We start from the raw sequence: 89,203 nt of genomic DNA on the forward strand, positions 1-89,203 counted from the left end.
CGGCCGCGACGGTGAGGCGCCGGTGGTCGTGCGCCTGCCCTCGTTCCGCGCCGAGGCCGCCCAGGTGGCCGACCGCCTGGCTGCGGCCCACCAGGAAGGCCACGCCTGGGGCGACATGGCGGTGCTGTGCCGCCATTACGCGCAGATGGAAGAGTGCGCCACCGCGCTGCGCCACAAGGGCCTGCCGCACCAGGTGCGCAAGGGCACGGGCAGCTTCCATCCGGCGGACGACACCGTGAAGGTGATGACCATGCATGCCAGCAAGGGCCTGGAGTTCCCGGTGGTGGCGCTGGTGGGCGCGGGGCACATGCCGTCCGACGGCGAGGACGAGCGCGAGGAGGCCCGGCTGTTCTACGTGGCGGCGACGCGCGCCACGCACCGGCTGGTGATCACCGCGAGTGGGGAGGGGGCGTTCGCGCAGCGGCTGGATGGGGCAATGGTGACGGCGTGACGTGGTGCCGGCATCGGTATGGCCGCCGCGCAGGGGTTCAGTTCCAGCACTGCCGTCAAACCATATAAGAAGACGAGGGAGTTCGCATGGATGGCATTGCTGCGATCAAGATTTCGGACATCGCCACACTGGTACCACTGGTCATCGCCCTGGGACTCGGGGGAATGTTTTTCTGGGTGATCTTGCGCACGGAGTCCTGGCACATGCTCCGCCGCCGTATCTGGCTGCTGGTGCATGGCAAGGAGGAGATATCGGATCCTGCCATCCGTCACTATGTGGATGAACAGAACAATCTGGCTGCTTTCCACGTCTTCGCCGGTGTTCAGGTGACGACGCTGGCCGAGGCACGCACGCTCATGGAGTGGTGTCGGATAAGGAGCGTGGATCTGGGCGTGTTGCGCCTCTGCGGTTCATATTTCGACCCTCAGGCGCGCCGTATCAAGGACCGCTGGCTTCCGCCAATATGGATAGGGCAGGCAGCGGGCGCCGTCGCAATAGGACTCATGGTGGTCGGATTGCTGGCCGCGGTGGCCATGACCTTGCCGGCAATGCTCACAGTGGCAAAGACTGGCCAGAGCTTTCTCGCAAGCGAAACGGAGCTTCGTCCGGTCTGGCCTTTGCCTCCCTTTTCTGCGCAGCGGATGAGGATTGATGACTGCGGAAAACCGCTCGACGAGGAGTCTGCCCGCCTGGGATTCTCGGAAGGTGACATAGCCATCATGTGTTCAGTTCTCAAAGACCCTGGGTTCGGAGCCTATGTGGACAAGGCGCTCAAAAAACAATGGATCTACCTGGCGATGTGGGCGGGTTTTTTTCTGTCGCTTGCCTATCACGTAGCGGTGATGGCGTTGCGGATGGTTTGCGCTCGCAAGCTGCTGCTCCGCCGGATTGATCCTTCGTTGCCCGGCGCACAGATGGAACTCGACTTCGGTCATCCATGACCTTCGAGCAGGTACGACAACCAAGTGTTACGTCCTCAACAGCCCCACCCCTGCCCGCGCCGCTGAAAATCCACGCATGCCGATTTCCTCTTTCCAGACCGGGCCCGTGCAGCCCGCCCGGCGTGCCTTCTGCCGCGCAGTCGCACTGCTATCCGGTGCCGTGGGCCTGGGCGCGGCGCTGATCACGCCGCCCGCGCAGGCCCAGCCCTCCTACACCATCACCACGCCGCAGATCCAGGACGCCCTGGCCGAAAAGCTGCCGCGCCGCTACCGGCTCGGCGGACTGCTGAACCTGGAGGTGCAGGTGCCCGCGCTGCGCCTGCTGCCGGCGCAGAACCGCATCAACGCGGTGCTGCCCGTGGTCGCTTCAGGGCTGGCGGTGTCGGACGGCGCACGCGATGCCTCCGGCTCGCTCGACGTGGATTTCGGTCTGCGCTACGAGCCCTCCGACCGCACGCTGCGCGCGCAGCAGATCCACGTCAATTCGCTGCGCATCGATGGGCTCCGGTCGTCTGCGTCCGAGATGCTCAACGCCTATGCACAGCAACTGGCCACGCAGTCGCTCGGCGAGGTGGTGCTGCACACCCTGCGTCCGCAGGACCTGGCGCTGGCCGACGGGTTGGGCATGCAGCCCGGGCCCATCACGGTGACGGAGCGTGGCCTGCGCGTGGATTTCGTGCAGAAGCCTATGCCTTGATGAACTGGCAGGGCATGGCAGCATGCGGTGAAGTACGCTTGGAATCCTGTCGTTTTGGATGGGAGGAAAAAGATCCATGTGGAAATTCACACAAATAGCAGACTGGTTCGACGGGCAGCGCCAAGAGTCCGAACAGATCCTGGATCACTGGGTGGAGTCCAACAAATACAGCCAGGGAGCGATGATTACCGCGGCGTCGACGAAAGCGCTTATGACTTTCGGTGCGGGATTCGTGGACATCCTGCGGCTCGGGGACGGCATGAAGGAGGGGACGCTCCGAGGGGCGGGACAGGACGCCCTGCGGTTTGTCGCGGTGTTTCCTGTGGGCAAGGCCGCGAGCCTCTACCAGTCCGCCAAAGGGCTGTCCATGGCGAGAGTTGTGGCTGATACGGGCGGTCCCAATTGCTTCTGGATTGCATCGGCAAAGGCGTTCGCTCAGGTCGGGCAGAAGTTCAACGGCAAGTTGCTGGCGAGCGTTGAGGACGTAGCCAGAGCGCTTGGCATGGATATGAACGCTCTGTGGCGTATTCCCAATTTGGCTACGGGCATGTCCTACTTGAGGCATCTGGGCGCTCAGGTCGGGGCGGTGAGGAGCATCTCTTCCTTCCGGGAGGCAGAGCGCATGGTGCCGTTCGATGGCAGTGTGGTTATGCTTTCCGTCCATGTGATGAACGGCAGCAAGCTCATCGGTGGCCATGCCATCTATGCATTCCGCACGATCTACAGACAAATCCGATACATGGATCGGACTGTAGGCAATGGGTTGAAGGGCGTGGTTTCGCATCCCGACGAGTTGTGCCGGCTATACGCAGCCACCTCGATCGTGCCCGTCCAGGCAGCACTCATTCGAAACATGTTCGTCAAGTCGGTAGGCCACGAGGCACCACGGCTTGTCATTCCTGTGCTTGGCGTGATCGCCTCGGAGCCTGGACGATGAACCCTGCAGTCTGTCCGGTGTGCGGTACCTCGGGGGCCGAAGCGGCGGACCGCGGAGGTCCGCGAGGGGCCTGGGTGCAGTTCATCGACTACGCAGGCGCCGAGGCATCCGGCCTGGGTCATCCCGAAGGACTGGCCTATTTCTGCGCGGCACACCACCCGGCCGCGCAGGCGCTCGCGCAGCTTTCCTGTGCCGAGGCGGTGGCGCAGTTGCGTGCCCGGTACCCCGTGCCTCATCAGGAATCCGCTGCTGCACCTCCACCTGCCCGCCGCTGGTGGCAGTTCTGGCGCGCCTGAGCCCGACCGCACCCGGTCCGCTCCCCTACAGCCCCCGCTCCACCATGTCGAGCAGCCGCTGCGCCAGCACCTCGCGCAGCGCTTCGGGGGCGCTGCGCAGGGGGCCGTCGATGGCGAGGAAGGCCATGCCATGCACGGTGGACCACGCTAGGTATTCCGCACCGGGCCGGCGTTCCGCGGGCAGGGCGCCGGCGGCCACGAGGTCGTCGAGGGCCGCGCCCAGGTGCTCGAAGGGGTTGAGCCCGCTGGCGCCGCCTTTGTCGGGATCGGGTTCGTTCTCCACCGTGAAGGGCTGCCCGAACGCCATGCGGAACAGCCCGGTTTCCGACTGTGCGAAGCGCAGGTAGCCCCGGCCGACGGCGCGCACCTTGCCGTAGGCCCGCTCGGTGGCCGGGGCGTGCGCGGGCACCCTGGCGAGTTCCTCCTCCATGAACACGGCCATGGCGGCCACGGCGGCGGAGCGCACCGCATCCAGCAGGTGCTGCCGGCTCGCGAAGTGGCGATAGGCCGCGTTGGGCGCCACGCCCGCGCGCCGGGTGGCCTCGCGCAGCACGACGGCGTCCGGCCCGCCCTGGCGCGCCAGTTCCAGCCCGGCATCGAGCAGGGCACGGCGCAGGTCGCCGTGGCGGTAGGTGGCGCGCGGGCTGGTGGCGGATGGCGGTGCAGAAGCGGACATGGCGTTTGCGATGTGGACAGTGTCCATTGTCTCTGCTACCTTTTGTGGACGGTGTTCACATATGGATGAACCCCCAACCGAGGAGCCCCCATGAAAGCCCAACCGTACCTGTTCTTCAACGGCCGTTGCGAGGAGGCGCTGGCCTTCTACCAGAAGGCGCTGGGCGCCGAGGTCACGGCGCTGATGCGTTTCCAGGACAACCCCGATCCACCCCGGGAAGGCACCTGCGGCGGCGCGCCGGGCGCGCCCGCTCCGTCGCCCGACAAGGTGATGCATGCCGAGTTCCGCATTGGCGAAACCCACTTGATGGCTTCGGACGGCATGTGCGGCGGGCAGGCCCGCTTCGAGGGCGTCTCGCTGGCGTTCACGCCGGCCGATGCGGCCGATGCCCGGCGCGTCTTTGCCGCCCTGGGCGAGGGAGGGCAGGTGCAGGTGCCGCTGGGGCCGGCATTCTTCTCGCCGGCCTTCGGCGTGGTGGCCGACCGCTTCGGCGTGCCCTGGATGGTGGTGGCTCCGCAGCCCTGATCCGCCAGCGGCCTGCGTCGTGTGACACCGCCACACGGTTTGGCGCGGCAGGGCGGAACCGTCCTGCAGCGCATGGGACGGGGCGGGCTGCACAGTGGGAAAGGCGCCTGCCAGCCGTCGTGCCGGGCGGCGTGCCCGCCCATGAAACGCAGCATCGATCCCTCGACCCTTTCCTCCACCCCGGACCCGGCGGCTTCTGCCCATGCCTGCACCGCGTCCATGCCGACGCGCGTGGTGCAGGCCGAAAGCCTGGCGGACATCCTCGACCAGATGGCGGCGCTGGCCGGGCGGGCCGGCGCGGTGCGCGTGGAGGACATGGTGGCGGCGTTCGGCCGCCGCAGCCATGGTCCGCTGCTCGTGGTGCCGGCACTGCTGGAGCTGTCGCCGGTCGGGGCGGTGCCCGGGGTGCCGACGGCGCTCGCGTGCGTGGTGGTGCTGTTCGCGGCGCAGATGCTCATGGGCCGCCGGCATGTGTGGGTGCCCGGTTTCCTGGCCCGGCGCAGCCTGGGCGCGGCGCGGCTGTCGCGTGCCGTGCGTGTGCTGCGCCCCTGGGCGGAGCGCGCCGACCGCTGGTTCCATGGGCGGCTGTGCGCGCTGACGGGTGGCGTGTTCACCCGCGTGGCGGCCGCGGGCTGCATCGCGCTGGCCTGCACGGTGCCGCCGCTGGAGCTGGTGCCGTTCGCCAGTTCCGCGCCCATGTCGGCGGTGGCGATGTTCGGCCTGTCCGTGATGGTGCGCGACGGGTTGCTCATGCTCGGGGCGATGGCGCTGGCCGGGCTGGCCGTGGGGCTGCTGGTCTGGATGGCCTGACGGCGCCGTGCCGCATCCGGCCGTTCGTGCTGCAGTGCATGGCTTCGGAGCGTGCCGCTCCTGGAGGATGCGGTGGGCGCATGCTGGAAGGCATGTCACCGCGATCCACCGCGGAGTGCTGGCGCATCGCCAGCCACGCCGTGCCTCGCATCCGGAGCGCAACGATGAAATCAGTCACACGCCTGTTCAACCAGGGTGCCCAGAAAGTCCAGGGCGGATTCAGCCAGCTGTCCGCCATGGCCCGCGGCTATACCAAGCTTCCCTCTTCGGGCAAGCAGCATGCACAGCCCGAAGGCCTCAGTGCCCGCCACAACAACCCGCAATCCGCGCCGATGGCGCCGCGCAACGCCTCGCGGCCCGGGAACGCGGGATACGCCTCGCCGCAGGGTGCGACGCCTCCCCCGATGCGGCCGGCTCCGCACGCCTTCGGCACGTCGCTCCGTCCCATGGCTGCGCAGCATTTCCAGACACCGCCGCAGAAACCATCGGCTGCCGGCACTTCCCCGGCCCGCATGCAGCGCATGCCAGGGCCGGCGCCGCACGAAACGGGTGCCCGGCCGCCGATCGGCCTGCAGCACGTCGCTGCCATGGCGGCTGAGCCGGCCGCGACCCCCCTGCCGGCCCGTGCGAGGCCTTCCGCATCCGGAGCGCGGCCCGAACGACACGGCGAGGCGGCCTTGCACCGCCATGCGGTGCCCGCAGCCCGTCCGGGCCGGACGGAGCAGTCGCATGCGGCCCAGGTGGCCGACGCGACGAAAGCGCTGCAGCAGCAGCTCAGTATCTCGGCCAGAAAAATCAATGACCTGACCATGGCGCGCTATGACGCCGAAGATGACGGCGACTACGACGCCGCCGACGCCGCCGCCGACGCCATCAAGGCGCTCAGGCGGGAGCGCGAACCCATCATCCTGATGAACAACATCCTCAGCGGAGCCGACCGCGACGGTGCCCGGCAGATGCAGGCGCTGCGCGGGTTCTCCGGTGCACCTGCTCCGGTGGACCCGCGCTCCCTGCGCCATGCGGGCGAATTGCGCGTCCAGGCCCAGGCTCTGCGCAGCAATGCCGCTGCCCTGCGCAGCGCGCAGGCGCAGTTCGGCCCCGCCAGGGACCTGGCCGCAAAGGCCGAGACCCTCAGGACGGCCTTGAAGCAGCACCAGCTGCCGCCCGCGGCGCGCCAGGAACTGGAAGCCGTGCTGCGCGGTTTCGAGAACTACGCCGCGCTCGATACCATGGTGCGCGATGCCGATCGCTCCATCCGCCGCATGGGCGGCATGGGCCTGATGGACGGCATCCCGACCACCGCCGCCGAGCGCAGGGCCGCCGACGATGCCGCGCGCAGGGCGGCCCAGGAGGCGCTGGACAACGGCTACTGATCCGGCGGGACCAGGGGCTCGTCCGGCATCGTCCTACGCGGCCGTGCCGCCGCATGGCCTACAACCGGGGCAAGAGCCCGGCCACAAGGGCCGGGCATCGCTTTTGCAGGATATCTCCATGCCCCTTTCCGACGATCCCGATCGCGCCCTGCGCGAAGATCCCTCTTCCTCCGATCCCGAGACGGCCGACGCGGACGCGCAGGCCCGGGATGCGGGCGCCGCCGCCCATGTGCCTGAGCATCCGGTGGTGGTCATCACGGGAGCCTCCAGCGGCATCGGCCATGCCACCGCACTGGCCTTCGCGCGCCGCGGGGCCTGCCTGGTGCTGGCATCGCGCAACCCCGATACGCTGGCCCCCGTGGCGCTGGCCTGCCGCAAGGCCGGCGGCCATGCCATCGGCGTGCCCACCGACGTCACCGATGCCTCCGCGGTGCGCGTGCTCGCGCAGAAGGCGCTGCGGCATTTCGGGCGCATCGATGTCTGGGTGAACGGCGTGGGCGTGGGCGCGATCGGCCGCTTCGACGAGGTGCCCGTGGAGGCCCACCGCCGGGTGCTGGAGGCCAATCTGCTGGGGCACCTGCACGGCGCGCACGCGGTGCTGCCGCATTTCCGGGAGCGCGGCGCGGGCCGGCTCATCAACCTCATCTCCCTGGGCGGCTGGGTGCCGGCGCCCTACGCGGCGGCCTACACCGCCAGCAAGTTCGGCCTGCGGGGCCTGTCCGAGAGCCTGCGCGCCGAGGTGTCCGACCTGCCGCACGTGCATGTCTGCGATGTGGCGCCGACCTTCGTCGATTCGCCCGGCCTCTCGCATGGCGCCAACTACACGGGCCGGCGCATCCGGCCGCCGCTGCCGATGGTCGATCCACACCGGGTCGCCGACACCGTGGTGGGGCTGTCGAGGGCCCTGCGCCCGCGCTCCGTGACCTGGATGGGCCTCGGGGCGCTGCCTGGCCGGGTGGCGCATGCGGTGGCGCCCGACACCGTGGCGCGCTGGATGCGCTGCCTGTCCGACTGGGGCCTCTCCCGGGCACACCCGGAGCCCGAAAGCGACGGCAACCTCTTCGCGCCCTCGCAGGGCACGGCGGTGGCCGGCGGACACCGCAAGCGCCGCGCCGGCGCGCTGGGGCTGGTGGCGGCCCTGGGCGTGGCGGGCATCGCCTACGGCTGGTGGGCCGGGCGCCAGCGGCGCTGACCCGCTGACCACGCCGTCTGCTACCGGGCGGCGGCAGCTCATCAATACCTCGACCGTGGCGAGGGGGCTTTGCGGGCGCGGCACAATGCCGCGTTTTGCGGATCCGGGCGGTGCCTGGGCCCGCCACAAACCGCCCTTTCATGGTGTTTTCGCTCTCCTGGTTCGTACCCCGTGGGCGTGCGCTGCTGCGCAGCCCGTGGCTTCCCCTGGTACTGGTTTGCCTGCTGGCCCTGGGCCTGATCATGCTGGGCCACGACGGCAAGCGCGTGGCGCAGCTTGTCGCGCTGGCCGCGCCCCCCTTCGTGTGGCTGTTCTGGCCCGTGCGCCGCGCCTGGGTACATCGCCTGCGGGCCGCGCTGCTGTGGGCCTGGGCGATGGCGTTCGCGCTCGACGGCGTGGCGCGCGCCCACCTGCTGGACGCTTACCAGGCTGCGCCGGACAGCGCGATGGTGCTGGGTGCCGTGGCCAACACCAATGCGCGGGAGGGCTCCGAGTACCTGCGCATGCACTGGCGTGCCGCGCTGCTCGCGGCATGCGGCGTGATGGCAGTGGCGGCGGTCCTGGCCGCCGGCCTGTCGCGGGGGCTGCGCAGTCCGGAGCCGTCGGCCCGGGAGTTGCCCCGGCCACCGTCGCGCGCGCGCCGCGCGGCCCTGTGGGGGGTGGGCGGCGTGGTGATGCTGTCGGGTGCCGCGGCCTATGCCAGCAAGCCCTGGCGGCGGCTGCACCCGGTGATTTTCTGGACGCAGTGGGGCGACAAGGTGGAGCACGTGCGCGCCGACTGGGCCGGTCAGCAGGGCGCGCGGCAGGCGCTGCTCGAACGCGCGCGCGCCGATGCCCCCTCCATGGCGGAAGACGGGCCCGCACTCGTGGTGCTCGTGATTTCCGACAGCGTGAACCGCGACAACATGTCGCTCTACGGCTATGGCCGGCCCACCACGCCGGGGCTGCAGGCGCAGCAGGCGGTGCTGGGCGAGGCGTTCACGGCCTTCCGCCAGGCCTGGTCGGTCGATGCGACCACGCTGCCCGCGCTGCGCAATTTCTTCCGCTTCGGCGAGCCCGATGCGGCACACCCCCACCATGCGCTGGCCATCGCGCGCGCGGCCGGCTACAAGGTCTGGTGGATGAGCAACCACGACGACGTGGGCATCGAGCAGATGCATGCGCGCATGGCGGACGTCACCGGAATGAACAACCGCACGCCCGGCCGCTCCGGCGCCTCGCTCGACGGCGAGGTGCTCGATGACCTGGAGAAAGCGCTGGCCGATCCCGCGCCGCGCAAGCTGCTCGTGCTGCATCTCATGGGCGCGCACCCGCACTACGACCTGCGCTTCCCGGAGGGCGCCAATCCCTTCGACGACCGGCCGGATGCGGTGGATGACAGCCTGGCGCGCGCCGGCAGGCCGGCCTGGCTGCGGGACCGGCGCGAGGAATACGACGCCGCGGTGCTCTACCACGACGGCATCGTCTCCACCATCCTGCGGCGTACCCGCGAAGGCGGCACGCCGGGCGGCTACCGGTCCTTCATGTACCTCTCCGACCATGGGCAGGAGGTGGGCCATGGCGCCAACTGGGCCGGGCACAGCCCCTCCACCCCCGCGGGCTACCGCATCCCTGCCATCGTGTGGCACAACGGCCGTGCGCCGCTGGCCCCGCAGGAGCTGGAGCGGCGCCCGCTGCGCGCGGACTGGGCGGGCCATACGCTGGTGCAGCTGCTGCGCATCGACTGGAAGGGCTATCGGGCCGACCGCGACGTGCTTGGCGCGGGCTACCGGTGGTTTCCACCGGAAGTGGCAGCCCTGGCCGAAGCGCCCCGCGCCCAGGCACAGCCCGGGCCGGCCGCGCACTGACCATCGCGCGGCAGGGGGCGTGGCCGTGTGGGGCCTCCTCCTACAGCCATCGGCGCGATGCGTGCCTAGGATGGCTCCAGCCGCTGCCGCGCGGCCCGCCCCGCCGCATGCCGGTTCCGGCTGCTTCCCCGAACGCTCCACGGCGCCGCGGCACCACCAGCACAGGACACACGCCATGAAGTCTTCCGCCCCCACTGCCGGCGTCCGCGCTGCCGCTGCCGCGCCCACCGCCGTGCCCTTCACGTTCTATGCAGCCAACGGCCGCGTCTATGCGAGCAACGTCAAGGACAAGCTCGTCGACCTGGGCCGCCTGGACCGCGACGGCACCGGCTACGCCTACCAGCTCGATGCCGACGAGAAGATCGCCGCGGGCGGTTTCGAATCGCCCGAACATGCGCTGGCCTCCATCGTGGGTGCGATCACCTTCCTCTTCCTCGACGGCCAGTTCACCGCGCTGGCCGACGTGGGCGGCGAGCGGCCCGATCTCATCGACGCTCCGCAGATCCACGTTACCCTGGATGCCCTGGGCAAGGGTGAGCCGGCCATCGCGGCCGATGTCTGAGCCCGCCGCGGCGGCGCCGGCATGGCCGGACCTCCGGGTGCCGGCGCCCTCCTGAGCGGGGTGGCCGGGCGGCACAGGCCGCGTGCTGCTGCCGCATTCCTTTTCTTTCCTTTCGTTTTTTCTTCCACCGACGCCGCTCCGGCACCTCCCCATCGCGGGAGGCGGGGCGGGCCATCGAGCAAGGAGTTGCATGCTGAACGACGCCCCCTCCACCGCCTCCCTCCTGTCCTGGTTCCGCGACGAGACCGTCTGGGGACTTTCTCTGTCGAGCATCGCGCTGGCCGTCGCCTCGGCGCTCGGCGTGTACCTGGGCATCACGCTGCTGCTGGGCCTGGCGCAGCGGCGCACCCGCCGGCTCGCCGAGACACGTGCGGCACAGGGGCGGGAGGGGGCGGGCAGCGTGGCGGCCGTGGCCGCCGAAGTGCTGGGCGGCACCAGCCACCTGCTGATCCTGCTCGTGGCGCTGCTGGTCGGCGTGGGCATGCTGGACCTGGCGCCGCGCTGGCAGGCCCGCGTGGGGCAGCTCTGGTTCATCGCACTGGCACTGCAGATGGCGCTGTGGGGAACGCGCGCGATCGGCATCGCCATCCGGCGCTACGAGGCACGGCACCTGGGGACACCGTCGGTGCAGGTGAGCGCCTCGGGAACGCTGATGTCCTGGGGGCTGCGCACCTTGCTGTGGGCCACCATCGTGCTGGCGATGCTCGCCAACCTCGGGGTCAACATCACGGCCTTCGTGGCGAGCCTGGGCGTGGGTGGCATCGCCATCGCCCTGGCCGTGCAGAACGTGCTGGGCGACCTTTTCGCATCGCTCGCCATCGCCGTGGACAAGCCGTTCGAGGTGGGCGATTTCATCGTGGTGGGCAGCGTGGCGGGCACGGTGCAGCAGATCGGCGTGAAGACCACGCGCATCCGCAGCCTGGGCGGCGAGCAGGTCGTGATGTCCAACACCGACCTGCTCAAGCAGACCATCAACAACTACCGCTACCTGCAGGAGCGGCGCATCGTCTTCACCTTCTCCGTGAGCTACGCCACCACCGCGGCGCAGGCCGAGGCCGTCGCCCAGGCGGTGCAGCGCATCATCGAGGCGCAGGACAAGGTGCGCTTCGACCGCGCGCACCTCAAGGGCTTCGGCGCCAATGCGCTCGAATACGAGGTGGTCTATATCGTGCTGGACGCGGGCTACAACGCCTACATGGACGTGCAGCAGGCCATCAATCTCGCGATCCTGCGCGAGCTGGGTACGCTGGGCGTGCAGTTCGGCCTGCCCGTGCGCCAGGTGCTGATGGTTCCCCCCGCGCGTGCCGACGTCCCGGAGGCCGGCGGTTCTTCCCAGGAGGTGTCCCCATGATCGAAACGCCCCGCATCGTCCATATGGAGGCGCAGCCGGCCGCGCTGTGGCCCGTGTCGTGCACGCGCGAGGAAATCCAGCAGGTCATGGGCCGGAGCGTGCGCGCCCTGATGGACGCGCTCGCCGCGCAGGGCGTCTCTCCTGCCGGGCCGCTCTTCACCCACCACCTGCGCCGCCCGACGGATACCTTCGAGTTCCATCTCGGCGTGCCCGTGGACCAGCCCGTCGGCCCCGGGCCGGACGGCGGCCTGCAGCCCGGAGAGTGGCCCGCCATGCGCGTGGCGCGCACAGAGTACCGCGGGCGCTATGAAGACCTGCCGCAGGCGTGGGAGACGTTCCATCGGTGGATCGGTGCCCAGGGCGTACGGCCGGCGGAGGATGTGTGGGAGCGCTACCTCACCGGGCCGGAAACCGGCAGCGACCCGGGCGGCTGGCGCACGGAGCTGATCCAGCCGCTGGCGGACTGAAGCGGCCCGGAGCGGCCCGGCAATGCCTCCTTATGCGAGGCCTGAGCGGACGGCTGCCCGCATATCCGTTTTTCGAGTTGCCAGCCATATCCCGGAGCGCATGGCACGTGCGTGGCTTCGGGCTGCATGTCCTGGCTTCGGCCGGTGATCGGGATTCCATGGACGGGAACCGCACAGTTTCCTCCATCTTCACGTCTCTTCCCCCGATCATGGTTTCCTCTCCTTCCATCACGCCTCCTTCATCCCCCCGCGCCACCAACGCACCGGCCGGGGCCGGGAGGGCGTCATCGTCCGGCACATCCGCAACGTCCGGCCGCTCCGGCGTGCTGCCCGAGTCCGGCGTACCACGGCGGTCTCCCCCCTTGAGCGCATCGCAGGCATCGGGCACGCCGCGGCCGCGTGCCGCCGTGTTGCCGTCGGTGATCGGTGCTGCCGGCCAGGTGGCCGCCGGGACTCGCCCGGCCCTGTCCGATGCGGCCTGGGAGCGCATCGCCATGCTGCCGCCCGCGCAGCGCCAGCGGCTGAATGCCCGGGAGCGGGAGGCGCTGGCGGCTGCGGTGCATGCGCTGCGCAGCCACGTCGAGGCCGAAGGGCTGGATTTCATTCCCGTGTTCGGGCACTGGTCGCTGCGCACCGACAACTACCGGGAGCTGGGCAAGGCCAGCCAGGACGAGGTGCAGGAAGGCCGTGACACGGTCCCCGCGCGTATCGGCGACTACGGCATGGACTTCGTGGCGAGCACGGAGTACCGGGGCCGGCCGCAACATCCCGGCGCCGTGGCGTCCATCGCGCCGTCCCCTGGCGGGCAGGTGCCCGGCACGCTTTTGAAGCTGCCCTTCGACCGCGCGGAGGAATTGCTCACCGTGCTGCTGACGCGCGAGATCGGCGCGGAGGCGGACCTGCGCGCGCCACCCGATGCGCAGGGCCGGCCCCGCTCCAGCCTCATGTACCAGCCGGCGGTGCGGCCCGTCACGCTGCAGGACGGCAGCACGGTGCATGCACTGCTGTTCGAGACCAACCCCGACGGCGCCAAGTCGTTGCGGCGCGCGTTCGGCGACGAGGCGGGATTGACCGCCGGGCGGCTGGCCTTCTTCATCGCGGGCGAGGGCGGGTTCGTGCGCGATGGCAAGCACTACGGCGGGCCGAGTGCCGACTACTGGAAGGCCGGCATGCAGCGGCTCGAAGCGTCGGGCGATGCGCCCGATCCGCTGCTGGCCGAGGCCTACCGCATCGCCACGTCCAGCCGCTCCGCGGACGGCGGCCTGTCGCTGGATGCCATGGTGGGTGCCGCCGTGCCGCGCGGCACGTGGCATGGACACCAGGGCTGGCTCGGCCGGGCCGAAGCGCGGCTGCCGGCGGTGTATGCGCAACCGGGCAGCCCGGCCGCCCATGCCGCGCACCAGCAGCACCAGCGGACGCTGGATACGGCCCTGGCGGCCTGGCTGTCGGGCGAGGGCGCCGACGTGGTCCGCTCGGAAGGCGGCGACCTGCGCGCGGCCCTGGCCCGCGAACTGCCCGCGCTGCTGAAGGCGCAGGGATTCGATCCCGCCGTGTACACGGCCTCCGCGGCCGGCGAGCACGGATACGGCCGCCACCTGCTGTACAGCGAATCGGATGCCCGCAGCGGCATGCAGGGCCTGTTCAGCCTGCAGGCGGTGGCCTTCGACGTGCAGCGGTACCCGCAGGCCCTGGCGCATCCGGAGGTGTGTGCGGTGTTCGATGCGCCGGAGGGCACCGCGGTGGCGGTTTTCCTGCACCGCGATATCGATGGCGTGTCGGGCGGGCTGGAGCTTCCGCTGCAGGACCCCTTCGCCACGAAGCGCCGGCGCCTGCATTGACGGCCTGCGGCGCACCCGGTGGGCGGGGGCGATCGTTCCATCCATGCGCCGGAGCGTTGCAGGCACCGGGCCTTGGGACTGCCGCGGGCATCCCCACGTGTTCTGGAGTTTTCTGGAGAATCCACCCATGTCCACACCATCCCCTCTGCTCGGCAGCCAGCCCCTGGGCCCGCTCTGGCCCACGCTGGACCCGTTCCTTTTCTGTGCCCACCACGACGATGCCTATCCGCGCGGCAATGGCCGCCTGGGGCCCGACGCACCGCTCGCGGGCCGGCAGATCGGGCAGGATTTCTCGCGCAAGGACGGCTGGAGCATGTACCACGGCGACGAGGTGCCCGGCTTCCCGCCCCATCCGCACCGCGGCTTCGAGACCGTGACCATCGTGCGCACCGGCCTCATCGACCATGCCGACTCGCTGGGCGCTGCCGCCCGCTTCGGGCAGGGCGACGTGCAGTGGCTGACCGCGGGCCAGGGCATCGTGCATTCCGAAATGTTCCCGCTCCTGGACGCGCAGCAGCCCAACCCGCTCGAGCTGTTCCAGATCTGGCTCAACCTGCCTGCGGCGGACAAGATGGTGCCGCCGCACTTCACCATGTTCTGGGCCGGCGACATCCCGCGCCTGGTGTCCACCGACGATGCCGGGCACCGCACCGAACTCACCGTGATCGCCGGGCGGGTGCCCGGCGCGGGCGCCGAGCCGCTCGCACCGCCCCCGCACTCCTGGGCGGCGCGCGATGCCTCGGACGTGGCCATCTGGACGCTGCGGCTCGCGCCAGGCGCGCGCTACACCCTGCCTGCCGCGGTGGGGGAGGGCACGCGGCGCATGCTCTACCACTTCGCGGGCGAGGGCGTGCGCGTGGCTGGCGAGGCCGTGGGCCATGCCGCGCTGGAGCTGCGCGCAGGCGCCGCGGTGGAACTGGTCAACGGCAGCACTGAACAGGCGGCCGAGTTCCTGCTGCTGCAGGGCCGTCCGCTGGGCGAGCCCGTGGTGCAGTACGGCCCCTTCGTGATGAACTCCGAGGCGCAGATCCACCAGGCGCTGGCGGACTACCGACGCACGCAGTTCGGCGGCTGGCCCTGGGGCGACGGCGCGCCCGTGCACGGGCCGCAGCCGCGCCGCTTCGCGCGGCGGCCCGGCGAGCCTGCCGACGAAGTGCCCGAGGCGATCGCGTCCTGATCCCGCACCGGACGCGGGGCCGGCGGCATGCGCTGCCGGCCGGCGATGCGGGACAATCGGCGCACGTTCTTTTTCTTCCGACTCCACCGTACCGCCAGCCCCTGCCGCCATGAATATCTCCAAGGACACCGCCGTCACCCTGAGCTACAAGATCACCAGCCCCGAGGGCAAGCCGCTGGATTCGGGCCACGTGGCCTACCTGCACGGCGGCTACGAGAACCTGTTCCCGAAGGTCGAGGCGGTGCTGGACGGCCAGGCCCCCGGCTTCGCCACCACGGTCGAGCTGGCGGTGGCGGATGCCTTCGGCGAGCGCGACGAGAGCCTGGTGCGCACCATTCCCAAGGCCGAATTCCCGCCCGGCGTCAAAGTGGGCGGCCAGCTGCGCGGCGTCGGCGACGACGGCCAGCCGCAGCTCTTCAATGTGGTGAAGATCAAGGGCCCGGTCGTGCATCTGGACGGCAACCACCCCCTGGCGGGCCAGGCCCTGCGCTTTTCCTGCAAGGTGACCGAGGTGCGGCCCGCCACGGCCGACGAGGTCGCCCACCGCCATGTGCATGGCGGACACGGCCACCACCACTGAGACGGTTCAGTACTCCACGTCCACCACCACGTTGTCCTGGTACACCCCGGGCGGCGGCGGTGCCTGGTCGCCGTAGATGCGTGCCGTGTAGGGCAGCACGATGGGCGTGGTGCCGTCCGTGACCGCCATCCCGGCCGTGCGCGTGCCCGCGGCCGTGCCCCAGGGGCTGCCGTCCGCCCGGAACAGGTCATAGGCCAGCCGGTTCGCGCCGCTGGCCATCTGCCTGCGGCCGGCCGATGGATAGGTGCCCGGGCCGAGCCCCACCGTCACGGAGAGTCCGCGCGTGCAGACCACCGAGACATTGCCCGATACCGTCGCGAAGGCCGCGGGCAGCGGGGCGGAGCCGAACTGCACGTTCGGCGCGGACAGCGTGCAGTCGTTCGTGACCACCAGCTGCACGGTCAACAGGCGGTTCACGTTGCCATTGCGCGGCGTGCCCACGCAGAGGCCGCCCACGCCGAGCAGGCCTTCGCAGATGTTGGCGTAGGTCCAGTTCACGGTGACGGTGTCCGTGTAGGTGCCGGCCGGCACGTTCGCGCCCACTGCGGTGGCGATGCGCAGCGGCAGCGATGCGGTGTTGTTGCTCAGCAGCGCGATCACGTTCGCGCCGCTGGCATTGATCACCAGCAGGCCCTGCGTGTAGCTGGCGCCCGCAAGGTCGGTGATCTGGTAAGGGATGGCCGGCTTCGCTCCGTCCTTGAGCGTGAGCCCGGTCGTGGGGCTCACGAATTTCGCCTGCACCGTCGGCGTGCCCAGCGTGGACAGCACGATGCCGCCGCACCCCAGCGTGAACTGCGCCGTGGTGGTGACGGCGGGGCCGGAGAGCACGCGCTGCGAAGGCACCGTGCCGAGGTCGCCGCCGGTCTCGCTGTTCACGCAATCGGCCGATGCCGTGCGGCAAAGTGCGGCCAGCAGGCCCGCGGCCACCAGCGGCAGGGCGACGCACCGGGGCGGCCGTGCAGGGCGTATTGCGGCGGTCACAGCGTGTCCCCTGCGGCACTGGCTGCAGAAGGCGGTGCACTGCCCTCGCGGCAGACCACGCGCAGGTCGCGTTGCGTCGCGTGCTCCGCGGCATCGAAGGCGGCCCGGCATTCCCGCCCGTCGGGCGTGCGCACCGCGAGCGTGTTGCGCGTGTGCAGCGCGGTCAGGTAGACCACGCCGTCCCACCCCACCACCGTGGGCACCTGGCCCTGCTCGTGCACGACGGCGCTGCCCGGCGGCAGCGGCACGCCATCCGAGTCCACCAGCGTGAGGGTGGCCGTGCGCATGCGCAGCACCGGCATGCGCACCAGCGTGCCCGTGCCCCGCGCCACGGCCACCCGGCGTTCCAGCGCGGGCGTGTGCACGTCCGGCGGAAGCGACAGCGGATCGATCGCATAGCGCGCGGGATAGTAGGCCGGCACGTTGGGCACCAGCAGGTAGCCCCGCCCGTCGGTGCGTCCCGCGGGCTGGTGGTTGACCGTGATCGGCACGCCGGGCGCGCCGTCCGTCGATACGAGCGCGAAGCCGTCCGTGACGCGGTTGGCCGCGAACACGTAGCCATCCATGGCGCCCAGCGATCCGGAGGCGCCCGCCCAGTGCGTGGTGTCCGCGGCCGCGCCGAAAAGTCCGCCCTGCACCATGCCGTGCCGGCCCTGGTACTGCGCACTCGCGAGGCGGTAGTTGCCGCCCATGCCGCCGGCGGGGGCGCCGCCGCGGGTCTGGGCGATGCGCCAGCCGAAGCCGCCGTCGCTCGGCAGGCTGCGCTGCAGCCCCAGTTCCCCCTGCGTCCGTCCGCCGGTGTGCGCCGCGGCGGCCTGCGCCGTCAGCAGTGGGTCGAGCAGGTACGTCAGCTGGGCGCGGACCTGCGTCTCCCCGGTCTCGACGGTGCGGCCCGCAGTCAGCGAAAAGAAGGCGTCGCGCCCGAGGGGCGTGCTGTAGCTGGCGTAAGCGAGCCGGCTGCGCTCCGTGCCCGCGCCGCGCAGATCGACCCATCCCGCGCCCAGCGACGCGGAGCCGACCACCAGGCTCGCGTTCACCTGCCGGCTGAGGCGGGATGGCTGCAGGCTGCCGCCGTAGTCCGCGGCATCTCCGAAGCCGTGCAGGCGGCGCGTCTCCAGCAGCGAGATGCCGCCGCGCGGCGTGTTGTACTGGTAGCCCGCGCTCCACTGCCAGCCGCCGCTGCGGTCCGGAAGCGCGGTGTCGCCGGGCACCGCGCGGCCATAGGTGAGCGAGGCGTTGAACACGCCCAGGGTGCCCCAGCGCACGAGCCCGCCCGCGCCCAGCACGCCCAGGCCCCGGGCGGCCTGGGCCTGGGCCTCGACCGTGACGGCATCGGTCACGCCCCGCCGCAACACGCCTGCAGCGAGCGGCCGCCCGTAGGCGAAGCTGCGCAGGCCGTAGCCGCGCCGCAGCGCCCCCACGGAAACCGAATAGTCGGTCCACCCGGGCCGCAACAGCTGGCTGCTGACGTAGAACGGCACGGACGTCACCACCTGGCGGCCCAGGGCATCGGTGGTGACCACGGACGCCATGCCGGCGCCGTTCACGGCCGGCAATTCGCCCAGTGTGAACGGTCCGGGCTGCACGGTGTGCCGGCTGGCGCGGAAGCCGTTGACGAAGACGTCCACCGCCGACGGCACGGCCGCCTGCCCGGCGAACTCGGGCATCGGATACGTCACCAGATCGGGCCGTGCGGCGAAGTTGCGCGCCCATTGCACTCCGCCCAGGCGCACGGGCGTGGTCCATGGCAGGGCGCCGGTGATCAGGTCCCCCGCAGTCCAGGCCGTGGCACTGCCGGCGTCGATATCCGTCCAGGCGGTTTCGTAGCGCAGGTAGCCGTTGCCGCTGCCGCCGTCCACGCGGCGCAGGACGCCCGTGTGGGAAACCACCCCGTGCAGCCCGAAAAAGCGCTGCTCCGACCACAGCGAGGCGGCCGTGCGGCCCTGGGTGCGCGTGGCGTAGAACTCGTAGTTCATCAGCAGTCCGGTGCCCCGGGAGAGGGCCACATCCTCCGGGGATTCCCCGGCCAGCCGCTGCATGGGCAGCCACTGCGCCGGCACGTCGATGCGCAGGCGCTGCGCGAGGCTGTCATAGGCCACGGAAACGCCCGGCAGCGTGTCCACGGCCACTGGCGTGCCGTCGGGCTGGTCGGTCTGCACATGCAGGCGCCGCAGCATGGCCGCATCGATCTCGAAATGCGATCCACGCTGGCGGACCGCGACGAGCCCTTCCCCGGGCCGGCCGTTCACTTCCACCTCCAGGTAGAGGGCGGTGGCCTCCGTGGATGCGCCCGCGGCGGAGGGCGGCGGCGGAAGGTCGCCTGCGCACAGCCATTGGGGAAGGCAGGCCAGGAACGCCGCCAGCCCGCGGGCACGCGCCGGGGCAGCGCGGTGGCCCGCGGTGTCATGGCTCGGCACGGGGCAGGGGCGCCTCGCGCCCGTTGATGGTGGCAAGCAGTTCCGGCTTCGCGGGGGGAGGCTGGTCCAGCACCCAGCGCCGCTGGCTGTGCGGCAGCACGTAGCCGAGCAGCCCCGGGGTGACGACTGGCCCGTCCCGGCCCGGGGCCTGCCAGCGCACGGCCGTGAGCCGCGCATGGCCGGCGCCCGTGTTGCGGACCACGAGGTGCTGCCTGCCGTCCGGGCTGCGGTCCACGCTCCAGCGCAGCTCCGGCTCCAGCGTGTCGCCCGGGGCCATGGAGGACAGCAGGTCCGCGTGGGTGGCGGGCATGCGCGGGCCCAGCGTGCCGGGGGCATAGACGAACAGCGGGATCGCATAGCGGATCTGCAGCCGCACGCCGAACTGGGCGGGGGACGCTGCCCGCGAGGCACCCTGCATGGCTCCCGGGGCGGCGGGCGGCGCCGGCAATTCGTCGAGCAGCACCCGGAAGGCCTGCTCCTGCCCGGGCGGTACGGGTTGGGTCGCGATGAGCCGCACCATCTGCCGCGCCCCCGGCGGAATCTGGCTGATGGGCGGGCTCGCCACCACCGCCTGCTGGGGCGTGAAGCGGTCGTCGCCCTCTTCCTGGCGCCAGGCGAACACCCGGGCCTGCATGGCCACCGGCTCCGTCCCCCGGTTCTCCACCCAGAGCGCGACGGCCCGCTGCTCGCCCGCGATGACGGGATCCACCGGCCAGATCATCAGCGGGGCCGCCGCCTGCGCCGTCCCCGGCAGGGCCGGCAACAGCGCCCATGCCAGTGCCGCGGCCATCATCCGCAGGCAGGCCCTGCGGTCCGGGCTGTGCGGGGGGGACGGCGGACCGGTATCTACCACGACAGCGTCACCTGTACCGTATCGGTATAGACGCCTGCCGGCAGGCCGAATCCGGGGAACGTGGCCGTGCCCTGGAACGGCAGGGCGGCGGCACTGCCGCCGAGCGTGAGGCCGGCAGGCACGTTCGGGACGAGCGCCGTGGCGGGGGCCGTGGCCAGTGCCAGTGCGTAGGGCACATAGGCGCCCGCGTTGTTGGAGAGCCTGCGCTGGCTGCCCTGGGCGTTCTGCCCCGCATCCGCCGCCACCTGCACGGCCGTGCCCGGGGTGCACTGGATCAGTGCTTGCCCGCCGGCTCCGGAGCCGGAGAGCCGCGTCTCGCTGCCGGTGCGGACGGCGGAGTGCGTGCCGAAATCGATCGTGCCGAAATTCACGCCCGTGACCTGCCCTGCAGCGCCCGACACCAGGCAGCCGCGCACGATGGTGGCGTTCACCGACAGGGTGGCCGTGGTCGGGATCGTGGCGGGCACCGCGGGCAGCGACAGCAGCGTGGCCAGGCACAGCGGCGGCACGGCAGAAGGCCGCACTGCCGGCCGGCCGGCAGCCCGCCCGCGCCACGCCGCGGCGCGGATGGCATGTGGCATCGAAAGATCTCCCTCGCCGCCGGAGGTACCGGCGGCCCTTTATTTCAGAAGGTCAGCGTGACCTGGAGCTGGTCGGTGTAGAGGCCCGCGGGGAGCGCCACCGCATTGGTCTTGTTCACCAGGCCATAGATGGGCAGGGTGAACGGATTGCCCGCGGAAGGCACGGCGATGCCCGTCACGGCTGTGGATGCGGTGTAAGGCACCGTGTGGCCCGGGTCGCGGTACACGTCGTACGGCAGGAAGGCGCTGCCGTTGGACATCGCGCGCGTGCCCGTGCCGATGCCGGCGCCTTGTCCGGCATGCGTGCCGCTGTCGATCGTGATGCTGAACGCGGTGATCTCGGGCGAGCACACGATCTGCGTGGCGCCTGCACCGCCTTCGCCGCCGCTGGCCGTCGCGGTGGCCGTGCCCACGAAGGTCGCGGGCCGGGATCCGAAGTCCAGCGTGCCGAAATCCGCGCCCGACACCGTTCCCGGGCCGCCGTTGATCACGCAGCCGGATGTGAGCATCATGCGCGCGCCGAGCACTCCCGACAGCGTGGCGGCGCCGAGCGGCGCGGCGCCTGCGGCCAGTGCCAGCACGCCTGCGGCGGCCAGGGTGCGGGCCCTGCGCCCGGCGATCCGGCACCGCCGCGGTGCCGGATGGGTGGATATCGCTTCCATCGCTTTCTCCTCCACAGAAAAAAACCGGTGCGGAAGCGGCGGCCCGTGCCGCTCGCCGCCGTCCGTGGCGTTTTTGCCCCTGCCCCCTGAAAAGCTGCTTCCTGCGGGAAGCCACGGGTGGATCAAGCCACCTCTGATGTACCGTTGTACTGCATGTTAAGAGCGATGGGAATGCCTGCGTATAGGTGAAATTCCAGAGAAAGCGTTGGCCGCCGCCGACGGGCTGCGTTACTGCCGGGCTGCTTCGGCGCGGCGCCGGCTAGCGCCGCAGCAGGGCCTGGCGCAGCAGCCGGGCCGCGCGGTCGCGGATCCGGAAGGGGCTGTGCCCCGGTGCAGGCCGCGATTTCGCGCGGATGCAGGCCGCGAGGAAATCATGCAGGATGGGTGCGTCGTCCATGGTCTGCGAGGCGCCGGGCTTGAAGAATTCCGGGTGCCACTGCGTCGCGGCGATGTAGCCGCGTCCGGAATGGGCATTGCGGCGGATCGCCTCGGGCACGCCGTCGGGATGGCTCCAGGCCTCGATCTCGAAGCCGGGCGCCAGGTTCTTGATGCCCTGGTGGTGGATGCTGTTGACCACCATGCGCGGCTGCTGGGGATACAGCTGCGACAGCCGCGTGCCGGGCACGATCTCCACCTCGTGGAAGTGCTGGTCGTACGTGACCGCATTGCGGTGCTGCTGGGCCCCGGGATGCTGGGTCTCGATGTCCTGGTAGAGCGTGCCGCCGAAGGCGACGTTGATGAGCTGCAGCCCCCGGCACACGCCGAAGATCGGCTTGCCTGCCTGCTCGAAGGCCTCCACCACGGCCAGGTCGTACAGGTCGCGGATGCGGTCGCCGAGCCAGGCATCCTTCAGCGGTACCTCGCCATAGCTGCCGGGCCACACGTCGGCGCCGCCATGCATCACGACGCCATCCAGCCATTCGGCGTAGTGGGCGAGGGTCACGTCGCCGCGGGCCGTTTCGCCGGTCGGGCAGGGCACCATGACGACCATCGCGCCGGCCGACATGATCCAGTGCGCGATGGATTGTTCGACGTACTGCAGCGTCTTGTTGGTGAACAGCGACCGGGCGGGGTCGGCATGCGAGAAGCAGGCCGACAGCCCGATCTTGAGCCGCTGGGCGGCCGGAAGTGCCGGGGCGCGCCGCGCGGGGGGCGTGCCGCGGAAAGGGGGAACATCAAGCATGGGGAATTTTTAGCCCATCCCGCGCGACTCTGCTGTAGGAACCCGCCGCCCGCTCGCCGGGGTCTCGTGCCTTTCATGCCCTGCTTTCACCGGCCCATGCGGGCGGCGAACGTGCGTGCCGTTGTGCGTGAGATTGCGCGTTCCGTCACCTTTGGAAGCACAGCCGTGGCCGGCACCTCTTGCATTTCCGGAAGCCGCCGCGACTCTCGGGGTGACAGCACCTTTTTTCGTTCCCACCGAGGAGGCATCCATGCAAGTACAGGTCCAGCACGACGAACACATCCAGGGCGGCGAGTCGCTCGTCCAATGGGTCCAGACCGAAACCGCCAGCCGGCTGGCGCGCTTCCGCGACCATCTGACCCGCGTGGAAGTGCATCTGTCGGACCTCGATGCCGGCAAGTCCGGCGGAGGAGACAAGCGCTGCGTGGCCGAGGCGCGGCTCGCCGGGCGGCAGCCGATCGCCGTGAACGCCGATGCCGACAAGGTTGCAGATGCCTTCATGGCGGCCGTGGAGAAGCTGGCCCGTGCCATCGATACCGACCTGGGCCGGCTGAAGGACAAGAACGGCCGCGAAACCATCCGCACCGTCGCGGAGTAAGAGGGGGCGGCCGGCACGGCCGTGTCCGCCGCCGCAGCGACTTGCGGGGCGTTGGCCCCCGCTGCGCTTCAGGCGCCGCGTCCGGCGCGGCCTTGCGCGATGCGCCGGCGGGGCCCCGTGGCCGGCGCCTCGACCATCCGCCCGCTGCGCTCGGCCGCGCCCTGCGCCAGCTCGCCGATCAGCGCCGCCTCCGGCAGGTTCTTCCAGTAGCGCACCGGCATCTCGCGCCGCATCATGTCCAGCTTGAGGCGCGCGGGGTTGAAGGTGTGCCGGTAATAGGTCAGCCAGAGCGCTTCGCCGGCATCGGGGGGCGGGGCATCGGCGCGCGTGGCGCCCGGCCCGGTCTGCAGCGTGGCACCGTCCCAGTGCAGGCTGCATTCGGGCGTGAGCAGCGCCCAGCGCATCTGGGTGAAGCGTTGTACGAAGAAGGCGGCGTTGGTCCGCACGATGAAATGGTCCGGCTCGAACCAGGCCACGTGCAGCGGGCCGGCGCCGCCATCCTCCACCGGGCGGAAGCGCACGAAGGCCCGCATCTTGTGCATGTCCCGCCGCACGGCGGCGGCCATCTGCCGCACGCGCGCGATGTCCGCGTCCAGCGGGTCGTGGCGCAGCGCCGGTTCGTGCGCCATGCGCCAGAGCGCGCGGTAGAGCAAGGCGAAGCGGGCCGGGTCGCGGTGCAGGCAGGCGCTCTCGCACAGCGCGAGGAAGGCCCGCGGCACATGCACGGGCGTGCCAGCCGGCTCCCCTGCGCCTTCCGGGCCCGGTGGTGGCGTGGCGCCCTGCGTGCCGCCGGCCGCGTGCCAGGCATCGGCAGCGCCGAAGAGATCGTCTTCCGCCCCGCCGGTGACCTGCCAGACCACCTGTTTCGGCACCAATCCGGCATGCAGGCAGGCGCGTGCGCCCGCCCGGAAACCCTGCCAGTCGGCAGGGTGCTGCAGGACGACGGTACGGTGCGCGGTGCCGTCGGCGGTCATGCGAACAGGCGGGCTTGCGACGGCTGCGGCGACAGCCAGGCGCGCAGGCGTGCCGGATCGCGCAGCCGCTCGGCCGGGCGGTGGTCGGCCACGCAGACGAAGGGCAGCACGCGGGACAGGGGCACGTGCAGCCGGCCCAGGTCGGCATGGCCCAGCCGGCGCACGCGCCGGGCGGCCAGCAGGCGCTCCACCGTGCGCACGCCCAGGCCGGGCACGCGCAGCAGCCGTTCGCGCGCCGCGGTGTTCAGGTCCACGGGGAAGTGCTCCGGGTGCGCCACGGCCCAGGCGAGCTTGGGGTCCATGTCCAGCGACAGCATGCCGCCCGTCCCGTCGCCCTGCGGCGCGGGCGGCACGATCTCGTCGTGGGTGAAACCGTAGAAGCGCATGAGCCAGTCGGCTTGGTAGAGCCGGTGCTCGCGCACCAGTGGCGGCGCGGCCAGGGGCAGGGCGCGCGGGGCATCGGGAATGGGGCTGAAGGCGGAGTAGTACACGCGGCGCAGGCCGAAGCCTCCATAGAGCCGTGCGCTCGTGGCCAGGATGGTGCGGTCGTCCGCGCCGTCCGCGCCCACGATCATCTGCGTGCTTTGCCCGCCCGGCGCGAAGCGCGGCGCCTCGGCCCGCCGGGCGCGGCCGGGCAGTGAGACGATGCGCTCCGTGCCGGCACGCGGCCCCTGCTGCTGCGCCCGCGCCTGCCGTGCTTCGTCGATGTGCACCGCCAGGCGGCCCATGGAGCGCTGGATGGCTGTGCCGTCCTTCTCGGGCGCCAGCGCTGCCAGTCCCTGGGAGGTGGGCAACTCGATGTTGATGCTCAGCCGGTCGGCGTAGCGGCCCGCGCGCTCCAGCAACTCGGGGGCGGCGTCCGGGATCGTCTTGAGGTGGATGTAGCCGCGGAAATCGTGGTCCTCGCGCAGCGCCCGGGCCACTTCCACCACACGCTCCATGGTGTAGTCGGGGTTCTGGATGATGCCGCTGGAGAGGAACAGCCCTTCGATGCAGTTGCGGCGATAGAAGTCCAGCGTGAGATCCACCACCTCCCGCACCGAGAAGCGGGCGCGTGGCACGTTGCTGCTGACGCGGTTCACGCAATAGAGGCAGTCGTACTGGCAGTAGTTGGTGAGCAGGATCTTGAGCAGCGAGATGCACCGCCCGTCGGGCGCATAGCTGTGGCAGATGCCCATGCCCTCCGTCGACCCGATGCCCTTGCCGCCCACGGAGTTGCGCGCCGACGTGCCGCTGGAGGCGCACGATGCGTCGTATTTGGCGGCGTCCGCGAGGATGGCGAGCTTGGATAAGGTGGACACTGTATTAATTTACAGTATCTGCCGCCGAAATGATGAAAGCCCATTCCGGGGGGGCGCCTTTACCGCGGTGGAGGAAAGGGTCGGTGCGTCAGAAGGAGCTGCCGGGCTGCTGCAGGAACAGCGCTTCTTCCGCCGTGGTCTCGCGGCCCAGCACCGCGTTGCGGTGCGGAAACCGCCCGAACCGGTCCACGATTGCCTGGTGCTGCAGCGCGAAGTCCAGGTTGTTCTCCTGCCCCAACGCGGTGAAAAGCCGCACGGATTCCGCCTGCATGCGCGCCGACTCGCTGTGCATGAACGGCATGTACAGGAACGCTCGCCGGAGCGGCGGCAGTGCGGTGTCCAGGCCCTGCGCGATGGCCTCCTGCGCGAGCACCAGGGCCATGCCGTCCTGGGCGAACGACGCTGCCTGCCCGCGCAGCAGGTTGCGCGAGAACTGGTCGAGCACGATGACCTCGGCGAGGCGCCCTGCGGCATCCGTGCGCCATTCCCACAGTTCGCCCAGCGATGCCCGGCGGTGCAGGGTAGCGAAGCGCGCGCGGACGGCTTCGTCGAAGGCTTCGTCCTTGCGGAACCATTGCTCGGGCGTGGATTCATCGAACCAGAAATGCAGGACGTCGTGGGCGTTCATGGGGTGCAGTATCGGGCAGCGCCGTGCAGTCAAAAAAGCCCTGCCGGCGCGGATGCGCCGGCAGGGCCGGGAGGGCCTGGACGAGGCCGGGGGATCAGCGGCCCCGCAGGTTGCCCTTGTCGTCGGCGATGACGATTTCCACGCGCCGGTTCATGGCGCGGCCCTCGGGCGAGCTGTTGTCGGCCACCGGGTAGGTCTTGCCGTATCCGCGGGCGGTGATGCGGTCCGGTGCGACGCCGCGCTGCACCAGCGCGCTCTGCACGGCCTGCGCACGGCGCTCCGACAGGCTCTGGTTGTAAGCGTCGCCGCCCACGCTGTCCGTGTGTCCTTCAATGATGAGCTTGCGGTCGGGGAACTGGCGCAGGAAGTTCGCCAGCTTGTCCAGCCGCGGTCCGGCCTGGGCGGACAGTTCGGCCTTGTTGAAGGCGAACAGCACGTCGCCCAGCGTCACCAGCAGGCCGCGCTCGGTCTGCTGCGCCTCGATGTCGCGCAGTTGCGCTTCCAGCGCGCGGACGCGGGCAGCATTGTCCGCGGCGCGCTGTTCGGCGCTCGCGGCCTGCAACTGCGCCTGCTGGGCGCTGCGGGCGTTCGCCTCGGCCTGCATGCGGGCCCGGTCGGCTTCGCTGGTCAGGCGCAGGCGCTCGGCATCGGCACCTGCCTTCTTGATGTCCGCATCCAGCACCCGCGAGCGGGCCACGTTGGAGGCGATGTCGGCACGCTGCGTGGCGAGATAGGCGAGGTGGTTGGCTTCGGCTGCATCGTTCTTGTCGCTCCAGACGCGGTCCGCACGGGCCAGCGTGTCGGTCGCGGCCTTCAGTTCCAGCGGGGCGTTCTGCACGACGGCCGGGTCATTGGCGGCACGGTTGACGGCGATGCGGGCGGTTTCGACCGAATCGAGCGGGGCGCGCGTCGCGCAGGCAGCCAGGAGGCCTGCGGAGACGAGCACGGCGGCGAGGGCGGTGGAGCGGCGGAGGGTATTGCGCATGGTGTGTTTCTCCCTGTCGGGTGTCATTCGGTCGGGGCTCAACGGGCGGGAGCCGGGGCGGGGGGCACCGGCATGCCGGGCACGGCGGTGGGGTTGGCGGCCGGCCGGGGCGCGATCGCAGGCGCCGGCATGGGCGCAGGCATCGGGGCAGGCACGGCGGCGGCGCCAGGGGCGACTGCGGGTGCGGGATCGCGCCGCGTGATTTCCGACTGGAGCGACTGAATGCTGGTGCGCACTTGCTGCAGCGTGGCGGCGTTGTTGGCGGCGTCCGCCTTGGTCTCCGCGACGCGGGCATCCGCTTCCGCCTCGGCGGCGTAGCGGCGGGCCATGTCGTACTGCTTGTCGGTCATGGCCTTCTCGGCCGCCACTAGCTTGTCACGGGCCCGCTGCAGTTCCACGGGTGCATTGGCCGCGACCTGCGGCTCGCCGGCCACGCGGTTGACCGTCGTGCGGGTCACGGCCATCTGGTCGGTCGGGGGCGGCGTGGACGAGCATGCCGCAAGCGCTCCCAAAGCCAGAACGGCCGTGGCGGTGCGAAGAAGGGTGGCAGTCTGCATGGCGGAACTCCTTTGAATGGGGGCGAATACCGGAGGCGGTGAGCGCGACGGTAAGGAAGGTTTCCGATTGTTGGCACCGGTCCCGGCCGGCCGCGTAGGCGCAGCGCAGCAGGCGCCGTGGGCCGTTTCTTACGGTTGCGTCTGCCGCGGGAGATCGGAAAACGCTTTTGCTTATGCGATTTCCGCGTTTGGCTGGACATCCGTGTCTTTCCAGAATCGGGGGTTCTTCCCGACGACACCCCGACCCTGCGCGGCGCGGTTGCCGCGCCGCATGCGCGCAGCCGGTCCTTTGCATGGCGGCATGTCCCGAACCGGAGACGCCCACCTTGCCGACCCCCCTCGATGAAAGCTTTGCCGACATGGCCGCGTTCGTGGCCTTGCGGCGCGACCTGCACGCCCATCCCGAACTGGGTTTCGAAGAGCACCGCACCGCGGCCGTCGTGGCCGCGCGGCTGCGCGAATGGGGCGCCGACGAGGTGCACGAGGGCATCGCGGGCACCGGCGTGGTGGGAGTGCTGCGCGGCCGCCACGCGGGCACGCGCACCATCGGGCTGCGCGCGGACATGGATGCCCTGCCGCTCGACGAGGAGAACCGCTTCTCCCACCGCTCGGTCCATGCCGGTCGCATGCACGCCTGCGGGCACGACGGCCACACCACCATGTTGCTGGCGGCCGCCTGGCACCTGGCCCGCACGCGCGATTTCGCGGGCACGGTGCACCTGGTCTTCCAGCCTGCCGAGGAGATGGGCAAGGCCGGCGCGCGCCGCATGATCGAGGAAGGCCTCTTCGAGCGCTTTCCGTGCGATGCCGTCTTCGCGCTGCACAACTTCGCGCTCGAGCGCGTGGGCGCGTTCGCCCTCAACGGCGGCGCGCTCATGGCTTCGAGCAACACCTGGCGCGTCACCCTCGCGGGGCGCGGGGCCCATGCCTCGCAGCCGCACACCGGCATCGACCCGGTGGCCGCCACCATCGATCTCGCCCAGCAGCTGCAGACCCTGGTGGCGCGGCACGTGGACGGGCGCGACCGGGCGCTGCTCGCGGTCACGCAGATCCAGGGCTCCGATGCCCCCAACGTCATTCCCGACACGGCCTGGGTCGGCGGCACGGTGCGTACTTTCTCGGTCGACGCGCTCGACCGCATCGAGGCGGCGCTGCGCCGCCAGGCGGAGCACACGGCGCTGGCGCACGGCTGCACGGCCGAGGTGCGCTTCACGCGTGCCTCGCCTCCGCTCGTCAACCACCCGGCAGAGGCCGCCTTCGCTGCGGAGGTGATGCGCGAGATCGCCGGGCCGGACGCGGTGGACGACGCGTTCCCGCCCGTGCTGGCCGCCGAGGACTTCGCCCACATGCTGCGCGTGCGCCCCGGCTGCTACGCCTTCATCGGCAACGGCCCCGGCGACCACCGCCTGCCGGGGCATGGCGACGGGCCGTGCCTGATCCACAACCGCTCGTTCGATTTCAACGACGGCATCCTCGCCACCGGCGCCCGCTACTTCGTGCGGCTGGCCGAACGGTGGCTCCATCCCGACCGGTCCTGAACGCCATGAATTCCGCCACCCCTTCGCTTTCGCAACGCCGCCGCCTGCTGGCCGTGGCAACCGCCGCCACCGTGCTGGCGGCCCTGTGCGGCACCGTGCACGCCGAGCGCGTGATCCGCATCGTCGTGCCCTTCGGCGCCGGCGCCACGCAGGACACGGTGGCCCGCACCTTCAGCAACGAACTGGGCCAGGCGCTCGGCGCCACCGTGATCGTGGACAACCGCGCGGGCGCGGGCGGCACCGTGGGCACGGCCCAGGTCGCCCGGGCAGCGCCGGACGGCAACACCCTGGTGCTCGCGGCCGCGAGCCACCACCTGGCCAGCCATCTCTATGCGCGGCTGCCCTACGATCCGGTGAAGGACTTCACGGGCGTGTCGTTCCTGGGCCGCACCGGCTACGTGGTGGGGGTGCCGGCATCCTCGGGCATCACCTCCATCGCGGACCTGATCGCGAAAGCCCGGGCGCAGCCTGGCGTACTGAACTACGCATCGGCCGGCAATGGCAGCGCATCGCACCTCGCCACCGCATCGCTGGTGGCGCAGGCGGGCGTGCAGCTGCAGCATATTCCGTTCAAGTCCACGGGCGACGCCACCACCGAACTGCTGGCCGGCCGCGTGCAGGTGGTGACGGGTGCGACCATCGGCATGCTGCCCCTGCGCGGCGATCCGCGCGTGAAGCTGCTGGCCTATTCCGGCACGGCCCGGTCGCGCTTCCTGCCCGACCTGCCCACCGTGGCCGAGTCCGGCCTGCCGGGGTATGCGTTCGACTCCTGGCTCGGCCTGCTGGCGCCGGCCGGCACGCCGACCGCCGAGGTGGAGCGCATCAACGCCGCCGTGCGCAAGGTGCTGGCCGATCCGGTCGTGCAGGAGCGCCTGGCACGCGTGGGCGTGGAGGCCGGCACCCTGCCCGTGGCCGACTTCCAGCAACTGCTGCGGGACGACGCCACGGCCGCCGGGCGGATCGTGCAGGCGGCGGGCGTGCGCGTCGAGTAGTTGCGCAGGGCCCGCGCTGCCGCCGCGGCCCGTTCAAAACAGCCGAGCCCCCAGGGGCACCTCCTGCGCCGGCGTGCACAGCACCACGTGGCCGTCGGCATCGGGAAAGCCGGTGACCAGGCATTCCGACCGGATCGGGCCGATCTGCTTGGGCGGAAAGTTCAGTACCGCGACGACCTGCCGGCCCACCAGCGTCTCGGGCGTGTAGCGCGCCGTGATCTGGGCGCTCGACTTGCGCACGCCCAGTGCGGGGCCGAAATCGACATGCAGGATGTAGGCGGGCTTGCGGGCCTGCGGAAACGGCTCGGCGGCCACGATGCGGCCGGCGCGCAGTTCCACCCGGGCGAAATCGTCCCAGGTGATCGGAGGCAGGGGGGCGGGGGCGTCGTTCGGATCGGTCATGCCGCCATGGTGCACCGCCCGCCGCGCATGGAATGTCGCGCAACGCCTGTGCTGGGTCTGCGGCGCGCGCAAAAAAAGCCAGAACCGGCAAGCGGTTCTGGCTTGGTTGTCGTCCCGGGCGGGAGCGGGCTTACTTGCCCGCGACCACGCGCACCATTTCCAGGCACTTGTTGGAGTAGCCCCACTCGTTGTCGTACCAGGAGACGACCTTCACGAAGGTGCCGTCCAGCGCGATGCCGGCATCGGCGTCGAAGATCGAGGTGCGCGCGTCGCCGCGGAAGTCGGTGGCCACCACCTTGTCTTCCGTGTAGCCCAGCACGCCCTTCAGGGCGCCTTCGGACTGGGCCTTCATCTCGGCCTTGATCTCTTCGTACGTGGCAGCCTTCTCCAGCTCCACCGTCAGGTCCACCACCGACACGTCGGAGGTGGGCACGCGGAAGGACATGCCGGTCAGCTTCTTGTTCAGCGCGGGGATCACCACGCCCACGGCCTTGGCGGCGCCGGTGGAGGAGGGGATGATGTTCTCCAGGATGCCGCGGCCGCCGCGCCAGTCCTTGTTGGAGGGGCCGTCCACCGTCTTCTGCGTGGCCGTGGCGGCGTGCACCGTGGTCATCAGGCCGCGCTTGATGCCCCACTTGTCGTTGAGCACCTTGGCCACGGGGGCCAGGCAGTTCGTGGTGCACGAGGCGTTGGAGATGATGGCCTGGCCGGCGTACGTGTCGTGGTTCACGCCATAGACGAACATCGGCGTGTCGTCTTTCGACGGCGCCGACAGCACGACCTTCTTCGCGCCCGCGTCCAGGTGCTTCTGGGCCGTCGTCTTGTCGAGGAACAGGCCCGTGGACTCGATCACCACCTCGGCGCCGATCTCGCCCCACTTCAGGGCGGCCGGATCGCGCTCCTGCGTCAGGCGGATCTTCTTGCCGTTCACCACCAGCGTGTTGCCCTCGACCGACACGGTGCCCTCGAAGCGGCCGTGCACCGAGTCGTACTGCAGCATGTAGGCCAGGTAGTCGGGCTCCAGCAGGTCGTTGATGCCCACGACTTCGATGTCGCTGAAGTTCTGCACGGCCGAGCGCAGCACGTTGCGGCCGATGCGGCCGAAGCCGTTGATACCGATCTTGATGGTCATGGTTTGTCTCTCCAAGGTTGCAAAGTCGAAAACGGGGGACTGCCACGCCGCGCCCGCTGCGTGCAGGCGCGGCGGGCGGAAGGGGTTCAGTGGGCCGTCTTGGCGGCGGGCTGCTTCTTCAGCCGCGCAGCGCCGATCGCCACCATGACGGAATCGGCCACGTTCTCCGGCGTGAATCCGAAGTGCTTGAACAGCACCGGGGCCGGTGCCGACTCGCCGAAGGTGTCGATGCCGACCACGGCGGCGCAACCGTACTTCCACCAGCCGTCGGTCACGCCCATTTCCACGGCGATGCGCGGCACGCCGGCCGGCAGCACGCTGGTCTTGTACTTCGCATCTTCACGGTCGAAGGTGGTGGTGCTGGGCATGGAGACCACGCGCACGGCGATCTTCTTCTCAGCCAGCAGCTTCTGTGCGGCCAGGGCCAGCTGCACTTCGGAGCCGGTGGCGATGATGACCGCCTGGGCCTTCTTCTTGATGCCGGCGTCGGCCGGCTCGGAGAGCACGTAGGCGCCGCGCGAGATGTCGCCCAGATCGCGCTTGGGGGCGTAGGCGAGGTTCTGGCGCGACAGCAGCAGGGCGGTGGGACGGTTGCGGTTGGACAGGGCCACGCTCCAGGCCACGGCGGTCTCGGCCGTGTCGGCGGGGCGCCAGACGTCCAGGCCCGGGATCAGGCGCAGGCTGGCGGCATGCTCGATCGACTGGTGGGTGGGGCCGTCCTCGCCCAGGCCGATGGAGTCGTGCGTGAACACGTGCACCACGCGCAGCTTCATCAGCGCGGCCATGCGGATGGCGTTGCGGCTGTAGTCGCTGAACGTGAGGAAGGTGCCGCCGTAGGGGATGAAGCCGCCGTGCAGCGCGATGCCGTTCATGATCGCGGCCATACCGAACTCGCGCACGCCGTAGTTGATGTGGCGGCCGCCCAGCTTGGCGGTTTCCGCGCCGCCGGTGTTGACTTCCACCTGCACCACGTCGCCGTTCTCGTCGAAGCGCAGCGCGGGCGTGCTCTTGGTGTTGGTGAGGTTGGAGCCCGTCAGGTCGGCGCTGCCGCCGAGCAGTTCGGGCAGCGCGGCCGTGAAGGCTTCCAGCGCGAGCTGGCTGGCCTTGCGGCTGGCCACGGTCTCGGCCTTGGTGTGGGCGTTCACCACCGTGTCCACCGCGGTCTGGGCGAAATGCCTGGGCAGGTCGCCCGCCATGCGGCGCAGGAATTCGGCGGCCAGTTCGGGGTACGCGGCGGCGTAGGCGTCGAAGCGCTGCTGCCAGTCGGACTCGGCCTGTGCGCCGGCGTCCTTGGCGTTCCAGTCGGCGTACACCTCGGCCGGGATCTCGAAGGGCACGTGGCTCCAGCCGATGGCGTTGCGCGTCAGGGTGATCTCGTCGGCGCCCAGCGGTTCGCCGTGGGCCTTGGAGGTGCCGGCGCGGTTGGGCGAGCCCTTGCCGATGGCGGTCTTGCAGACGATCAGGGTGGGCTTGTCGATGCTGGTCTTGGCGCTCTGCACCGCGGCGGCCACGGCCTCCACGTCATGGCCGTCGACCGGGCCGATCACGTTCCAGCCGCTGGCGCGGAAACGGCCGGGGGTATCGTCCACGAACCAGGGCGCGACCTGGCCGTCGATGGAGATGCCGTTGTCGTCGTAGAGCGCGATCAGCTTGCCCAGCTTCCAGGCGCCGGCCAGCGAGATCGCCTCCTGGCTGATGCCTTCCATCAGGCAGCCGTCGCCGAGGAACACGTAGGTGTGGTGGTCCACGATGGTGTGGTCCACGTCGCCGTTCTTGCGGTTGAACTCGCGGGCCAGCAGCTTCTCGGCCAGCGCGAAGCCCACGGCATTGGTGATGCCCTGGCCCAGCGGGCCGGTGGTCGTCTCGACGCCGGGGGTGATGCCGTATTCGGGATGGCCGGCCGTCTTGCTGTGCAGCTGGCGGAAGTTCTTCAGCTCGTCGATCGGCAGGTCGTAGCCCGTGAGGTGCAGCAGCGCGTACAGCAGCATGGAGCCGTGGCCGTTGGAGAGCACGAAGCGGTCGCGGTCGGCCCACTGCGGGTTGGCCGGGTTGTGGCGCAGGTGGCGGGACCACAGCGCGACGGCCATGTCGGCCATGCCCATCGGGGCGCCGGGATGGCCGGAATTGGCCTGTTGAACTGCATCCATTGCGAGTGCGCGGATCGCATTCGCCATCTGTTGAGAATTGGCCATCAGGGGCGGCTCCGGAAGGGGCTGGGGAGGGGAAAACCGCGCATTTTACCGGGCCACCCCCGGCCTTGCCCACGGGAAGTCCGAGCCCTGCACTACAGTGCGGGCCATGCAAGGCCTGCACCTCACTGCCGATCTCCATGGCTGCCGCTGCGCGCCGCGCTGGCTGCTCGATGCCGATGCGCTGGGCGAAGCCTGCCTGGACGCCGTGCGCGCCGCCGGCCTGCAGGCGGTGGGCCGGCTGTTCCATTCCTTCCCAGCGACCGCGCACGGGCCCGGAGGGGTCACCGCCACCGTGCTGCTGGCCGAGTCGCACCTGTGCATCCATACCTGGCCCGAGCAAGCCGCCGTCACGCTCGATGTGTACGTGTGCAATTTCGGCGCCGACCATTCCGCCCAGGCCCGGACGCTGCTGGACGCGTTGCTCGCACTGTTCGAGCCCGCCACGGTGCAGCGGCATGCGCTGCACCGCGGTTGGGTCGCCGACGATGGCGATGGCGCCCGGACTTCCGCTCCATGATTCCTGCATGACGCCTTTCCCGACCTCCACAGGCTCCTTTCCCTCGACTTCCCATGCCCAGCCCCCGGCCATGCTGCTGGCCGCCGGCCGGGGCGAGCGCATGCGCCCGCTGACCGACGCCACCCCGAAGCCGCTGCTCGCCGTGCGTGGCCGCCCGCTGCTGCAGTGGCACCTGGAGGCCCTGGCCGCGGCTGGCGTGCGCTCGGCCGTGGTCAACACGGCCTGGCTGGGCGATCAGATCGGCGAGCGGTTCGGTGCCCGGTTCACCGCAGGGGAGGGTTCCGCGGGCACCGGAGCGGTGGCGATCGCCTATTCCCACGAGGGCCGTGACTTCGGCGGAGCGCTCGAGACGGCGGGCGGCATCGCCCGGGCCCTGCCGCAGCTCGGTCAGGTCTTCTGGCTGGCGGCGGGCGACGTGTTCGCGCCCGATTTCCGGTTCGCGGCGGAGGATGCGGCAGCCTTCACGGCCGGCGATGCGCTGGCCCACCTGTGGCTCGTGCCCAATCCGCCACACCATCCCCGCGGCGATTTCGGCCTTGGCCCCGATGGCCGCGCGCTCGACCTGCCGGCGCACGATCCTGGTCCGCGCTACACCTACAGCACGCTCGCGCTGCTGCGGGCGGAACTCTTCGCCGAACCCTGGTGCGGCATTCCCCCCGGCAACCCCGGCGGCGTGGCCGCGCCGCTCGCGCCGCTGCTGCGCCGGGCGATGGCGCAGGGGCGCGTCACGGCGTCGCTCTACACCGGGCAGTGGACCGACGTGGGGACGCCGGAGCGGCTGGCGGTGTTGAATCGCTGAGGCCCGCGTGCCGCGCGGAGGGCGGCCGGGGACCTCCTGAATGCCTTGGCCCATGGCCCCGCGGCGGCGGGGGCGGCCGCGTCGGTGGTAGAACCTGATCTGTGTGAAGGCCATGCGGGGTACCCCCGATCCGCCGGCATTTCCCGATCCGCATCCAAAAACCAGGCAGACCGAACGATGACCGCCCTTTCCTCCCCCTACGCCCGCCGCCGCGCCCACCTCGCCTCCCTGCTGGGCGAGGGCGGCATCGCCATCATCCCCACCGCGTCCGAGCACCTGCGCAACCGGGATACCGATTACCTCTACCGGCACGACAGCTACTTCTACTACCTCACCGGATTCACCGAACCCCAGGCCTGGCTGGTGCTTACCGCGGAAGGGCGCTCCACGCTCTTTTGCCAGCCCAAGGACCTGGAGCGCGAGATTTGGGACGGCTACCGCCTGGGGCCCGACGCGGCCGTGGCGGCGCTGGGCGTGGATGCCGCCCATTCGACGGCGCAGCTGGAGTCCCTGCTGCCGCGCCTGCTGGAGAACCGCGAGCGGGTGTGGTTCCCGTTCGCCACGCACGAGGGCCTGGCGGCGCGGGTGGATGGCTGGCTGCAGAAAGTGCGCGCCCGCGTGCGTTTCGGCGCGCTGTGCCCGGCGCAGCAGGGCGATCTCTGCACGCTGCTCGACGAGATGCGGCTCGTGAAGGACGCGCACGAGCAGGATGTCATGCGCCGGGCCGCCCGCATCAGCGCAGGCGCCCATGTCCGCGCCATGCAGTGCAGCGCGCGCATGCTGCGTGCCGGCGAGGACGTGCGCGAGTACCACCTCGATGCCGAGCTGCTGCACGAGTTCCGCCGCCACGGCTCGCAGGCGGTGGCATACAACTCCATCGTCGCGGCCGGCGCCAATGCCTGCGTGCTGCACTACCGCGCCGACGCGGCGCCCGTGCGCGCGGGCGAACTGGTGCTGATCGATGCGGGTTGCGAACTCGACGGCTATGCCAGCGACATCACGCGCACATTCCCGGCCGACGGCCGCTTCACGGGGCCGCAGCGCGACGTGTACGACCTCGTGCTCGCGAGCCAGCATGCGGCCGTGGCCGCCACCAAGGCGGGCGCGCGCTTCAACGACCCGCACGATGCCACCGTGGCGGTGCTGGCGCAGGGCCTGCTGGACCTGGGGTTGCTCGACAAGAGCAAGTTCGGCTCGGCGCAGGACGTGATCGAGCAGCGCGCGTATTTCCCGTTCTACATGCACCGCACCGGCCACTGGCTGGGCATGGACGTGCACGACTGCGGCAGCTATGTGGAGCCGTCGGAAGTGGGCGACAGCAGCGAGCGCAAGGATCCGCTGTCGGGCGAGATCATCACCAACCGCCCCAGCCGCATCCTGCGCCCGGGCATGGTGCTGACCATCGAGCCAGGGCTCTACATCCGGCCGGCGCCCGGGGTGCCCGAGGCGTTCCACCACATCGGCATCCGCATCGAGGACGACGCGATCGTGACCGAGGGAGGCTGCGAGCTGATCACGCGCGACGTGCCGGTGGACGCGGGCGAGATCGAGGCGCTGATGCGCGGCTGAACGCGGCCTGCCCGGCGCTGGAGCGCTTCCTCGGCTGCCGTCAGTCCACCAGCACGAGCTGGCCGCGCATGGGTTCGGCGTGCGTGGGGAACGAGCAGTAGTAGGTGTAGCGTTCATCGGCGCGCAGGCGCGACACCGGGAAGCTGACGGAGGCGTGTTCGCCCCCCGACAGCATCTGCGTGGCCGCGATGATGCGCGCATCGCCCCGCGGCACCCAGGCGCGCTCCGGCCCGGCCCGCTGGCCGTCGGCGATCACGGTATCGATGTCCGCCGAGCGCGCCAGCACCCAGTTGTGGCCGGCTTCCTGCCAGGGCTTCCTGCCGGTATGCACCAGATGCACCGTGAAGGTCTCGCAGCGGCGGCTCACGCGGATTTCCTGCGTGCTGAAGCGCTTGCCGGGCCGACCTTCGATAGAGGCTTCGCAGGCGGTGCCGGCGTTGGCTGCGGCAGTCGGGTGGCCGGCATGTGGGGCGGGCTGGGCATGTGCGAGCGCGGCGAAGGCGGCGCTGGCGGCAAGTGCGAGGCCGCTCAGCACAGGGCGGGCCGGAAAGGAATGGGGCATGAAGACTCCTGAGAAGTGAAGGAAAGGAATGGGGAAGGGTCGTGTGCGCCTGTCAGGCGGCAGCGAGCCCGTCCACGATGACCTGTGGCAGACCGCGCGAGCACGGCTCCACGCGCGCCTGCACGTCGTACACGCGAGCCAGCAGGGCCGGATCGATGGCTTCGGCGGGAGGCCCGTCGGCCATCAACCGGCCGTCGCGCAGTACCAGCACGCGATCGGCATGGCGCAGCGCGATGCCCAGGTCGTGCAGTACCACCAGCGTGACCATGCGGTGGCGCACGGTCTCCTCGCACACCAGCGACATGACGTGGAACTGGTGGTTCAGGTCGAGCGCGGAGAGCGGCTCGTCGAGCAGCAGCACGCGCGGCTGGCGGATCAGCGCCTGGGCCAGGCCGGCCAGTTGCGCCTGCCCGCCGGAGAGCTCGTTCAGGTGCCGCATGGCCAGGTGGTCGATGCCCAGGCGCTGCAGCAGCACGGCGCCCTCCTGCACGGCACTCTCGGCACGCAGCCCGTCGCCCGCGCGCGTGTCGTGCGGCGAGGCATTGCGCGCGGCCAGCAGCGATTCAATGACGCGCAGGTGCACTGCCGCCGGCAGGGCCTGGGGCAGGTAGACGATGCGCCGCGCTCGTTCGGCCAGGCTGGCACGCTCGAGCGCCTCGCCATCCAGTTCCACGCTGCCGCCTGCGCGCACCAGTCCCGCCAGGGCCCGCAGCAGCGTGGACTTGCCGCTGCCGTTGGGACCCAGCACGGCCGTCACCGTGCCCGGCTGCAGCGCCGCCATGGTGAGGCCATCGATCACGCTGCGGCGCCCGTAGGCCACGCCCAGGCGCGCGATGTGCAGCCCGGCGCTCATGCGCGCCCCCGCGTGCGCAGCACGATGGCCAGGAAGAACGGTATGCCTACCAGCGACGTGACAATGCCTACGGGAATGACCACGCCGCCGATCAGCGTCTTGGAGGCGACGGAGGCCAGCGACAGCACCAGCGCGCCCGTGAGGGCCGCGGCCGGCAGGTAGAAGCGGTGGTCGTCGCCCACCAGCCGGCGCGCGATGTGCGGCGCCACCAGCCCGATGAAGCCGATGCTGCCCACGAACGCCACCGACAGCGCGGCCAGCAGGCTGATGCGCAGCAGCGCGCCGAGGCGCAGCCGGCGCACATCGACGCCGAAACTCGCGGCACGGTCCTCGCCCAGCCGCAGGGCCGTCAGGCGCCAGGCGTTGGCCAGCGAGAACGGCACCACCACGGCCAGCGCCACGGCCAGCACCGCCAGCTTGGGCCAGGTGGCACGCGAGAGGCTGCCCATGGTCCAGAACACCAGTCCCTGCAGCGCCTCGGCCGTGGCGACGAACTGCAGCAGCGACACCAGCGCGTTGAAGCTGAACACCAGGGCGATGCCGAACAGCACCACGCCGGTGGCGCTCATGCCGCCCCAGCGCGCCACGAGGTCCAGCAGCAGCGCCGACGTCATCGCGAACAGGAAGGCATTGGCGGGCACGGCCCACGCCGCGGGCACGCCGGGAAGGCTCCAGTCGAGCACGATGGCCAGCGCGGCGCCGAAGGCCGCGGCCGACGACAGGCCCAGGGTGAACGGGCTGGCCAGGGGGTTGGCGAGCACGGTCTGCATCTCGGCGCCGGCCAGGCCCAGTGCCAGGCCCACGGCCACGGCCATCAGCGCATACGGCATGCGGATGTCCCAGACGATCACGCGCAGCGCCGGGGGCGCGTGGGCTGCGTCCAGCAGCGTCGCGCCCAGTTGCGCGAGGGACAGCCCCGACGGGCCGGTCGTGAAATCCAGCAGCAGCGCGGCCACGATGCCGGTGGCGAGTGCCGCCAGCGCCAGCAGGCGCAGCCCGGCCAGCCGCCGGTAGGCCTGCTGCAGCGGCGCCTGCCGTGCGGCGTGGAGGGGCGGCGGCACCTGCGTGGTGGCCCCGTGCAGGCCTGCAATGGTGCTCATCGGGGCGCGCCTCCCGCGGCGGGCCGCAGATCGCCCCAGTAGGCGCCGTGCAGCGGCAGCGCCTTCAGGAAGCGGCGGTTGATCTCGTCCTGCGTGGCCTGCGGATCGACATCGGCGAAGCGATCGGGATGGAACCACCGGGCCATGGCTTCGATGGCCAGGATGTTGGTGGGCGCGTCGTAGAAGTTGTGCCACAGGCCATGGGCACGGCCCTGGCGCACGGCCGAAAGCACCTCGAAGCCCGGGCGCGCCGCGAGTGCCTGCAGGCTGGCCGACAGGTCGGCCGGGGCGACGCCGGCGCCGGCCTTGAGCATCAGCCGGTTGCCCTGCGGGCGGCTGCCGGTGGCGATGTAGATCGCGGGGTCCTCCGCGATCAGCGCTTCGAAGTGCAGGTCGCCGATGGCCCCGGGCACCTTGCCGGCGGCCACGTTCACGCCGCCCGCGGCGTCGATGAATTCGGCCATGTTGCCCTGGCCCACCGTGTGGCAGCAGCCGTCCCACACGCCGGCCAGCAGCTCTGCGAAGACGCGCGGGCGCTGGGCGGACGGAATGGACTGCACGCGCGATCGCACGCGCTGCAGGTGCTCTTCGTAGAAGCGCGCGTAGGCCTCGGCGGCCTCTTCGCGGTGGATCGCCCGGCCCAGGATGCGCATGCTGGCCGGCGTGTGCTGCACCGGCTGCGCGCGGAAGTCGATGAACACCACCGGCACGCCGGCTTTCTCCAGTTCCTTCACCAGCCCGCTCTGGCGCCCGGGGCCGTGGCCGCCCAGGCCGAAGATCGCGATGTCGGGGCGGGTGGAGACGCTCTGCTCCGAACTCACGCTGTCTTCGGACGTGCGCCCGATCACCGGAATGCGGTCGATGGCCGGGAAACGTTGGCGATAGTCCGCATAGCCGTTGGGATCCGCGAAGGGCAGTTCACCCTGCCAGCCGGCGATGCGTGCCAGCGGCTGGTCGCCTTCGATGAGCGCCAGTGCGTACAGGAAGCGGCCTTCGCCCAGCAGGATGCGCTCGACCTTGTCGGGCACCGCGACCGTGCGACCGACGATGTCGACCACGGTGCGCGCGGGCGCGGCGATGGCGGGAAGGCACAGGGCGGCGCAGAATGCGGCTGCGGTGCACGCGCGCAGCAAAGCGCGGCGCAGGAGTGGGGAAGAGGGGATGGGAACGGACGAAGAGGTCATGGCATGGCCCGCGTCGCGCGGGTCGCTTACTTAGAATGCAAATCGTTCTTATTGAAAACGGTGCACTCTAGTGAGGCGATCGACCGATCGGGCCTTGGCCCGGCGCCCGCATGCAATGCCATGTTGCAGGGCGGGCGCCCAACATATTCCATTACAAATCCGCACCCGGGGCGGGCCGGCATGAGCGCGCCGGCGGGCTCCGAGGGTGCGCGCATCCTCGTCGTGGACGACGATCCCGAAATCCGCGAGCTGCTGTGCGATTACCTGCGGGCGGCCGGCCTGCGGCCCGCGGCGGTGGCCGAGGGCGAAGCGATGTGGCAGTGGCTGGCACGTCACACGGCCGACCTGGTGGTGCTCGACCTGATGCTGCCCGGCACCGACGGCCTGGCGCTGTGCCGCGCCCTGCGCGAGCGCACGCACATCCCGGTGGTCATGCTCACGGCGCGCGGTGCGTTGCTGGACCGCATCCTGGGCCTGGAGATGGGCGCCGACGACTATTTGCCCAAGCCCTTCGATCCGCGCGAGCTGCTGGCGCGCATCAACGTGGTGCTGCGCCGCGCGCGCCAGGTGCCCGCGCACCTGCACGAGCCCGAAATGGCGGCCAGGCTGCGCTTCGCCGGCTGGTGCCTGGATGCGCGCGAGCGCCAGCTGGTGTCGCCTGCCGGCGTGGTGGTGGCGCTGGCGCAGTCGGACTTCCGGGTGATGCAGGCGCTCGCGCAGAACCCCCGCCGCACGCTCAGCCGCGACTATCTGGCCGAGCATGCCTTCGGCAAGGAGCGCTCGGCGCTCGACCGCGCCGTGGACGTGTGCGTGAGCCGCCTGCGCCAGCACCTGGAGGACGACCCGCGCCAGGCGCGCCTGATCCGCACCGTGCGCAACGCGGGCTACCAGCTGGCCTGCGACGTGGCGGCGCAGCCGCAGCCATGAGCGGCGGCCCCGGCAGCCCTGGCCATCGCGGCGTGGCCACCCCGCCATCCCCACCGGAAGCGGGCCGGTTGCGCCGCCTGTGGCAGCGCCTGGTCCGCGCACTCTGGCCGCAGACGCTCACCGGGCGCATCGTCGCGATCCTGGTGGCAGGCATGTTGGCCGCCCAGGCGCTCACCGGCACCATCTGGTGGGACATGCGGCGCGGCCAGCTGCTGGAGGTACCGTTGCGCGTGGTGGCAGCGCGCGCGGCCGATGCGTTCATGCTGCTGGCGTCGCTGCCCCCGGAAGCGCGCGGGGCGGCGGCACGCACGCTGGCTTCGGTGGACTACGGGATCTCGCTGGTCGATGACGGGGACGCTGCCCTGCTGGCCGCCGCACAGGTGCCGCCGGACGCCGTCCCCGACGCCACCGCGCGCCGGATGGTGGCCGACGTGCTGGACCGGCGGGCGGGTGCGCCGGTGCCGCTGCGCCTGTTGTCGGTGGAACTGCGCGGCGACGGCGGGCAGGGCACCGGCACCGGCGCGCTGCTGACGGCGCGCGAGCCCGAGGCGCACGTGCACCTGCTGCTCGGCCTGGGCGCCGGCCAGTGGCTGCAGGTGCGGGCGCGCGAAGGCGAATCGGGCTACGCCGTGCGGCCTTACTCGGCGCTGGCGGACTACGTGCTGCGCATCTACCTGCTGCGCATCGCGGTGGTGGTGGCCGTGGCGCTGGTGGCCGTGCGCATCGCCATGCGGCCGCTGGCACGCATGGCCCGCGCGGCCGACGCGCTGGGGTGCGATCTGCAAAACCCGCCGCTCGACACCAGCGGTCCGCGCGAAGTGCGCCAGGCCGCGCAGGCCTTCAACGCCATGCAGCGGCGCATCGCAGACGGCGTGGCCGAGCGCACTCGCTTCCTGGCCGCCGTCTCGCACGATCTGCGCTCACCGATCACGCGGCTGCGCCTGCGCACCGAGATGCTGGAGCCCGACGCCCTGCGCGCGAAGTTCCGCGCCGATCTGCAGGAGATGGAAAGCATGGTGGCCGCCACGCTCGACGTGCTGCGCGGCGCCGACACCCAGGGCCCGCTCCAGAGCGTGGACATCGATGCCCTGGTGGGCAGCCTGGTGCAGGATCTGCACGAATCCACGGGGCAGGCCATCCCGGTGCATGGCACGGCGCATGCGCCGTTGGCGGGCTATGCGCAGAGCCTGCGCCGCTGCCTGCAGAACCTGCTGGAGAACGCCTTGCGCTACGCCGGCAGCGCCCAGGTGCAGATCGAGGACACGCCCCGGGTGCTCACCATCACCGTGCGCGACGGCGGCCCGGGCATAGCCCCCGCGCACCTGCCGCACGTGCTGGAGCCTTTCTACCGCGCGGAGGGGTCGCGCAATGCGGCGTCGGGCGGGTTCGGCCTCGGCCTGTCGATCGCCGACATGGTGGCGCGCGCCCATGGCGGGCGGCTGGAGCTGGCCAACCGGCCCGAAGGCGGACTGGACGCGCGCCTCGTCCTGCCCCGGACGGCATCCGCCGCGGGCGACGGCCGGGCCCCCGGGGGCTCCACCGAAGCGCTGTAACCGGTTTTCATGCAAAATTGAAACCCGATTACATTCCGTTCGCCCATTCCTACAGGAGACCACCCCCATGCGCATCCGCCGAGCCACCAAGATCGTCGCCACCCTGGGGCCCGCGTCGAGCGATCCGGTCCTGCTGGAGCGCATGATCGCCATGGGCGTGAACGTGGTACGGCTCAACTTCAGCCACGGCACTGCGCAGGACCACATCGACCGGGCAGAGAAGGTGCGGGCCGCGGCCCAGCGTGCCGGCCGCGAAGTCGCGATCATGGCGGACCTGCAGGGCCCCAAGATCCGCGTGGGCAGGTTCGCCGAGGGCAAGGTGTGGCTGGAGCCCGGCGCGGCCTTCGTGCTCGATGCGTCGCGTACCGAGCTGGGCGACGGGGCCGGCGTGGGCCTGGACTACAAGGAACTGCCGCGCGACGTGAAGCCCGGCGACATCCTGCTGCTCAATGACGGGCTCATCGTGCTGAACGTGAACGCGGTGCGCGGCGAACAGGTCCACACCACCGTGCGGGTGGGCGGTGAGCTGTCGAACAACAAGGGCATCAACAAGCAGGGCGGGGGCCTCACGGCGCCGGCCCTCACGGCCAAGGACATGGAGGACATCAAGACCGCCATGAGCTTCCAGGCCGACTACGTGGCCGTCAGCTTCCCCAAGAACGCCACCGACATGGAAATGGCGCGCCAGCTCTGCAACGTGGCCGCCGCCGAGTTCCGCCACAAGCCGGGCCTGATCGCGAAGATCGAACGTGCCGAGGCCGTGCCGAGGCTGGAAGAGATCCTGCGCGTGTCCGACGGCATCATGGTGGCCCGCGGCGACCTGGCCGTGGAGGTGGGCAATGCCGCCGTGCCCGCGCTGCAGAAGAAGATGATCCGCATGGCGCGCGACATGGACAAGGTCGTCATCACCGCCACGCAGATGATGGAGAGCATGATCACCAACCCGGTGCCCACGCGTGCCGAGGTGAGCGACGTGGCCAACGCGGTGCTCGACGGCACCGACGCCGTGATGCTCAGCGCCGAGACGGCGGCCGGCCGCTATCCGCTGGAGACGGTGGAGGAAATGGCCAAGATCTGCGCCGCCGCCGAGGCCGCGGAGGACCCCGAGCGCGATTCGGATTTCACGGGCCAGACGCTGGGGCGCATCGACCAGTCCATCGCCATGGGGGCGCTCTTCACCGCCCACCACCTGGGCGCCAAGGCCCTCGTGGCCCTGACGGACAGCGGTTCCACGGCGCTCTGGATGAGCCGCCACCGCATCCACATCCCGATCTACGCGCTCACGCCCAAGGTCGCCACGCAGCGCAAGATGGCCATGTACCGCAACGTGCGGCCCCTGCTCATGGATACCAGCGTGGACCGCGACACCGCGCTGGAGCAGGCCGAGAGCCACCTCAAGAGCCGCAACATCGTGCAGCAGGGCGACCTCTACGTGATCACCTGCGGAGAGCCGATGGGCGCACCCGGCGGAACCAATATGCTGAAGATCTGCCGCGCCGGCTGATCCAGGTCCGCAGCACCTGGCGGGCCAGCCATGCGCTGGCCAGGCCCACCAGGGCGCCGGCGACCACGTCCGAGGGCATGTGCACGCCCAGGCAGACGCGGCTCCAGGCCACCGCGGTGGCGGTGGCGTAGGCCAGCCAGCGCCAGGCCGGACGCGTTCCGCGGCCCAGGCCCGCCATCAGCCCGCGCACCAGGGCGAATGCCGCCGCCGCGTGCATGCTGGGGAAACCCGCGCGCGCGCCCTGCTCGATCCACTGCATGCCCAGCCCCAGTTCGGCCGGGCGCGGAATCGGCACCAGGGACCGGAAGCCGCGCACGGTGCACCAGGCGATCAGCATCGAGAGCAGCGCCATGACGACGGCCCGCCGCGTGGAAGGCAGCCCCCGCGCGAGTTCGAGCAGCAGCATCAGTCCCGCGAACACCGGCAGGTCCTGCGATAGCCAGCGGGCCGTGGCGATGACGGCCTGCGGAGTCGCGGGGGTCGCGTTCAGGGCCAGGAAGAGCGGGACATCAAAGAGGGACATGGGGCGCGGTGCTTTCCGTGGGCAGGAGGCTGTCGGGCTGCGGGTGGAGGCGGCGCAGCGCCGCCATGGCCAGGTCGCAGGCCCATCCCGTGGTCCAGCACAGCCAGCCGGTCCACAGCGTGTGGCTCATGAAATGCGCGCCACGCGCCTGCTGCGCGAAGCCCAGCACGAAGCCCGCGGCGAGCGATGCGGCCAGCCACCACCGCGCGGCGCGCGGCAGGTGGCGGCGCAGCACGAAATAGCCGCCCAGGAAGGCAAAGCCGGCCGCGGCGTGGCCCGCGGGAAAGCAATGGCCACTGCCGCCGTCGAAGAGCCCGTGCGACCAGTGCGACACATACCGCGCCACGCCGCCGAACTCGGCCAGGTCCCAGGGGCAGCTGGTGGCGCTCGCCCGCTTGAATACCGCGATCACCGCCAGGGCGAGCAGTGCGCTGACCGCCATCTGCAGCCGGCCGGCGGTGGGCACCCGGCGCAGCCAGCCCACGGGCCACCAGACCGTCGCGGCCAGCAGCACCATGATTACCCAGCCCGCGCGCCGCGCACCCTCGTGCATCACCGAGACGAAGACCCAGTCGTCGCGCAGGGGAAACCCTCCGGCATTGCCGAAGACATGCGCCAGCGCCATGTCGAACGGCGTGGCGTCCCAGGCGGCCAGCAGGCACAGGCTGGCCAGTGTCCAGAAGAAAGGCGAGGCCGCGAACCGGACCGGGGTGGAGCCGGTCCGCGGGGCCATGGCCGGCAGGGAGTCGGCGGAAGTCGTTGGATGCATGGGCCGCGACGTTAGGGGGCTCCCATTAACGCCGTCTTAATAACCCCGCGCCCCGGTCGGCCGCGGTGTCCCGGGGGCGCCACAATGGCGGCATGAGAATCCTCGTAGTCGAAGACGATGCCGGCATCGCCGCCGGCCTGCGGAACAATCTGCAGCAGAGAGGCTATGCCGTGGACATCTGCAGCAGCGTGGCCGCAGCCTGGAGCGCGCTGCGGTTCGAGCGGTTCGACGCCGTGCTGCTGGACCTCGGGCTGCCCGACGGCGATGGCGGGGAACTGCTCACCCGCCTGCGCGGCGCCCCCGAGGCGCCGCCGGGCGCCCAGCCGCTGCGGTTGCCGGATCCGGCCACCCCGGTGCTGATCCTCACGGCGCGCGACCAGGTCCACCAGCGCATCGCGGGCCTGGACCAGGGCGCGGACGACTACCTCGCCAAGCCCTTCGACGTGGATGAACTGGAGGCCCGCCTGCGGGCCCTGCTGCGCCGCGCCGCCGGCCGGGCCTCCCCGGTGATCCGCGTGCACGACATCGAACTGGATCCGGCGGCACGCACCGTGCGGCGCGCCGGCCAGCTGGTGGAGATGTCGCCCCGCGAGTTCTCCGTGCTGCTCGTGCTGCTCGACGCCCGCGGGCGCGTGCTGTCGCGCCAGCAGATCGAAGAGCGCCTCTACAACTGGCAGAGCGGAGTGGAAAGCAACGCCATCGAGGTCCACATCCACCACCTGCGCAAGAAGCTCGGCAGCGAGCGCATCCAGACCATGCGCGGCGTCGGCTATTTCGTACCCTGGGAGTGACGACATCCATGGCTGCCGCGACACTGGCTTCCGCCCATATTCCCTCGCTCACCCGTCGCTTGCTGCTCTGGACGCTGGGCGTGCTCCTGGTGGTGTGGGCCACCTTCGTCGGCATGGCCTATCTCACGGGCATCGAGGAAGCCGACGAACTGACCGACGGCCACCTGGCCAGCGTGGCGGCCCTGCTGCTCAACCTGCGGCCCGGCGAGACGGTCACGCCCGAAGAGGCCACGCGGCGCGCGCCGACGCCGTGGCTGCGGGCGCACGACTACCAGCAATCGCTCAATGTGGTGCAGTGGGACGCTTCCGGCCGCCTCCTCTCGCACAGCGGCGACGCCCCGCTGCCGCCTTTCGACGTCCCCGAAGGGTTCGCCACCCTGCACCTGGGCAAGCAATCCACGCCGTGGCGCAGTTTCTCCCAGTGGGACGGCACGCGCTCGCGCAAGGTGGCCGTGCTGCTCGACCTGGAAGAGCGCGACGATCTCGCCGAAGACATCGCCGCGCAGATGGTGCAGCCCGGCCTGTGGCTGCTGCCCGTCGTGATGCTCGTGCTGGGTTTCGCGGTGCGGCGCGGCCTGCGGCCGCTCTACACCCTGTCGGAGGACGTGGCGGCGCTGGACGTGGCCGGCGCCGGGCGCCTGCCCACCGGAGGCACGCTGCGCGAATTCGAATCCGTGGTGGCTTCCATCAACACGCTGCTCGACCGGCAGCAGGCCGCGCTTGTGCGGGAGCGCCGCCTGGCCAACGAAGTGGCGCACGAGTTGCGCACGCCCCTGTCGTCCATCGTGCTGCAGGCCCGTGCGCTGGACGGCGGCCTGGAAGGCCCGGCCCAGGCCGAGGCGCTGGCCCGCATCGGCCAGGACGCGCTGCGCGCCGGCCATGTGCTCAACCAGCTGCTCGCCCTGGCCCGGGCCAGCCGCACCCGGCTGCATGAGCTGGAGGCCGAGGTCGATCTGGCGGAACTGGCGCGCAGCGTGGCCGCGGATTACGCCCAGGCGGCCTGGCAGCACGGATCCGCCCTGGGCGTGGCCGCGGACGGCCCCGTGGCGGTGCGCGGCAATGCCGTCCTGCTGGAGATGGCGGTGCGCAACCTCGTGGAGAACGCGCTGCGCCACACGCCCGCCGGGACGCGGGTGGAGATCCAGGCCGGCGCCGCGGGCAGTGGCGGAGCGTGGCTGCAGGTGTGCGACGACGGCCGGCGCGCGCTGCCGGGCGGGCCGGAGGGGCAGGCCGCGCGGGCGCCGGTGGACAGCCTGCACCTCGGGCACGAAATCATCTTCCGGGTGGCCGAGGCGCACGGAGGGCGTTTCGGCGAGGAGCCCGCGCCCGCGCCTTTCACCACGTGTTACCGGGTGGAACTGCGGACTGCCCCGGGGGCGGGGACCCCCGGCTAAAATGTGCCGGTTACGAAGCGGTTACCGCCGCCGGGCGCCACCGACAATGCACCGGCCCCGCCCGTGTCCTGCACACGGTCCGGGCGCTCCATCCCCACCCTTGAATGGAACCACCCCATGCCACTCGTCTCGATGCGCGAAATGCTCGACCATGCCGCTGAAAACCTCTACGGCATTCCCGCCTTCAACGTCAACAACCTGGAGCAGGTGCAGGCGGTGATGTCGGCGGCCGACGAGGTCGGTGCCCCGGTGATCCTCCAGGCAAGCGCCGGGGCCCGCAAATATGCTGGCGAGCCCTTCATCAAGCACCTCATCCAGGCCGCCGCCGAGATGTATCCCCACATCCCCCTGGTGATGCACCAGGACCACGGCACCAGCCCCGAGGTGTGCCAGGGCGCGCTGAACCTGGGCTTCGGCTCGGTGATGATGGACGGCTCCCTGATGTCCGACGGCAAGACGCCGTCCTCGTTCGACTACAACGTCGATGTCACGCAGAAGGTCGTGGCCATGGCCCACAAGGTCGGCGCGACGGTGGAAGGCGAACTGGGCTGCCTCGGCAACCTGGAAACCGGCGATGCCGGCGAGGAAGACGGCATCGGCGCCGAGGGCAAGCTGGACCACAGCCAGATGCTGACCGATCCCGAAGAGGCCGCCCAGTTCGTGAAGGCCACCCAGCTCGACGCGCTGGCCATCGCCATCGGCACCAGCCACGGCGCCTACAAGTTCAGCCGCCCGCCCACGGGCGACATCCTGGCCATCAGCCGGGTCAAGGAAATCCACGCCCGCATCCCCAACACCCACCTGGTGATGCACGGCTCGTCCTCCGTGCCGCAGGAACTGCTGGCCATCATCAACCAGTACGGCGGCAAGATGAAGGAAACCTACGGCGTGCCCGTGAAGGAAATCCAGGAAGCCATCAAGTACGGCGTGCGCAAGATCAACATCGACACCGACATCCGCCTGGCGATGACCGGCGCCGTGCGCAAGTTCCTCGCCGAGAATCCCGACAAGTTCGACGCCCGCGAGTGGCTCAAGCCCGCCCGCGAAGCTGCCAAGCAGATCTGCAAGCAGCGCTACATCGAGTTCGGCTGCGAGGGCCAGGCTGCGAAGATCAAGGGCCGCACCCTGCAGGCGATGGCCGGCCTGTACGCCTCCGGCGCGCTGGCACAGGTGGTGAACTGACGCACCGGGAGCGGCGCGGCGGGTTCGGGTTAAGCTCGGACCCCGCCTTCCGGCCGGGCCGCGTCCTTCGCCGCCGACCGCCCGGATGTCCGCGGGGTTCTTCCGCATTCCTTTCGAGGCGCCCAGTTCCGTGAAAAAGCCGCCCCTGTCGTTCCTGCCCGCGCGCGCGGGCCTGTACCTTCCACTTGCCGGTGCCGTCCTGCTGTCCCTCGCGGCCTGCGCTCCGGTGCAGCCGTCGCTGCCGCACGTCGGCCGGGCCCAGGTCGAACTGCCCCCGGGCGACTGGGAGGTGCTGCAGCGCGGCAAGCAGACGGTCGTGGACGTGCTGCCCGACGACACGGCCGACGACCTGCCGATGGAGACCTCCGTCATGGGCCTGCGCGGCCCTGGCAAGGACCGTCCGCTCCTGGCCCTGGTCTTCGTGCAGACCAACGCCACCAACTACCCGCGCGACACCACGCTGTGGACGCTGCCCTGCCCGCAGCAGGACGGCGTGTTCGTGGAGGACCGCACCCGCGGCAGCCCGGCCCGTGCCGACTGCCTGCGCTACCGCCGTCGCGCAGATACGGGCAACTACCTTGCGCTCAGCCGCCCCGGCGTGTCCCGATGGATGGCGGAGCAGCGCCTGGCCCCCGGCGTGCCCTATTCGCACGTGATGTACCGCTACGCGAACAACGGCGGCGGTTTCATCTCGGTGGACGTGGTCGCGGCCCAGAGCCTGCTGCGGCCCGTCACCCACACCAATGATGAGTTCCTCCTGGCCGGGCGGCCCGCGTTCCGCTGGAGCGAGAAGCTCGCCGACGCGGCGCGCCTGAGCGTGTCGATGATGGATGGACGGATGGTCTTTCCGCCGTTCCCCATTCCGCCCGAGGTTCCTCCCGCCATTCCCCCCGCGCGGTGACGGCCGGGTGGTCCCGCGCCTCCGCTCCTGCGGAGCGGGCGCTAGGGTAAGCCCAGACACGCACCCGGGGCCGGTACCCCGAGAATGCGGGTTTCTTTGTAACAGCAGGTTCTGGAGACATACAGCATGAACGACCGTCCGTGGCTTGCCGCGTATCCTGAAGGGGTGCCGGCCGACATCGACCCGGCGCAGTACCCGTCGCTCGTCGCCCTGATGGAGGAGGCCTTCCGGCAGCACGCGGACCGCACGGCCTACAGTTTCATGGGCAAGGACATCAGCTTCGCCGAGACCGAGGTGCAAAGTCGCCACTTGGCCGCCTACCTGCAGGGCCTGGGCCTCGCCCGCGGCGACCGCGTGGCGGTCATGATGCCCAACGTGCCGCAGTACCCGGTCGCCGTCGCGGCCATCCTGCGCGCCGGGTTCGTGGCCGTGAACGTGAACCCGCTCTACACGCCGCGCGAACTCGAGCACCAGCTCAAGGACTCGGGCGCGAAGGCGATCATCATCATCGAGAACTTCGCCGCGACGCTGCAGGCCTGCATCGGCGCGACGCAGGTGCAGCACGTGGTGCTGTGCGCCATGGGCGACCAGCTGGGCCTGCTCAAGGGGCTGGTCGTGAACTACGTGGTCCGCAAGGTCAAGAAGCTGGTGCCGGCCTTCTCGCTGCCGGGCGCCGTGCGCTTCAACGACGCGGTCGCCAAGGGCGCGCGCGGCACCCTGCAGAAGCCCGACCTGCGGCCCGACGACGTCGCGCTGCTGCAGTACACCGGCGGCACCACCGGGGTGTCGAAGGGCGCCGTGCTGCTGCACCGCAACCTGATCGCCAACGTGCTGCAGTCGGAGGCCTGGAACGAGCCCGCGATGCGCAAGATCCCGGCGGGCGTGCAGCCCGCGAGCGTCTGCGCGCTGCCGCTCTACCATATCTTCGCGTTCACCGCGAACATGATGCTGGCCATGCGCACCGGCGCCAAGACTATCCTGATCCCCAACCCGCGCGACCTCGCCGCGGTGCTCAAGGAACTCTCCAAACACACCTTCCACAGCTTCCCGGCCGTGAACACGCTCTTCAACGGCCTGGCCAACCACCCGGACTTCAACACGGTGGACTGGAAGAACCTCAAGGTGTCCGTCGGCGGCGGCATGGCCGTGCAGAGCGCGGTGGCGCGCCTGTGGCTCGAGAAGACCGGCTGCCCCATCTGCGAGGGCTACGGCCTGTCGGAGACCAGCCCCTCGGCGAGCTGCAATCCCGTCACCACGAAGGAATACACCGGCACCATCGGCGTGCCCATTCCCAGCACGCGCATGAAGCTCATCGACGACGAAGGCCGCACGGTGACCGAGCCCGGCCGCGCCGGCGAGATCGTCATCCACGGCCCGCAGGTCATGGCCGGCTACTGGCAGCGGCCCGACGAGACGGCCAAGGTCATGACCGAGGACGGCTACTTCAAGACCGGCGACATCGGCACCATGGACGAGCGCGGCTTCTTCAAGATCGTGGACCGCAAGAAGGACATGGTGCTGGTCAGCGGCTTCAACGTCTACCCGAACGAAGTGGAGGATGTGGTGGCCGCGCTGCCGGGCGTGATGGAATGCGCGGTGGTGGGCGTGCCCGACGAGAAGACCGGCGAGGCCGTGAAGCTCGTCATCGTCCGGAAGGACCCGGAGCTGACCGAAGCCCAGGTGCGCGAGTTCTGCAAGTCCAACCTCACCGGCTACAAGCAGCCGCGCCTGGTCGAGTTCCGCGAATCGCTGCCCAAGACGCCCGTGGGCAAGATCCTGCGCCGCGAACTGCGCGACAGCAAGAAGGCCTGACGGGCCATTCGCCCAGCGGCCGGCGGCGCAGTGCCGCCGGCTTTTTTGCCATGCCCCGAACCGCCATCCTCAGCGCCCTGCCCGAAGAGCAGGCCGGACTCTCCTCCGCCCTGCAGGCGCCTGAACGCGTCGTGCACGCCGGCAGGACGTTCTTCTGCGGCACGCTCGAAGGGCAGGACGTGGTGCTGGCCCTGTCCGGCATCGGCAAGGTGGCGGCGGCCACCACCGCCACGGCGCTCGTCGAACGCTTCGGCGCCGCGCGCATCGTGTTCACGGGCGTGGCGGGCGGCATGGGGGACGGCGTGCAGGTGGGCGACGTGGTGGTCGCGCACGACTACCTGCAGCACGACATGGACGCATCGCCCCTGTTCCCTCGCTGGGAACTGCCCGGCTACGGCCGCGCCCGGCTGGCGTGCGACCCGCATCTGGCCGGCCTGCTCTCGGCGGCGGTGGATGATTGCCTGCAGCATCCGGACCTGGGCACGCCGGCCGGCGACACGGAGGGCTCCGCGCGCGTACCCCGCCGCCACACCGGCCTCGTTGCCAGCGGTGACCTGTTCGTCTCCACCGCGACGGGCGCCAGGGCCTTGTGCGATGCCCTGCGCGCCGCGGACCACGACGTGCTGGCCGTCGAGATGGAAGGCGCCGCGGTCGCCCAGGTCTGCGCGGATTACCGTGTCCCCTTCGGCGCCATGCGCACCATCTCCGACCGCGCCGACGACACCGCCCACGTGGACTTCGCCCGCTTCGTGGAGACCGTGGCCGCGCGCTATGCGTACCGCATCACCCGCCGCTTGCTGCAAATGCTTTAAACAAGAGGAACCGGCTCCGCCGGGCCACTGGCGTCGTCCCCCTGGGGGGAAGGCGCGCAGCGCCTCAGGGGGGATTCACTTCAACCAGCCGCGCTTGCGGAAGTACCACATGGGCCCCACCGCGCTCGCCACCATCAGCGCGATGCCGTAGGCGTAGCCGTAGCTCCACTGCAGCTCCGGCATGAACTGGAAGTTCATCCCGTACACGCTCGCGATGAGCGTGGGCGGCAGCAGCGCGACGCTCGCCACCGAGAAGATCTTGATGATCTTGTTCTGGTTGATGTTGATGAAGCCGACCGTGGCGTCCATCAGGAAGTTGATCTTGTCGAAGAGGAACGCCGTGTGGTTGTCCAGCGACTCGATGTCGCGCAGGATCTGCCGCGCGTCCTCGAACTGCTCGGCGTTCAGCATCTTGCTGCGCATCATGAAGCTCACGGCGCGGCGCGTGTCCATCACGTTGCGGCGGATGCGGCCGTTCAGGTCCTCCTGGCGGGCGATGGCGGCCAGCACCTCGCCGGCGCGCGCATCCGTCACGTCGCCCGCCAGCACCTGGGTGCTCACTTCCTTCAACTCGTCGTAGATGCCCTCGAGCGTGTCGGCGGAGTATTCCGCGTCCAGGTCGAACAGCTTGAGCAGCACTTCCTTGGCATCCTCGATCAGGCCCGGGGCCCGGCGCGCGCGCATGCGCAGCAGCCGGAAGACGGGCAGGTCCTCGTCGTGGATGGAAAACAGCACGCCCTTGCTCTTGAGCGTGTCGTTGACCAGGTTGAGGATGAAGGCCACGCGCACCGAGCGCGGGTTGTCCTCGTCGTCGATCAGGAAGTCGCTGCGGATGTGCAGCTCGCCGTTGTCTTCCTCGTAGAAGCGGGCGGATTCCTCGATGTCCTCGTCCATCGCGTCCGCGGGGATCTGCAGCCCGTAGTGCTGCTTGATCCAGCGCTTTTCCTCGAGCGTGGGCGATTCCAGGTCCACCCAGATCGGCTGGAAGCGTGCGAGGTCTTCCAGGGATTCGATCTCTTCCTGGACGAGTCGGCCGTTGGCGAGCGTGAAGATGTTGAGCATGGGCTCGTTCCCGGTGGGTTGGCGCTGCGGCGCCGTTGGCGAAGGGGTGCGGGGGAGGTGCTTTCAACCCCCCGAAGGCCCTGGGCGTGCCGGGAGTTGAAAGCTACCGACTGGGGTAGGTTTCCACGGAGCTTTCTCCAAAAAGCAAGCTGCGAATTATCGCATTGCGCAAGAGTGGCCGTGTGACGGCCGTGTGTCAGATCGGGGCCGCGGGAGACGATGCCGCCCGCACGTGGGCGAGCGCCCGGCACAGGTCGGCCCAGGCGGCGGCCTTGGCTTCGGGCGCGCGCAGCAGATAGGCCGGGTCGTAGGTGACGACGGCGGGCGTGCCGTCCGGCAGCTGGTGCGCCGTGGCGCGCAGCCGGCCGAGCGGCTCGCGGCTGCCCAGCACGGCGCGGGCGGCCGGCAGGCCCAGCACCAGCACCATCGCCGGCCGCAGCGTGGCGATGGCGGCCTGCAGCGCCGCCGCGGCATCTTCCGGACCGTCCACCGGCCCGGGGGCGGCCCGTTCCACGGCGGAAAAATGCGTGCGCGGATGGCGGTGCAGCCGCATCGCGCGCAGCATGTTGTCCAGCAGCTTGCCGGTGTCCCCGGACAGCGGGGCCTCCGGCGACAGGCTTTCGCCGACCACGAGCCAGCCGCTGCCGAGTTCGGCGGGCGTGGCGGCGGGGTCTGCCTGCGGATAGAGGGGCAGCGGCGCATGGAGCCGCAGCACGGGCCCGGTGGCCTCCGGCATGCGCGCCCCGGCGGCGGGCGCTGCCGGGGGATGCGTCGCGGGGGCAGCGGGCCGCGGCGCGGCTGGCGTGGGTGCCTGCCGGACGTCTGCATCCCCGGCAGCAGGCGCGGCCTGGACTGCGGCTGCGCGGACCGGTGCGGCCGGCTGCGCAGCCGGAGCTGCCTCTACCGCAGCGGGTGCCACGGGGGAAGGCGCCCATACGGTGATGCCCATTTCGGCCAGCATGGCGCGCTGGCGGGCGTCGAGGTCGAGGCTCATAGGGGTCGGCTCATCACGATGGCGTCTTCGCGCCCCCCGTCCGCCGCGGGGTAGTAGCGCTTGCGTTCCCCCACGGTGCGGAAACCGTGGGCCAGGTAAATGTCGCGGGCGCGCTGGTTGCTCACGCGCACTTCCAGCCAGAGCCACTGGGCCCGCTGGCCACGCGCCCAGAGCACGAGCGCGTCGAGCAGCACGCGTGCCCAGCCCTGGCGCTGGTGGACGGGCGCGACGGTGAGGTTGAGCAGGTGGACTTCGTCCACGCCGCGCATGGCCACGAAATAGCCGATCAGCTCCCCGTTGCCGGCCACCAGCAGGGGCGCTTCGTAGCCTGCGGCCAGTGCGTCCGTGAAATTGCCGCGCGTCCAGGGGTGCGAATAGGCCTGCCGCTCGATCTCCAGCAACGCGTCCAGGCGTCCGGGCGTGAGCGGTTCGAAGCGGACTTCGTCCGGGTCAGGGAGATGGGCGCTCATGGCTGCGGGGATGCGCTAGCGCCCGGGGCGCTGGAGGGGTTGCCGGCAACGGATGCCGCTTCGCGGGCAGCGGCTCGCTCGGCCGTGGTTTGCGCCACCTTGTCGCGGACGTAGCGCGGCAGCGCGCCCGCAGCCGGCACCGCCTGGCCGGCGGCCAGCAGCCCGGGCGCCAGGCGCAACAGGGCTGCGGCCGTGGGCAGCGCGGCCACATGCGCCGAGACGGGTGTTCCGGGCGCGAGGCGCTCTCCGTAGGCGGCGCGGGCATTGCCGGCCACGGCATGGCCTTCCGGCACCTGCACGGCCTCCGGGGCGCAGAGGCCGAAGGCGTCGCCGTCCGTTCCCTGCCATCCTCCTCGCGCATGCCATGTGTAGCGTGCCGCATAGACCTCGTCCATCCGCGCGTCGAGCACTGCCACCACCTGCGTGCAGCCGTGGGCGGCGCGGGCTTCTTCGGCCACCGCGAGCAGGGTGTCCACCGGCAGCACCGGCACGCCCGCGCCGCCACGGGCGCCGAATGCCAGGCCCTGGGCCACGGCGCAGGCCGTGCGCAATCCGGTGAAGGAACCGGGCCCGCGGCCGAAAACGATGGCGTCCAGCGTGTCGAACGACAGTCCGGCCTCCGACAGCAGCTCCCGGATCGCCGGCAGCAGGCCGGCCGACGCATGGGCGCCGCCCGGGGCGCTGCGCTGCCAGAGGCGCGCCGGCCCACCGTCCGCCGCCGTCCGCTGGACGGCGATGGACAGGGTGTCGGTGCTGGTGTCGAAGGCGAGCAGGTGCATGGTGCGATGGGGGGCTGCGGACCCGCGGCAGCGGTGCCGGGCGGGTGGAGCGTGCAAGAGGGGGATTATCCGCGCTGCGCCCCGGGCGAGGGGCCGCCAGGGGGATCGCTAGACTTCCTGACCATGCCTGCACAGACCCTCTCTCCGCCCCGCCGACCTTCCTCTGCTCTCCGGGGCCGCCTGCTGGCCCTGGGGGCCTGCATGGCCTGCTGGAGCATTTTTGCGCTTCCGGCGCTCGCCCAGCCGCAGAAAGCCCCTCAGTCCGCCGCCGGGCGTCCCGCAGCAGCGGTCCGAGCGGCCGATACCGCGCTGCCGGCCGCGGTGGAGGCCGCCCTGCAGCGCGCCAGGGTGCCCGCCGATGCCGTTGCCTTCGTGGTGGCCGATGCCGACGGCCGCCAGCCGCCACGCCTGTCCTGGCGTGCGCAGGAGCCCATGAATCCGGCATCGGTGATGAAGCTCGTCACCACCTACGCCGCGCTGGAACTGCTGGGGCCGGCCTACACCTGGGACACCCCGGTCTATCTGGACGCCAGGCCGCAGGGCGGCAGCTTGCGCGGCAATGTGTACATCAAGGGCGTGGGCGACCCGCAACTGGTGATGGAGCGGCTCTGGCTGATGCTGCGGCGCCTGCAGGCACAGGGCGTGCAGGTCATCGTCGGCGACATCGTGCTCGATCGCTCCGCCTTCGACCTGCCGAGCCATGACGCCGGGCTGTTCGACGGCGAGCCGCTGCGCCCCTACAACGCCTCGCCGGATGCGCTGCTGGTCAACTTCAAATCCGTCACGCTGACCTTCGTGCCCGACGTGGCGGCCGGGCTGGCGCGCGTGGTGGCCGAGCCGCCGATGGCCGGCGCGCCCTGGCCCTCCACGGTGCCGCTCGCGGCGCCGGGCACGGAGTGCGGCGACTGGCGCGCGGCGCTGCGGCCGGAGGCGGTGGCAGGCGATGCCGCGGGCGGCGTCGCCTTCCAGGGTGTGTTCCCTGCGGCCTGTGGCGAGCGCGTCTGGTCCGTGGCGCCGCCCGAACCACAGGGCTTCGCGGCCCGTGCCGTGGAAGGCATGTGGCGCGAACTGGGCGGCAAGCTCACCGGCGGCGTGCGGGAGGGGCGGGTGCCGGCGGGGCTCGCGCCATCGTTCACCGTGTCGTCCCCGCCCCTGGCCGAAACGGTGCGTGCCATCAACAAATACAGCAACAACGTGATGACGCAGCAGCTCTTCCTGACCATCGCGCTGCAGAAGAACGGCACGGCCACCTTCGACGGCGCGCGCAACGCGGTGGCCCAGTGGTGGCGCCAGCGCGTGCCGGGGGCCGAACCGCCCGTGCTGGACAACGGCGCCGGCCTGAGCCGCGAAGCGCGCGTGAGCGCAGCGTCGCTCGCGCGCATGCTGCAGGCCGCATGGGCCTCGCCGGTCATGCCGGAACTGCTGTCTTCCCTGCCCATCGCTGGAACGGACGGCACCCTGCGTCGCTCCGCGATGGGCCGTGCTGCCCATGCCGCACACATCAAGACCGGCACGCTGCGCGACGCCTCCGCGCTCGCGGGCATCGTGCATGGAGCAGGGGGGCGACGCTACGTGGTCGTGGCGCTGGCCAACCATCCCAACGCCGCGGCGGCCCGCCCGGCCATGGAGGCGCTGGTGGACTGGGCCGCATCGGAACGCTGAACGCACCAAAGAAACTTAAATCCGCAGTGTGGAACGCGATAACATCCCTATTGTCGAGCCCGACCTCTTCGGTTACGCGCGGCGGTATTGGTAGTTCCCCTGCCCTCCAGGTGGGGGGCGCGGGATTACCATGGGTTCCGGCAAAGTGCACGATCGTGCTTTTTTTCCAATCCAGACGGAGCAAACGTGATCTCTAAAACCATCTACAACAGAGCGTCCTGGTCCGTGGTGGCCGCCGCATGCATGCTCGCGGCCTGTGGCGGCGGCGGTTCCGACACCACGCCGGCGGCCCGGGTGACGTCCGTGAAGGTCATGGGCGACAGCCTGGCCGACAGCGGCACCTTCGGCTTCAAGTTCACCGTGCAGGGCTCGGCAGCCACGGGTGCAGGTTCCTCGCAGATCTGGCCCGACCGCGTCGCGTCCAACTACAACCAGACGCTGTGTGCCCACTACCTCTTCAACGGCACCACCTTCAACACCAGCGCCAGCTGCACCAACTATGCGGTGGCCGGAGGCCGCATCAACAACGCCACGGCGCCCAATGCGCCCACCTCGATCCTCCAGCAGATCAAGGATGCCGGCTCGGCCGGGTTTTCCGATGGCGACCTCGTCCTGATCGACGGCGGCGGCAATGACGCCGCGGACATCATCGGCGCGTACCTGCGCGTGTCCCGTGACGGTGGCGCCGCCTACCGCACGCTGCTGCTCACGCAGCTTGATGCCGCCACCGTTTCCAGCGCCTTCGCGGGCGGCGCCGCCGGGCTCGCCCAGGCGGGCGGCCTGTACATGCAGGCAGTGGCCACGCAGTTCGCGGCCACCATCCGCTCCAACGTCCTGGACAAGGGCGCCAAGCGGGTCGCCGTGCTCAATGCGCCGGGCGTTACGCTCACGCCGCGCTTCCGCTTCGTGCTGGCCGGCATCTCGGCTGCCAATGGCTCCGCCGCGGCCACCCAGGCTGCCGCCGTGTTCGACGGCTGGGTGCACGCATTCAACGCCAAGCTCGGCGCCTCGCTGAGCGGCGACAGCCGCGTGACGGTGGTGGACTTCTACAGCAACTTCAAGGACCAGGCCGTCAATCCCGCGCAGTACCAGTTGACCAACGTCACCACCCCGGTGTGCCCCGTCACGGGCACGGACGACGACGGCCTGCCGGACTACGACTTCCCCACCTGCACCGCGGCCGCCCTCTCGGCCACCACCCCGCCTGCGGGTGCCACCGGCGGCGCCGACTGGTGGAAGAGCTACGGCTTCGCCGACAGCTTCCATCCCACCCCCTACGGACATCAGCTGATCGGTCAGCTGGTGGCACGTTCGCTCGCCCAGGCGGGCTGGCTCTGAAGCGGACAGGAGTATTCGCCATGGCTCGATTCCCCTCATCCCGCCGTTCCTCTGCCGCGCTGGCCGCCGGCGCACTGGCGCTGCTCGCCTGCTCCGGTGCGTCCGCGCAGGTCGCGGGCACCTGGAGCGTGCGCCTGGGTGCCACGCACATCTCGCCCCAGGTCAAGAGCGGCAACCTGTCCGCTCCCGCCTTCCCCAACACCCAGGTGGACGTGGGCTCGGACACCGCGTTCACGGGCGGCATCAATTACATGGTGACCGACAACTGGGCGGTGGACGTGCCGTTCGGCATGCCGTTCAAGCATGAATTCCGGGGTGCCGGGGCGATCGACGGCGTGGGCAAGGTCGGCGAGACCAAGGTGCTTCCCGCCACCGTGTTCGCGCAGTACCGCTTCGGCGAGGCGAAGTCCGCTTTCCGCCCCTACGTGGGGCTGGGCGTGACCTATGCCAAGTTCTTCAAGGAACGCACCACCGCCACGCTGAACGGCCTCACGGGCGGCACGCCTGCCAACCCCACCACGGCCTCCATCGACGACAAGTGGGGCATCACGCCGCAGATCGGCTTCGTCTGGAACATCAACGACAAGTGGTTCGTCGATGCGGCCTACTACAAGAGCTTCCTGAAGACCAAGACGCACCTGTCCAGCGGCCAGACCATCGACATCCGCCTGAATCCCAACGTCTTCGCCGTGGGCATCGGCTACCGGTTCTGAACCGCGAATCGATGGTGCATGAAAAAGCCGACCCTCGGGTCGGCTTTTTCCTTGGCGCCCCAATCACCAGCGGGCGCGCAGGCGGTCGTAGGCGTAGGTGCCGAACTGGCGGTGGGCGGACGGCGTCATGTAGATGCTGTCGGCGAACACGTAGCGGTTCTGGTCCGCGCCGCTCACCAGGGTGGACGCATTGCAGCGCAGGGAGCTCACCTGGCCCGTGCCGATGCCGATGTCGTTGCCCGAGGCGACCGATGTGCACACGGGGGTGTCGGTGTTGGTGAAGTTGTATCCGCTCGGGGAGCCGGTGAACAGGTTGCCGTAGTACTCCAGGTCCACGTAGAGCACGGTCTTGCCCAGGTCCTCGATGTTCACGAGCAGGGACTGGTTGAACCGCGTGCTCGCGGTGCTCAGCAGGCTCTGCTGGCCCAGAGCCACGGCCCAGGGGCTCTTGCCGAGGTCGTAGGTGCCGATCACCACGACATGCTTGGCGCCGGCGTTCGACAGGCGGCGCACCTGGGCGGCCAGATCGCTGCCGGCGGTGGCCGCTGCCGTGAGGAACTGGTCATTCGTCATCGTGCCGGCATTCACGGCCGTCATGCCGGCGACGAGGTCGCTGATGCCGCCGTTCATGAGCACGAGGTTGCTGTCGCCCAGCGTATTGGATGCCAGGAACGTGGTGATCTGCTGGGTGATGGAAGGCGCCGAGCCACCCGCGGCATCGGTGGAGGCCGTCACCCGGGCGTTGCCCTGGGCATAGGCCGTGCCGCCCGCCGAGGAGGGCCTGAGCGTGCCTCCGTAATTGTTGGCGATCTGCAGCGTCCAGTTGTTGGTGGAGCTGTCGTTCACGGTATAGAGGGCACCGTTCTGGCCGACGTCGGTGAAGGCATCGCCGAAGGTGATGATGCGATCGGGCGAGAGCGCCGACTCCGTGGTGCTGGAACCGCAGGCTGCCACGAGCGCCGCCGATGCACAGGCTGCGATCAGGAAGGAGCGGCGCATCCAATTTGCTGCCATATGTTGTTCTCCAGAAAAATTGAGCAAGAGTGTAACGACTGGCGCTGTAAGGCTTTGCAACCGGGCGTGTCGCCGAGGCGTCGCGGTGAATGCGGTTCAGGCGGCGGCAGCCCGCTGCAGGCGGTCCCGCACGCCTTCCCAGTCCGGTGTCTCCGGCGGTGTTTCCACCCAGATGAGTTTCACACCCGCGTCATCGAAGTCCCGCAGGGCCGCGAAAAGTTCCTGGGCCGCGGCCGCGGCGTCTTCCGGCATGCGGCGCAGCACCACTTCGGACGATGGCGAGCGAAGAGGGGCGCGCGCGTACACCGCCAGGTGGCGCGCGTCGGCACCGAGCAGCTCCAGCCCGGCCCGCAGGGCCTTGGCGTCCATGAGCCGTACCTTGGCGCTGGGCGCGTAGTGCGCTTCCAGCGTGCCGGATGCCCGGGGCGTGTGCGACGGCAGCTCTTCCTTCGAGAGGGGCGCGAGTCCGCAGGCCGCGGCGATCTCGGCGCGGGTGATCGCTCCCGGGCGCAGCAGCACCGGCACGCCGCGCGTGCAGTCGATGATGGTCGATTCGATGCCCACCGTGCACGGTCCTCCGTCGAGGACCAGCAAGCCGTCCCCGAACTCGCCTTGTACATGCTGCGCGGTGGTGGGGCTCACCCGGCCGAAGCGGTTGGCGCTGGGCGCCGCCACGCCATGCACCGGCTGGCCGCCCAGGGCCGGGTCGTCCGATGCGCAGGCCTTGAGCACGGCCTGAGCCACCGGGTGCGCCGGGCAGCGCAGGCCCACGCTGTCCTGGCCGCCGGCCGCCGCGGCGGCCCTGTCCGGCAGGCGCGGAAGAATCAATGTCAGGGGCCCGGGCCAGAAGGCCCGCACCAGGGCCTCGGCGAAGGCCGGAACGGACGCGGCGAAGTGCGGTATGCCTTCGGGTCCCGCCACGTGGACGATCAGCGGATGATCGCTCGGGCGGCCCTTGGCTTCGAAAATCTGCGCCACGGCCGCATCGCTGGCGGCATCCGCTGCCAGTCCGTACACGGTCTCCGTGGGCAGGCCCAGCAGTTTGCCGGCCCGCAGCGCCCGGGCTGCCGCATCGATGGAGGAGGGGAGCCGGCCGTCGAGGATCATGTCGGCGGGCCTCGGAACGCGGCGATGCCCAGCAGCGCGGCTGCCTGCAGCGCCGTGGCGCGCGCGGCTTCAGCGGTGGGCGCGGTGACGTTCAGGTGGCCCATCTTGCGGCCCGGCTTGGCCTCGGCCTTGCCGTACAGGTGCAGGTGCGTGCCCGGCAGTGCCAGCACGGCGGCCCAGTCGGGCGTGCTGGCCGCCGCCCCGCGGGCGAACCAGAGGTCGCCCAGCAGGTTCAGCATCACGGCGGCGCTGTGCTGGCGCGGCGGCACCAATGGCAGCCGGGCCATGGCGCGCACCTGCAGCTCGAATTGCGATACATCGCAGGCGTTCTGGCTGTAGTGGCCGCTGTTGTGGGGGCGCGGCGCGATCTCGTTGACCACCAGGGAGCCGTCTTCGAGGACGAAGAATTCCACGCACAGCACGCCCGTGTAGCCCAGCTCCTCAGCGACGGACCGGGCCGCCGCGACGGCCTGCCGTGCGACCGGCTCCGGCACGTTGCCTGCATGCACTTCGGTCACCGCCAGGATGCCGTCGCGGTGCAGGTTGCGCTGCACCGGCAGGTGGACACACGCGCCGTCATGGCCGCGCGCCACGATCACCGAGCACTCGAAGGCCAGCGGCAGGCGCTTTTCCAGCACGCAGGGTACTCGGCCCATTGCTTCCCACGCGGATGCGAGCTCCTCGCGGGTGGCCACCCTGGCCTGGCCCTTGCCGTCGTAGCCGAGGCGCGCGGTCTTGAGGATGCCCGGCAGGAGCGCCGCAGGGACGTCTTCCAGCTGCCCCTGCGTCTCAATCACGGCGTAGGGCGCGCACGGCACGCCGCACTGCACGAAATGCGCCTTCTCCCGCGCGCGGTCCTGGGCAATCGCCACGGCGTCGGCCGCGGGCGCCACGGGACGCTCGGCACCGAGCATGCGCAGCGCCTGCGCGGGCACGTTCTCGAACTCCGTGGTGACGGCATCCGACAGGGCGGCCAGGCGCGCCAGTCCGTCCGGATCCTCGTAGGCCGTCCGGATGTGGTGGTGGCTGATGCGGCCGGCAGGGCTTTCGGCGTCGGGGTCCAGGACCGCCGTGAAGTAGCCCATGGCCTGGGCGGCATGCGCGAACATGCGGCCCAGCTGGCCGCCGCCCAGCACGCCGAGGGTGGCGCCGGGAAGGATGGGGTGCTGCGTGGAGCCGGGCATCGTCATGCCGCTTCGGTCGGAAGCGCCATCGCGCGGGCCGCCGCGGTCTGCTCCTGGCGGAATGCCTCCAGCCGCTCGCGCAGGGCCGGGTTCTCGCTGGCCAGCAGGGCGACGGCGAAAAGCGCCGCGTTGGCGGCGCCGGCCGTGCCGATCGCGAAGGTGGCCACCGGAATCCCCTTGGGCATCTGCACGATGCTGTGCAGCGAATCGACGCCCTGCAGGTGCCGGCTGGCCACCGGCACGCCCAGCACGGGCACGGTGGTCTTGGCCGCCAGCATGCCCGGCAGGTGGGCCGCGCCCCCCGCGCCGGCGATGATCGCCTTCAGGCCACGCTGCGCCGCCGACTCGGCATAGGCGAACATGTCGTCGGGCATCCGGTGTGCCGAGACCACGCGTGCTTCGTGGGCGATGTCGAATTGCTGGAGAATCTGCACTGCGTGTTGCATGGTCTCCCAGTCGCTGCTGGAGCCCATGACCACGCCGATCTGGATGGGTTTCATGTGGAGTGGGGCTGCGCGCCGCGCGCACCCGCCTGAGTGGAACCCGGGATTTTACTTTTGGCGCGCCCCGCCTGCTGCACACAATGATCGACGTCACCGTAGAGAATTTCGAAGCCGAGGTCATCGCCGCCTCGATGGAAGTGCCCGTCCTGGTGGACTTCTGGGCCCCATGGTGCGGCCCCTGCAAGTCGCTCGGCCCCATCCTCGAGAAGCTGGAAACCGAGTACGCGGGCCGTTTCAAGCTCGTGAAGATCGATTCCGACCAGGAGCAGCAGATCGCCGGCATGTTCGGCATCCGCAGCATTCCCACCTGCGTGCTGGTGATGAACGGCCAGCCCGTGGACGGTTTCATGGGCGCGCAGCCCGAGGGACAGGTCCGCGCCTTCCTCGACAAGCACGTGCCCAGCGCCGATGAACTGCTGGCCGAGGCCGAGGAAGAGGCCGCCCAGGAGGCGCTCGAGGATGGCGACACCGACACTGCCCTCGAAAAGCTCCAGCATGCCGTCGCCACCGACCCCGCGAACGACGACGCGCGCTTCGACTACGTGAAGCTGCTGCTGCAGCTCGGACGCGTGGACGACGCCAAGGTCGCCTTCGCGCCCGTCATCGCCAAGGCCGCCGGCTCGCGCCGGCTCGGCGCGCTCAAGGTGTGGATGGACGCGATCGACGCCGCCGAAGGCGCCCCGGACGCCGCCGCCGCGGAAGCCGCTTTCGCGCAGAGGATCAGCGCCAACAAGCGGGACTTCGACGCGCGCTTCGAACGCGCCCGGTGGCTCATCGCCCGGCAGCGCTGGACGGACGCCATGGACGAACTGCTGGAAATCCTCATGCGCGACAAGGCCTGGAACGACGAGGCTGCGCGCAAGACCTACGTCGCCGTCCTCGAGATCATCGAGCCCCCCCGCGTGAAGGTCGCAGAAGGGCAGATCCCCCCGGAGGATCCGGTCGTGGCCACCTACCGGCGCCGCCTCTCCAGCGTGGTGCTGAGCTGATGTGACGGGCATGGCGCGCACCGCGCGCGCACTCGATGACCGCCGCGCCGGAATGTGGCGGCATTCCCGCCGCGCGGGTTGGCTCGCGATGGCCGTGCTGGCGATGTGCGCCACGGGCTGCGGCATCCTGCCCCCGCCGCCCGATGCCGTGGTGACGGGGCTTGCCTATGCCCGGCAGCGCATCTTCATCCCGTCGGGTGGTGTGTTCGAGGTGGACGTCCTGGACGTGACCGATGCGGATGCACCGCCTGTCATCGTCGGGCGCCAGACCCTGGAAGAGTTCGAGCGGCTGCCGGTGACGCTGCGCATTCCCTACCGCTCCGCGCAGGTGGTGCCCGACCGGCGGTACGTCGTCCGTGCCATGGTCTCGGTGAACGGCATTGCCTGGATGGCGAGTGAAGGGGTGAATCCGCTGCAGCGCGATCCCGCCTACCGCCACGTGGACGTGCTGCTGCAGCCGCTGCCGCGCAACGCTGGTACCGAACAGGCCGCGGTACCGCTCGCGCAAACCTACTGGAAGCTCACGGAAGTGGACGGAATGGCGGTCCCGCCCGCCCCTGCCGGCCGGCCGCAGGCGCATCTGGTTGTGCAGCCACAGGAAGGGCGGATCACGGGATCCGGCGGCTGCAATCCCTTCATCGCCGCCTACGAGATGTCCGGAGCCGAGCTGCGCGTCGGTTCCATCGATTCGGGGTTGCGGCTGTGCTTCGATACCGGGCTGGCCGAAGGGCTGTACCTGGAGGCGCTGCGCGCCGCGGAGCATTACCGCATCGAGGGGCGGCAGCTCGTGCTCGCCCGGGAGGGCGGGCCGGGCAAGGAAAAGATCCTGCTGCGCTTCGAGGCTCCCGAACTGCGCCTGAAGTGACGCAGCGGGCACGCGGACGCAGCCGGCTCAGTCACTGACCGCCGGTCAGGCGCTCCAGGGCCTCGCGGTACTTCGCGGCCGTCTTCTCAATCACCTCGCGGGGCAGGCGCGGCGCGGGCGCGGACTTGTTCCACGGGGCGCCGTTCACCTGGGCCTGCTCCAGCCAGTCGCGCACGAACTGCTTGTCGTAGCTGGGCGGATTCTCCCCGGCGGCCAGGGCCGCCTCATAGCCTTCCACGGGCCAGTAGCGCGAGCTGTCGGGGGTGAGCACCTCGTCCATCAGCACCAGAGTGCCGTCGGGAGCCAGGCCGAACTCGAACTTGGTGTCGGCAATGATCATGCCCTTTTCGAGGGCGATCGCGGCCGCGGCCTCGTACAGCGCAATGCTCGTGTCGCGGATCTTCGTGGCCAGGTCGATGCCCACCATCTCCACGGTGCGCTCGAAGGTGATGTTCTCGTCATGCTCGCCCACGGCTGCCTTGGCGGCGGGCGTGTAGATGGGCTGCGGCAGGCGGGAAGCGTTCGTCAGCCCGTCGGGCAACTGCACGCCGCAGACCGAGCGGCTGGCCTGGTACTCCTTCCAGCCGCTGCCCGCGAGATAGCCGCGCACCACGGCCTCGACGGGAATCGGGCGCAGCCGCTGCACGAGCATGGAACGGCCGCGCACCTGCGCGGCTTCTTCGGACGACACCACGCTTTCCGGCGCTTCGCCCGTCAGGTGGTTGGGGCAGAGATGGCCGAGTTTGTCGAACCAGAACAGCGCCATCTTCGTCAGCAGTTCGCCCTTGCCCGGGATCGGCTCGCCCATGATGACGTCGAAGGCCGAGATCCGGTCGCTCGCCACCATGAGGATCCGGTCATCACCCACGGCGTAGTTGTCGCGGACCTTGCCGCGTGCGAGCAGCGGCAGCGAGGCCAGGGACGAGGTATGCAGGGCGGAGGGGCTGGGCAGGGTCATGGTGTGAAAAGGGTTGCAAGCGGTAATCCGGCCCCGTGCCGAGAAGCGCGCCGGGACTGCCCGGATTCTAGGGCGCGCCCTGCCGTACAGCCTGTGCATTGTGCGCCCGTCCCGCAGCCCGGTCACCTGTAACAGCAGTATCCCCGGCCGTGCCGCGGTCAGGATTGCATTTCCCGGCAGTGGCGCGCATAGTGGATTCGACAGCGCATGCATGAGCTCCCTTCCGTCGAGCCGCCACCTCGGTCGCCGAGGCGACGGCGTTTACTTCAACGTGCCAAGGAGACTTGTTTATGAATCTGACGATCAGCGGCCACCACCTTGAGGTCACCCCCGCCCTGCGCAGCTATGTGACGGGCAAGCTGGACCGGATCAGCCGGCACTTCGACCAGGTGGTTGACGTGAAGGTGCTTCTCACCGTCGAAAAGCAGAAGGAGAAGGAGAAGCGCCAGCGCGCTGAATGCAATGTGCATGTCAAGGGCAACGACCTGTTCGCCGAGAGTTCGCACTCCGACCTCTACGCTGCGGTGGATGAACTGGTGGACAAGCTCGACCGGCAGGTCGTGCGCCACAAGGACCGCCTGCAGGACCACCATTGCGCCATCAAGCGGGCACAGCCGGCGTGACCGCGAACACGAATTGAACGTCAAGGATTCCACTCGGCGGGATTGACCGGCCTTCACCCCCGGTATCTCCCGCAAAGCCGCCACAAAGGCGGCTTTTTCATGCCCCTTTTCGGGGGCTCAGGGTTTATGCTAAGGGGTGCATAATCGCAATCGCAACCCTTCACCATGAACCGTCTAGCTTCCATATTGCCGGCCGCTCAAGTGCTCGTGAGCGTCGATGCCACCAGCAAAAAGCGTGCTTTCGAGGAGGCGGGGCTGTTGTTCGAGAGCCAGCACGGCCTCTCTCGCGCACTCATCACCGACAGTCTCTTTGCCCGGGAGCGCCTGGGTTCGACCGGGCTGGGCCACGGTGTTGCGATTCCCCACGGACGCATCAAGGGGCTGAAGGCCCCCATGGCGGCCGTTTTCCAGCTGGCGCATCCCATCGGCTTCGACGCACCCGACGAGCAGCCCGTGGGCCTGCTCATCTTCCTGCTCGTGCCGGAGGCCGCCACGCAGAAGCACCTCGAAATCCTTTCGGAGATCGCGGAGCTGCTGAGCGACGGCCCGCTGCGCGAGCGCATCAAGGCCTCCACCGACGCGGCCGAGCTCCACGGTCTCATCGCCGGCTGGCAATCCGCACAGGCCACCGCGTGACCCCATCCTTCACCGCTGCAACGGTGCGCAACACGTGAAACCCAACGTCGTCAGCGCCGATGTCCTCTTCGAGGCCTTCCGCTCTGCATTGAAGTGGGAGTGGGTGGCCGGCCTCGGAGCCTCCGAGCGCCGTTTCGACGAGGTCGCCGTGCGGTCCGCCCGCTCCGGTGCCGATCTGGTCGGCTACCTGAACTACATCCATCCCTACCGGGTGCAGATACTGGGCGAACGCGAGATCGCCTACCTCGTCAACGCCACGCCCGAGGACTGCAAGCGCCGCATCGCGCGCATCGTCACGCTGGAGCCGCCGGTGCTCGTGCTGGCCGACAGCCAGATGGCGCCCGATGCGTTGCTGTCGATGTGCGAGCGCGCGCAGATCCCGATGTTCGCCACGCACGAATCGTCGGCCTTCGTCATCGACGTGCTCCGGGCCTACCTGTCCAAGCACTTCGCCGACCGGATCACCATGCACGGCGTGTTCATGGACATCCTGGGGCTGGGCGTGCTCATCACGGGCGAGTCCGGCCTGGGCAAGAGCGAGCTAGGGCTGGAGCTCATCTCCCGGGGCAACGGGCTGGTCGCGGACGACGCGGTGGATTTCTTCCGCATCAACCAGACCACCATCGAGGGCAAATGTCCCGACCTGCTGCAGAACCTGCTGGAAGTGCGCGGCATCGGCCTGCTGGACATCCGGGCCATCTTCGGCGAGACGGCGGTGCGCCGGAAGATGCGCCTGCGCCTGATCGTGCATCTCGTGCGCAAGGAAACGCTGGAGCGCGAGTACGAACGCCTGCCCTACGAGCCCCTCACCCAGGACGTGCTGGGCGTGCCCGTGCTCAAGGTGGTGATCCAGGTCGTGGCGGGGCGCAACATCGCCGTGCTGGTGGAGGCGGCGGTGCGCAACACCATCCTCAACCTGCGCGGCATCGATACCTACCAGGAATTCGTAGAGCGCCACCGGCGCGCCATGGAACAGCGGGACGGATCCTGAGGGAGGCCGCCGCCCGCCCGCCCGGCACGAAGCGGGGCGGTGGCCGATGCAGGTGGTCAGCGGCCGGAGCCGGACGATGCCTTCGCCGCGCAGGTGGCGCACTGGCCATAGAGAGCCATGGAGTGGTCCTGCACCACCCAGCCCTTGGCCTTGGCCACGAGCTGCTGGCGTTTCTCGATCTCGGGATCGAAGAATTCCTCGACCTTGCCGCAGACCATGCAGATGAAGTGGTCGTGGTGCTGGCCTTCGTTCAGCTCGTACACCGCCTTGCCGCTCTCGAAATTGCTGCGGATCAGGATGCCCGCCTGCTCGAACTGGGTGAGCACGCGATAGACGGTGGCCAGGCCGATGTCGGAGCGCTCGTCCAGCAGCACGCGGAACACGTCTTCGGCCGTCATGTGGCGCTGGGCGCCCTTCTGGAAGATCTCGAGGATCTTCAGGCGGGGCAGGGTGGCCTTGAGCCCGGTGCTCTTGAGTTCGTCGATGTTCGTCATGACAGGGTCCTTCGGTGTGCCAGGGGCGCGCGCCAAGGCCTGGAAGACCAGCCGCTACAATGGTCCGATCATATCGTCTATGCCTATTTCCATGTCCGTCCACGCCCATCGCAGCGCCCGCATGGGCCTGATCCTGTTGCTCGGCACGGGCCTTTCGGCCTGCGGCAGCTTCGATAGCGCCAGCAACCGCATCGCGAGCATGATCACGCCCTACAAGGTCGAGGTGGTGCAGGGCAATTTCGTCTCCCGCGAGCAGGTCGAGGCGCTGCAGCCCGGCATGTCGCGCCAGCAGGTGAAGGAAATCCTCGGCACGCCCCTGGTGACCAGCCTGTTCCATGCCGACCGCTGGGACTACGTCTTCACCCTCAAGCGGCCCGGGGTCGAGGCCCAGTCCCGCAAGCTGACGGTGTTCTTCAAGAACGACGCCTTCGAGCGCGTCGAGGGCGACGAGATGCCCACCGAGGCCGAATTCGTCGCCACGCTCGGCACGTCGCGCAAGACCAAGCCCAAGGTGCCGCAGCTCGAGGCCACGCCGGAGCAGCTCGCCAAGTACCCCAAGGCCGCCACCGCCACGCTGCCGGAGCCGGCCGATTCCGCGGTGCCGCCTCCGCCGTCGAGCTACCCTCCGCTCGAATCCACCACCCGCTGAGCGGCTGGCGAAAGCCGCCCCTTCGAACCCTTCCTCCGCGCGCAATGACCGTATCCGCTGCTTCGACCCCGTCTTCCTCCGGCACTCCGGCGCCGATACGCGTCGCCATCGCGGGGGCGTCCGGCCGCATGGGCCGCATGCTGATCGAGGCGCTGCGCGGCAGCGGCGACGAACTGGTCCTCGCGGGTGCCCTGGACGTGCCGGGCAGCCCGGCCCTGGGCACCGATGCCGCGGCCTTCCTGGGCCATGCCAGCGGCGTGGCCATCACGGCCGACCTGAACGAAGGCCTGGCCGGCTGCGACGTGCTGATCGATTTCACCCGGCCGGAAGGCACGCTGGCCCATCTGGCGGCATGCGCGGAGCATGGCGTCAAGGCCGTGATCGGAACCACCGGCTTCACCGACGCCCAGAAGGCCGAGATCGAAACCTTCGCGCAACGCACCGCCATCGTCATGGCGCCCAACATGAGCGTGGGCGTGAACGTCACCTTCAAGCTGCTGGAGATGGCGGCCCGGGCGCTGTCCACGGGCTACGACATCGAGATCATCGAGGCCCACCACCGCCACAAGGTGGATGCCCCCTCCGGCACGGCGCTCAAGATGGGCGAGGTCATTGCCCAGGCCCTGGGCCGCGACCTCAAGGACTGTGCCGTGTACGGCCGCGAAGGCCTGACCGGCGAGCGCGATCCGTCCACCATCGGCTTCGCCGCGGTGCGCGGCGGCGACATCGTGGGCGACCATACGGTGCTGTTCGCCGGCACGGGCGAGCGCATCGAGATCTCCCACAAGTCCTCCAGCCGCTCGGGCTATGCCCAGGGCAGCCTGCGCGCGGCCCGCTTCCTGGCGGCGCACCGCACGGGCCTGTTCGACATGTTCGACGTGCTCGGCCTGCACGGCTGATCGCCTTCCACCGGCACGGTCGGCCCGGTAACGGCAGTTCCGCCCGCCCGTCCTTCCAGCCCTTCTCCTTTCTCTTGGTGGGGTATCCATGAACGCGTGGCACTGGTGGCATCAGGGGGACATGGTCACCCGCATCTCGGCACTGCTGCTACTGGCCATGTCCATTGCAAGCTGGGTGGTCATCCTCTGGAAGGCGCGCCTGCTGCGGCGCGCCGTGGCCGGCGTGGAGCGGTGCACCGCGGAGTTCTGGCGTTCGCCCACGCTGGAATCGGCGCGCCAGCGTCTGGTGCCGGCCGATCCGGACGGCCTGGTACGGCCGCTGGTGGACGCTGCCGCCGGCTTGGCGGACAACGCCCAGGCCGGCTCGCTCGCCGCGAGCGGACAGCGCGCCCAGCAGCTCACGCGTGTCCTGCGCGATGCGCTTCACCGGGTCCTGGCGCGCCTGCAGTTCGGGCAGGTGCTGCTGGCCACCGTGGGCTCCACGGCGCCTTTCGTCGGCCTGCTCGGCACGGTCTGGGGCATCTACCATGCGCTCACGGCGCTGGCCGGGGGCGGGGCGGTATCGATCGATCGCGTCGCCGGTCCGGTCGGCGAGGCGCTGGTGATGACGGCGGCGGGCCTGGCAGTGGCCATTCCTGCCGTGCTGGCCTACAACCTGTTCGGGCGGTGGATCGGCCGCGTGGAAGCCGACCTCGAAGGCTTCGCCCTCGACCTGCGCGAACTGCTCCTGGACGAACCGCCGTACCGCGGCGATTGACCTGCCGCCTCCAGCCCGCACGCGACACATGGCATTCGGCCGCCTCGAACGCACATCCGCCCCCAAGCCGATGAGCGACATCAACATGACGCCCCTGGTGGACGTCATGCTGGTGCTCGTGGTCATCTTCATCCTGGCCGCGCCGCTGCTGGCCAGTGCCATCCGGCTCGACCTGCCGCGGGCAGAGGGCACCACGCAGGGCGCCGCCGGCGATTCGGTCGAAGTCGCGATCGATGCCGCAGGCCAGGTCTTCGTCGGCGGCGTGCCCGTGGATGGCGCCGCCCTGGCCGAGCGGCTGCACGGCGTGGCGCAGGCGCATCCGCAAGCCGAGGTGCAGTTGCGTGCCGATGCCGGCGTGCCGTATGGCCGGGTGGTCGAGGTGATGGGCGCCGCCCACGCCGCAGGTCTGCACCGCATCGGATTCGTGGCCGAGCCCGGGGCCGCCCCGCCGGCCCCGGCCGCCGCCGCGCGCCCCTGAGCCGCCTGCCGGGGCGCTCCTCTCCGGCGGCCGCCGCCGATCACCCGTCCAGGGCCTCGCGCACCACCGGTGCGCCCGGCGCCTTGCCCCGGAAGATGCTCAGGCGCTGGCCGCCTGCCCGCTTGGCGGCATACATGGCCAGGTCCGCGTGGTGCAGCAGCGTGGCGGCGTTCGTACCGTCACGGGGGTACTGGGCGATGCCGATGCTGGCGCCCAGGCTCCAGCACCTGCCATGGAGCAGCACGGGACGCACTGCGGCCGCCAGCAGCCTGCGAGCGGCCGCGGCTGCCTCGCGGCTGCCGCAGTGGGGCAGTACCGCGGCGAATTCGTCGCCCCCGATACGGGCCACGATGTCGGCCCGTCGCGAGGCGCCCTGCAACCTCTGCGCCACTTCGCGCAGCAGGTCGTCGCCGGCCCGGTGGCCCAGCTGGTCGTTCACCTGCTTGAACCGGTCCAGGTCGATGAACGCGATCGCCAGGGAATGGCCTTCCCGGCGCGCCTCGCGGATCAGGCGCTCCGTGGCCTCCAGCAGGAACGCCCGGTTGGGCAGCCCGGTGACGGCATCCTGGTAGGCCAGCCGGCGGAAGCTTTGCTGGGTGTGCTCCCGCTCCAGCAGCAGTGCGCACAGCCGTGCTCCCGCCTCCAGGGCATGCAGGGGCAGCCCGTCGCAGCCCAGGGCGCCCCGGCCGTGCAGCGTGAAGGAGCCCAGCAGCCGGCCATCGCGGCCCAGGATCGGGGTGGACCAGCAGGCCGTGAAGCCCCGCGCCGCCAGCGGCTCCCGCCACGGGGCCCAGCGCGGGTCTGCCGCGATATCCGTGCAGGCAGCAGAGGCCGAGCGCCAGGCGGCCGCGCCGCGGGCGTCCCCGTCCTGCCCGGCAGGCTGGCCGTCGATGTGCGTGGCCATGACATCTTCCAGCTGGGGGGCCGCCAGGCACCTCAGCTGGCGCTGGCCGTCCACTTCCAGCACCGACACGGCGATGCCCGGCAGCATGGCTTCGATGTCCTCGCACAGGCCGGCAGCGATTTCGGACAGGGGCAGGTCGTGCGCCATCGCGTCGAGCGCCCGGTGCTGCAGCCGTTCGCGCACCTTCGTGGCCGTGATGTCGGTCAGCATGCCGGTGAGCAGCCCGGCCGCCGGCAGAAGCGCCGCCTGCACCCAGATCGGCGTGCCGTCCGCGGGGTGCAGCAATGTCTCGCAGCGGTAACCGGAGGCCGCCGCGGGCAACGGGCCCCCGAGCAGCAGCTGGTGCAGACGGGGATCGGATGGTGGGCGTGCCAGGAGGTCTGCCATGCGTTGCCCGGGCAGGGATGCGGCTGGCCGCCCCAGCAACTGGCCCGTTCCCTCGCTGGCGCAGGTGAACCGGCCCCGGGTATCCAGGGCGAAGACCGCGCACCCGCCGTGGCCCATGCCGCACAGCAGCGCCGGCCAGGGCGCATCAGGGCACGGCGGGGGCCGGGCCTCGCTCCCGGGGGCCGGTGCCACCGGCACGGCAGCGGATTCCATTTTTGCGATGTCTTCCATGCTGCGCTCGCCTCCCACGAGAGTCGTGCCGTCGTACGTGCGGATCGGCTACTATTGTCAGCAATTGGTATGAAATCATCATAGCAAATGGTTCCATCCGGCATGCTAACTTGGTTTGATGGACGAGCGTCGGATTCAGGAGCAGCGGCGGGCACGGCTCGCCGATGCCGTGCGCCGTCTGTCGGAGGGCAACGTGGCTGCTTTCGGTCGCCTGCTGGGCTACCGCGGCGGCGCCTTCGTGCGCCAGATGCTCTGCGGCAACCGTGCCGTGTCGGACAAGACGGTGCGCCACATCGAGTCCCTGCGCGGCATGCACGCCTGGTTCTCGCAGCCGCCGGCGCCGGCCGGCATCCGGGAAACCTCCGTCGCATACGACTTCGACGCAGGGCCTGAGATGTACGAGCTCTTCCCGGTCTCCCTGCATTTGCGGCCCGGCATCGCGGATTACGCGATCTGGCCCGACGAGACCGATGAAGACGCCCCCATCACCTTCCACCGCCACTGGCTGGAGCGTCGCGGCTACATGCCCCAATGCCTGCTGGCCATCCGCGTGCGCGGCTGCGGCATGGAGCCTTCCATCCAGGCAGGCGACATCGTGGTCGTGAACACCTCGGACACCACGTTGCGCGACGGGCAGGTCTTCGCCATCAACGGCTTCGGCGAAGTGCTGCTGAGGCGCGTCCAGCGCGATGGCGGGCATTGGTGGCTTTCGTGCGACAACCCCGACCAGGCCCGCTATCCGCGCAAGGCCTGGGCCGAGCCGGACTGCATCCCCATCGGCCGGCTGGTATTCAAGCAGAGCGAGTCCATCTGAAGCCGCCCGCGGCCCTCCGGCCGTGGCGCCCGGACGAGGGTGTCCGCATCCCGCCTAAAATCCGGCGAACCCCTCCTCCTGCGAAAACGCCGGCGGCCGCCAGTGCGGCCCGGTCCCCTTTTTTCCATGCAAGACAAATACACCCCCGCCGAGGTCGAGCGCGCCGCGCACAGCCACTGGACTGCCCGCGATGCCTACCGCGTGACCGAAGACGCCGGCAAGAAGAAGTTCTATGCCTGCTCCATGCTGCCCTATCCCAGCGGCAAGCTGCACATGGGGCACGTGCGCAACTACACGATCAACGACATGCTCACGCGCTACCTGCGCATGAACGGCCACAACGTGCTGATGCCCATGGGCTGGGACGCCTTCGGCCTGCCGGCCGAGAACGCGGCGCTCAAGAACGGCGTGCCGCCCGCGCAGTGGACCTACGACAACATCGCCTACATGAAGAAGCAGATGCAGGCGATGGGGCTGGCCATCGACTGGTCGCGCGAAGTCGCCACCTGTGATCCGGCTTACTACCAGTGGAACCAGTGGCTGTTCCTCAAGATGCTGGAAAAGGGCATCGCCTATCGCAAGACCCAGGTCGTGAACTGGGATCCGGTGGACCAGACCGTGCTCGCCAACGAGCAGGTCATCGACGGCCGGGGCTGGCGCACCGGCGCACTCGTGGAAAAGCGCGAGATCCCCGGCTACTACCTGAAGATCACCGACTACGCGCAGGAACTGCTCGACCACGTGCAGGTGGGCAACCCGAATGCCACGCTCACCGGCTGGCCCGACAAGGTGCGGCTGATGCAGGAGAACTGGATCGGCAAGAGCGAGGGCGTGCGCTTCGCCTTCACGCATGACATCCGCGGGGAAGACGGCCAGCCCATCGGCGGTGGCCGCATGTACGTGTTCACCACGCGTGCCGACACCATCATGGGCGTCACCTTCTGCGCCGTGGCACCGGAGCATCCGCTGGCCACCCATGCCGCGCGCTCCAACCCCGAGGTCGCCGCGTTCATCGAGGAATGCAAGACCGGCGGCACCACCGAGGCCGAGCTGGCCACGCAGGAGAAGAAGGGCGTGCGCACGGGCCTGACCGTCACGCACCCGCTCACGCAAGAGCCGGTCGAGGTCTGGGTGGGCAATTACGTGCTCATGGGGTACGGCGACGGCGCCGTCATGGGCGTGCCCGCGCACGACGAGCGCGACTTCGCCTTCGCGCTCAAGTACGGCATCGAGATCAAGCAGGTCGTGCTCGTCGATGGCGAGACCTTCGACTACCACCGCTGGCAGGACTGGTACGCCGACAAGCAGAACGGCGTCACCATCAACTCCGACAGTTTCAGCGGCCTGTCGTACCCGGAGGCTGTCTCCGCCGTGGCACATGCGCTGCAGGAAAAGGGCCTGGGCGAGAAGAAGACCACCTGGCGCCTGCGCGACTGGGGCGTTTCCCGCCAGCGCTACTGGGGCACGCCGATCCCGATCATCCATTGCGACGAGCATGGTGCGGTGCCGGTGCCCGAGAAAGACCTGCCCGTGGTGCTGCCACAGGACTGCATCCCGGACGGCTCCGGCAATCCGCTGCACAAGCACGAGGGCTTCCACGCCGGCGTGAAATGCCCCGTCTGCGGCAAGGCCGCGAGGCGCGAGACCGACACCATGGACACGTTCGTGGATTCGTCGTGGTACTTCATGCGCTACTGCGACCCGAAGAACGCCGAAGCCATGGTGGCCGGCGGCGCCGACTACTGGATGCCCATGGACCAGTACATCGGCGGCATCGAGCATGCCATCCTGCACCTGCTCTATGCGCGCTTCTGGACCAAGGTCATGCGCGACCTGGGCCTGGTGAAGGTGGACGAGCCCTTCACCAAGCTGCTCACGCAGGGCATGGTGCTCAACCACATCTATTCGCGCCGCACCGAGAAGGGCGGCAAGGAATACTTCTGGCCGCACGATGTCGAGCACGTCGTGGACGAGACCGGCAAGATCACTGGCGCCCGCCTGAAGAGCGCGGTGGGTGACCTGCCCGTCGGCACGCCGATCGACTACGAGGGCGTGGGCACCATGTCCAAGTCCAAGAACAACGGCGTCGATCCGCAGGAACTGATCGAGAAGTACGGCGCCGATACGGCGCGCCTCTACACCATGTTCACCGCGCCGCCCGAGGCCACGCTGGAATGGAACGACGCCGCCGTCGAGGGCAGCTACCGCTTCCTGCGCCGCGTGTGGAATTTCGGCGTGAAGCTCACGGGCATCGATGCCGCGGCCACCGAGGCCGCCATCCAGGGCGCCGAGAGCCTGAAGGACGTGCAATTCGGCAAGGAGGCCAAGGCGCTGCGCCTGGAGATCCATACCGTGCTCAAGCAGGTGGACTACGACTACCAGCGCATGCAGTACAACACCGTGGTCTCCGGTGCGATGAAGATGCTCAACGCGCTGGAGGACTTCAAGTCCACGGACGCGCCCGGCGGCCTGGTCGCGCTGATCGAAGGCTTCGGCATCCTGCTGCGCGTGCTCTATCCCGCCACGCCCCACATCGCCCACGGCCTCTGGAGTTCGCTGGGCTACGCGAACGCGCTGGGCGACCTGCTGGACGCACCCTGGCCCCAGGTGGATGCCGGCGCACTGGTGCAGGACGAGATCGAACTGGTGCTGCAGATCAACGGCAAGCTGCGCGGCGCGATCCGCGTGCCGGCCGGTGCCGACAAGGCGGAGATCGAGCGCATCGCCCTCGCGAGCGAGGACTTCCACAAGCACGCTGCCGGCGCCGCGCCCAAGAAGGTCGTGGTCGTGCCGGGCCGGCTGGTGAACGTGGTGATCTGATCGCGTTGCCGCCCGTTTTGAACCCATTGCACCAGAGAGACCGCACCATGCTGCAGCGCAAACGCTCGTTCCTGACCTTGCTGGCCGCAGCCCCGCTGGGCGCCGGCCTCACTGCCTGCGGCTTCCATCTGCGCCGCGCGCCGGAGTTCCAGTTCCGCACCCTCTACATCCAGGCCGATGCGGGCTCGGCCCTCGGCCGTGAACTCGAGCGCACCCTCAAGGGCTCGGGCGGCAACCTCACCGTGCTGCGCGATCCCGCCGACCTGCCCAAGGCCGACGCGGTGTTCGAGTTGCTGTCCGAGCAGCGCGAGCGCGTGGTGGTGGGCTACAGCGCGTCCGGCCAGGTGCGTGAACTGCAACTGCGCCTGCGCATCCGCTTTCGGCTGCGCAACCAGCAGGGCACGGAGTTGACCCCGCCGACGGAACTCCTGCAGCAGCGCGACGTGAGCTACAACGAAAGCATCGCCCTGGCCAAGGAGGCCGAAGAGGCGCTGCTCTACCGCAACATGCAGACCGACCTCGTGCAGCAGCTGCTGCGGCGCCTGGCCGCGGCGCGCCTGCAATGAGAATGCCCTGGCCGGCTCCCCACGGGAAGGGTGGTCCATACCCATGCAGATCGCGCTGAACCAGCTGGCCGCACACCTCCAGAAGGGGGTGCGTCCGCTCTACGTGATCCACGGTGATGAGCCGCTGCTGCAGCAGGAGGCCGCGGATGCCATCCGTGCCGCCGCGCGAGAGCAGGGCTACACCGAGCGCAGCAGCCACACTGTGGCGGGCGCGCACTTCGACTGGAGCGCGGTGCTGGCGGCGGGCGGCTCGCTATCGCTTTTCGCGGACAAGCAGGTCGTGGAAATCCGCATTCCCTCGGGCAAGCCGGGCAAGGATGGCGGTGCGGCCCTGCAGCAGATCGCCGCGGCTGCCGCAGGCAACGAGGGCACGTTGACGCTCGTGATGCTGCCGCGGCTGGACAAGGCCACGCGCACCGGCGCCTGGTTCTCGGCCCTGGACCGCGAGGGCGTGAGCGTGCAGATCGACCCGGTGGAACGCGGCGTCCTGCCGCAGTGGATCGCGCAACGCCTGGCGGTGCAGGGCCAGCGCGTGGCTGCAGGGGAGGAGGGGCAGCGCACGCTGCAGTTCTTCGCCGACCGCGTGGAGGGCAACCTGCTGGCTGCCCACCAGGAAATCCAGAAGCTCGCCCTGCTGCACCCGCCCGGCGAACTCTCCTGGGGCCAGGTCGAGGCTGCCGTGCTCAATGTGGCACGCTACGACGTCTTCAAGCTCTCGGAGGCCGTGCTGTCCGGCCAGGTGGCGCGCATGCAGCGCATGCTCGACGGCCTGCAGGCCGAAGGCGAGGCCGAGGTACTGGTCCACTGGACCCTCGCCGAGGACATCCGCTCCCTGAAGCGCGTGAAGGATGCGGTGAATGCCGGCAAGCCGCTGCCCATGGCCCTGCGTGAAAACCGCGTCTGGGGGACGAAAGAGCGGCTCTTCGAGCGCATCGTGCCCCGTTTTTCCGATGCCGCCGCTTCGCGCCTGCTGCAGTCCGCCCACATCGTGGACGGTATCGTCAAGGGCCTCAAGGTGCCCGACTGGCCGGTCGATGGCTGGCAGGCACTGCACCGGCTGGCGCTGCAGCTGTGCAAGGCTGTCAGGTGAACACCCCTGAGTCGCCTATTGGGCGTTGACCTGGATCCGCGCCTTGTCCACCCAGGCCTGCAGGCTGTCGATCAGGCCGCCCTGGCTGAACGAGCAGCTTTCCTCCGAGAACAGCGCCGAGGATTCGAGCCGGTCCAGCAGATCCGCCAGCACCTGGGCGTAGCGCGGCGGCAGTGCCTCCAGCAGCGCCGCTTGTGCGCGTGCCACCTCGCTGAAGGCGTGAGGCGTCGTGCGCGCGGCGCGAAGGTCCTCCACGGCCGTGGCGAGGGTGGTGAGCTGGGCGGCTGGCAACGCAGTGGTCGGGGTGGTCGTCATGGCGGGCGAGGGTAGCAAAACCGGCGCGTGCCGCCCGGCGGGGAAACCCGTGCCGGGCAGGCGGCGCAGCGATGCGTCAAAATCACGCCCATGAACGCGCAGCACATCGCCGAAACCCTCCACGCCCTCGGATCCCAGGCCAAGGCCGCCTCCGCGCTGATGGCGCGGGCGCCATCGGCCGTCAAGAACCGGGCACTGCTGGCGCTGGCCCGCCGCCTGCGCGACAACACCACCGCCCTGCAGGCGGACAATGTCCGCGATCTCGAGCGCGCCCGGGCTGCCGGCCTCGCCGAGCCCATGGTGGACCGGCTCAAGCTCACTCCCAGGGTCCTGGAGACCTGCGCCCTGGGCTGCGAACAGCTCGCGGCCATGGGCGACGTGATCGGCGAGATCTCCGGCATGCGCCAGCAGCCCAGCGGCATCCGCGTGGGCCAGATGCGCGTGCCGATCGGCGTCTTCGGCATGATCTACGAAAGCCGCCCCAACGTGACCATCGAGGCCGCCTCGCTGAGCATCAAGAGCGGCAACGCCTGCATCCTGCGGGGCGGTTCCGAGGCCATCGATTCCAATCGCGCCCTCGCGCGCCTCGTGCAGGAGGCGCTCGAGGAGGCCGGCCTGCCCGGCGATGCCGTGCAGCTCGTGCAGACCACCGACCGCGAAGCCGTGGGACACCTCATCGCCATGCCACAGTACGTGGACGTCATCATTCCCCGCGGCGGCAAGGGCCTGATCGAGCGCATCAGCCGCGATGCCAAGGTGCCCGTCATCAAGCACCTGGACGGCAACTGCCACACCTACGTGGACGACCCCTGCGATGTCGCCATGGCCGTGAAGGTGGCCAACAATGCCAAGACGCAGAAGTACAGTCCCTGCAATGCCAGCGAAGGGCTGCTCGTCGCGCGTGGCGTGGCGGCCGAATTCCTGCCGCAGATCGGCGTCGTCTATGCGGCCAAGGGCGTGGAAATGCGCGGCTGCCCGGAGGCCCTGGCCCTGCTGGCCGGCGTGCCGGGCGCCACGCTCGTGCCCGCCACCGAGCAGGACTGGTCCGAGGAATACCTCGCGCCCATCATCAGCATCAAGGTGGTGGACGGCCTGGACGAGGCGATCCACCACATCAACCGCTACGGCAGCCACCACACCGACGCCATCCTCACGCGGGACCACATGCATGCCCAGCGCTTCCTGCGCGAAGTGGATTCGGCCAGCGTGATGGTGAATGCCAGCACCCGTTTCGCCGACGGCTTCGAGTACGGCCTGGGCGCCGAGATCGGCATCAGCACCGACAAATTCCATGCCCGCGGCCCGGTGGGCATCGAAGGCCTCACCTCGCTCAAGTGGGTGGTGCTCGGCGAGGGCGACATCCGCGCATGAGCGGACCGCTGCCGGCGGACTTCCTCCCCCCTTCCTCCGTTCCTGCCGCATGAAGATCATCATCCTGGGCGCGGGCCGCGTGGGCGAGAGCGTGGCCGACAGCCTGGTGTCCGAGAAGAACGACATCACCGTCATCGACACCGATGCCCGGCGCCTGCGCGACCTGGAGTCGCGCTTCGACCTGCGCGGCGTCGTCGGCAGCGGCATCGATCCTGAGGTGCTGGCCGAGGCCGGAGCCGCGGATACCGACCTGCTCATCGCCTGTGCCGCGCTCGACGAGACCAACCTGGTCTGCTGCAAGATCGCCCAGCTGATCTTCAACGTGCCCACGCGCATCGCGCGCGTCCGCTCCTCGGGCTTCGGCGCCGGCGACGAGCGGGGCCGCGCGCTGCTCGGCAAGGAGGGCTTGGCGGTGGACCGCATCATCTGCCCGGAAGAGTCTCTCACGCGCTACATCGGCAAGCTCGTCCAATATCCCGAGGCCCTGCAGGTGCGGGAATTCGCGGGCGGCCGTGCCTGCCTGGCCTCCGTCCGTGCCCGGGCCGGCGCGCCGGTCGTGGGCATGCGCATCGCCGACATGCGTGCGAGTGCTCCCGATGTCGCCATGCGCGTGGTCGCGATCTACCGCCGCTTTCCGGAAGAGCCCGACCGTTTCGTGGCCTGCGACGGCACCACCCGCATCGAGGCCGGCGACGAAGTCTTCGTGCTCGCAGCCCGTGAGCAGGTCCCTCGGGTGCTCGCGGCGCTGCACCAGCGCGGCGGTGTGCCGCCGCGGCCGGTGCGCCGCATCATGATCGCGGGCGGCGGCCGTGTGGGGCTGCGGCTCGCGCGCCAGTTGGCGGAGCAGGGCGGCTTCCACGTCAAGATCCTGGAGTCGAACGCCGATCGCTGCACGGAACTGGCCTCGGTGCTGCCCGCGGAGGTGCTGGTACTGCACGGGGACGCCACCGATGAAGACCTGCTCGGCGACGAATGCATCGAAGAGGTGGACCTGTTCCTTGCCATCACCGACGATGACGAAGACAACATCATGGCCTGCCTGCTCGCCAAGCGCATGGGCGCGAGCCGGGTGCTTGCACTGATCAACCGCCGCTCCTATGCCGACCTCATGCACGGCACGCAGATCGACATCGCGCTCTCGCCGGCGCAGGCCATGCTGGGCGAACTGCTTGCCTACGTGCGCCGCGGGGATGTCCAGGCGGTCCACAGCCTGCGCCGCGGCGTGGCCGAGGCGCTGGAGATCGTCGCCCGCGGCGACCGCAGAAGCTCGCGCGTGGTCGGCCGCCGCGTCGGCGAAATCCACCTGCCGCATGACGTGCACATGGGGCTCATCGTGCGCGGCCTTGGCGAGCACGCCACGGCCGATGCGGGCGAGGGCGTGTCCGTCCCCGCCGTCGAGCCGGAAGTCATCATCCCGCAGAGCCACACGGTCATCGAAAGCGGCGACCATGTGGTTTTCTTCCTGCCGCACAAGCGGCTGGTGCGCGAGGTGGAAAAGGCCTTCCGGGTGAGCGCGACGTTTTTCTGACCGCGATGTCCGTGCCTTCCGCGCTTTCCGAGGCCCTGCCGGACCTGCTGCCGGTGCTGCGCGTGTTCGGCGCGCTGCTCGCGATGTTCTCCTGGGCCCTGGGCGTTCCCCTGGGGGCGTCCGTGTGGGCCGGAGAAGGCCTCTGGCCGGTCTATGCCGGCAGCCTGGGAGTCACCTTCGCGTGCGGCTGCGCACTCTGGCTCGGCCTGCGCCGGCATGCGCGGGAGCTGCAACCCCGCCACGGCGTCATGCTCGTGTCGCTGGTCTGGCTGGTGCTGCCGCTGTTCGCATCCCTGCCGCTCATGGTGGCGCTGCATGCCATCGGTCGCTCCATCGGCTTCACGCACGCCTACTTCGAGGCCGTCTCCGGGCTCACCACCACGGGTGCGACCGTGCTGTCCGGGCTCGACTCGCTGCCCCTGTCGGTCAACATCTGGCGCACTTTCATGCAATGGATCGGCGGCATGGGTATCCTCATCCTGGCCGTCGCCGTGCTGCCGCTGCTCGGCGTGGGTGGCAGCCAGCTCTTCAAGGCCGAAGCCGCGGGACCCGTCAAGGACACCAAGCTCACTCCCCGCATGACCCAGACAGCCAAGGGCCTCTGGGGCGTGTATGTCGTGTTCTCCCTGGCCTGCGCGCTCGCGTTCTGGGCTGGCGGCATGGCGGTCCCGGATGCGCTGATGCACATGTTCGCCACGGTGAGCCTCGGAGGGCTGTCGCCTTACGACGCCAGCTTCGGCCACTTCCACTCGCCCCTGCTGGAGGCGATCGCCATCGTCTTCATGGTACTGGCCAGCTGCAACTTCGCGCTGTATTTCGTCGCCCTGCGCAAGGGGCACTGGCGTACCTGCTGGCACGATCCTGAACTGCGAGCCACCGTGTGCACCCTGCTCGGCAGCGGCCTTTTCGTGGCGCTGCTGCTCTGGTTCAAAGGCATCTACGCGCCCCTGGACGCGTTGCGGCACGGCATGTTCCACACCGTGTCCGTGGCCACCACCACCGGCTTCGCCACCACCGATTACCTCGGGTGGCCGGTGTTCGCCCCGGTCTTCCTGCTCATGCTGTCCGGCGTGGCGACCAGCGCCGGCTCCACGGGCGGGGGCATCAAGATGGTCCGGGTGCTCATCCTGCTGCAGCAGGCGCGCCGCGAGATGACGCGGCTCGTGCATCCGCGCGCGGTGCAGCCGGTGCGCCTGGGTTCCGCCGTGGTCGAGAACCGGATGATCTTCGCCGTGCTGGCCTACATGCTGGTCTATGCCGCCACCATCACGGTGCTCAGCATGGTCCTGCTGCTCACCGACCTGGACGTCGTCACCGCCTTCAGCGCCGTGATCGCCAGCGTCCACTGCACCGGCCCGGGCCTGGGCCTCATCGGTCCCGCGGCCAATTACGCCGTGCTCACCGACTTCCAGCTCTGGGTCTGCACGCTTGCCATGCTGCTCGGCCGGCTGGAGATCCTCAGCTTCATGGCGTTGCTCACGCCCGCTTTCTGGCGGCGCTGATCCCACGGCACTTCGCGGCGGAAAAAGCTTGCGAACCCGGCCCGCGCCCCCAAATCCCTACAATCGACTCCACTTTCGGCGCAATGCCGTCTTCCCTGATTTCCGAGGGTACCCCATGGTTCCGCATCTCATCACCGCCCTCACGGGGCCGATCAACGAGCTAGAACAGCGCATCCTCGACGCCATGCCTGCGATCGAGCGCTGGTTCCGGCTCGAGTGGATGGAGCACACACCGCCCTTCTACACCTCGGTGGACATCCGCAATGCCGGCTTCAAGCTCGCGCCCGTGGACACCAACCTCTTCCCCGGAGGCTGGAACAACCTCACGGCCGAGATGCTTCCGCTGGCCGTGCAGGCCGCCATGGCCGCGATCGAGAAGATCTGTCCCGAGGCGCGCAACCTCCTCATCGTCCCCGAGAACCACAGCCGCAACACGTTCTACCTCGCGAACGTGATCCAGTTGCAGCGCATCTTCAACATGGCCGGGCTCAACGTGCGCGTGGGCTCCATCAGCCCCGAGATCAAGAAGCCCACCACCGTCACGCTGCCCAACGGCGACTCGGTCACGCTGGAGCCTGTCGTGCGCGACAAGGGCCGCCTGGGGCTCAAGAACTTCGATCCCTGCACCATTCTGCTCAACAACGACCTGTCCGCCGGCCCTCCGGGCATCCTGGAGGATCTGCACGAGCAGTACCTGCTGCCGCCCTTGCATGCCGGCTGGACCGTTCGCCGCAAGAGCCGCCATTTCCAGAGCTACGAGGAGGTGTCCAAGCGCTTCGGCAAGCTCCTGGGCATCGACCCCTGGCTCATCCATCCGCTCTTCAGCCACTGCGAAGGGCTGGATTTCAGCGAAGGTGCGGGCGTGGAGGCCTTGCGCTCCGCCTTGGATGCCCAACTGGCCAAGGTCCGGCGCAAGTACAAGGAATACGGCATCAATGAGAAGCCGTTCGTCATCGTCAAGGCCGACAACGGCACCTACGGCATGGGCGTCATGACCGTGCGCGATGCCAAGGACCTCGACGCGCTCAACCGCAAGACGCGCAACAAGATGGCCATCGTCAAGGACGGCCAGCCGGTGACCGACGTCATCCTTCAGGAAGGCGTCCTGACCCGCGAGCGCGTGCACGAGGCCGTGGCCGAGCCCGTCGTGTACATGATGGACCGCTACGTGGTCGGCGGCTTCTACCGCATGCATGCCGAGCGGGGCGTGGACGAGAACCTCAATGCGCCCGGGGCGAGCTTCGTGCCGCTCGCCTTCGAGCAAAGCACCCACCTGCCCCAGCCCGGAGCCCGGCCCGGCGCCAGCGCGCCCAACCGGTTCTACATGTATGGCGTGATCGCCCGGCTGGCCATGCTGGCGGCCAGCTACGAACTCGAGGCGACCAACCCCGAGGCCGAGATCTACGAATAAGCCACTGCGCAGCGCTGCAGACTCCCCGTCTGGCGCTTAGTTGCTGCCCTGCAACATGGAGCGGCCTGTGGGAGTGCTTTCCCCGCTCCTTGTCACAATAGCGGTCCCCCAATACCGGAACCCCATCCGGCACGGTGCCGGAGGGGCCCTGCAGTGCAACGCTCCAAATCCTCGCTTGCGGCGCTCACCCTCGGCGCCATCGGCGTCGTGTATGGCGACATCGGCACCAGCGTGCTGTATGCCGTCAAGGAAGTCTTCGGCTCCGGCCACGTGGCCTTCACGCCCCAGAACGTCTATGGCGTGCTGTCCATCCTTTTCTGGACGCTCACGACCATCGTCTCGCTGAAGTACGTCGTGCTTGTCCTGCGGGCGGACAACAACGGCGAAGGCGGGCTCATCGCCATGCTGGCCCTGGCCTCCCAGGCGGTGAAGGACAAGCCGAAGCTGCGTTCCGCCCTGCTGGGCATAGGCGTCTTCGGCACATCCCTGTTCTACGGCGACGGAGTCATCACGCCCGCCATCTCCGTGCTGTCGGCGGTGGAAGGGCTGGAAGTCGTATCGCCGCACTTCGGGCGGGCCGTCATCCCCCTCACGCTCGTCGTGCTGTTCTGCCTGTTCGCCGTGCAAAAGCGCGGCACCGGTGGCATCGGGCGCTATTTCGGGCCGGTGACGCTGGTGTGGTTCACCTCCATCGCGGCCCTCGGCGTGCCGCACATCATGGGGCACCCGGAAATCCTGGGGGCCCTGAGCCCGCACCACGCGCTCGGCTTCATCTGGCGCAATCCGGGAACGAGCTTCATCATCCTCGGCGCCGTGGTCCTCTGCGTGACCGGTGCCGAAGCCCTCTACGCCGATCTCGGGCACTTCGGAAAAAAGCCGATCCGCCTGGCATGGTTCAGCGTGGCGATGCCCGCCCTCACCATCAACTATTTCGGGCAGGGCGCCCTCCTGCTCGCCGAGCCGGAAGCCGTCAAGAACCCCTTCTACATGATGGCCCCCGACTGGGCCCTCATCCCGCTCGTGATCATGGCCACCGTGGCCACCGTCATCGCCTCCCAGGCCCTGATCACCGGAGCGTTCAGCGTGACCAAGCAGGTGATCCAGCTGGGCTACCTGCCGCGGCTGAACATCCTGCACACCAGCGTGCGCGATACCGGGCAGATCTACATACCGTTCGTCAACTGGGCACTGTTCCTCGCCATCGTGCTGGCCGTGGTCATGTTCCGTTCCAGCAGCAACCTCGCGGCCGCCTATGGCATCGCCGTCACGCTGGACATGCTCATCACCACCGTGCTCACCTTCTTCGTCATTCGCTACGGCTGGCGGTATCCGCTGGCGCTGTGCATCGGGGCCACGGGCTTCTTCTTTCTCGTGGATCTCGCCTTCTTCAGCTCCAACCTGCTCAAGCTGCTCCAGGGCGGCTGGTTCCCGCTGATGATCGGCTCCATCGTCTTCATGCTCATGATGACCTGGAAGCGCGGCCGCGAGCTCCTGAACGAGAAGCTGCGCGCCGACGCCATCGACCTGAGGGATTTCCTCACGGCCGTATTCGTCAGTCCGCCGACACGCGTGGATGGCACGGCCGTCTTTCTCACGGCGGAGCCGGGCGCGGTGCCGAACGCGCTGCTCCACAACCTCAAGCACAACAAGGTACTGCACCAGCAGAACCTGTTCGTCACCGTCCGCAACCACGAAGTCCCCTGGATCGGTCTCGACAAGCGCCTGCAGGTCGAAGCCCTCGGGGGCGACTGCTGGCAGGTCATGGTGCACTACGGCTTCAAGAACGACCCCGACCTTCCGGGCGCGCTGGCGCTCATGCGCGGGCGCGGTTGCGAACTGGAGTCGATGACCACCAGCTACTTCCTCTCCCGGGACGTGGTCACCCCGACGATCGGCAGCGGCATGGCACCCTGGCGGGAGAAACTCTTCGCACAGATGCACCACAACGCGAGCGGAGCCGCAGGCTTCCTCAACCTGCCCAGCAATTCCGTGGTGGAGCTGGGCTCCAAGATCGAGATCTGAAAGGACGGGGCAGCCCCGGGTGTCCCGGGGCCATCCTCGTGCAGAGGGATGCGCGTTCGCGCAGATTGACAGAATCCTGCCCCTCATGCGTTCCTTTCTCAGAGATATCAGCCTCTCCGCTACGGCGGCGGGATTCGTCGCGGTGCTGGTGGGATTCACCAGTTCAGTCACCCTCGTCTTCCAGGCGGCCCAGGCCTTCGGTGCCACGCCCGCCCAGATCACTTCCTGGATGTGGGCCCTCGGGCTCGGCATGGGACTGTGCTCCCTGGTTCCTTCACTGCTCCTGCGCCAGCCGGTGATGGTCGCCTGGTCCACGCCCGGTGCCGCGGTGCTGGCGTCGGCAGGCCTTGCAGGCGGCTATTCCATGGGCGAGGCGGTAGGCGCCTTCATGCTGTGCGCCGTGCTCATCACCCTTGCTGGCGCCACGGGCTGGTTCGAGCGCGCCATGCACCGCATCCCGGCAGAGATCGCCTCCGCGCTGCTGGCCGGCGTGCTCGCGCGCTTCGGCATGCAGGCTTTCGTGGCCGCCCAGACTGCGCTGCCGCTGGTCCTGCTGATGCTTTTCACCTACCTCATCGCACGCCGCTGGTTGCCGCGCTACGCCATCGTGCTCACGCTGGCTGCCGCCATCGCATTCACGGCCGCTCAAGGCCAGATATCGCTGGCGACCGTCCACCTCGCCTGGGCCGTCCCGGTCTTCACGGCCCCGGAGTTCACCGCGTCCGCAGTCATCGGCCTGGCGCTGCCGCTTTTCGTGGTCACCATGGCATCGCAGAATCTTCCGGGCGTGGCTGTCATCCGGGCCTCCGGCTACCCTCTGCCGGTGTCCCGTCTCCTGACCATGACCGGGCTGGCCACCCTGGCGCTGGCGCCTTTCGGTGCCTATGCCCTTAACTTCAGCGCGATCACTGCTGCCATGTGCATGGGGCCGGAGGCGCACGAAGACCGGTCGCGCCGATACACGGCTGCCGTGGCCTGTGGCGCGCTGTATGTCGTCATCGGCCTGTTCGGTGCGGTGGTGACCGGACTGCTGACTGCATTCCCGCGCGAGCTGGTGGTCGCCATCGCCGGCCTGGCACTGCTCGGAACCATCGGCTCCGGCCTGTCCACCGCGCTGCGCGACGATTCACACCGTGAAGCTGCACTCATCACCTTCCTCGTCACCTTGAGCGGTGTCGTGATCGCTGGCGTTGGCTCCGCCTTCTGGGGCGTGGTCGCCGGCGTGCTCACGCTATTTGTGCAACAGTACGGACGCCGCCCCCGCGGCGCCTGATACCACCTTCCCAGCCCAGACGAAATCATGAACATTCTTTTCGTTGCCGATCCGGTCGAACACTTCAAGATCTACAAGGACACCACGTTCTCGATGATGCGAGAGGCCCAGCGCCGGGGGCATATGGTGAGCGTTTGCGAGCCGGGCCACATTCGCTGGGAGCAGGGAAGCAAGGTAACGGCGCGCGTACGCGACCTCCACCTCACGGGTGACGCGCAGGCCTGGTTCACCGTGGCAGGCCTGCGCGAGGCCGAGCTCTCCGGATTCGGCGCCGTGCTCATGCGCAAGGATCCTCCCTTCGATAGCGAGTACTTCTATGCCACCCATCTCCTCGAGCAGGCCGAGCGGGAGGGGGCGAGGGTCTTCAACAAGCCCCGTGCGTTGCGCGACCATCCCGAGAAGCTGGCCATCATGGAGTTTCCCGACCTCATCGGGCCCACGCTCGTCACGCGGGACGCGGGCGACATCCGGCGCTTCCACGCGGAACATGGGGACATCATCCTCAAGCCGCTGGACGGGATGGGCGGCATGGGCATCTTCCGGGTCAAGGCCGACGGACTCAATCTGGGCAGCATCATCGAAACCCTCAACCACGATGGCGCGCAGACCGTCATGGTGCAGAAGTTCCTTCCCGAGATATCCGAAGGGGACAAGCGCGTCCTCATCATCGGCGGCGAGCCTGTACCTTATTGCCTTGCACGCATTCCCCAGGGATCGGAAGTTCGTGGCAATCTCGCTGCCGGCGGCAAGGGGGTGGCGCGCGCGCTCACTGCCCGCGATGTCGAGATCGGCCGCCGGCTCGGTCCCGTACTGCTGGAGCGGGGCATGCTCCTGGCAGGCGTGGATGTCATCGGCGACTGCGTCACCGAAATCAACGTGACGAGCCCCACCTGTTTCCAGGAGATCTTCGACCAGACCGGATGCGACGTCCCGTCGCTGTTTATCGATGCGCTGGAGAAACAGTTGGAATTGAGCTGAAGGCGATTTTTGTTGCTATACTAGCGGGCTTCGCTACTGAGATTGCTGTGATTCCTGAGGGGGTTGCGGTGGAAGCAGGTGGCGAAGGCGGTAGAAGAGAAAAGTTTTGCTGAGAGTTGCGCTGGTGCTAAAAACTGGTGTAGAATTCAAGGCTTCGCTGATCTGAAGTGCTGCAAGAGATTGCGGTGGTTAAGGTTGGTGGGTGGTTGGAAGTCGAAAGATGAATAACCACAAAGTTTGACAGGACTTTAAAAACTCTGTTAGAATTCAAGGCTTCGCTGATTGCAGCGAGTCAAGAAGAAAAGAGAAATCTGATCTTCTGGTTCCTTAAAAATATACAGCCGATAAGCGTGGGCGTTTGATGGCGAGTGCCAAGTT

General features: G+C 69.8%; 87 protein-coding genes (1 of these 87 cut by a window edge). 54 read left to right on the forward strand and 33 right to left on the reverse strand.

What is annotated here, in order from left to right; all coding sequences use genetic code 11:
• From T336_RS0108205 to T336_RS24920, 5 genes are all read left to right on the forward strand, one after another.
• Positions 1-451, forward strand: partial view of a DEAD/DEAH box helicase gene (locus T336_RS0108205; RefSeq protein ID WP_026432174.1) — the end only. 1,397 nt of this gene lie to the left of the window's left edge; only the last 451 of its 1,848 coding nucleotides appear in the window; its start codon lies off the left edge, out of view; it ends in the stop codon at positions 449-451.
• An 86-nt stretch (positions 452-537) separates the two neighbouring features.
• The gene (locus tag T336_RS0108210; protein ID WP_026432175.1) at positions 538-1,392 is read left to right on the forward strand and encodes a DUF6216 family protein; all 855 of its coding nucleotides are present in this window, start codon (positions 538-540) and stop codon (positions 1,390-1,392) included.
• A 76-nt stretch (positions 1,393-1,468) separates the two neighbouring features.
• Complete coding sequence (locus T336_RS0108215; RefSeq protein ID WP_026432176.1) at positions 1,469-2,089, forward strand: hypothetical protein; 621 nt, start codon at positions 1,469-1,471, stop codon at positions 2,087-2,089.
• A gap of 76 nt (positions 2,090-2,165) precedes the next feature.
• Complete coding sequence (locus T336_RS0108220) at positions 2,166-3,026, forward strand: hypothetical protein (protein WP_026432177.1); 861 nt, start codon at positions 2,166-2,168, stop codon at positions 3,024-3,026.
• On the forward strand, positions 3,023-3,322 hold the full coding sequence (locus T336_RS24920; protein ID WP_035225478.1) for a hypothetical protein: 300 nt from the start codon (positions 3,023-3,025) through the stop codon (positions 3,320-3,322). The genes T336_RS0108220 and T336_RS24920 overlap by 4 nt, the downstream gene beginning before the upstream one ends.
• Before the next feature lie 25 nt (positions 3,323-3,347).
• Here T336_RS24920 and T336_RS0108230 read toward each other — a convergent pair whose 3' ends face one another.
• Positions 3,348-3,998 (reverse strand): TetR/AcrR family transcriptional regulator, encoded by a 651-nt coding sequence (locus T336_RS0108230; RefSeq protein ID WP_051647090.1) that lies wholly within the window; start codon positions 3,996-3,998, stop codon positions 3,348-3,350.
• A 90-nt stretch (positions 3,999-4,088) separates the two neighbouring features.
• On the opposite strand from T336_RS0108230, the gene T336_RS0108235 reads away from it, so the two are divergent.
• The 11 genes from T336_RS0108235 to T336_RS0108285 all read left to right on the forward strand — a co-directional run bounded on the left by T336_RS0108235 (position 4,089) and on the right by T336_RS0108285 (position 15,720).
• Positions 4,089-4,523, forward strand: a complete 435-nt coding sequence (locus T336_RS0108235; RefSeq protein ID WP_026432179.1) for a VOC family protein — start codon at positions 4,089-4,091, stop codon at positions 4,521-4,523.
• A gap of 141 nt (positions 4,524-4,664) precedes the next feature.
• Positions 4,665-5,333 (forward strand): exopolysaccharide biosynthesis protein, encoded by a 669-nt coding sequence (locus T336_RS0108240; RefSeq protein ID WP_026432180.1) that lies wholly within the window; start codon positions 4,665-4,667, stop codon positions 5,331-5,333.
• 164 nt (positions 5,334-5,497) lie between these two features.
• Complete coding sequence (locus T336_RS0108245) at positions 5,498-6,706, forward strand: hypothetical protein (RefSeq protein WP_026432181.1); 1,209 nt, start codon at positions 5,498-5,500, stop codon at positions 6,704-6,706.
• 118 nt (positions 6,707-6,824) lie between these two features.
• Complete coding sequence (locus T336_RS0108250) at positions 6,825-7,898, forward strand: SDR family oxidoreductase (protein WP_026432182.1); 1,074 nt, start codon at positions 6,825-6,827, stop codon at positions 7,896-7,898.
• A gap of 140 nt (positions 7,899-8,038) precedes the next feature.
• The gene (locus tag T336_RS0108255) at positions 8,039-9,745 is read left to right on the forward strand and encodes a phosphoethanolamine transferase (protein ID WP_026432183.1); all 1,707 of its coding nucleotides are present in this window, start codon (positions 8,039-8,041) and stop codon (positions 9,743-9,745) included.
• A 175-nt stretch (positions 9,746-9,920) separates the two neighbouring features.
• Complete coding sequence (locus T336_RS0108260) at positions 9,921-10,307, forward strand: hypothetical protein (RefSeq protein ID WP_020425095.1); 387 nt, start codon at positions 9,921-9,923, stop codon at positions 10,305-10,307.
• Between the two features lie 190 nt (positions 10,308-10,497).
• A complete protein-coding gene (locus T336_RS0108265; protein ID WP_026432184.1) occupies positions 10,498-11,658 on the forward strand; it encodes a mechanosensitive ion channel family protein in 1,161 nt (386 codons plus the stop codon).
• The gene (locus T336_RS0108270) at positions 11,655-12,125 is read left to right on the forward strand and encodes a GyrI-like domain-containing protein (protein WP_026432185.1); all 471 of its coding nucleotides are present in this window, start codon (positions 11,655-11,657) and stop codon (positions 12,123-12,125) included. Before T336_RS0108265 ends, T336_RS0108270 begins: the two co-directional genes overlap by 4 nt.
• A gap of 362 nt (positions 12,126-12,487) precedes the next feature.
• Positions 12,488-13,963 (forward strand): calcium transporter ChaC, encoded by a 1,476-nt coding sequence (locus tag T336_RS0108275; protein WP_244883901.1) that lies wholly within the window; start codon positions 12,488-12,490, stop codon positions 13,961-13,963.
• 127 nt (positions 13,964-14,090) lie between these two features.
• Positions 14,091-15,140 carry a pirin family protein gene (locus T336_RS0108280; RefSeq protein WP_026432187.1) on the forward strand — a complete coding sequence of 350 codons (1,050 nt, stop codon included), beginning with the start codon at positions 14,091-14,093 and terminating at the stop codon, positions 15,138-15,140.
• 109 nt (positions 15,141-15,249) lie between these two features.
• Positions 15,250-15,720: an FKBP-type peptidyl-prolyl cis-trans isomerase gene (locus T336_RS0108285; RefSeq protein ID WP_019703826.1), complete on the forward strand. Its 471-nt coding sequence runs from the start codon at positions 15,250-15,252 to the stop codon at positions 15,718-15,720.
• 6 nt (positions 15,721-15,726) lie between these two features.
• On the opposite strand, the gene T336_RS0108290 is transcribed toward T336_RS0108285, so the two are convergent.
• The 6 genes from T336_RS0108290 to T336_RS0108315 form a co-directional block, all read right to left on the reverse strand.
• Positions 15,727-16,701, reverse strand: coding sequence for a Csu type fimbrial protein (locus tag T336_RS0108290; protein WP_051647091.1), 975 nt, complete (start codon positions 16,699-16,701; stop codon positions 15,727-15,729).
• On the reverse strand, positions 16,698-19,118 hold the full coding sequence (locus T336_RS0108295; RefSeq protein WP_026432189.1) for a fimbria/pilus outer membrane usher protein: 2,421 nt from the start codon (positions 19,116-19,118) through the stop codon (positions 16,698-16,700). The genes T336_RS0108290 and T336_RS0108295 overlap by 4 nt, the downstream gene beginning before the upstream one ends.
• Positions 19,105-19,971 carry a fimbrial biogenesis chaperone gene (locus T336_RS0108300; RefSeq protein WP_026432190.1) on the reverse strand — a complete coding sequence of 289 codons (867 nt, stop codon included), beginning with the start codon at positions 19,969-19,971 and terminating at the stop codon, positions 19,105-19,107. The genes T336_RS0108295 and T336_RS0108300 overlap by 14 nt, the downstream gene beginning before the upstream one ends.
• Complete coding sequence (locus tag T336_RS0108305) at positions 19,965-20,552, reverse strand: spore coat protein U domain-containing protein (protein WP_051647092.1); 588 nt, start codon at positions 20,550-20,552, stop codon at positions 19,965-19,967. The genes T336_RS0108300 and T336_RS0108305 overlap by 7 nt, the downstream gene beginning before the upstream one ends.
• 44 nt (positions 20,553-20,596) lie before the next feature.
• Positions 20,597-21,214 (reverse strand): Csu type fimbrial protein, encoded by a 618-nt coding sequence (locus tag T336_RS0108310; protein ID WP_026432192.1) that lies wholly within the window; start codon positions 21,212-21,214, stop codon positions 20,597-20,599.
• A gap of 259 nt (positions 21,215-21,473) precedes the next feature.
• On the reverse strand, positions 21,474-22,397 hold the full coding sequence (locus T336_RS0108315; RefSeq protein ID WP_026432193.1) for a gamma-glutamyl-gamma-aminobutyrate hydrolase family protein: 924 nt from the start codon (positions 22,395-22,397) through the stop codon (positions 21,474-21,476).
• A 250-nt stretch (positions 22,398-22,647) separates the two neighbouring features.
• Between T336_RS0108315 and T336_RS0108320 the strand changes: the two genes are divergently transcribed.
• Positions 22,648-22,995 (forward strand): HPF/RaiA family ribosome-associated protein, encoded by a 348-nt coding sequence (locus tag T336_RS0108320; protein WP_019703818.1) that lies wholly within the window; start codon positions 22,648-22,650, stop codon positions 22,993-22,995.
• Between the two features lie 68 nt (positions 22,996-23,063).
• Here the strand turns inward: T336_RS0108320 and T336_RS0108325 are convergent, their stop codons facing one another.
• The 5 genes from T336_RS0108325 to T336_RS0108345 form a co-directional block, all read right to left on the reverse strand.
• Positions 23,064-23,969, reverse strand: coding sequence for a TIGR03915 family putative DNA repair protein (locus tag T336_RS0108325; protein ID WP_026432194.1), 906 nt, complete (start codon positions 23,967-23,969; stop codon positions 23,064-23,066).
• On the reverse strand, positions 23,966-25,270 hold the full coding sequence (locus tag T336_RS0108330; RefSeq protein ID WP_026432195.1) for a putative DNA modification/repair radical SAM protein: 1,305 nt from the start codon (positions 25,268-25,270) through the stop codon (positions 23,966-23,968). The genes T336_RS0108325 and T336_RS0108330 overlap by 4 nt, the downstream gene beginning before the upstream one ends.
• Positions 25,271-25,358: 88 nt before the next feature.
• On the reverse strand, positions 25,359-25,898 hold the full coding sequence (locus T336_RS0108335) for a DUF924 family protein (RefSeq protein ID WP_026432196.1): 540 nt from the start codon (positions 25,896-25,898) through the stop codon (positions 25,359-25,361).
• A 94-nt stretch (positions 25,899-25,992) separates the two neighbouring features.
• Positions 25,993-26,883, reverse strand: a complete 891-nt coding sequence (locus T336_RS0108340; protein ID WP_019703814.1) for an OmpA family protein — start codon at positions 26,881-26,883, stop codon at positions 25,993-25,995.
• A 38-nt stretch (positions 26,884-26,921) separates the two neighbouring features.
• Positions 26,922-27,440, reverse strand: a complete 519-nt coding sequence (locus T336_RS0108345) for a DUF4398 domain-containing protein (RefSeq protein WP_026432197.1) — start codon at positions 27,438-27,440, stop codon at positions 26,922-26,924.
• 359 nt (positions 27,441-27,799) lie between these two features.
• Between T336_RS0108345 and T336_RS0108350 the strand changes: the two genes are divergently transcribed.
• Together T336_RS0108350 and T336_RS0108355 are read left to right on the forward strand one after the other, a co-directional pair.
• The gene (locus tag T336_RS0108350) at positions 27,800-28,978 is read left to right on the forward strand and encodes a M20 aminoacylase family protein (RefSeq protein WP_035225481.1); all 1,179 of its coding nucleotides are present in this window, start codon (positions 27,800-27,802) and stop codon (positions 28,976-28,978) included.
• 5 nt (positions 28,979-28,983) lie between these two features.
• Positions 28,984-29,970 (forward strand): tripartite tricarboxylate transporter substrate binding protein, encoded by a 987-nt coding sequence (locus T336_RS0108355; protein ID WP_026432199.1) that lies wholly within the window; start codon positions 28,984-28,986, stop codon positions 29,968-29,970.
• Positions 29,971-30,003: 33 nt separating this feature from the next.
• Here the strand turns inward: T336_RS0108355 and T336_RS0108360 are convergent, their stop codons facing one another.
• From T336_RS0108360 to tkt, 3 genes are all read right to left on the reverse strand, one after another.
• Positions 30,004-30,372, reverse strand: a complete 369-nt coding sequence (locus T336_RS0108360) for a tRNA-binding protein (RefSeq protein WP_051647094.1) — start codon at positions 30,370-30,372, stop codon at positions 30,004-30,006.
• 130 nt (positions 30,373-30,502) lie between these two features.
• Positions 30,503-31,504 (reverse strand): type I glyceraldehyde-3-phosphate dehydrogenase, encoded by a 1,002-nt coding sequence (gene gap, locus T336_RS0108365; RefSeq protein ID WP_019703809.1) that lies wholly within the window; start codon positions 31,502-31,504, stop codon positions 30,503-30,505.
• An 86-nt stretch (positions 31,505-31,590) separates the two neighbouring features.
• Complete coding sequence (gene tkt, locus T336_RS0108370) at positions 31,591-33,696, reverse strand: transketolase (protein ID WP_026432201.1); 2,106 nt, start codon at positions 33,694-33,696, stop codon at positions 31,591-31,593.
• A 106-nt stretch (positions 33,697-33,802) separates the two neighbouring features.
• Here tkt and speD point away from each other — a divergent pair, with 106 nt between their 5' ends.
• The 3 genes from speD to T336_RS0108385 all read left to right on the forward strand — a co-directional run bounded on the left by speD (position 33,803) and on the right by T336_RS0108385 (position 36,581).
• The gene (gene speD / locus T336_RS0108375; RefSeq protein WP_026432202.1) at positions 33,803-34,213 is read left to right on the forward strand and encodes an adenosylmethionine decarboxylase; all 411 of its coding nucleotides are present in this window, start codon (positions 33,803-33,805) and stop codon (positions 34,211-34,213) included.
• A 7-nt stretch (positions 34,214-34,220) separates the two neighbouring features.
• Positions 34,221-35,012 carry a nucleotidyltransferase family protein gene (locus T336_RS0108380; protein ID WP_020425092.1) on the forward strand — a complete coding sequence of 264 codons (792 nt, stop codon included), beginning with the start codon at positions 34,221-34,223 and terminating at the stop codon, positions 35,010-35,012.
• A 177-nt stretch (positions 35,013-35,189) separates the two neighbouring features.
• Complete coding sequence (locus T336_RS0108385) at positions 35,190-36,581, forward strand: aminopeptidase P N-terminal domain-containing protein (RefSeq protein ID WP_026432203.1); 1,392 nt, start codon at positions 35,190-35,192, stop codon at positions 36,579-36,581.
• Between the two features lie 40 nt (positions 36,582-36,621).
• Here T336_RS0108385 and azu read toward each other — a convergent pair whose 3' ends face one another.
• The 4 genes from azu to T336_RS0108405 are packed head-to-tail and all read right to left on the reverse strand — an operon-like array spanning position 36,622 to position 40,280.
• Positions 36,622-37,143 (reverse strand): azurin, encoded by a 522-nt coding sequence (gene azu, locus T336_RS0108390; protein WP_026432204.1) that lies wholly within the window; start codon positions 37,141-37,143, stop codon positions 36,622-36,624.
• 52 nt (positions 37,144-37,195) lie between these two features.
• Positions 37,196-37,996: an ABC transporter ATP-binding protein gene (locus T336_RS0108395; protein ID WP_026432205.1), complete on the reverse strand. Its 801-nt coding sequence runs from the start codon at positions 37,994-37,996 to the stop codon at positions 37,196-37,198.
• Positions 37,993-39,096, reverse strand: coding sequence for a FecCD family ABC transporter permease (locus T336_RS0108400; RefSeq protein WP_035225484.1), 1,104 nt, complete (start codon positions 39,094-39,096; stop codon positions 37,993-37,995). Before T336_RS0108400 ends, T336_RS0108395 begins: the two co-directional genes overlap by 4 nt.
• Positions 39,093-40,280, reverse strand: a complete 1,188-nt coding sequence (locus tag T336_RS0108405; protein ID WP_026432207.1) for an ABC transporter substrate-binding protein — start codon at positions 40,278-40,280, stop codon at positions 39,093-39,095. The genes T336_RS0108400 and T336_RS0108405 overlap by 4 nt, the downstream gene beginning before the upstream one ends.
• A gap of 180 nt (positions 40,281-40,460) precedes the next feature.
• Between T336_RS0108405 and T336_RS0108410 the strand changes: the two genes are divergently transcribed.
• From T336_RS0108410 to pyk, 3 genes are all read left to right on the forward strand, one after another.
• Complete coding sequence (locus T336_RS0108410) at positions 40,461-41,207, forward strand: response regulator (RefSeq protein WP_026432208.1); 747 nt, start codon at positions 40,461-40,463, stop codon at positions 41,205-41,207.
• Positions 41,204-42,760 carry an ATP-binding protein gene (locus tag T336_RS0108415; RefSeq protein ID WP_026432209.1) on the forward strand — a complete coding sequence of 519 codons (1,557 nt, stop codon included), beginning with the start codon at positions 41,204-41,206 and terminating at the stop codon, positions 42,758-42,760. The genes T336_RS0108410 and T336_RS0108415 overlap by 4 nt, the downstream gene beginning before the upstream one ends.
• A 67-nt stretch (positions 42,761-42,827) precedes the next feature.
• Positions 42,828-44,264: a pyruvate kinase gene (pyk, locus tag T336_RS0108420; RefSeq protein ID WP_019703798.1), complete on the forward strand. Its 1,437-nt coding sequence runs from the start codon at positions 42,828-42,830 to the stop codon at positions 44,262-44,264.
• Here the strand turns inward: pyk and T336_RS0108425 are convergent.
• Both T336_RS0108425 and T336_RS0108430 read right to left on the reverse strand, forming a co-directional pair.
• The gene (locus tag T336_RS0108425; RefSeq protein ID WP_026432210.1) at positions 44,197-44,787 is read right to left on the reverse strand and encodes a phosphatase PAP2 family protein; all 591 of its coding nucleotides are present in this window, start codon (positions 44,785-44,787) and stop codon (positions 44,197-44,199) included. The two genes, pyk and T336_RS0108425, sit on opposite strands and share 68 nt — an antisense overlap.
• Entirely contained in the window at positions 44,774-45,520 is a 747-nt protein-coding gene (locus T336_RS0108430) for a phosphatase PAP2 family protein (RefSeq protein WP_050858933.1), read from the reverse strand. The genes T336_RS0108425 and T336_RS0108430 overlap by 14 nt, the downstream gene beginning before the upstream one ends.
• A gap of 128 nt (positions 45,521-45,648) precedes the next feature.
• Between T336_RS0108430 and T336_RS0108435 the strand changes: the two genes are divergently transcribed.
• From T336_RS0108435 to T336_RS0108460, 6 genes are all read left to right on the forward strand, one after another.
• A complete protein-coding gene (locus T336_RS0108435; protein WP_026432211.1) occupies positions 45,649-46,347 on the forward strand; it encodes a response regulator in 699 nt (232 codons plus the stop codon).
• An 8-nt stretch (positions 46,348-46,355) separates the two neighbouring features.
• Positions 46,356-47,741, forward strand: coding sequence for a histidine kinase dimerization/phospho-acceptor domain-containing protein (locus T336_RS0108440; RefSeq protein ID WP_026432212.1), 1,386 nt, complete (start codon positions 46,356-46,358; stop codon positions 47,739-47,741).
• 117 nt (positions 47,742-47,858) lie between these two features.
• The gene (gene fba / locus T336_RS0108445; RefSeq protein WP_026432213.1) at positions 47,859-48,923 is read left to right on the forward strand and encodes a class II fructose-bisphosphate aldolase; all 1,065 of its coding nucleotides are present in this window, start codon (positions 47,859-47,861) and stop codon (positions 48,921-48,923) included.
• 130 nt (positions 48,924-49,053) lie between these two features.
• Positions 49,054-49,824 carry a hypothetical protein gene (locus T336_RS0108450; protein ID WP_231502233.1) on the forward strand — a complete coding sequence of 257 codons (771 nt, stop codon included), beginning with the start codon at positions 49,054-49,056 and terminating at the stop codon, positions 49,822-49,824.
• 126 nt (positions 49,825-49,950) lie between these two features.
• Positions 49,951-51,636 (forward strand): long-chain-fatty-acid--CoA ligase, encoded by a 1,686-nt coding sequence (locus T336_RS0108455; protein WP_026432215.1) that lies wholly within the window; start codon positions 49,951-49,953, stop codon positions 51,634-51,636.
• Between the two features lie 50 nt (positions 51,637-51,686).
• Positions 51,687-52,448, forward strand: a complete 762-nt coding sequence (locus T336_RS0108460; protein WP_026432216.1) for a 5'-methylthioadenosine/adenosylhomocysteine nucleosidase — start codon at positions 51,687-51,689, stop codon at positions 52,446-52,448.
• Positions 52,449-52,523: 75 nt separating this feature from the next.
• On the opposite strand, the gene corA is transcribed toward T336_RS0108460, so the two are convergent.
• The 4 genes from corA to tsaB all read right to left on the reverse strand — a co-directional run bounded on the left by corA (position 52,524) and on the right by tsaB (position 55,753).
• On the reverse strand, positions 52,524-53,510 hold the full coding sequence (gene corA, locus T336_RS0108465; RefSeq protein WP_013596840.1) for a magnesium/cobalt transporter CorA: 987 nt from the start codon (positions 53,508-53,510) through the stop codon (positions 52,524-52,526).
• Between the two features lie 196 nt (positions 53,511-53,706).
• Complete coding sequence (locus tag T336_RS0108470) at positions 53,707-54,504, reverse strand: uracil-DNA glycosylase family protein (RefSeq protein WP_026432217.1); 798 nt, start codon at positions 54,502-54,504, stop codon at positions 53,707-53,709.
• Positions 54,501-54,974: a ribosomal protein S18-alanine N-acetyltransferase gene (rimI, locus tag T336_RS0108475; protein WP_019703789.1), complete on the reverse strand. Its 474-nt coding sequence runs from the start codon at positions 54,972-54,974 to the stop codon at positions 54,501-54,503. Before rimI ends, T336_RS0108470 begins: the two co-directional genes overlap by 4 nt.
• Positions 54,971-55,753 (reverse strand): tRNA (adenosine(37)-N6)-threonylcarbamoyltransferase complex dimerization subunit type 1 TsaB, encoded by a 783-nt coding sequence (tsaB, locus tag T336_RS0108480; RefSeq protein ID WP_026432218.1) that lies wholly within the window; start codon positions 55,751-55,753, stop codon positions 54,971-54,973. The genes rimI and tsaB overlap by 4 nt, the downstream gene beginning before the upstream one ends.
• A 201-nt stretch (positions 55,754-55,954) precedes the next feature.
• On the opposite strand from tsaB, the gene dacB reads away from it, so the two are divergent.
• From dacB to T336_RS0108495, 3 genes are all read left to right on the forward strand, one after another.
• Positions 55,955-57,415 (forward strand): D-alanyl-D-alanine carboxypeptidase/D-alanyl-D-alanine endopeptidase, encoded by a 1,461-nt coding sequence (dacB, locus tag T336_RS0108485; RefSeq protein WP_026432219.1) that lies wholly within the window; start codon positions 55,955-55,957, stop codon positions 57,413-57,415.
• A 243-nt stretch (positions 57,416-57,658) separates the two neighbouring features.
• Positions 57,659-58,753, forward strand: coding sequence for an SGNH/GDSL hydrolase family protein (locus T336_RS0108490; RefSeq protein ID WP_209435951.1), 1,095 nt, complete (start codon positions 57,659-57,661; stop codon positions 58,751-58,753).
• A 20-nt stretch (positions 58,754-58,773) separates the two neighbouring features.
• The gene (locus tag T336_RS0108495) at positions 58,774-59,466 is read left to right on the forward strand and encodes an OmpW/AlkL family protein (protein ID WP_035225489.1); all 693 of its coding nucleotides are present in this window, start codon (positions 58,774-58,776) and stop codon (positions 59,464-59,466) included.
• A gap of 63 nt (positions 59,467-59,529) precedes the next feature.
• Here T336_RS0108495 and T336_RS0108500 read toward each other — a convergent pair whose 3' ends face one another.
• From T336_RS0108500 to purE, 4 genes are all read right to left on the reverse strand, one after another.
• The gene (locus tag T336_RS0108500) at positions 59,530-60,480 is read right to left on the reverse strand and encodes an SGNH/GDSL hydrolase family protein (RefSeq protein ID WP_019703784.1); all 951 of its coding nucleotides are present in this window, start codon (positions 60,478-60,480) and stop codon (positions 59,530-59,532) included.
• Between the two features lie 96 nt (positions 60,481-60,576).
• Positions 60,577-61,587, reverse strand: coding sequence for an L-threonylcarbamoyladenylate synthase (locus T336_RS0108505; RefSeq protein ID WP_019703783.1), 1,011 nt, complete (start codon positions 61,585-61,587; stop codon positions 60,577-60,579).
• Entirely contained in the window at positions 61,584-62,777 is a 1,194-nt protein-coding gene (locus T336_RS0108510) for a 5-(carboxyamino)imidazole ribonucleotide synthase (RefSeq protein ID WP_026432222.1), read from the reverse strand. The genes T336_RS0108505 and T336_RS0108510 overlap by 4 nt, the downstream gene beginning before the upstream one ends.
• Complete coding sequence (gene purE / locus T336_RS0108515) at positions 62,774-63,271, reverse strand: 5-(carboxyamino)imidazole ribonucleotide mutase (RefSeq protein WP_026432223.1); 498 nt, start codon at positions 63,269-63,271, stop codon at positions 62,774-62,776. The genes T336_RS0108510 and purE overlap by 4 nt, the downstream gene beginning before the upstream one ends.
• 83 nt (positions 63,272-63,354) lie before the next feature.
• Here purE and trxA point away from each other — a divergent pair, with 83 nt between their 5' ends.
• Positions 63,355-64,263 (forward strand): thioredoxin, encoded by a 909-nt coding sequence (gene trxA / locus T336_RS0108520; RefSeq protein WP_026432224.1) that lies wholly within the window; start codon positions 63,355-63,357, stop codon positions 64,261-64,263.
• 10 nt (positions 64,264-64,273) lie between these two features.
• Complete coding sequence (locus tag T336_RS0108525; protein ID WP_026432225.1) at positions 64,274-65,128, forward strand: META domain-containing protein; 855 nt, start codon at positions 64,274-64,276, stop codon at positions 65,126-65,128.
• 31 nt (positions 65,129-65,159) lie between these two features.
• Here the strand turns inward: T336_RS0108525 and T336_RS0108530 are convergent, their stop codons facing one another.
• The gene (locus T336_RS0108530; RefSeq protein ID WP_019703778.1) at positions 65,160-66,086 is read right to left on the reverse strand and encodes a phosphoribosylaminoimidazolesuccinocarboxamide synthase; all 927 of its coding nucleotides are present in this window, start codon (positions 66,084-66,086) and stop codon (positions 65,160-65,162) included.
• Positions 66,087-66,376: 290 nt separating this feature from the next.
• Here T336_RS0108530 and hpf point away from each other — a divergent pair, with 290 nt between their 5' ends.
• From hpf to hprK, 3 genes are all read left to right on the forward strand, one after another.
• The gene (hpf, locus tag T336_RS0108535; RefSeq protein WP_013596826.1) at positions 66,377-66,709 is read left to right on the forward strand and encodes a ribosome hibernation-promoting factor, HPF/YfiA family; all 333 of its coding nucleotides are present in this window, start codon (positions 66,377-66,379) and stop codon (positions 66,707-66,709) included.
• A gap of 165 nt (positions 66,710-66,874) precedes the next feature.
• Entirely contained in the window at positions 66,875-67,345 is a 471-nt protein-coding gene (locus T336_RS0108540; RefSeq protein WP_013596825.1) for a PTS sugar transporter subunit IIA, read from the forward strand.
• A gap of 34 nt (positions 67,346-67,379) precedes the next feature.
• A complete protein-coding gene (gene hprK, locus T336_RS0108545) occupies positions 67,380-68,336 on the forward strand; it encodes an HPr(Ser) kinase/phosphatase (RefSeq protein WP_013596824.1) in 957 nt (318 codons plus the stop codon).
• Between the two features lie 56 nt (positions 68,337-68,392).
• Here the strand turns inward: hprK and fur are convergent, their stop codons facing one another.
• Positions 68,393-68,830, reverse strand: coding sequence for a ferric iron uptake transcriptional regulator (gene fur / locus T336_RS0108550; protein ID WP_013596823.1), 438 nt, complete (start codon positions 68,828-68,830; stop codon positions 68,393-68,395).
• A 91-nt stretch (positions 68,831-68,921) separates the two neighbouring features.
• Here fur and T336_RS0108555 point away from each other — a divergent pair, with 91 nt between their 5' ends.
• The 4 genes from T336_RS0108555 to T336_RS0108570 all read left to right on the forward strand — a co-directional run bounded on the left by T336_RS0108555 (position 68,922) and on the right by T336_RS0108570 (position 71,613).
• The gene (locus T336_RS0108555; protein ID WP_013596822.1) at positions 68,922-69,479 is read left to right on the forward strand and encodes an outer membrane protein assembly factor BamE; all 558 of its coding nucleotides are present in this window, start codon (positions 68,922-68,924) and stop codon (positions 69,477-69,479) included.
• A gap of 44 nt (positions 69,480-69,523) precedes the next feature.
• Positions 69,524-70,378 (forward strand): 4-hydroxy-tetrahydrodipicolinate reductase, encoded by an 855-nt coding sequence (gene dapB / locus T336_RS0108560; RefSeq protein WP_026432226.1) that lies wholly within the window; start codon positions 69,524-69,526, stop codon positions 70,376-70,378.
• Between the two features lie 88 nt (positions 70,379-70,466).
• Entirely contained in the window at positions 70,467-71,135 is a 669-nt protein-coding gene (locus T336_RS0108565) for a MotA/TolQ/ExbB proton channel family protein (protein ID WP_019703776.1), read from the forward strand.
• A 28-nt stretch (positions 71,136-71,163) separates the two neighbouring features.
• Positions 71,164-71,613: an ExbD/TolR family protein gene (locus T336_RS0108570; RefSeq protein ID WP_026432227.1), complete on the forward strand. Its 450-nt coding sequence runs from the start codon at positions 71,164-71,166 to the stop codon at positions 71,611-71,613.
• A gap of 40 nt (positions 71,614-71,653) precedes the next feature.
• Here the strand turns inward: T336_RS0108570 and T336_RS0108575 are convergent, their stop codons facing one another.
• A complete protein-coding gene (locus T336_RS0108575) occupies positions 71,654-73,135 on the reverse strand; it encodes a diguanylate cyclase domain-containing protein (RefSeq protein ID WP_026432228.1) in 1,482 nt (493 codons plus the stop codon).
• Positions 73,136-73,253: 118 nt separating this feature from the next.
• Between T336_RS0108575 and T336_RS0108580 the strand changes: the two genes are divergently transcribed.
• The 4 genes from T336_RS0108580 (at position 73,254) to holA (ending at position 78,425) form a co-directional block, all read left to right on the forward strand.
• Entirely contained in the window at positions 73,254-73,949 is a 696-nt protein-coding gene (locus tag T336_RS0108580) for a S24 family peptidase (protein ID WP_019703773.1), read from the forward strand.
• Between the two features lie 126 nt (positions 73,950-74,075).
• Positions 74,076-76,769, forward strand: a complete 2,694-nt coding sequence (gene leuS / locus T336_RS0108585) for a leucine--tRNA ligase (protein WP_026432229.1) — start codon at positions 74,076-74,078, stop codon at positions 76,767-76,769.
• 47 nt (positions 76,770-76,816) lie between these two features.
• On the forward strand, positions 76,817-77,335 hold the full coding sequence (locus T336_RS0108590) for an LPS-assembly lipoprotein LptE (RefSeq protein WP_019703771.1): 519 nt from the start codon (positions 76,817-76,819) through the stop codon (positions 77,333-77,335).
• A 43-nt stretch (positions 77,336-77,378) separates the two neighbouring features.
• Positions 77,379-78,425, forward strand: coding sequence for a DNA polymerase III subunit delta (holA, locus tag T336_RS0108595; protein ID WP_019703770.1), 1,047 nt, complete (start codon positions 77,379-77,381; stop codon positions 78,423-78,425).
• Positions 78,426-78,440: 15 nt separating this feature from the next.
• On the opposite strand, the gene T336_RS0108600 is transcribed toward holA, so the two are convergent.
• Positions 78,441-78,740, reverse strand: coding sequence for a hypothetical protein (locus T336_RS0108600; protein WP_019703769.1), 300 nt, complete (start codon positions 78,738-78,740; stop codon positions 78,441-78,443).
• A gap of 90 nt (positions 78,741-78,830) precedes the next feature.
• Between T336_RS0108600 and T336_RS0108605 the strand changes: the two genes are divergently transcribed.
• The 7 genes from T336_RS0108605 to gshB all read left to right on the forward strand — a co-directional run bounded on the left by T336_RS0108605 (position 78,831) and on the right by gshB (position 88,825).
• Positions 78,831-80,111, forward strand: a complete 1,281-nt coding sequence (locus tag T336_RS0108605; protein ID WP_026432230.1) for a glutamate-5-semialdehyde dehydrogenase — start codon at positions 78,831-78,833, stop codon at positions 80,109-80,111.
• A gap of 49 nt (positions 80,112-80,160) precedes the next feature.
• On the forward strand, positions 80,161-81,639 hold the full coding sequence (gene trkA, locus T336_RS0108610) for a Trk system potassium transporter TrkA (RefSeq protein WP_026432231.1): 1,479 nt from the start codon (positions 80,161-80,163) through the stop codon (positions 81,637-81,639).
• Between the two features lie 35 nt (positions 81,640-81,674).
• The gene (locus T336_RS0108615; protein WP_026432232.1) at positions 81,675-83,141 is read left to right on the forward strand and encodes a TrkH family potassium uptake protein; all 1,467 of its coding nucleotides are present in this window, start codon (positions 81,675-81,677) and stop codon (positions 83,139-83,141) included.
• A gap of 115 nt (positions 83,142-83,256) precedes the next feature.
• On the forward strand, positions 83,257-84,552 hold the full coding sequence (gene gshA / locus T336_RS0108620; RefSeq protein ID WP_026432233.1) for a glutamate--cysteine ligase: 1,296 nt from the start codon (positions 83,257-83,259) through the stop codon (positions 84,550-84,552).
• A 153-nt stretch (positions 84,553-84,705) separates the two neighbouring features.
• Positions 84,706-86,574, forward strand: a complete 1,869-nt coding sequence (locus T336_RS0108625) for a potassium transporter Kup (protein ID WP_026432234.1) — start codon at positions 84,706-84,708, stop codon at positions 86,572-86,574.
• Between the two features lie 85 nt (positions 86,575-86,659).
• Positions 86,660-87,847 (forward strand): benzoate/H(+) symporter BenE family transporter, encoded by a 1,188-nt coding sequence (locus T336_RS0108630; RefSeq protein WP_051647095.1) that lies wholly within the window; start codon positions 86,660-86,662, stop codon positions 87,845-87,847.
• Between the two features lie 27 nt (positions 87,848-87,874).
• Positions 87,875-88,825, forward strand: a complete 951-nt coding sequence (gene gshB, locus T336_RS0108635; protein WP_026432236.1) for a glutathione synthase — start codon at positions 87,875-87,877, stop codon at positions 88,823-88,825.
• Positions 88,826-89,203: the final 378 nt, after the last annotated feature.

It is taken from the genome of Paracidovorax oryzae ATCC 19882 (assembly GCF_000687165.1).
Taxonomy (GTDB): domain Bacteria; phylum Pseudomonadota; class Gammaproteobacteria; order Burkholderiales; family Burkholderiaceae_C; genus Paracidovorax; species Paracidovorax oryzae.

Bases quoted from the DNA above. Each gene is read 5' to 3' on its own strand.
- T336_RS0108210 (WP_026432175.1), top strand. From the start codon at position 538: ATGGATGGCATTGCTGCGATCAAGATTTCGGACATCGCCACACTGGTA.
- T336_RS0108215 (WP_026432176.1), top strand. From the start codon at position 1,469: ATGCCGATTTCCTCTTTCCAGACCGGGCCCGTGCAGCCCGCCCGGCGT.
- T336_RS0108220 (WP_026432177.1), top strand. From the start codon at position 2,166: ATGTGGAAATTCACACAAATAGCAGACTGGTTCGACGGGCAGCGCCAA.
- T336_RS24920 (WP_035225478.1), top strand. From the start codon at position 3,023: ATGAACCCTGCAGTCTGTCCGGTGTGCGGTACCTCGGGGGCCGAAGCG.
- T336_RS0108230 (WP_051647090.1), bottom strand. From the start codon at position 3,998: ATGTCCGCTTCTGCACCGCCATCCGCCACCAGCCCGCGCGCCACCTAC.
- T336_RS0108235 (WP_026432179.1), top strand. From the start codon at position 4,089: ATGAAAGCCCAACCGTACCTGTTCTTCAACGGCCGTTGCGAGGAGGCG.
- T336_RS0108240 (WP_026432180.1), top strand. From the start codon at position 4,665: ATGAAACGCAGCATCGATCCCTCGACCCTTTCCTCCACCCCGGACCCG.
- T336_RS0108245 (WP_026432181.1), top strand. From the start codon at position 5,498: ATGAAATCAGTCACACGCCTGTTCAACCAGGGTGCCCAGAAAGTCCAG.
- T336_RS0108250 (WP_026432182.1), top strand. From the start codon at position 6,825: ATGCCCCTTTCCGACGATCCCGATCGCGCCCTGCGCGAAGATCCCTCT.
- T336_RS0108255 (WP_026432183.1), top strand. From the start codon at position 8,039: ATGGTGTTTTCGCTCTCCTGGTTCGTACCCCGTGGGCGTGCGCTGCTG.
- T336_RS0108260 (WP_020425095.1), top strand. From the start codon at position 9,921: ATGAAGTCTTCCGCCCCCACTGCCGGCGTCCGCGCTGCCGCTGCCGCG.
- T336_RS0108265 (WP_026432184.1), top strand. From the start codon at position 10,498: ATGCTGAACGACGCCCCCTCCACCGCCTCCCTCCTGTCCTGGTTCCGC.
- T336_RS0108270 (WP_026432185.1), top strand. From the start codon at position 11,655: ATGATCGAAACGCCCCGCATCGTCCATATGGAGGCGCAGCCGGCCGCG.
- T336_RS0108280 (WP_026432187.1), top strand. From the start codon at position 14,091: ATGTCCACACCATCCCCTCTGCTCGGCAGCCAGCCCCTGGGCCCGCTC.
- T336_RS0108285 (WP_019703826.1), top strand. From the start codon at position 15,250: ATGAATATCTCCAAGGACACCGCCGTCACCCTGAGCTACAAGATCACC.
- T336_RS0108305 (WP_051647092.1), bottom strand. From the start codon at position 20,552: ATGCCACATGCCATCCGCGCCGCGGCGTGGCGCGGGCGGGCTGCCGGC.
- T336_RS0108310 (WP_026432192.1), bottom strand. From the start codon at position 21,214: ATGGAAGCGATATCCACCCATCCGGCACCGCGGCGGTGCCGGATCGCC.
- T336_RS0108315 (WP_026432193.1), bottom strand. From the start codon at position 22,397: ATGCTTGATGTTCCCCCTTTCCGCGGCACGCCCCCCGCGCGGCGCGCC.
- T336_RS0108320 (WP_019703818.1), top strand. From the start codon at position 22,648: ATGCAAGTACAGGTCCAGCACGACGAACACATCCAGGGCGGCGAGTCG.
- T336_RS0108325 (WP_026432194.1), bottom strand. From the start codon at position 23,969: ATGACCGCCGACGGCACCGCGCACCGTACCGTCGTCCTGCAGCACCCT.
- T336_RS0108335 (WP_026432196.1), bottom strand. From the start codon at position 25,898: ATGAACGCCCACGACGTCCTGCATTTCTGGTTCGATGAATCCACGCCC.
- T336_RS0108340 (WP_019703814.1), bottom strand. From the start codon at position 26,883: ATGCGCAATACCCTCCGCCGCTCCACCGCCCTCGCCGCCGTGCTCGTC.
- T336_RS0108345 (WP_026432197.1), bottom strand. From the start codon at position 27,440: ATGCAGACTGCCACCCTTCTTCGCACCGCCACGGCCGTTCTGGCTTTG.
- T336_RS0108350 (WP_035225481.1), top strand. From the start codon at position 27,800: ATGGCCGCGTTCGTGGCCTTGCGGCGCGACCTGCACGCCCATCCCGAA.
- T336_RS0108355 (WP_026432199.1), top strand. From the start codon at position 28,984: ATGAATTCCGCCACCCCTTCGCTTTCGCAACGCCGCCGCCTGCTGGCC.
- T336_RS0108360 (WP_051647094.1), bottom strand. From the start codon at position 30,372: ATGACCGATCCGAACGACGCCCCCGCCCCCCTGCCTCCGATCACCTGG.
- gap (WP_019703809.1), bottom strand. From the start codon at position 31,504: ATGACCATCAAGATCGGTATCAACGGCTTCGGCCGCATCGGCCGCAAC.
- tkt (WP_026432201.1), bottom strand. From the start codon at position 33,696: ATGGCCAATTCTCAACAGATGGCGAATGCGATCCGCGCACTCGCAATG.
- speD (WP_026432202.1), top strand. From the start codon at position 33,803: ATGCAAGGCCTGCACCTCACTGCCGATCTCCATGGCTGCCGCTGCGCG.
- T336_RS0108380 (WP_020425092.1), top strand. From the start codon at position 34,221: ATGACGCCTTTCCCGACCTCCACAGGCTCCTTTCCCTCGACTTCCCAT.
- T336_RS0108385 (WP_026432203.1), top strand. From the start codon at position 35,190: ATGACCGCCCTTTCCTCCCCCTACGCCCGCCGCCGCGCCCACCTCGCC.
- azu (WP_026432204.1), bottom strand. From the start codon at position 37,143: ATGCCCCATTCCTTTCCGGCCCGCCCTGTGCTGAGCGGCCTCGCACTT.
- T336_RS0108395 (WP_026432205.1), bottom strand. From the start codon at position 37,996: ATGAGCGCCGGGCTGCACATCGCGCGCCTGGGCGTGGCCTACGGGCGC.
- T336_RS0108400 (WP_035225484.1), bottom strand. From the start codon at position 39,096: ATGAGCACCATTGCAGGCCTGCACGGGGCCACCACGCAGGTGCCGCCG.
- T336_RS0108405 (WP_026432207.1), bottom strand. From the start codon at position 40,280: ATGACCTCTTCGTCCGTTCCCATCCCCTCTTCCCCACTCCTGCGCCGC.
- T336_RS0108410 (WP_026432208.1), top strand. From the start codon at position 40,461: ATGAGCGCGCCGGCGGGCTCCGAGGGTGCGCGCATCCTCGTCGTGGAC.
- T336_RS0108415 (WP_026432209.1), top strand. From the start codon at position 41,204: ATGAGCGGCGGCCCCGGCAGCCCTGGCCATCGCGGCGTGGCCACCCCG.
- pyk (WP_019703798.1), top strand. From the start codon at position 42,828: ATGCGCATCCGCCGAGCCACCAAGATCGTCGCCACCCTGGGGCCCGCG.
- T336_RS0108425 (WP_026432210.1), bottom strand. From the start codon at position 44,787: ATGTCCCTCTTTGATGTCCCGCTCTTCCTGGCCCTGAACGCGACCCCC.
- T336_RS0108430 (WP_050858933.1), bottom strand. From the start codon at position 45,520: ATGGCCCCGCGGACCGGCTCCACCCCGGTCCGGTTCGCGGCCTCGCCT.
- T336_RS0108435 (WP_026432211.1), top strand. From the start codon at position 45,649: ATGAGAATCCTCGTAGTCGAAGACGATGCCGGCATCGCCGCCGGCCTG.
- T336_RS0108440 (WP_026432212.1), top strand. From the start codon at position 46,356: ATGGCTGCCGCGACACTGGCTTCCGCCCATATTCCCTCGCTCACCCGT.
- fba (WP_026432213.1), top strand. From the start codon at position 47,859: ATGCCACTCGTCTCGATGCGCGAAATGCTCGACCATGCCGCTGAAAAC.
- T336_RS0108455 (WP_026432215.1), top strand. From the start codon at position 49,951: ATGAACGACCGTCCGTGGCTTGCCGCGTATCCTGAAGGGGTGCCGGCC.
- T336_RS0108460 (WP_026432216.1), top strand. From the start codon at position 51,687: ATGCCCCGAACCGCCATCCTCAGCGCCCTGCCCGAAGAGCAGGCCGGA.
- corA (WP_013596840.1), bottom strand. From the start codon at position 53,510: ATGCTCAACATCTTCACGCTCGCCAACGGCCGACTCGTCCAGGAAGAG.
- T336_RS0108470 (WP_026432217.1), bottom strand. From the start codon at position 54,504: ATGAGCCTCGACCTCGACGCCCGCCAGCGCGCCATGCTGGCCGAAATG.
- rimI (WP_019703789.1), bottom strand. From the start codon at position 54,974: ATGAGCGCCCATCTCCCTGACCCGGACGAAGTCCGCTTCGAACCGCTC.
- tsaB (WP_026432218.1), bottom strand. From the start codon at position 55,753: ATGCACCTGCTCGCCTTCGACACCAGCACCGACACCCTGTCCATCGCC.
- dacB (WP_026432219.1), top strand. From the start codon at position 55,955: ATGGCCTGCTGGAGCATTTTTGCGCTTCCGGCGCTCGCCCAGCCGCAG.
- T336_RS0108490 (WP_209435951.1), top strand. From the start codon at position 57,659: ATGCTCGCGGCCTGTGGCGGCGGCGGTTCCGACACCACGCCGGCGGCC.
- T336_RS0108495 (WP_035225489.1), top strand. From the start codon at position 58,774: ATGGCTCGATTCCCCTCATCCCGCCGTTCCTCTGCCGCGCTGGCCGCC.
- T336_RS0108500 (WP_019703784.1), bottom strand. From the start codon at position 60,480: ATGGCAGCAAATTGGATGCGCCGCTCCTTCCTGATCGCAGCCTGTGCA.
- T336_RS0108505 (WP_019703783.1), bottom strand. From the start codon at position 61,587: ATGATCCTCGACGGCCGGCTCCCCTCCTCCATCGATGCGGCAGCCCGG.
- T336_RS0108510 (WP_026432222.1), bottom strand. From the start codon at position 62,777: ATGACGATGCCCGGCTCCACGCAGCACCCCATCCTTCCCGGCGCCACC.
- purE (WP_026432223.1), bottom strand. From the start codon at position 63,271: ATGAAACCCATCCAGATCGGCGTGGTCATGGGCTCCAGCAGCGACTGG.
- trxA (WP_026432224.1), top strand. From the start codon at position 63,355: ATGATCGACGTCACCGTAGAGAATTTCGAAGCCGAGGTCATCGCCGCC.
- T336_RS0108525 (WP_026432225.1), top strand. From the start codon at position 64,274: ATGGCGCGCACCGCGCGCGCACTCGATGACCGCCGCGCCGGAATGTGG.
- T336_RS0108530 (WP_019703778.1), bottom strand. From the start codon at position 66,086: ATGACCCTGCCCAGCCCCTCCGCCCTGCATACCTCGTCCCTGGCCTCG.
- hpf (WP_013596826.1), top strand. From the start codon at position 66,377: ATGAATCTGACGATCAGCGGCCACCACCTTGAGGTCACCCCCGCCCTG.
- T336_RS0108540 (WP_013596825.1), top strand. From the start codon at position 66,875: ATGAACCGTCTAGCTTCCATATTGCCGGCCGCTCAAGTGCTCGTGAGC.
- fur (WP_013596823.1), bottom strand. From the start codon at position 68,830: ATGACGAACATCGACGAACTCAAGAGCACCGGGCTCAAGGCCACCCTG.
- T336_RS0108555 (WP_013596822.1), top strand. From the start codon at position 68,922: ATGTCCGTCCACGCCCATCGCAGCGCCCGCATGGGCCTGATCCTGTTG.
- dapB (WP_026432226.1), top strand. From the start codon at position 69,524: ATGACCGTATCCGCTGCTTCGACCCCGTCTTCCTCCGGCACTCCGGCG.
- T336_RS0108565 (WP_019703776.1), top strand. From the start codon at position 70,467: ATGAACGCGTGGCACTGGTGGCATCAGGGGGACATGGTCACCCGCATC.
- T336_RS0108570 (WP_026432227.1), top strand. From the start codon at position 71,164: ATGGCATTCGGCCGCCTCGAACGCACATCCGCCCCCAAGCCGATGAGC.
- T336_RS0108575 (WP_026432228.1), bottom strand. From the start codon at position 73,135: ATGGAAGACATCGCAAAAATGGAATCCGCTGCCGTGCCGGTGGCACCG.
- T336_RS0108580 (WP_019703773.1), top strand. From the start codon at position 73,254: ATGGACGAGCGTCGGATTCAGGAGCAGCGGCGGGCACGGCTCGCCGAT.
- leuS (WP_026432229.1), top strand. From the start codon at position 74,076: ATGCAAGACAAATACACCCCCGCCGAGGTCGAGCGCGCCGCGCACAGC.
- T336_RS0108590 (WP_019703771.1), top strand. From the start codon at position 76,817: ATGCTGCAGCGCAAACGCTCGTTCCTGACCTTGCTGGCCGCAGCCCCG.
- holA (WP_019703770.1), top strand. From the start codon at position 77,379: ATGCAGATCGCGCTGAACCAGCTGGCCGCACACCTCCAGAAGGGGGTG.
- T336_RS0108600 (WP_019703769.1), bottom strand. From the start codon at position 78,740: ATGACGACCACCCCGACCACTGCGTTGCCAGCCGCCCAGCTCACCACC.
- T336_RS0108605 (WP_026432230.1), top strand. From the start codon at position 78,831: ATGAACGCGCAGCACATCGCCGAAACCCTCCACGCCCTCGGATCCCAG.
- trkA (WP_026432231.1), top strand. From the start codon at position 80,161: ATGAAGATCATCATCCTGGGCGCGGGCCGCGTGGGCGAGAGCGTGGCC.
- gshA (WP_026432233.1), top strand. From the start codon at position 83,257: ATGGTTCCGCATCTCATCACCGCCCTCACGGGGCCGATCAACGAGCTA.
- T336_RS0108630 (WP_051647095.1), top strand. From the start codon at position 86,660: ATGCGTTCCTTTCTCAGAGATATCAGCCTCTCCGCTACGGCGGCGGGA.
- gshB (WP_026432236.1), top strand. From the start codon at position 87,875: ATGAACATTCTTTTCGTTGCCGATCCGGTCGAACACTTCAAGATCTAC.